The 115343-nt window shown below is 42.7% G+C and carries 80 protein-coding genes and 1 pseudogene (2 of these 81 running past the window's edge); 43 read left to right on the top strand and 38 right to left on the bottom strand.

All coding sequences use genetic code 11. From position 1 onward, the window contains the following. The 13 genes from HMPREF9447_RS07140 to HMPREF9447_RS07080 all read right to left on the bottom strand — a co-directional run. Positions 1 to 940: the beginning of a hybrid sensor histidine kinase/response regulator transcription factor gene (locus HMPREF9447_RS07140; protein WP_009129031.1), read on the bottom strand. It extends 3161 nt beyond the left edge of the window; 940 of the gene's 4101 nt are visible here — the first part of the coding sequence; its start codon is at positions 938 to 940; its stop codon lies beyond the left edge, outside the window. 508 nt (positions 941 to 1448) lie between these two features. Then, positions 1449 to 3482, bottom strand: a complete 2034-nt coding sequence (locus HMPREF9447_RS07135) for an alpha-glucuronidase family glycosyl hydrolase (protein ID WP_044137542.1) — start codon at positions 3480 to 3482, stop codon at positions 1449 to 1451. 28 nt (positions 3483 to 3510) lie between these two features. Then, on the bottom strand, positions 3511 to 4491 hold the full coding sequence (locus tag HMPREF9447_RS07130) for a Gfo/Idh/MocA family protein (RefSeq protein WP_009129029.1): 981 nt from the start codon (positions 4489 to 4491) through the stop codon (positions 3511 to 3513). A gap of 15 nt (positions 4492 to 4506) precedes the next feature. Next, the gene (locus tag HMPREF9447_RS07125) at positions 4507 to 5484 is read right to left on the bottom strand and encodes a glycoside hydrolase family 43 protein (protein WP_009129028.1); all 978 of its coding nucleotides are present in this window, start codon (positions 5482 to 5484) and stop codon (positions 4507 to 4509) included. 32 nt (positions 5485 to 5516) lie between these two features. After that, positions 5517 to 8222: an endo-1,4-beta-xylanase gene (locus HMPREF9447_RS07120; RefSeq protein WP_009129027.1), complete on the bottom strand. Its 2706-nt coding sequence runs from the start codon at positions 8220 to 8222 to the stop codon at positions 5517 to 5519. Positions 8223 to 8292: 70 nt separating this feature from the next. Beyond that, positions 8293 to 9789, bottom strand: coding sequence for an MFS transporter (locus tag HMPREF9447_RS07115; RefSeq protein WP_009129026.1), 1497 nt, complete (start codon positions 9787 to 9789; stop codon positions 8293 to 8295). A gap of 24 nt (positions 9790 to 9813) precedes the next feature. Beyond that, entirely contained in the window at positions 9814 to 10017 is a 204-nt protein-coding gene (locus HMPREF9447_RS29040; RefSeq protein ID WP_167549105.1) for a hypothetical protein, read from the bottom strand. Further along, a complete protein-coding gene (locus HMPREF9447_RS29035) occupies positions 9998 to 10333 on the bottom strand; it encodes a hypothetical protein (protein WP_009129025.1) in 336 nt (111 codons plus the stop codon). Before HMPREF9447_RS29035 ends, HMPREF9447_RS29040 begins: the two co-directional genes overlap by 20 nt. 17 nt (positions 10334 to 10350) lie before the next feature. Further along, the gene (locus tag HMPREF9447_RS07100; protein WP_009129024.1) at positions 10351 to 12078 is read right to left on the bottom strand and encodes a GH35 family beta-galactosidase; all 1728 of its coding nucleotides are present in this window, start codon (positions 12076 to 12078) and stop codon (positions 10351 to 10353) included. Positions 12079 to 12320: 242 nt separating this feature from the next. Next, a complete protein-coding gene (locus HMPREF9447_RS07095) occupies positions 12321 to 14645 on the bottom strand; it encodes an endo-1,4-beta-xylanase (protein WP_009129023.1) in 2325 nt (774 codons plus the stop codon). 30 nt (positions 14646 to 14675) lie between these two features. Further along, a complete protein-coding gene (locus HMPREF9447_RS07090) occupies positions 14676 to 16061 on the bottom strand; it encodes a glycan-binding surface protein (RefSeq protein ID WP_009129022.1) in 1386 nt (461 codons plus the stop codon). Positions 16062 to 16079: 18 nt separating this feature from the next. Then, entirely contained in the window at positions 16080 to 17780 is a 1701-nt protein-coding gene (locus HMPREF9447_RS07085) for a RagB/SusD family nutrient uptake outer membrane protein (RefSeq protein ID WP_009129021.1), read from the bottom strand. Positions 17781 to 17798: 18 nt separating this feature from the next. Next, positions 17799 to 20942 carry a SusC/RagA family TonB-linked outer membrane protein gene (locus HMPREF9447_RS07080; protein WP_009129020.1) on the bottom strand — a complete coding sequence of 1048 codons (3144 nt, stop codon included), beginning with the start codon at positions 20940 to 20942 and terminating at the stop codon, positions 17799 to 17801. Positions 20943 to 21501: 559 nt separating this feature from the next. Here HMPREF9447_RS07080 and HMPREF9447_RS07075 point away from each other — a divergent pair. Next, positions 21502 to 25599, top strand: a complete 4098-nt coding sequence (locus tag HMPREF9447_RS07075) for a hybrid sensor histidine kinase/response regulator transcription factor (RefSeq protein ID WP_009129019.1) — start codon at positions 21502 to 21504, stop codon at positions 25597 to 25599. 3 nt (positions 25600 to 25602) lie between these two features. Here the strand turns inward: HMPREF9447_RS07075 and HMPREF9447_RS07070 are convergent, their stop codons facing one another. The 14 genes from HMPREF9447_RS07070 to HMPREF9447_RS07010 form a co-directional block, all read right to left on the bottom strand. Further along, entirely contained in the window at positions 25603 to 27534 is a 1932-nt protein-coding gene (locus HMPREF9447_RS07070; protein ID WP_044137536.1) for a biosynthetic peptidoglycan transglycosylase, read from the bottom strand. Between the two features lie 14 nt (positions 27535 to 27548). After that, positions 27549 to 28754 (bottom strand): hypothetical protein, encoded by a 1206-nt coding sequence (locus HMPREF9447_RS07065; protein WP_009129017.1) that lies wholly within the window; start codon positions 28752 to 28754, stop codon positions 27549 to 27551. A 35-nt stretch (positions 28755 to 28789) separates the two neighbouring features. Then, positions 28790 to 29434: an ATP-binding cassette domain-containing protein gene (locus tag HMPREF9447_RS07060; RefSeq protein WP_009129016.1), complete on the bottom strand. Its 645-nt coding sequence runs from the start codon at positions 29432 to 29434 to the stop codon at positions 28790 to 28792. 12 nt (positions 29435 to 29446) lie between these two features. Beyond that, a complete protein-coding gene (locus tag HMPREF9447_RS07055) occupies positions 29447 to 31000 on the bottom strand; it encodes a DUF4836 family protein (RefSeq protein WP_009129015.1) in 1554 nt (517 codons plus the stop codon). A gap of 25 nt (positions 31001 to 31025) precedes the next feature. Next, positions 31026 to 31724 (bottom strand): 16S rRNA (uracil(1498)-N(3))-methyltransferase, encoded by a 699-nt coding sequence (locus HMPREF9447_RS07050; protein ID WP_009129014.1) that lies wholly within the window; start codon positions 31722 to 31724, stop codon positions 31026 to 31028. Between the two features lie 3 nt (positions 31725 to 31727). Continuing rightward, complete coding sequence (locus HMPREF9447_RS07045) at positions 31728 to 32330, bottom strand: bifunctional nuclease family protein (protein ID WP_009129013.1); 603 nt, start codon at positions 32328 to 32330, stop codon at positions 31728 to 31730. 122 nt (positions 32331 to 32452) lie between these two features. Then, entirely contained in the window at positions 32453 to 33700 is a 1248-nt protein-coding gene (locus HMPREF9447_RS07040; protein WP_009129012.1) for a nucleoside permease, read from the bottom strand. A gap of 360 nt (positions 33701 to 34060) precedes the next feature. Then, positions 34061 to 35242 (bottom strand): class I SAM-dependent rRNA methyltransferase, encoded by a 1182-nt coding sequence (locus HMPREF9447_RS07035; protein ID WP_009129011.1) that lies wholly within the window; start codon positions 35240 to 35242, stop codon positions 34061 to 34063. 18 nt (positions 35243 to 35260) lie between these two features. Continuing rightward, positions 35261 to 35908, bottom strand: a complete 648-nt coding sequence (locus HMPREF9447_RS07030) for a 3'-5' exonuclease (RefSeq protein ID WP_009129010.1) — start codon at positions 35906 to 35908, stop codon at positions 35261 to 35263. Between the two features lie 11 nt (positions 35909 to 35919). After that, positions 35920 to 36516, bottom strand: a complete 597-nt coding sequence (locus tag HMPREF9447_RS07025) for a DUF5063 domain-containing protein (RefSeq protein ID WP_009129009.1) — start codon at positions 36514 to 36516, stop codon at positions 35920 to 35922. A gap of 63 nt (positions 36517 to 36579) precedes the next feature. Then, complete coding sequence (locus HMPREF9447_RS27705) at positions 36580 to 36741, bottom strand: DUF3874 domain-containing protein (protein WP_244267583.1); 162 nt, start codon at positions 36739 to 36741, stop codon at positions 36580 to 36582. Positions 36742 to 37016: 275 nt separating this feature from the next. After that, the gene (locus HMPREF9447_RS07020) at positions 37017 to 38177 is read right to left on the bottom strand and encodes an outer membrane beta-barrel protein (RefSeq protein WP_009129007.1); all 1161 of its coding nucleotides are present in this window, start codon (positions 38175 to 38177) and stop codon (positions 37017 to 37019) included. Between the two features lie 61 nt (positions 38178 to 38238). Next, positions 38239 to 39840, bottom strand: a complete 1602-nt coding sequence (locus HMPREF9447_RS07015; RefSeq protein ID WP_009129006.1) for a hypothetical protein — start codon at positions 39838 to 39840, stop codon at positions 38239 to 38241. Positions 39841 to 40069: 229 nt separating this feature from the next. Next, on the bottom strand, positions 40070 to 43126 hold the full coding sequence (locus tag HMPREF9447_RS07010; protein WP_009129005.1) for a hypothetical protein: 3057 nt from the start codon (positions 43124 to 43126) through the stop codon (positions 40070 to 40072). Positions 43127 to 43574: 448 nt separating this feature from the next. Here HMPREF9447_RS07010 and HMPREF9447_RS07005 point away from each other — a divergent pair, with 448 nt between their 5' ends. The 4 genes from HMPREF9447_RS07005 (at position 43575) to trxB (ending at position 49627) form a co-directional block, all read left to right on the top strand. Beyond that, the gene (locus tag HMPREF9447_RS07005) at positions 43575 to 45323 is read left to right on the top strand and encodes a DUF4091 domain-containing protein (protein WP_009129004.1); all 1749 of its coding nucleotides are present in this window, start codon (positions 43575 to 43577) and stop codon (positions 45321 to 45323) included. Positions 45324 to 45455: 132 nt separating this feature from the next. Beyond that, positions 45456 to 47954, top strand: a complete 2499-nt coding sequence (locus HMPREF9447_RS07000; RefSeq protein ID WP_009129003.1) for an FtsK/SpoIIIE family DNA translocase — start codon at positions 45456 to 45458, stop codon at positions 47952 to 47954. A 14-nt stretch (positions 47955 to 47968) separates the two neighbouring features. After that, positions 47969 to 48613 carry a LolA-like putative outer membrane lipoprotein chaperone gene (locus HMPREF9447_RS06995; RefSeq protein WP_009129002.1) on the top strand — a complete coding sequence of 215 codons (645 nt, stop codon included), beginning with the start codon at positions 47969 to 47971 and terminating at the stop codon, positions 48611 to 48613. Positions 48614 to 48679: 66 nt separating this feature from the next. Continuing rightward, entirely contained in the window at positions 48680 to 49627 is a 948-nt protein-coding gene (gene trxB, locus HMPREF9447_RS06990; RefSeq protein WP_009129001.1) for a thioredoxin-disulfide reductase, read from the top strand. A gap of 60 nt (positions 49628 to 49687) precedes the next feature. Here the strand turns inward: trxB and HMPREF9447_RS06985 are convergent, their stop codons facing one another. The 3 genes from HMPREF9447_RS06985 to HMPREF9447_RS06975 all read right to left on the bottom strand — a co-directional run bounded on the left by HMPREF9447_RS06985 (position 49688) and on the right by HMPREF9447_RS06975 (position 55388). Beyond that, on the bottom strand, positions 49688 to 52132 hold the full coding sequence (locus HMPREF9447_RS06985) for a glycoside hydrolase family 20 protein (RefSeq protein WP_009129000.1): 2445 nt from the start codon (positions 52130 to 52132) through the stop codon (positions 49688 to 49690). Between the two features lie 87 nt (positions 52133 to 52219). Next, positions 52220 to 52921, bottom strand: a complete 702-nt coding sequence (locus tag HMPREF9447_RS06980) for a Crp/Fnr family transcriptional regulator (protein ID WP_044137529.1) — start codon at positions 52919 to 52921, stop codon at positions 52220 to 52222. A 277-nt stretch (positions 52922 to 53198) separates the two neighbouring features. Further along, complete coding sequence (locus HMPREF9447_RS06975) at positions 53199 to 55388, bottom strand: glutamine synthetase III family protein (protein WP_009128998.1); 2190 nt, start codon at positions 55386 to 55388, stop codon at positions 53199 to 53201. 568 nt (positions 55389 to 55956) lie between these two features. Here HMPREF9447_RS06975 and HMPREF9447_RS06970 point away from each other — a divergent pair. The 14 genes from HMPREF9447_RS06970 (at position 55957) to bglX (ending at position 78460) form a co-directional block, all read left to right on the top strand. Next, positions 55957 to 58059, top strand: a complete 2103-nt coding sequence (locus HMPREF9447_RS06970) for a DUF5686 family protein (protein ID WP_009128997.1) — start codon at positions 55957 to 55959, stop codon at positions 58057 to 58059. Between the two features lie 199 nt (positions 58060 to 58258). Beyond that, positions 58259 to 58810, top strand: a complete 552-nt coding sequence (locus HMPREF9447_RS06965; RefSeq protein ID WP_009128996.1) for a hypothetical protein — start codon at positions 58259 to 58261, stop codon at positions 58808 to 58810. Positions 58811 to 58838: 28 nt separating this feature from the next. Then, complete coding sequence (locus HMPREF9447_RS06960) at positions 58839 to 61913, top strand: tubulin-like doman-containing protein (protein ID WP_009128995.1); 3075 nt, start codon at positions 58839 to 58841, stop codon at positions 61911 to 61913. A 16-nt stretch (positions 61914 to 61929) separates the two neighbouring features. After that, on the top strand, positions 61930 to 62775 hold the full coding sequence (locus HMPREF9447_RS06955; RefSeq protein ID WP_009128994.1) for an Ig-like domain-containing protein: 846 nt from the start codon (positions 61930 to 61932) through the stop codon (positions 62773 to 62775). 15 nt (positions 62776 to 62790) lie between these two features. Then, positions 62791 to 63918 carry a hypothetical protein gene (locus tag HMPREF9447_RS06950; protein WP_009128993.1) on the top strand — a complete coding sequence of 376 codons (1128 nt, stop codon included), beginning with the start codon at positions 62791 to 62793 and terminating at the stop codon, positions 63916 to 63918. Positions 63919 to 63922: 4 nt separating this feature from the next. After that, entirely contained in the window at positions 63923 to 64726 is an 804-nt protein-coding gene (locus HMPREF9447_RS06945; RefSeq protein WP_148374784.1) for a hypothetical protein, read from the top strand. 63 nt (positions 64727 to 64789) lie between these two features. Next, positions 64790 to 65773 carry a hypothetical protein gene (locus HMPREF9447_RS06940; protein WP_009128991.1) on the top strand — a complete coding sequence of 328 codons (984 nt, stop codon included), beginning with the start codon at positions 64790 to 64792 and terminating at the stop codon, positions 65771 to 65773. Between the two features lie 18 nt (positions 65774 to 65791). Next, positions 65792 to 66910 (top strand): formylglycine-generating enzyme family protein, encoded by a 1119-nt coding sequence (locus tag HMPREF9447_RS06935; RefSeq protein ID WP_009128990.1) that lies wholly within the window; start codon positions 65792 to 65794, stop codon positions 66908 to 66910. Positions 66911 to 66912: 2 nt separating this feature from the next. Then, entirely contained in the window at positions 66913 to 67914 is a 1002-nt protein-coding gene (locus HMPREF9447_RS06930) for a metallophosphoesterase family protein (protein WP_044137523.1), read from the top strand. 390 nt (positions 67915 to 68304) lie between these two features. Further along, complete coding sequence (locus tag HMPREF9447_RS06925; RefSeq protein WP_009128988.1) at positions 68305 to 71520, top strand: SusC/RagA family TonB-linked outer membrane protein; 3216 nt, start codon at positions 68305 to 68307, stop codon at positions 71518 to 71520. Positions 71521 to 71542: 22 nt separating this feature from the next. Next, the gene (locus tag HMPREF9447_RS06920) at positions 71543 to 73135 is read left to right on the top strand and encodes a RagB/SusD family nutrient uptake outer membrane protein (RefSeq protein WP_009128987.1); all 1593 of its coding nucleotides are present in this window, start codon (positions 71543 to 71545) and stop codon (positions 73133 to 73135) included. 31 nt (positions 73136 to 73166) lie between these two features. After that, a complete protein-coding gene (locus HMPREF9447_RS06915) occupies positions 73167 to 74594 on the top strand; it encodes a hypothetical protein (RefSeq protein ID WP_009128986.1) in 1428 nt (475 codons plus the stop codon). Between the two features lie 185 nt (positions 74595 to 74779). Further along, entirely contained in the window at positions 74780 to 76135 is a 1356-nt protein-coding gene (locus tag HMPREF9447_RS06910) for a family 16 glycosylhydrolase (protein ID WP_009128985.1), read from the top strand. Between the two features lie 72 nt (positions 76136 to 76207). Further along, entirely contained in the window at positions 76208 to 78460 is a 2253-nt protein-coding gene (gene bglX, locus HMPREF9447_RS06905) for a beta-glucosidase BglX (RefSeq protein WP_009128984.1), read from the top strand. A 99-nt stretch (positions 78461 to 78559) separates the two neighbouring features. Here the strand turns inward: bglX and eno are convergent, their stop codons facing one another. Together eno and crcB are read right to left on the bottom strand one after the other, a co-directional pair. Beyond that, positions 78560 to 79840 carry a phosphopyruvate hydratase gene (eno, locus tag HMPREF9447_RS06900; RefSeq protein WP_009128983.1) on the bottom strand — a complete coding sequence of 427 codons (1281 nt, stop codon included), beginning with the start codon at positions 79838 to 79840 and terminating at the stop codon, positions 78560 to 78562. 165 nt (positions 79841 to 80005) lie between these two features. After that, positions 80006 to 80374 carry a fluoride efflux transporter CrcB gene (crcB, locus tag HMPREF9447_RS06895; protein WP_044137812.1) on the bottom strand — a complete coding sequence of 123 codons (369 nt, stop codon included), beginning with the start codon at positions 80372 to 80374 and terminating at the stop codon, positions 80006 to 80008. A 222-nt stretch (positions 80375 to 80596) separates the two neighbouring features. Here crcB and HMPREF9447_RS06890 point away from each other — a divergent pair, with 222 nt between their 5' ends. From HMPREF9447_RS06890 to HMPREF9447_RS06810, 18 genes and pseudogenes are all read left to right on the top strand, one after another. After that, positions 80597 to 82753 (top strand): glycoside hydrolase family 97 protein, encoded by a 2157-nt coding sequence (locus HMPREF9447_RS06890; RefSeq protein ID WP_009128981.1) that lies wholly within the window; start codon positions 80597 to 80599, stop codon positions 82751 to 82753. Between the two features lie 589 nt (positions 82754 to 83342). Then, entirely contained in the window at positions 83343 to 83891 is a 549-nt protein-coding gene (locus HMPREF9447_RS06885) for a UpxY family transcription antiterminator (RefSeq protein ID WP_044137521.1), read from the top strand. A gap of 32 nt (positions 83892 to 83923) precedes the next feature. Continuing rightward, the gene (locus HMPREF9447_RS06880; RefSeq protein WP_009128979.1) at positions 83924 to 84397 is read left to right on the top strand and encodes a UpxZ family transcription anti-terminator antagonist; all 474 of its coding nucleotides are present in this window, start codon (positions 83924 to 83926) and stop codon (positions 84395 to 84397) included. Positions 84398 to 84461: 64 nt separating this feature from the next. Beyond that, positions 84462 to 85514 carry an NAD-dependent epimerase gene (locus tag HMPREF9447_RS06875; RefSeq protein ID WP_009128978.1) on the top strand — a complete coding sequence of 351 codons (1053 nt, stop codon included), beginning with the start codon at positions 84462 to 84464 and terminating at the stop codon, positions 85512 to 85514. 20 nt (positions 85515 to 85534) lie between these two features. Further along, complete coding sequence (locus tag HMPREF9447_RS06870; protein ID WP_009128977.1) at positions 85535 to 86848, top strand: UDP-glucose dehydrogenase family protein; 1314 nt, start codon at positions 85535 to 85537, stop codon at positions 86846 to 86848. A gap of 12 nt (positions 86849 to 86860) precedes the next feature. After that, positions 86861 to 86959: pseudogene (locus HMPREF9447_RS29030) on the top strand (WxcM-like domain-containing protein); the annotation flags it as partial. Between the two features lie 157 nt (positions 86960 to 87116). After that, positions 87117 to 88565 carry a lipopolysaccharide biosynthesis protein gene (locus HMPREF9447_RS06865; RefSeq protein WP_009128974.1) on the top strand — a complete coding sequence of 483 codons (1449 nt, stop codon included), beginning with the start codon at positions 87117 to 87119 and terminating at the stop codon, positions 88563 to 88565. Between the two features lie 10 nt (positions 88566 to 88575). Next, complete coding sequence (locus HMPREF9447_RS06860) at positions 88576 to 89658, top strand: polysaccharide pyruvyl transferase family protein (protein ID WP_009128973.1); 1083 nt, start codon at positions 88576 to 88578, stop codon at positions 89656 to 89658. A 1-nt stretch (position 89659) separates the two neighbouring features. Next, positions 89660 to 90811, top strand: coding sequence for a non-hydrolyzing UDP-N-acetylglucosamine 2-epimerase (gene wecB / locus HMPREF9447_RS06855; protein ID WP_009128972.1), 1152 nt, complete (start codon positions 89660 to 89662; stop codon positions 90809 to 90811). 229 nt (positions 90812 to 91040) lie between these two features. Next, positions 91041 to 92189: an O-antigen ligase family protein gene (locus tag HMPREF9447_RS06850; RefSeq protein ID WP_009128971.1), complete on the top strand. Its 1149-nt coding sequence runs from the start codon at positions 91041 to 91043 to the stop codon at positions 92187 to 92189. Then, positions 92179 to 93150: a glycosyltransferase family 2 protein gene (locus tag HMPREF9447_RS06845; protein WP_009128970.1), complete on the top strand. Its 972-nt coding sequence runs from the start codon at positions 92179 to 92181 to the stop codon at positions 93148 to 93150. Before HMPREF9447_RS06850 ends, HMPREF9447_RS06845 begins: the two co-directional genes overlap by 11 nt. 10 nt (positions 93151 to 93160) lie before the next feature. Beyond that, positions 93161 to 94291, top strand: a complete 1131-nt coding sequence (locus HMPREF9447_RS06840) for a glycosyltransferase family 4 protein (protein WP_009128969.1) — start codon at positions 93161 to 93163, stop codon at positions 94289 to 94291. Further along, the gene (locus tag HMPREF9447_RS06835; RefSeq protein ID WP_009128968.1) at positions 94236 to 94967 is read left to right on the top strand and encodes a DUF1919 domain-containing protein; all 732 of its coding nucleotides are present in this window, start codon (positions 94236 to 94238) and stop codon (positions 94965 to 94967) included. Before HMPREF9447_RS06840 ends, HMPREF9447_RS06835 begins: the two co-directional genes overlap by 56 nt. A 25-nt stretch (positions 94968 to 94992) precedes the next feature. Then, complete coding sequence (locus tag HMPREF9447_RS06830; protein ID WP_009128967.1) at positions 94993 to 96063, top strand: glycosyltransferase; 1071 nt, start codon at positions 94993 to 94995, stop codon at positions 96061 to 96063. Between the two features lie 288 nt (positions 96064 to 96351). Then, entirely contained in the window at positions 96352 to 97296 is a 945-nt protein-coding gene (locus HMPREF9447_RS06825) for an ATP-grasp fold amidoligase family protein (RefSeq protein ID WP_009128966.1), read from the top strand. A 1-nt stretch (position 97297) separates the two neighbouring features. After that, positions 97298 to 98080, top strand: a complete 783-nt coding sequence (locus tag HMPREF9447_RS06820; RefSeq protein WP_009128965.1) for a glycosyltransferase family 2 protein — start codon at positions 97298 to 97300, stop codon at positions 98078 to 98080. A gap of 528 nt (positions 98081 to 98608) precedes the next feature. Next, on the top strand, positions 98609 to 99829 hold the full coding sequence (locus HMPREF9447_RS06815) for a DegT/DnrJ/EryC1/StrS family aminotransferase (RefSeq protein WP_009128964.1): 1221 nt from the start codon (positions 98609 to 98611) through the stop codon (positions 99827 to 99829). Continuing rightward, on the top strand, positions 99829 to 100416 hold the full coding sequence (locus tag HMPREF9447_RS06810; protein ID WP_044137807.1) for a sugar transferase: 588 nt from the start codon (positions 99829 to 99831) through the stop codon (positions 100414 to 100416). The genes HMPREF9447_RS06815 and HMPREF9447_RS06810 overlap by 1 nt, the downstream gene beginning before the upstream one ends. 118 nt (positions 100417 to 100534) lie before the next feature. Here the strand turns inward: HMPREF9447_RS06810 and HMPREF9447_RS06805 are convergent, their stop codons facing one another. Then, positions 100535 to 101932 carry an MFS transporter gene (locus HMPREF9447_RS06805; RefSeq protein ID WP_009128962.1) on the bottom strand — a complete coding sequence of 466 codons (1398 nt, stop codon included), beginning with the start codon at positions 101930 to 101932 and terminating at the stop codon, positions 100535 to 100537. Between the two features lie 170 nt (positions 101933 to 102102). Between HMPREF9447_RS06805 and HMPREF9447_RS06800 the strand changes: the two genes are divergently transcribed. From HMPREF9447_RS06800 to gcvT, 3 genes are all read left to right on the top strand, one after another. Further along, positions 102103 to 103515 carry an amidophosphoribosyltransferase gene (locus HMPREF9447_RS06800; RefSeq protein WP_009128961.1) on the top strand — a complete coding sequence of 471 codons (1413 nt, stop codon included), beginning with the start codon at positions 102103 to 102105 and terminating at the stop codon, positions 103513 to 103515. 138 nt (positions 103516 to 103653) lie between these two features. After that, on the top strand, positions 103654 to 104877 hold the full coding sequence (gene pepT, locus HMPREF9447_RS06795; RefSeq protein ID WP_009128960.1) for a peptidase T: 1224 nt from the start codon (positions 103654 to 103656) through the stop codon (positions 104875 to 104877). A gap of 19 nt (positions 104878 to 104896) precedes the next feature. Then, positions 104897 to 105982, top strand: a complete 1086-nt coding sequence (gene gcvT / locus HMPREF9447_RS06790) for a glycine cleavage system aminomethyltransferase GcvT (RefSeq protein WP_009128959.1) — start codon at positions 104897 to 104899, stop codon at positions 105980 to 105982. Positions 105983 to 106046: 64 nt separating this feature from the next. Here gcvT and HMPREF9447_RS06785 read toward each other — a convergent pair whose 3' ends face one another. Together HMPREF9447_RS06785 and HMPREF9447_RS06780 are read right to left on the bottom strand one after the other, a co-directional pair. Then, a complete protein-coding gene (locus tag HMPREF9447_RS06785; protein ID WP_009128958.1) occupies positions 106047 to 107567 on the bottom strand; it encodes a M48 family metallopeptidase in 1521 nt (506 codons plus the stop codon). Positions 107568 to 107762: 195 nt separating this feature from the next. After that, positions 107763 to 108017: a type B 50S ribosomal protein L31 gene (locus HMPREF9447_RS06780; RefSeq protein ID WP_007212861.1), complete on the bottom strand. Its 255-nt coding sequence runs from the start codon at positions 108015 to 108017 to the stop codon at positions 107763 to 107765. A gap of 257 nt (positions 108018 to 108274) precedes the next feature. On the opposite strand from HMPREF9447_RS06780, the gene HMPREF9447_RS06775 reads away from it, so the two are divergent. From HMPREF9447_RS06775 to HMPREF9447_RS06765, 3 genes are all read left to right on the top strand, one after another. Further along, positions 108275 to 109282: an endonuclease/exonuclease/phosphatase family protein gene (locus tag HMPREF9447_RS06775; protein WP_009128957.1), complete on the top strand. Its 1008-nt coding sequence runs from the start codon at positions 108275 to 108277 to the stop codon at positions 109280 to 109282. A gap of 282 nt (positions 109283 to 109564) precedes the next feature. Continuing rightward, positions 109565 to 110569: a class II fructose-bisphosphate aldolase gene (locus tag HMPREF9447_RS06770; RefSeq protein WP_009128956.1), complete on the top strand. Its 1005-nt coding sequence runs from the start codon at positions 109565 to 109567 to the stop codon at positions 110567 to 110569. Positions 110570 to 110954: 385 nt separating this feature from the next. Continuing rightward, positions 110955 to 111854, top strand: coding sequence for a hypothetical protein (locus HMPREF9447_RS06765; RefSeq protein ID WP_009128955.1), 900 nt, complete (start codon positions 110955 to 110957; stop codon positions 111852 to 111854). A gap of 167 nt (positions 111855 to 112021) precedes the next feature. Here HMPREF9447_RS06765 and HMPREF9447_RS06760 read toward each other — a convergent pair whose 3' ends face one another. The 3 genes in view from HMPREF9447_RS06760 to HMPREF9447_RS06750 are tightly spaced (at most 35 nt apart) and all read right to left on the bottom strand, a layout consistent with a single transcriptional unit that may run on beyond the window. Continuing rightward, positions 112022 to 113617 carry an MFS transporter gene (locus tag HMPREF9447_RS06760; protein ID WP_009128954.1) on the bottom strand — a complete coding sequence of 532 codons (1596 nt, stop codon included), beginning with the start codon at positions 113615 to 113617 and terminating at the stop codon, positions 112022 to 112024. Positions 113618 to 113629: 12 nt separating this feature from the next. Continuing rightward, positions 113630 to 114697 carry an HlyD family secretion protein gene (locus HMPREF9447_RS06755; protein ID WP_009128953.1) on the bottom strand — a complete coding sequence of 356 codons (1068 nt, stop codon included), beginning with the start codon at positions 114695 to 114697 and terminating at the stop codon, positions 113630 to 113632. Positions 114698 to 114732: 35 nt separating this feature from the next. Continuing rightward, positions 114733 to 115343, bottom strand: the 3' portion of a protein-coding gene (locus HMPREF9447_RS06750) for a TolC family protein (RefSeq protein ID WP_009128952.1). It continues 715 nt past the right edge of the window; only the last 611 of its 1326 coding nucleotides appear in the window; its start codon lies beyond the right edge, outside the window; its stop codon occupies positions 114733 to 114735.

The following is a 115343-nucleotide window of genomic DNA, read 5'->3' as shown; positions in this document are numbered from 1 at the left end:
CTAATCTGTCTTTTTGGATAGAGTGAACTTTAGCTTTATTCAGATTAAAGGTAGTGACATTGAGGTTGCTATCCTGCATTTTCTTTTTCTGAATATCGTAAATTTTAATACCATTTCCGTCTGTTCCAATATAGATTTCATCCTGATCTGTTGGATATAAGATTTTGATAGGAAGGTTAGAATCAGGACTATATACAATAGGAGTAAATGTCTCTGTCTGGTAGTTATATTGAAATAATCCCTTTTGCAGACTTCCCATATATAGATTCCCATATCTATCTTCGCAAATGCTTGAGATCGTATTCCATGCTATTCCCTTTTCGCTTAAATATTGCTTTTGCTGCTTGTTATTGTCTATTCGGAATATGCCATTGTCTCCTGTTGTTACCCATAAGAATCCTTGCTTGTCTTCATATAAACAAGTTATCAGTCTACTTGGGATGGTCTTATCTATTTGTTGTACTACCATGTTGTCACCTTGCGTTTCTAATGAAAACAGGTTGTGTCCCGATGTGCCGACGAGTATTTCTCCGTTTTTACGTTCGATTATGGAAGATATATTAGCCTCTGCTTTGCCTCCATTGATAAACTTCATAGGAATAGTAGTGAACATATCGGTTTCCCGATCATAGATCTGCAGTCCCTTCAGGCTACCGACGAAAAGACGTTTCCGGCTATCTTCATAAAGCACGCGAACATAATTGTTCAATAGAGAATTAGGATTCCTTTTATCGTGTTTATATACGGTAAATTTAGCTCCGTCATATCGATTCAGGCCGTCCTCCGTTGCAATCCAGATAATTCCATCCTGGTCTTGATAGACTTTATTTATCATACTGCTTGACAGCTCTTTGTCAACAGTAAACATTCTGCCCTCTTGAGCATAACACAAGTTGCTGAATAAGAATAAGCAGATTAGATATAATATTGTATTTTTCATATCTTATTAATTTTCTGCCCACAAATATAGTTAATATCAGCTATACTTTCTTTTAAAAAGAAAACTAATATTCTTTTAATATACTTATTCTAGGATTTTTCTGTTGAGCAAATACGAAAAGATGTAATTGCTATTAAAGAATAGTGCGACAATCTGTTTAATTTCATCCTCTCCGTTATGGGTGCAATATTATTTAGATGATTTGTTGAAATTTATTAATGGTTGCGTAGTCTTTTGTAACTGTTTGACTATCAATGTGCTTTGGTTGTGCTGTATTCAGTTGTATACTGAACCCTATTCACTATACGACTGAATTAGGTTCAGTATACGGCTATTTCTTGAGTAGATGTTATTTGTAAAAAGAATTGGTGAGTGCATCGAGTGTAAGCGGGCTTTGAGAGAACGATTCCGGCAGAATACCTGCGAATCGTTCATCTCTCAAATTCAACCCATTTTGTTTACGAGCAGGAAGATTTGAAGAAGCTTCGTGATACTTTCTGCCGTTTCATTATCTCCTTTCATTCAGCATCTCCCTTGTAGGACATTCGTGGTTGTCAATCGGAAGTTTCACCTGTTTCAAGTCATCCAATTCATGTATCGGGCGTTCGATGTCGTAAGGAATCCGCATACCTGAATATTCCATGAAGTAGAGCAGGCAGGCATCTTTCCACCATGTGGCATCACGCGCCTGTATTTTCAGGCGTGACTGCACGTCTTTGAAACGTTCCATGTCGATATAATTCTCTGTTAGGTCCCATTTTCTTTGAAAACTTCTGACTTGCTGCACACCTCTGTCGTAGCGGAAGCAGAGTTCATCCCAGAGTGTACGTCCGCTTTGCATGGTGTGATTCCATGGAGCATGGTGGAACCAAAGCAGGTATTCATCCGGACAAGTATTGATGTCATCGTAGAGATGGCAAAGCGAGTCGGGATACTGGGCGGTGGCATTACTTCCGGTATGGCTGCGGTCGAAGCCGATTCCAGCTTTATCAGCTTTGTGATAATAAGAGGGCATCCAGTCGGGGCGTGCACCGGGAATATCACACCAGGGCTCGGGACCGTAATGATGTCCCCAGGCAAAAAGATGGTGGAGGCCGAGGGGCATCATGTAGTCTACTACAGCTTCACGGCTTTGCATCATCATTTGCCATACTTCATGGGCAATGGGGGCGTGCTGAGGGTTGTGCGCATCAAAGAATGTCTGTTTCAACCATTCTTCCGCTATTGCTCCGGAAGATAGCTCAGGATTCCAGGCGAGGCGGCCGAAAGCATACCAGTTGGACTGTGCAAAGGGATGTCCGCACCAGTTGGCATCTGTTCCGATATTGGCAACGCCTGCCATTGCTTTCAATGAAGAAGGTTGTACGAAATCGAAAAATTCCTTCCACATCGGAGCAAGATAGGCAAGATGATTGGAGAAGCCCAGATATTCTTGTGTAATCTGGAATTCGACCATCTGTGCGGTCTTGGGCATGGCACCGAACAGGGGACTGTATGGTTCGCGCGGTTGGAAATCCACCGGACCGTTCTTTATCTGTACGATGACGTTATTGCGGAATTGCCCGTCCAGCGGCTGGAATTCCAGATAAGCCTGTTTGGCGCGATCGGCATCGCTGGGGCTATAAACGAAGGCACGCCACATGATAATGCCTTTGTAAGGTTTCACGGCATCCGCCAGCATGTTGGCACCTTCGGCATGGGTGCGGTTAAAGTCGCACGGGCCGGGTTGCCCTTCGGAATTGGCTTTCACGAGGAAGCCGCCGAAGTCGGGGATGAGGCGGTAGATTTCTTTTGTTTTGTTCTTCCACCAGGCGATGACTTCTTTATCCAGCGGGTCGGCGGTGGAAAGACCTCCTAATTGCATAGGGGAAGCGAAGTTAATGGAGAGATACACGCGAATGCCGTACGGGCGGAATACATCTGCCAGTGCTTTTACTTTCTCCAGATATTCGGTGGAAAGGATTTGTGAGGAGGCATTTACGTTGTTGATGACTGTGCCGTTGATGCCGATGGAAGCGTTGGCGCGGGCATAGTCCGCATAGCGGTCGGAGAGGGTGGAAGGCAGGGCTTCCCAGTCCCATAAAGACCGTCCGGCATAACCCCGTTCAATGCTGCGGTCCAGATTATCCCAGTGGTTGAGGATGCGCAGGTCGTAAGTGGGACTTTCTTTGATATTCAGTTTAGAGAAGTTTTCTGCACCGGTATCTTGCAGCCTCAGCAGGTGGAAGGCTCCGTAAAGCAGACCGCGCTCTCCGGCGGAGGTGATGGTTATCTTTTGGCCGTTATCTGAAGTGAGGAGGCAATATCCTTCTTCACCTAAAGCACGTGTTTCTTTGTTGCGCTGGAGGATTAATGTAACGGGCATGCCTTTCCAGGCTTTGCGCAACTCGGTGGTGGCGATGTCCAGCATGGGCGATTGCTTGTTGCAGGATATGGTTGCATTCCCGTCTGTGGAGTATCGGAGCCACAGGCGACTGCCGTTCTCGGCTGAAACGGGAAGCAGAAAGCATATCATAAAGAGTAGGGAAAGTACTTTCTTCATAAATAAGAATTGTTGATTGGTTATTCATTCATTCGTCAGAGGGGTAGCGTACACCCCATTCTTTACGCAGGTTATCCATCAGGCGCATGATGCGCAAGGTTTCGGCATGAGGCATGAAAGGCGATTCGAGCCACCTGTTCTTCAGGGCATCTATAGAAGCATATACCTGATATTCATATCCGGTGATTTGTGGAGGGCAGTTGTAGACGGCTATGGTTTGGTAATCTTCCGTCACTACCGTAACCCGTTGCGGATTATTGATGTTCTCTACAATTATGTGTCCTTTTTCTCCGGAGATAATACCCTGGCGGTCGGTCATGCTCAGCATGGTGCTATGCAGTACGGCGATTTTTCCATCTTTGAAGATGAGGGTTATGCTGTTTTGGGCATCCACTCCTGTGTCAGTCTTAATGCAGGTTGAAGCGATATTCTCAATCTCGGTGCCGAATATCATGGAGGCGAAGTTCAGCGTATATACTCCCAGGTCGAGTAAAGCTCCGCCTGAAAGAGCGGGTTGCCGGAGCCGTTCGCGGTTGCCGATAGGATAACCCAGATTGGCAGATAATGTCATGGGGCGCCCAATGATGTCGCTTGCTATGATTTCGTTGATGGTTTGAGACAAAGGCATGTAGCGTGTCCAGATGGCTTCGGTGATGAAGAGATTCTTTTCTTTGGCAAGATTCAGTAATTCTTCTGCCTGGCGGGCATTGGAGGTAAATGCTTTCTCGCACAATACCGCTTTGTCATGTAGCAAACTCATGCGTGCATGTTCATAGTGATGTGAATGAGGAGTGGCAATGTATACCAACTCCACCTTTTCATCAGCAAGCATCTCTTCATAGGAACCGTAGGCACGGGTGAATCCCCACTTTTCGGCAAAGTCGCGGGCGGTTTGTAACTGGCGGGAAGCAACTGCGTAAGCTTCCACACCTTTCATTCCCATGAGGGTGATTGCCATCTTCTCAGCAATCCATCCGGTACCTATGATTCCTATTTTTACTGTATCCATATGGTTGATTGTCGGTTAATCAAGTCCTTCGATGGTAATGATACGTCCGTCGGCATCGTATTCCAGTTCACAAACTTTCAGGCTGCGTAACCAGGTGCGTCCGCCGGAAGGCACACTGTCGTGGTGGAACAGATACCATTTGCCTTTGTATTCCACAATGGCATGATGGGTGGTCCAGCCTACTACCGGGGTGAGGATGACGCCCTGATAGGTGAATGGACCGTATGGGTTGTCGCCGATGGCATAGCACAAGCGATGGGTATCTCCGGTGGAGTAGGAGAAGTAATACTTGCCGTTGTACTTGTGCATCCAGGAGGCTTCAAAGAAACGTCGGTCGTTATCTCCGGCAGTCAGCGGTTTGCCGTTTTCGTCCAGAATAACTACAGCTTTAGGCTCTTCGGCGAATTGCAGCATGTCTGCACTGAGTTTGGCAACGCGTGCAGGGATGGACGGTTCATTGTCTGCAGGGAAAGTAGCACCGCTTTCCAGGGCTTTGTTGTCACGGTAACGTTGCAGTTGTCCGCCCCAGAGACCGCCGAAGTACATATAATAGTTGCCGTCGCCGTCATTCAGTATGGCAGGGTCCATGCTGTAGCTTCCGCGCATCGGGTCAGGCTGGGGAGTGAACGGACCTTCGGGACAGTCGCTGATGGCAACGCCGATACGGAAGATGTCGTTTTGGTCTTTCAGAGGGAAGTACATATAGTATTTGCTATCTTTCTCTGCTACGTCACAGTCCCAGAGTTGGCGTCCGGCCCAAGGAATATCTTCGGTGGTGAGTACAAGACCATGGTCTGTGATTTCTCCGTGCATCGGATCGTCGGTAGAGAAGACGTGATAGTCTTTCATATTGAAGTGGTCGCCGTTGTCATTCTCGGGGATACCACTTTCCCAGTCGTGCGACGGATAGATGTAAAGGCGGTCGTTGAATACGTGAACGGCAGGGTCTGCCATATAATCTCCGGGTACTAAGTATCTTTTTTCTTTCTTCATGATTGTATAATTTTAAGGGTTCTTCTTGTTTGTTAATTATGATAGTTTCCTGTTGCGTAAATGCCCACCATCGTACCGGTGAAACCGCCGGCAGTCTGTGTGCTTATCAGGTCGGCGGAAACAGGTTCGCCTACTTGTGTCCAATTGCCTTTGGGGCTGGTGGCATAACTGAAAGTATAATTCACGGCATCGTTTCCTTCTACTTTCAGATATATCTTTCCATTGGGCTGGGGCAGGGTAGCGCTTGCCTGATTGCAGAGCTTTCCACGGCTGTATGCTTCCAGTGATAGCATAGGCTTACCTTCCTTATCCAATGTTTTTCCAAAGCGAATATAGCAATAATCATCGTGAAAACAGGTGATACCTGCAAAATCTCCTTGTTGCCCGGGTGTGAAGTTGAGGGCAGTTTGGGCAGTGAATGTCCAGTTATTTATCCAACGGCCAATGGCGGCGGGTTGTCGTTTGTCGTTGAGGTCACTGCTGCTGGCGGTCAGTGTGAGTTGGCCTTTACCACTTATTGCATAGCAAGACACCAGCGGGGTACGGATGAAGAAGGCTTCCGGAGCCAATCCGTCGGTCGTCCAGAGTGGGGTAGGACCGTAAGGGCGGTCTGTCGTATAGGTGATGGTTTCACCTTCAGGCAGAATAACAGGTTGATTATCTTTCCAGGTAACAGGCAACAAGAATGTTTCGCGCCCCATTACATCGTGCTCGCCGTTGTAGGGACGAACGCCGAGGAAGACAGCATACCAATCGCCTTCGGGTGCCTGCACGAGGTCGGCATGGCCGACGCAGGTGATGGGATTAGGACGGTTGTCCGGCAGCCCGCGTTGCGTCAGTATCGGGTTGATGGAACAGGGTTTGAAAGGACCGAATGGCGATTCGGAGGTAAAGACTACTTCCGAATGGTTAGGTCCTGTTCCACCTTCGGCGGCCATCAGATAATAAGTACCGTTGATGTGGTAAAGGTGCGGACCTTCTATCCAGACGGGATGTTGCGATTTATCTACACCTCCGTCGATAATCATCTTCTGTTTTCCCACGATGCAGCCGTTTTTCCAGTCGAATTCACGTATCCAGATGGCACGATGACCGCTGTATTCCGGCTTTCCGGCTGGGGCGTCGTTGTTTACGATGTATGCTTTTCCATCTTCGTCAAAGAGGAAACCGGGGTCGATGCCACCCACTTCGGGTAAGAATGTGGGATCGCTCCAATTGCATTTCTTCGGATCATTGGTAGTGACGAAGAAATTGCCTCCGCCATCTACGGCAGTGGTTATCATGTAGAATAACCCATTGTGCGGATTATACTTGATGTCCGGGGCATAGATACCGCCGCTGATGCGCAGACCGTCATACATGGGCAGTTGCGACGGACGGTTGAGGACATAGCCCAGTTGTTTCCAGTTTATCAGGTCCGTACTGTGCCAGATAGGCACGCCGGGGAAAAAGGCGAAAGAGGAATTGACCATATAATAATCATTTCCTACGCGACAGATACTGGGGTCGGGGTAGCAGCCCGGTAAGATAGGATTCAGCATACCGGGGATGTTTGGCTTTTCGGCTACTTTATCCGCACCTTTAGAAGTCACAGTATAGATAAACTCATCGAATACAGCTTTCTTAGGCTGCAATATCTCCTTCAGAAAAGGTTTGGGCTGGTATGAGCGGTCGAAAAGCAACGGATACTCGCGTCTTCCGACCATAGGCCAATTATTCTTCCAGGAATCAGAGTCTGATACTCCCCATGCTGTTACGCGCGTAATAACATCTGAGTGCTTTATGAAAAGTTCCATGAACGACTTCATGCGGGCATTCCATAGGTGCGATACACTGTCCGGAAGAGCTTCCGGATAAGGATTCAGAGCTTTCTCAAAAGCTACTTTGTCAGCGATGTTCGCTCCGCGGTTCAGTGTAGGGAGGGCGCTCATATCCCATTCTGTTATCATTATCTTGGCACCTGTTGCAGCGAAAGCCAGGATGCTGGTCTCATAATCGCCAATGCTTGGATAGTCCAGTCCCATGTGTCCCTGCATGCCGATGGCATCTACACGTAGCCCCTTCTCTTTCAGTGCACGGATCATACGTACAACGCCGTCACGTCGCCCAGGTTCATGCATGCCGTAGTCATTGTAATATAGTTCCGCATCCGGATCGGCTTCATGAGCAAATTGGAAAGCCAGCGGAATGTATTCTTCGCCCAATATTTCATAGAACTTACTTTTACGGTAACTTCCATCTCCTTCGATTGCTTCGTTCACTACATCCCAGCCTTTGACGCGACCTTTATAGCGTCCTACGATGGTGTAGATGTGGTCTTTTATCCGTTGTTTCAGTACTTCGGGTGATACATTCTTCCCATCAGCGTCCACACAGAGCCACGGCGATAATTGCGAGTGCCATATCAAGCAGTGTCCGATGATAAACATCCCATTCTCTTCACCGAACTTGACGAACTCGTCCGCCAGGGTAAAGTCATAACGATCTTCTTCGGGATGAATAACTTCGCTTTTCATGCAGTTTTCTGCCACGATGGAATTAAAGTGGCGCTGCACGATACGGACTGCACTGGTGTCGCGCCCAGCTGCTTGTTCGGAGTTGAGGGCGACACCAACGAGGAATTTATCGCCGAGGATGCCTTTCAGTGTCGGATCGACAGCTACGGGCTGATTGCCTCCGCTACAGGCAGACAAGGCGATGAGGGCGAATAGTACAGGTATTATGTTTCTAAAATTCATTATTGTTATACTTTGATTAATTTGATATTTGCCATATAGCTCGCTTTTAGCTTACCATTGCGCAATGGCGCTAATAGTCTGCCTTTTCCCTGCGCTCTGTCAGTTCCGCCTGTATCTGTTCATTATACTTCTTTGTGATGGGGTAGAACCATAGTGCGATAACACCAATCAGGAACGTCACTGCTGGGATGATGCTGGATGAAAGTACAATACCATGAATAGCCAAATCGCTTTGTGCCACACCTGCACCCGATACGTATCCAAAGCCGGAAAGCAGGAAACCCAGAATAGCACCACCTATGCCCAAACCGGCCTTCAATGCAAATACTACGCCGGCAAACACGAATCCTGTCGCCCGACGATGGTTCACGTATTCCGAGTGGTCCGCCACGTCGGCAATCATTGCCCAAAGCAACGGAACGGTAGGTGCATACGCCAGACTCTTCAGGAAGTTTAGCACAAACATCGTTTCCACATCCGTTTCGTTGGGGAAGTAGAAAAATGCCGTGAACAATGCCGTCAATGCCAGACAAATAATAAACACCGATTTCTTTCCGAAGCGGTTGGCGAGAAAACCAGACAGGAAGATTACGCCGAAGAACTGTACGATAGCTCCCAGCATATTGAATACACCGAAGCCTACTTCATAGGCTTTTTCAGGACTACTGACAATGAGCCCGAACGCGTTCAATATCGTATATCCTACACTGTCACTAGCCTGCGTAGCTACCAGTCCGAGTTTATCGAGGAATGCATACAGTGCACCGGCATCTACATAATTCTCAAAATAGTAGTTCATGGCGCTCCCCCACATGGCAAGGGTGGTGAAAAGGAAGAGGGTCAGGATAAACATGGCTCTCCAGGGGATATTCTTGAATACATCCTTGATGTCTTTCTTGGTATCGGTTTTCTGATTTGCCGGTGGCGTGATGCGTTCGCGACTGGAGAAGAAAGTAATGACCAGAAATACGAAACCGATTACTGCAAACAAGGAAATGGTGCATAACCAGCCATGTCCTTTGTCACCGCTTTCGCCTGCAAACTTGCTTACTAACGGCAGCGTCAGACCTTGTACGACGAATTGTGCGATGGTAGCGGCCACAAAGCGGATGGAAGTAATGCTTGTGCGCTCCTTGATGTCGCTCGACATTACACCACCCAGCGATGCATACGGCGTATTATTAAAGGAATACAGTGTCATTAATAAGGTATAAGAGATAGTTGCATATACTGCTACCAGTCCCTTATCTTCGATGCCCGGATTGTAGAATGCCAGTACATAGAATACCATAAACGGTAGTGCTGTCCAAAGTACCCACGGACGGTATTTTCCCCATTTACTCCGTGTCCGGTCGGACAGTATACCTACGGTTGGGTCGACAAAAGCGTCTACAATGCGGGCAATCAGCATGACCGACCCGGCAATGGCACCTTCCAGACCGAAGACATCGGTATAGAACTTGGTTTGGTAAATCATCATCATCTGGAACACGAGGTTCGCAGAGCAATCTCCTAAACTATAACCGATTTTTTCGGCCATAGACACTTTCTGACTTAGTGCATTCATGATTATATTTTCAGTTATTAATTATCAGTTGTTAATGATCGTTTCGGTCACCCGTGCCTGCTCCCTGCGCATCTCAGCCCAAGCCTGACGACCACCTATATCATCTTTCGGCAGGAAGTCTGCCAGTTCAACGATATGGAAAGGTAGTCCCGGATTGTTGAATGTGCGGTGCCAGTCGGCAATCATGGCATTGTACAGGCATATCGGCTTATAGCAGAAGAACATCATTCCCAGAGCGGGAGGCGGCCCCCAACCTGTATTTCCATTCTCCCAGCAGGCTCGCTTCTTCGTTTCCGCAGATAATCTTATACGGTTTCTCTTGCACGAAGTGGGGATATCCGCTGTTGCTGATTAGGCGTGTGGTCACTGTGTTTTTTCCTGCATCTGCCATGCCCCATACTTTGATGGATTGCTCGCGTTGCAGTACCATTCTGTCAGAAATCAAGGCAGGCAGCTTTACCTTTGCATCCACCATGGAAATGGTACAAAGACAAAGCAGCACTGCCAGACTCAACCTAACTTTATTGTAACTAACCTTATTCATATCTTAAAATCTATCTACTACTTATACTCATATAATTTCACGTGCAGGATGCGAAAGTCTCCCACGGAGATGCGTACATGGCGTCCTTGATGGTCTTGGTCACCGTTCAGGCGGCGGATATAAGAGAAAGTGCTGTCTTTGTTCACTTTCACCTCGTCTACCGAGCCGATGCCGCAACGTGCTCCCTTCCATACCTGCTTATCACTTACCACTCCATCACTAATCACCTTTTCCCCCTTTCTTCCTGCTTGAGCGAAACCGTCTTCCCCCAAAGCCTGTACCTTGGTTTGATTTTCAGTAGCCTTTTCAAACTCAATGACGATGCCACTGCCTGCCACGATATATTCATTCGGAGCAAGTTTCAGCAAGATACCGCCGCCTTCGGGCCATGTGCTGCCATCTCTGGCGCGCGGATCCCAGGGAAGGGTAAAGAAGTGGCGGCAGATTATTTTTAAATCATCCTGATAGAGGACACTTTCTTTGTTTTCCTGATCGAAGAGCAGTCCTTTCGTTGCCCCTTTACCTTGAAATTTGCTCAGGAGTGGCATTAACTCTTTCAATGTTTTATAGCTTTTCACCAACGGAGTGTTAGGGGAGTCGGAACCATCTTCAATGGAAAACGGACTAATGCCGATGGCGTCGTGTTCACCGAAGATGTAGAAGGCTCTTACACCGTTATTATCTGTTAGTTTTATTTCGGGGATGAACAACGGGTTGTTGTGCAGTTTATATTTGGCCACCCACTCTGTGAAACCATTATCGTACAGGTCGGGTGCTAGTAAATCAATGCTAGGGGCTCCGCAATGCCATATATCGACAAGGTGTGCCAACGGACCGGCAGAGGGGTATTCACCAGGTTTACGGTTGCGGCTGTTCATGGCAGCATTCACATAAAGCGGAACATTATAAATAGACCGGGCTTCCTGTGCCATTCTCTCCACGTAGCGGGCATAGTGCCAAGCCATAAAAAGTTCGTCGGTATAGATATCAGCTCCGAAGACTTCCTGCCAAGTGCCTTGTTTCTTGCATCCTTGGTTTTCCCATTTTTGAAGCATCTCAGGATGGAGCGTTTTTTTGTTCTTTTGCAGGAAATTCATTAGTTCCGCGGGTACCGGAGCATTGAACTGCGCGTTGGCTTCCTTGGAGTAATCCCTTGCATCTTCCAACATACCTATCTCATTCTCTATCTGTATCATGATGACGGTGCCTTCCTCTTTATCAATGGATGCAATGTGTCTCATCCATTGAGAAAAAGCGCGGCTGTCTGCCTGATAAACATTTTCGGAGAATGCGCTGGCTATTTCAAGTGGCTTTCCGCTTTGCGTATAGGCGCGCGGATATTTCTTATAGTTTTCTTTGAACCAAAGGGGAGCGTAGCAACTCATGGAGTTCTTCCAAGCTCCGAACCAGAGGAAGATTACTTTCAGACCGTTTAGCCGTGCTTGGTCGATGATTTTGTCCGTGAGAGTGAAGTCAAATTGACCTTCTTGAGGCTCGGTCAAATCCCAGTATGCCGGAACGAGTACCGTGTTCAGTCCCATACGTTGTAGTTTCGGGAAGATTCGTTCGATATCTTCTGTGCAGGCAGCAGATGAATTTCCTAATTCACCGCCTAAAATAAGAAAAGGTTTACCGTCTACCACCAATTGCGTAGCAGTACCTTGCTTTTGCAATATACTTTTCTGAGCATTTGCATGTCCGAATGTAATGAGACTGATTGCCAAAAATAGAATCCAATTCTTCATTGTTTGCTGATATTGGTTTTATATGTTTTCCATAGCAACAAAGATAGTAAGCTATAATTTAGAAAGCTTTCCGTGGTGTTGCAGAAAAATTCATTTCGGTTACATTATCCCTGCCGTATGTTACATAATTTTTCGTTTATCGTACATCTTCTTGTTTCAGAGGGTAAAAAGGGGCTTTGTTACATAGTTTAAAGGAGAATCTGGTAAGGCCGGAGCCTTACCAGATTTTCTGTCTTCACTCATTATTTAGCCGGAGTTTCCTCCTCTGTTTCATACGCATTCTTCCAGTCGTCACCGCTGAAGTCTTCACTTATATCTTTTCCGGCAATGCCGTCGCATACACCTTTATAGGCATGTTTGCGTCCGTAGTTTGCATCGAATAAGTTAGGTGCATCTTCCGATAACCAGTATTCATGTTCTTTCTTGCTGTCAGTCAGCGTCCAGATGGTGATACCTGATTGTTGTGCTTGCGGTACATTTTCTCTGTAAGAGTCGAAAATCATCTGATAAACTTCTGCCTGTGTTGCCAGTTGTTCGGCAGATGGGGTAGTAGTGCCTACTTGTACATCCAGTTCAGTTACGCGAACCAACTTACCGGTTGCTGCCATTGTCTTGAACATAGCGTCTACCTGGGCTTTCGTGATGCTGGATGATACGTGCATCTGAGTTCCGATACCATCTACTTTCTGGCCGTTCTCTTCAATGTAGTTTACGAAGTCAATCAAGGCGGTCAGTTTGTTTGGGCTTGATTCGAGATTGTAATCATTTACATAGAGCTTGGCATCAGTTGCTGCATATTTGCGGGCATATTCGAAAGCCTTCACTGCATATTCTTTGCCGATGTAGTAACCCCAGTAGAAATGGTCGGCTGCCCAGTTCAGGTTCAGACCGCTTTCTTCGTCTTCTACAGGTGCTGTATCAGGAGCTTCATCACCATTACTCATAAAGTTTCCGCCGATACCACGCCATTGTCCATTATCTGTAATAGGTTCGTTGATTACGTCCCATTCCTTGATGCGGTTGCCGGTATGCTCCAGCATTCCCTTAATCCAGGATTCCATGGCACCAAGCAAGGCAGCTTTCTTTTCTTCCGGAGTCTTGAACTTGTATGTAATACCACCGGCACGAGTAACTGCACGATTAGCAGGAGTTGCTGAATTGAATGGATCGGTAGATACTATTACGTCGTCAATCAAATATGTACCAGCTTTTAAACCTAAATCAAAATTGATGCCTGTAATGTCGGCTGAGGCTTCAAGCTCCCATTCTACACGCTGCCATTCAGATGCGACTACTTGATTTCCCTGATAATTAGTATCACCGGTTCCAGTGGCAGTTGATGTTGAGATACGTGCAGAGCCTGTACCTGAAGCCATCTTAATATAATATGATATATATAGTTTGGTACCTTTGGCAATAGTTTGAAGCAGGTTGCTATGAATCTGGACTTTCCACTCGCCATTTTCATTATCGGCTGCATTGACTACTTGCAAGCAACCTTTTGCTTTGTTGCCTTCCGAATCGTTCCAGGTATTACATCCATCATCACCATTCCATTTACTCCAGTCCTGTATGTCTTCTGTGAAGTTCCCGTTAGTTAGTAAATTGGTTCTATTAGCATCAGGGTCTTCTATTTTCTTTCCGAATTTAAAGTCGTCTACCCATACATTGCTTCCCGGAGTTCCACCGAACTGGATACCTATGCGTTCAATATCTTTAGTATCACTTTCTGTATAGGTAAATTCACCTGTACATCGAATCCAGTCGCTTGGTGCGGTAAATGTATCTTTATAGATACCCTCGTAAGATGCATTCTGACCAATAAACTGAACCTTAATTCCGACATCTGATTTTACCCAAAATGAGTAAGCGTAAGTAACCCCGGTTTTAAGCATTCCGGTAGGCCAGAATAGCTGACAATCATAGTTTGCACTTGTCTCGTTGGTCATGGTGAAGTGGATGGCGTAGTCGCTGTCATGTCCCGGTTGCTCTACAGCATAAGTATATTTACCCCATAGACCGGTCCATCCATTTGCGTTGCCTCCTTCAAAGTCGTAATTGTTAACGATATTCTCGCATACATCGTCATCGCCTGATTCAACAATTATCTCCGGAGCGATCAGTGATTTCAGATACGTTTGTTTTTGTTGCGTATGCCAGAGAAAATTATGTCCATATATCTGGATGTCTGCCGGAACAAGACTCAGGAACGCATCAATGGTTGTGAAGTCTAACTCACCGTTTGTTTTCACCACAGACGCATGTTTCATAGCATTTCCGGTGGTGAACAACTGGAAATTCTCGTCAGCTACCTGTTTGTATTGTGTGTCGTTGATATAAAGGTCGGCTCCCAAACCGAGACCGATGGTCATGTGTGGAGCATACTGTTTTGCATACGCTTTGATATAATCATAGTTCGCTAATTTCTCTTTTAGCGCAAGGGGAATATCGGAGATATTGACGTCACCATGTCCGTCAGGTTTGCCCCATTCCATCTTTTCGTCGTAGCAACTGCCAAATGTTAATGCGCAAGCCACTACCGGGAGAATGATTTTATTTAGTTTCATAATCTATACTCTTTTATTTGATTGATAAACTTATTCAGCACTCTCTTCGTCGTTGAAGTCTGAAATCGTAACACTTGCACAAGGCACCACGCGCCAGTTATCCAGATAAACTTTGGTCTTGAAGATGGTAGAAATAATATCTACTCCGCCAAAAGTAAAGTCTGTATTAACAAAGCCGACGCCGAAGTTCTGATACTTGGCAGCCAAGCGGTCCTCAACTACAGTCTTGAAAGTAGGTGTGGTGGTTCCCTCTTCCAGTTCCTTTTTGTAATAACCGAATTCGCTGAAAGGGATTGTCACTGTTTGCCAGCCTTCCGTGGTGAAAGGAACAACTGCTCCATTCTGGATATAAGGCACATAGAATGCAGTGCGTTGGCCGTCGTCATCAGAACCTATTCCTGCGAAGTTGAAATTATTGAAGAGACAAATCTGAAGGTGTCCGGTTCCAATCCATGTTTCGGGAACATAAATGTCGAACTGGAAGGCAACATCTGTCAGAGGCGTAGTTTCCGGGATATAAGAATACATACGTGTCCAGTCCACGCTTTCATCTTCACCGGTGCCCACGGTCCAGCATTCTGTAACACGAGGTTTCCCCGCAGCTACACCACTGCCGCTCAATAAACGATCCGGCACAATCTGTAAACACTTGCCACGTCCTGATTCTTTAGGGTCGTTCACAAGGTCTTCATCATTAATCATAGAACCTGTCTCACTCCAACTCCAGAAACCTTGTTTACCTTTACCGTCGAAATCAAGTATCATGCAGTTGCTGTCATTGAAGTAGGCGGGAGTAGCGGCAGTACCGTTAGCTCCTTCTGAATAGATGGAACCGCTTGCTGTAACTCCTGGAGGCATTTTGAATGAATACCATTCACCGTCTTCATCACTCTCTATATTGGTGACTTCTATTCCGCCGGGCAAGGTCACTTTACTTGTTTCGTGCAGTCCGGTTCCATATACAGTTACCTTTTCCTCTGCTTGCGGCAGTGTATTGCTGATATATGAGACACTTGGGGCGGCAGAGCGGATTTCAAAGTCATGCCATAAGTCGGCACCGGATTTTACCAGATGTATTTTGTTACGTACATCTTCTGTTGCATCAACAACAGGTGTCTTACTATCAATAGTAATCAGCATGGAGTTATCGGCTACATAAGCCACGTTGAAAAATGTATTGTATCCATTGATATATACTTTTTTCATTCCTAAAAAGCCACTGCCTTCAATACGGATTAATTGCCCCAGACGGGCAAATTCAATCGGGCGGTCGGGCACTGCGGACTTATAATCTTCCAGATAAATCTGTGTAATTTTGATAGGTTTGCTATCCTGAGCGTCATCGTCATCGCAAGATACGAAGCAGACAGTAGTCAGCGCAAGACACAAAAGCCATATATATTTCAAGTTTTTCATATCCGTTTTGTTTTTTAATTATTTGTATAAATCTGCTGTAGACACTTCTCTTTCGCCGAAAGAGTAAGGCACGGTTTCGATGTTTCCACGGAGGTAGTGGTTCTTGTTCTGGTCAACATCTGATACCGGAAGCGTCAGACTATTGGCGGTTGCTGTAGCCACCCCTGTTCCGGGGGCAACGTAATCTTCGCTGATTTCATATACTCCGGTGGTTTCATTATAGTCATAGCTGGCGTTGCGGTTCTGATTATTCATGTAGTTCACTACTTCCTGCTGTTTGTAGTAGGAGCGGCGTATCAGGTCGTACCAATACTGTCCTTCAAAGGCCAGTTCGATGCGACGTTCATAACGCAGGTCTTCGAAGGTAATGGAGGTCTTGGAGGGCATGCCGGCACGTGTACGCACTTTGTTGAAAAAGAACAAGGCTGTTTCGTCATTAGTTGATGCATTGTTGCCTAAGATAGCTTCAGCCAGATTCAGATAAATCTCAGCCAGTCTGAGCATGTGAGTGTTCAAACCACTGCTTTGTTGGTAACTTACACCATTGTCGGCGTTCGTGCCAATCACATACTTTTTGATGTTTGCACCTTGGCTTCCTCGGTTTTCTGTTATGCCATACGTGTATCCTCCACCGCGTACATTCATGTCCGGATAGAATTCGCCATACGAAGCCACAGTATAGTGGCGACGAATCACGTCCTTAGGATCATATTCGTCCCACAAGTCCCAGGAACAGTAAGTGGCTCCACCCCAGTTGGTGGCATCTGTCACCATAGTAGACCAACCGAAGAAGGTGGTGATGGACTGCATGCTTCCCCAGGGGAGAACATCTTTAGAACCGGCAAGCCATTGCAACTGGAACAGAGCTTCTTTGCAATTGTTGTTTGCATAAGTGAAGAGGTCACCATAGTTATCCATCAGACCATAAGAAGAAGTACCCGTAACTTTCAGAGCGGCTTTCTGGGCTAAATCCAGATAATATGTGTTGCGCGTGCCCCGGTTCGGGTCGGTGGCTACGTTGCTCCCATTGTATTCGCCATTCTCAGTCAGACCCGCCATGGAGAGATATACGCGGGACAACATACCGAAAGCGCTATACTTCGTGACACGCCCGCTTTGTGCAGGTGTATCCGAAAGATACTTGGCAGCATATTCCAGATCGCGGATTGCAAATTCCATAACGTCGACACGGTTGTTGGCAGGAACCACATAGTTGTTTACCAGGTCTGCCGTATTCTCGTAGATGATGGCGAGTCCCCAGAGGGAAGCCAGATACCAGTAGGCTGTTCCACGCATGAAGCGTGCTTCGGCTATACCTTGCGTCTTGGCAGTTTCGCTTACATTGGCGGAGGCATGATTCTTAATATTATTAATCGTATTATTAGCTTGCGCCACTACCGAATAGAACGCGCCCCAGGCATCATCAAGACCTGCTGCGAGTGATGTTTCGTTCAGGTTAGTGTATGGGTAGATGTAATCGGAATATTGTGCAGTGATGTTGTTGGCACGACCGTCGCCCATAGAGTAGTAGGCTTTCTCGTTGAAGCTGGACCATACGTAATTGTAAAGAGGAGCAGTTGCAGCCGTGATAGCCGCATCGCTGTCGAAGAAAGTTTCCTGATTGAGGTTGGTAGTATTTTCTTGTTCCAGGAAGTCTTCGCAACTTACCAGTGACATTCCACCGGCCAAAGCTATTATGAGAATTAATTTGCTTTTCATTGTTTTCTCGTTTTTAGGTTAGAAAGAAACGTTTAAACCGAATGTATAAATACGCGGTGAGGGATAACGGCCATAGTCCAGACCATTCATCAGAGCATCGCCATACATGCAACCCACCTCGGGGTCGTAACCGGAATAGTTGGTCCAGGTGTATACGTTCTGCAAGTTGGCATATATCTTCACGTTCTGTAAGTTCAACTTGCTGACCCATTGTTTAGGTAGAGTATAACCCAGTGAGATGTTTTGGATGCGCAGGTAAGAGCCATCTTCTATGTAGAGGTCGCTGACGCGGTTATTGGCATTCGTGGTAGAAGCTGATATACGTGGCAGGAATGTGCTTCCGTTTACAACATGCAGGTTGCGGAAATCATCCGGGCCATTCGGGTCTATTCTCTCTACTCGGGCATAGTTGGCTGCGCTCTTCAGCAGGTTACTGTTCACTCGCGGATTCTCTATGTAGCGGCTGTTGTAGTTCAGCACGTCATTGCCATAGGAGCCGGAGAGGAAGATGGTGAGGTCGAAACCTTTCCAAGAGAAGGTATTGCCGATACCGTAGGTGAACTTAGGTTCAGGATTACCGATGAAGGTACAGTCGTTATTGTCGATTACACCGTCATTGTTGAGGTCGGCAAAGATATAGTCGCCAATCCAGGTCTTCCCTTCTTCGATGGAAGAGCCCGCGGGTAGGGCAACCGGTTTCACGGCACCGTTTTTATCCTTATAATAGAAGTCTTCGGCTTTGTCGAAACGGCCAATCACCTTGTAACCCCAGAATTGTCCGATCGGTTGTCCTACAACGGTACGTGTCACTACGCTGGTTTCACTGCCCACGCTGTAGGTCTTTTCGATGGAAGCACTTTCCGTATCCAGCTTGAGCACTTTGTTGCGATTCAGTGAGAACACGAAGTTGGAGCGCCATTGGAAACCTTTCTTGTCAATGTTCACGGTGTTCAGGGTCAACTCTATACCTTTATTCTCCAGTGAACCTACGTTTGCCCACGGGTTACTGGCCGAACCGGCTCCTGCCGAACCCAGATAAGACGGTAAAGGGAGTTGAAGCAGTAAGTCTTTGGTTTTCTTGTAGTAAACATCGGCTATGAACTCGATGCGGTTTTGGAAAAGACTGAGATCCAGACCAATGTTGGTAGAGTAGGTAGTTTCCCATTTCAGTTCGGGGTTGGCAGTATTTCCTGTCAGCACACCTACACCCCACGGGGTAGTCTTTGATGAAAGCATGGCCATGTAAGCCCAGTTTTCCACATTCTGGTTACCTGTTGCACCCCAACCGAAGCGGAGTTTCAGGTTGTTGATTATGTCGTTGTCTTTCAGGAAAGATTCATTGGAAAGTTTCCAGCCCAAGGCGGCAGAAGGGAACCAGCCCCAACGGTTGCCTTTGGCAAATTTGGAAGAACCGTCACGACGTATGGTAGCGGTGAGTAAGTAGCGGTCGTCATACGAATAGAAGCCACGACCGAAGAAAGAGGCGATGGAATTGTCGCTTTGCGAACCGGTACCGCTCGATTTGGAGATGTCGCCTGCACTCGGGTCTTTTGTTGAGTTGCTCAGATAGCCTGTTGCATTGCTCACCTGTGTTTCCCAGTGCGACTGTGACATTTCCTGTCCCACCATGACGTTGATATTGTGTACATTGGCGAAAGTCTTGCTATAAGTAAGGATGTTCCTCCATGACCAGTACTTGGTGTCGGTTTTGGTCCAACGACCGCTACGGGTTTCGTTGGTGATGACGCCAAACTTATAGTCCGGTTCATAATAATAGAACTTATTCAGGTTATAGTCGGCGGATAGTTCTGTTTTGAAAGACAACCCGTCCATCAGTGTAGCTTCCAGATAAGTGCTCATGCGAAAGTTCATCTTCTTGTTGTAGTTGTCGCGGATAGTGGCATAAGCTACCGGGTTGACCGGCATCCATACATCGTCCGGTCCGTCGAAACCTCCGTCGGCATTGGTTACTGCTACGGAGGGTTGTTGCTGCAACGCATTCATGATGATATTGTTGTCGCTGCCTACCTTTTGTTTAGAATCGGACAGTGAGAAGTTGATTCCTGCTTTCAGCCACTTCTTCACTTGTGCATCTACGTTTCCACGCAAGGAGAGGCGTTTGAAGCCTGAACCCAGCGCTATGCCGTCCTGATCCAGATAACCGGCACTGATGGCATAAGTCACTTTATCGCTGCCACCTGTCATCGAGAGGTTGTGGCTGGTCATCATTGCATTCTGGAAAAGTTCGTCCTGCCAGTCGGTTCCTTCACCCAGCATGTCAGGGCGTACGAAAGCGCTGCTTTGAGTTACGATGCCTGCTGCTGCACGGGCGTTGTGGTGCTCGGCATATTCGCGCAGGTTCATCATATCCAAGTGTTTGGGCATGCTCTGCCAACCGATGTAGCCATCATAAGTGATGGTAGACTCGCCTGCTTGCCCGCGTTTGGTAGTAATCATGATGACACCGTTGGAGGCACGCGCACCGTAGATGGCAGTAGCGGAGGCATCTTTCAGTACGTCCATTGAAACGATGTCCGAAGGGTTGATGCTCGACAACGGGTTGTTGGTTTCATCGTCTGTGGCAGCATCCACTACTACACCGTCAATCACAAAGATGGGTTGGTTCGTTGCATTCAGTGAGTTGATACCACGGATGCGGATGGCGGAACTTGCGCCCGGAGTACCGGAGTTGGCTTGAATCTGCACACCGGCAGCGCGGCCTTGCAGCACCTGATCGATAGAAGTCGGCACTGATTTCTTGATAGCCGCATCGTTCACCGATACCACGGAACCTGTCAGGTCCGAACGCTTCATCTGTCCGTAACCCACTACCACTACTTCGTCCAGCATCTCAGTATCTTCTTTCAGCGTAATATTGAATTGTGTCTTCCCGGCTACGGCGATTTCCTGCGTCTTGTAGCCCACAAATGAAATTACGATGGTACTGTTGGATGGAACATTCAGTGTGAAGTTACCGTCGATATCTGTAATGATACCGTTGCTGGTGCCTTTCTGCACTACACTTGCACCGATAACCGGTTCTCCTGTGGCGTCGTTCACCACACCTTTCACAGTGATGTTCTGTGAAAATGCCCATATAGGTATCAGGCATAATAAGAATAGAAGCCCCAAAGGCTTAAAATAATAATTTGTGCATTTCATAATGAAATTAATTTAGTTGGATAACAATAATATTCTCTTTCCTTAATAAAGATGTAAAGACATGCTTTTCATTCTCAGGTTTCCATATATACACTCATTCAATTAAAGGGTTAAACTTTGCTTTTCGTTTGAGACAAAGGTATTTGATTAATTGGAGATGCGGGCGATAAATTGTAGCCTGTGTTACATTTAAATGTAACATGACTTTTCTCTGTGTTACAAAATCATTTGCTGGTGTTACGTCGAATGGGTGCATGATACATATTCATTGCGTCACCCATAGAAACCGAGCACTTTTCAGTCCTATACTGAAAGGTAAAAACATCCCCATCTTATCAACGAAAACACCCGGATGTTTTACCACAAAACATCCGGATGTTATAGTGTAAAACATCCCCATGTTTTGGGTGAAAACATCCGGGTGTTTTGAGTACTCAGTCCGGGAGTGTTATGTGCTCACTCACGTAGTGTGATTGGCAGTACTATCTTAATTCATCCGATAGTCGGGTACATCTCGAAAGTTTTTCTTATCTTTGCTTACCTTTAAGTTTAAAATGCGATGAGAACATCCCATAACAGAATCCTTTTTATATTATTATTGCTGTGTTTGGTTGGCTTGCCTCTGGCAGCACAGACCGGTAAATTCTACTCTACCAATAACGAATTATCCAGCAGTCTTATCAATCAGATATTTCAGGATAAGAGGGGATTTATCTGGATTGCTACAGAATATGGACTGAACAGGTTCGATGGGCTTCGCTTCTCGAACTATAAACACCTTTCCGGTGATTCCACTTCCATTAAAAACAACTATGTGCGCACACTTTTCGAAGACAACCGGCAGAATTTGCTGGTGGGCTGTATCGACGGACTGATGAAGTATGACCCGGAGACGGATACTTTTCGGGAAATACCAATGATGCGTGCTGGTAAGCAGGTCTTTCCGCATGTCACGCAGATGCAGAAGTTGCATAATGGGGAAATCTGGATAGTGACCACCGGACAGGGAATCTTCCGTCTTGATGAACAACGGCAGCAAGCTCTCTCCATTGATGAAATCATGAGGCAAGTGAACTATAACTTTCAGTCCAACCTCTATGAAGACTCTCATTATAATATATGGATAGGCACCGAGGGGCATGGACTGATTTGCTATCTGCCTGCAACGAAAGAAGTGCGCATCTACAGATATCCGGTGATTAATGATAATTATGTATCTGCCATTACTGAGGATAAGTACGGAAACCTGTTTGTGGGAACTCAAAAACAAGGAATGTCACGCTATGACCGTGAGCGGAATTGTTTTGTGCCTGTGCCCTGTAAAGGTGGGGGAGCATTATCCATCTATTGCCTTACGGTGGTGGACGACCGTTTGCTGATAGGTACCGACGGGCAGGGGCTGAAAACGTATAACCGGATGACCGGGACGATAGAAGATTACAGCATTAATTCCGCTCCGCTGGACTTTTCAGAAGGGAAGATACATGCTATACTGGAAGACCGGGACAAGAATCTGTGGTTGGGCTTGTTTCAACGCGGGATTGCTTTGATACCGAGACAGGAAAACCCGTTTGAATATTACGGTAATAAGTCTATCTACTATAATCCCATCGGACAGGGGTGTGTGATGTCCATCTATCAGGACAGCAACCACCATCTGTGGGTGGGAGCAGATAATGAGGGAGTGTATGAACTGGATGCGGAAGGAAACAGGTTGCGGCATTACCAGCCGGGCAATAGTTTGCGGTCGGTTGCCAACACCATCATGTGCATGTATGAAGATACGAATGGTGACTTCTGGTTAGGCTCTTATACACGGGGACTGGCGAAGCTGAACAGGCGGACGGGAGAATGTGAGTATCCGTTATCAATTGACAATGAGAAGATATTCTCCATTACGGAAGACCGGCACAAGAATCTGTATATCGCTACTTTCGGTTCTGGTTTCTATCAATATAATCTGGTGACAAAGGCTTTGAAACATTACGAATCGTCCAAAGACGAAACGGGTGACCTGACGCGGAATGAATTGGCCAACGACTGGGTGAATTATATCTTTTGTGACAGTGAGGGATTGATTTGGCTGGGACATTACAAAGGCATCAGTTGTTTCAATCCAGAGAATGAGAGTTTCATCAACTATCGTGAGGTGAACTCTTTGATTGAAGACCGGGTGGGATATGTATTGCAGGAAGACCATGCCGGGAACATCTGGGCAGGTACGACCGACGGATTGTATCGTTTCGACAAGAATACCGAGGAGCTGAAATGTTTTACGATAGCGGACGGCTTACCGAACAATGTGATTTGCGGACTTTGTGAGGACGAGAAGCATAATATATGGATTAGTACCTATATGGGCATCTGCAAATATGATGTGGCGAACAACCGTTTTATCAATTACTATGCGGGCGACGGTTTGCAGGGCAATGAGTTTACGCATGGGGCATTCTATAAGGACCGCACTGGGAAAATATATTTCGGTGGCATTAATGGTATCACCTGTTTTCTGCCTTCTTCCATAGGCAGTGTACTGAAGAATACCCGGGTATGGATTACGGACTTCTCTATCTTCAACCAACCTGTTCGTAAGAATACGCGTTCGGGAAGGCATACCGTTATTTATACTTCCGTGCTGGATGCAAATATGTTCCACCTGGCTCATCATGACAATACGTTCAGCATCGTCTTCTCTACGTTGCAGTATAACAATCCGGAACAGATATCTTATCAGTATAAGATTGAAGAATTGAGTAACCAATGGCTCACTACCGAGCCGGGTGTGAACAGGGTGACTTACAATAATCTTCCACCGGGCAAGTATACTTTCCAGGTGAGGGCGTTGAGCCACGGTAACCTTTCGGAAGTACGCACAGTCAAGATTCTGATTACCCCGCCCTGGTATGAAATGTGGTGGGCGTACTGCATTTATACCTTCTTGGCCGGCTTGCTGGTGGTGGGCATTGTCAACTATATATTATCGCGTATGCGCCATCGCCGCGAAATCATGAAGCGTGAGCATGCCGAGCAATTGAATGAGGCAAAGTTGCAGTTCTTTATCAATATATCACATGAGATACGCACCCCGATGACGCTTATCATCAATCCGCTGGAGAAACTGCTGGCGGAAAAGAAAGGCGGAGAGGTGCAGAAGACGTACCTGATGATTTACCGGAATGCACAGCGCATTCTTCGTCTGATAAACCAATTGATGGATATTCGTAAGCTGGATAAAGGGCAGATGTTCATGAAGTTCAGGGAGACGGATATAGTGGGCTTCATTGACGATGTGATGCTCACCTTCGGTTATCTGGCACAAAAGAAGAAGATACATTTCATCTTTGAACATTCCATGCCGCAACTGAAAGTGTGGGTGGATATGAATAACTTCGATAAGATATTGATGAATATCTTTTCCAATGCTTTCAAGTATACGCCGGAGCAGGGAGAAATTACAGTGACGCTCTCTACCGGACGCGATTCCACTCGCAAAGACCCGTTAAGGGAATATTTTCAGATAACGGTGACTGATAGCGGCATCGGGCTCGACCGGGAAAAGATAGAGCGCATCTTTGAGCGTTTCTATCAAATAGATAATGATGTGACGAAGTCTAACTTTGGTACGGGCATTGGTTTGCATCTGTCCCGTTCGTTAGTGGAATTGCATCATGGGCTTATTCTGGCAGAGAACCGGGAGGATGCTCCGGGAAGCCGTTTCATCATTCGTATTCCGATGGGATCCGCTCATCTCCGGACGGATGAACTGGAAGATGTGGAACTGGCGACCACACCTCATGCAGTGTTGGTGAAGCCGGAGAAACCGGATTTTGAGGAAACCTTTGAAGAAGAGGAAGAAGATGCAGAAGGCAGAAAGACGGGTAAAGCGAAGAATCGCATGCGTATATTGATAGTGGAAGATGAGGAGGAAATTCTCTCTTATCTGAAGGAGGAACTGGAGGAAGACTACAGGATTATGACGTGCAAGAATGGTAAAGAAGCATATGATACCATTCTTGCGGATACTCCTGATTTGGTAATCAGTGATATTATGATGCCGGAAATGGATGGATTATCCCTTTGTCGGAAAATGAAGCAGAACACGAATGTCAATCACGTACCTGTTATTCTGTTGACAGCTAAATCTAAACCGGAAGATACAATGGAAGGTATGGCAACCGGCGCGGATGCTTATATGGTGAAGCCTTTCAATACGGAGTTGCTGAAAGGTACGATTGCCAATCTGATAGCTAACCGTAAGCTGCTGAAGAGTAAATTCAGTGGGGCACAACAACAAGAGGACAAGGTGCAGAAGCTATCCATGAAGTCCGCGGACGAGATATTGATGGGCAAGATAATGAAGGTTATCAATGAGAATCTTTCCAATACGGAATTGAATGTGGAGATGCTGGCGGCCAATGTTGGTCTGAGCCGTGTGCATGTGCACCGGAAGTTGAAAGAGCTGACGAATCTCTCGGCACGCGACTTTATTAAGAATATTCGCCTTCAGCAAGCTGCCGCCTTGTTGAAAGAGAAGAAGCTGACGGTGTCAGAAGTAGCGTATGCAACAGGATATACGAATTTGTCGCATTTCTCCAGTTCTTTTAAAGAAGTTCATGGAATGTCACCTAAGGAGTATATGCAGGCGCATCAGGGGTAATATCTAAAAGTCTTCACTTACAAAACTTGCTTTAGCTACCCCTTTCAGTACGAGGTTGTTAATGTTTACTTGTGCCGCCTGTTCTTCGGTGATGACCCCTTTCTTCACCAACCTTTCAGCAATCAGGCGGAAGTAACCTTCCTGGCTCTCCTGCAACCTTCCGTCTGCTGTGAATGAGTTCTTGAAGTGTTTTGGTTTAGGGACGATGGAGGCGAGGAAGATGGATTCTTCTATACTTAATTGTGAAGGGCGTTTCTTGAAGTAGAAATCTGCGGCCTCACGGATACCATAAACCATAGGTCCCCATTCGGCTATGTTCAGATAGACTTCGTACATACGGGCTTTCGGAGTAAGATGTTCGGTTTCAATAAGCCAGACGATAAGTGCTTCTTCCAGTTTACGGGCAATATTCTTACTGCGGTTCAGGAAGACATTCTTCACTAATTGCATGGAGATGGTGCTGCCGCCACGAGCAAATTTACGGACTTCCAGATCATGAATCAGTGCTTCACGCATAGCATCCGGCAGGAAGCCCTGATGATAGAAGAAAGCTCCGTCCTCACTTTGCATCACCGACATTTGCAATAGTGGGGAGATGCTGTCGAGTGGCGTGAAATACTCCCATGACGAGCCTACAGGGAAAGTATATACCGGTTGTCCGTTCTCGTAGGCCGTATAGGTGAATTCACCGGACATCTTGCTCAAATCCGTCTTTCCATAATGGAGGATGCGGAAGTCTTTCTCTTTCAGTTCCGATTCAAACTTCAGACTATCCAATCGGGAGAAATCCACGTCCAACAGAAAATGATAGGCTAATTGTCCTGTAGTGCTGAGTCCTTCCAGATTCTCAAAGAGTCCTTTAGGCAATGAGCCGAATAGTTCTTCCGAAGGAAACCAGGGTTTGCGGACAGAAGCTGTAAAATGCCACTCCTTTCTGCTTGCAGTATTTCCAGCCCGCTCTGCCTTTAAGTAAGGATGAAAAGTCAATGCATTGAAACGTACCAGACTGGCACTATCCAGTTCTACAGCTTGCGGGCTGACGTTTATATGGAAATCGAGTTGTCCCTGGTCCAGATTGATAATTTCGGGGGATAGGCGTTTGTGATATATATTCAACCCTCGTACTTCCGACTGACCGACGAGGCAAGTAACTCTACCCTCTAGCTTCTTTTGTGAGAAGCTGCATGTCAGACTGTCGAATTGTACTTCTGCTCCAAAGCGGCGGTTGATATAGGGTACTGTCAATTGTGGGGCGTAGAGGATGGCCCGCAGATGCCTTTCAGAAGGATTGAATTCCCCTTCGGTATTCCAATTTTGGTTGAGACTGTCTTCCTGTACGGCTATTTGAGAATGGAAACAGTAATGGTCAATAAGGAAACGGGGGATGCGGAAACTTACAAAATTACTGTCCTTTCGCTCGGTGATGGTAAGGTGGGTAAGCTCTCCATTGCCGGGTAGTAAGCCGAAGAGAAGATTGAGTGTTGTATTTATGCGACGGGTATAGTCGGCGTTACTTTTTGAGGTAGGAGTGGACTTTTCGCTCTCACTGTGAGGCAGAAAGAGGAAGTCATAGTTGGCAACAGGACCTTGTTTGATGAAATTCAGCGAAAGTCCGTCCATCCGGACATCTTTGATGTTGATGTCTCCCCATAGTAGTTTCCACAGGTTGATGCGGACATTGAGTGATTGCAGGGCAAGCAGTGTATCTCTTTCCTCCGGCACTACATTCAGTCCGCTGACGGAAATCGTGTTCAGACCTTTCATCCGGAGCTGGTTGTAGCTGATGTCCAGTCCATAACGTTGTTCCAGTCGGGCAATACGTTTGTCTGCTACATGACGCAATAAACTTCCCCGAGAGATGAAAGCTGTTGCTAATAAAAGAAATAGCAGCATGAGGCATGCTACTATTATTCTTTTTATTCTTTGTTTTATCATAACCTTTGCAGCAATTATTTATTGCCTTTCCAGATAGAGAGAACTTTCTTGCGTATCAGGAGTATATTCAGGGTGGATACCACTATGAATAAGATACTTCCGGCAAGTATACAGGGTAGGAGAGAACCCGTTTCCAGTTGTGGAAGCAGAGTTTGCAGAACTCCTATATAGTAACTTCTCAGCCACGCCACGCCACCGATAGCGAGGAATAATACGAAAAGATTTAGTCCTACGGTCAGCACATGATAAGGTAGTGCCACTTTGGAAGGACTGTAACCTATTAATAACAGGTTCTCCAACTTTGCCGTATTCTTTTGAAGCAGCAGGAATACACTCAGCATCAGGATATAGAAAGACAGGATGCTGATAAACAGTCCTATACCCGAGACAATACCTGTGGTGAGACGCAGGAAGTAGGTAGTCTTTCCGGCATCCAGGTTGTCTCCTTCGGTTTCATAATTCTTCTGTTGAAAATAGTCGGTGATGGCTGTATCCGTAGGATTCTTCACTTCTACAATGAGGCGGGACGACTGTGCATCTCGTTCGGGGGCAAACGTTTTATTTGCCCATTCCATAAACGATTGCGGAACGAGAATCGTATTCAGGCGGTTGGAGAAACCGACGATATTTCCTTTATATTGTTCCATACGTCCATTGCCGCGCATGACGATGTCCATTTGTATCAGCCCCATCACACCTTCCGACAACTTCGGCAGGTTGCGGCTTTGTGCAAAACCGAAGTTATAAAGATTCAGGTAATTGCGGGGAATGATGATAGGTATGGTTTGTGTATCCTCGTCGAAGTGCCACTTGTCCAGACTGACATCGACAAAGGCATCGGGAACAGACTCGAAAAACATATCAGTAGAGATACGGATACCGGCTTGTTGCATCCCTAGTCCTGCTGATACTTTGAAAAGTGTAGGGGTAAAGGCACCTACGCTACGTGTGAAAGGTTGTGCTTCCAGTTCCTTAATTTCTTCTTTGGAGAAAGTGTTGCTTTGTCCGGTGAGGCTGCCGAGAGCACTGATTTTCTTGGTAGCGATGATATAATCCTTTTTCATGAAACTGTCTCCCTGCGTGAAAACGGGAAGGACATCCTTATAAAATTGCACGCTCAGTAGTACAATCAGCATTCCGAAGATATTGGCGAGAAAAAAGCCGCTCAGTTGCCCGATGCTGATGTGTTGACGGAGAAGTTTCCAAACAAGTCTGTTCATGTATGATTTGACAATTTACGATTTGACGATTGAAATTACAGTCTGTAGATGTGGGTGTAAGGGAGTTCGATATGCTTTCCGATGGAAGTAACGATTACTCCTGCACCTTGCTTTTCGGCTTCCTCGGTCAGCATTTGTCCCATCAGTGCACCGTTATCATCGTCCAGATGACTAATAGGCTCATCCAGGAAGATGAAATCGAATGGCTGGCAGAGTGCGCGAATGAACGCTACGCGTTGCTGTTGTCCGAAAGATAGCTTTCCGGCTTTCTCATTTACTTTATCGGTAATACCGAGTGTCTCAAAAAAGGCAAGTATTTCTTTTTTCTTTTTATAATTGGTGAGCCGATTCTTCAACTGGACATTTTCTAATGCTGTCAGTTCCGGAAAGATGCGTAGTTCCTGAAACAACATACTCAGCGAATGTTTCCGTAATTCTATCCATTCATGAATGGAGAGCGAACGGATATTTCGTTCATCGAAATTGATAATACCCTGATAGTCGCGACGATATCCGTAGAGATAGCTACATAGGGAAGATTTACCTGTGCCGGACGCGGCTTCAATCAAATACCGCTCTCCTTTCCGTAGCACAAGATCTTGATGCCACACGTCGGATGTGATGGCATCCCGGTCGGCAAACACTTGGGGAAGTGTTTGCCGCAGATGAATGATTTCCATTATTTATCGGGATTAGATGCCTGCAAACTCTTTGATGAAGTTTACAATCTGTTTCAATGCATTTACATTCTTGTCTTTCAACTGAATGACCATTTCTGCATTATTGTTCGGGTCGCCTACAGCTTCCATGTAAGCTACTTTGTCAACCAGGGCAATAGCGGTTGCGTATTGCGTTCCGCCGTATTCGCCCAACATCTTCACTACCGGTAGTCCCAGAATAGCTTCCGCATTGATGACGAAAGCACTATGCTTGCCTTTGATATTTGATGCGAACTCGGTATCTTTGATTGACGGATTAACGGCTTTGTCTATGCTTTTATACAGCATTTCGTCGTTCGTTGCATACAAATTATTGTCGCGTACACCGAAGAATACATTCAGCATGCTGGACTTGTATACATATTCGTTTTCACCCAGTTTCAAGATGTCTTCGCCACGTTTCAGACCCAGTTCACCCTTTTTCTCGTATAGCATCTGCACGGGTGCAGCACTCTTCACATTAGCATAAAGTAGGAAGGTAGGGGCGTTGTTCATGGTGACATTAATCAGACCTACTGCAACATCTTTCTGGAATGTTCCGAATAATTCTTTCACTTCATTTGCCTTGGAAATGGAGAAGTTTTTCTGGAATTCCTGATTTTCGAGCAGCAGATTGTAGAATTCCTCTCCATTGATACCCATGCTGAGGTACATCAGTGTAGATTTTGGGAAGTATTTCAGGAAACTATTCTCTATAGCGCAGGTCGCTTTCTTCTGTTTGTCGAACATGGCTTGCAGTTCAGGGTTCTCAGTGAAGTTTTCATACTTCATGCTGATTTTCCCTTTGTCGAAAGAGAGGCTTCCCAGTATCTGCATGTCTTTCAGATTGATGTTCTGAGGCAGACCGAAATTGAGTTGGCTGGTGTATGCTCCCAAAAAGCTTGCCGGAGAGAAAAGTACGTCAATATCTCCACCCATCTTCTGCATCTTCTTGAAAGCAGATGTCGAAACAACACTGTTCTCGCTGGTCTGCTTCAGCAGTGTGGGGATAGCTTGTTTGATTTTATCGAGTTGCGTAGTACCGCTGTAATTGGTCAGCATAAGCACAGAAGGGGTATAAGCCAGGAGTACCTGGTTGTTCATCTGTGTAAACTGGAAACCGTCGCCACTTGCCAGAGGTTGGCAAATTTTCTCTTTTTCCAGTGTTTCCAGTAGTGCATGTAAGTCGTCCTCATTGCTTACTTTCGCAACTACGGTGGTGTAAGGGAATGCTTCCGCACTGAAAACGTACATTGGAGCTGATACATCGATACCCGATTTTTTTGGGTCTTTCATAATCATTTCCACTTGCTGGAATGTTGCGGCGTTCATACCACTCTTCAAAGCATCTATCAGCTTTTGTTGTGCTTCTTTGTTCTCCTTGTCGTTGAGGCCTGCTTTGTCAACCAGAGACTTCACGTTGATGCTGACTACCGTGCTAACATTGGCAGGAATCACATTCGTGTACTCCTGTTTCTCGGAACATGCGCTGACAAAAGCCATCAATACAGCCATCAACGCCAAGCGGGGAAACAAACTTTTCTTCATATCATTCTTGGTTTTAGTGTGATTATCATTGATTTTGTAAATTCAAAATGTGGCAGGCTACCAAGGCAGCTGTCTCTGTGCGTAGTCTCGACCTACCCAAGCTGATAGGCATAAAGCCATACTCTATAGCCTTTTGCACTTCTTCTTCACTGAAATCCCCTTCCGGGCCTATCAATACCAGAGCATCTTCTCCTTTTCGAAGCACTTCTTTCAGCAAAGGTTTCTCACCTTCATAACAATGTGCAATGAATTTCTGCCCTTCGAAAGGCTGCACGATGAACTTATCAAAGTCGATCATTTCATTCAGTTGCGGCAGACGCGCCTTGAGAGATTGTTTGATGGCAGAAACGAGTATCTTGCTGATACGTTCCGTCTTGATAACCTTTCGCTCGGAGAAACGGCAGTTCAGGAAGGTCAGCTCGTCGAAACCTATCTCGGTGGCTTTCTCTGCAAACCATTCCGTGCGGTCCATATTCTTGGTAGGTGCCATGGCGATATGCAGATGACCATTCCATAAAGGTTCCTGATAGGTAGTTTCCAGAATGTTTACCATACAACGTTTATTGGTGGCAACACTGATTTCTGCGCGGTAGAAGTTACCTTTACCGTCAGTTAGTGTTATTTGGTCGCCGATGTTGAGGCGCAGTACACGGACACAGTGTTGTGCTTCCTCTTCTGGAAGTTCGGCATGGGTTTGTATGTCAGGTGTATAAAATACATGCATAAGTTATTGCTGATTTTTTCGTTTGGCTATTTCGTCCCTGATGTGGGCGGCGCGTTCGTAATTCTCATTGGTGATGGCCTCTTGCAAAGCCTTTTGTAGCATTTCCATTGTATCTCCATGGAAAAACTCGTCATCATGTGGAGTGGGATTTTCTCCCATAGGGGATATGCTCGTGGTTTCGTTCTCTGTTCCGGTTTTAAGTTGCTCTGATTCCAGTATCTCTTCATAGATGAAAATCGGGGCTTTCATCCGCAAGGCCATAGCCACTGCGTCCGAGGTGCGTGCATCCATGCGGATGATGGCATCATCCGCTTTCAGATAGATATAAGAATAGAACACACCGTTGTCCACTCTATATATAAGAGCGCGCATCATGTTTACCCCTAATACTTCCAGGCATGAAGCGAAAAGGTTGTGCGTCAACGGGCGTGGCGGGACAATCCCTTTCAGACCGATTAACATCGCCTGTGCTTCCGCCGCACCGATAATCACCGGTAATTGGCGTGTGCCATCTACTTCTCCCAGTACCAGGGCATAAGCTCCTGCCTGTTCCTGACTATTGGAGATGTTTAGTACTTCTAGCTCTACTTTTTTCTTTTTATCCATAAGGACTCTTTTTTCAGTAGTTAGTAGTAAGTAGTTAGTAGTAAGTAGGAGATACCCGGATTATAACAGCTTTTATAAATAAGACTATCCCCTACTTACTACTTAGTACTATCTACTTACTACTAATTCGTTTCTTCCGGCCGATGCTTGTACTTGAACACCAAAGCAAACAAAATGCCGATAACTAGTGCGTAGGCAGCAAAGATAAACCAGATTTCGGGCCATTCACGACTTATCAGTTTGCCATCGGTATATACTGAGAAAGCATCTACTACGGCACCGCTGGCGTATCCTCCAATAATGGCACCCAAACCATTAGTCATCATAAAGAATAATCCCTGGGCACTGGCACGAATATTGGAACTAGTTTCTTGTTCAACAAACAACGAACCCGAAATGTTGAAGAAATCGAATGCCATGCCATAAACGATCATGGATAGGATTAACATCCACAGACCGGAACCCGGATCTCCGAAGCCGAACAATGCAAACCGAAATACCCATGCAAACATACTGATTAGCATAACCTGCTTGATTCCGAAATGCCTCAGGAAGAAAGGTATGGCGAGAATAAATAATGTTTCGGACATCTGCGAAATTGATAGCAGGATAACCGAATGTTTCACGCCGAAAGAATCTGCATACTCAGGAATACTGGCAAAACTACCCAGGAAAAGGTCACCATACGTATTGGTAATCTGCAACGCTGCTCCCAGAAGCATGGAGAACAAGAAAAAAATGGCCATTTTCTTTCTTTTGAATAATACAAATGCATCCAGCCCTAAAGAAGAAAGCAACGATTTGTTTCCGGTTTTGGCGGGTCTACATGCCGGTAGGGTGAAAGAGTATAGTCCCAGCATTAATGCGGATACACCACCTACATAAAGTTGAGCGCTTGAGTTCTTGAATCCGGTAAGATCCACTGCCCACATTGCACAGATAAAACCAATTGTTCCCCATACGCGAATGGGAGGGAAATCTTTGATTAAATCACACTTATATTGTTCTAGCGAATTGTATGAAACTGTATTGGCTAGTGATAAAGTCGGCATATATACCAATAGATTGAGTAACATTGCCCAATACATTTGGTCATATCCCGTAGCGGTAGAGGCATAGAAAAGACAGGCAGCTCCTATAATATGGCAAAGTCCGTATAAACGTTCTGCATTGAACCATTTATCGGCAATGATACCAATGATGCCGGGCATAATTAGAGAGGCAATGCCCATGGTTGCGAATATTGCGCCGATTTGGCCTCCTTCGAAGTGGAGTTCTCTACCCATGTAACCTCCTAATGAAATTAACCATGACCCCCATACAAAGAATTGCAGGAAGTTCATGATAATCAAACGAACTTTTATACTCATGACTTTTCTAAATTTGTGTTTCTCTTTTCACATTAATAATAGATGCAAATATAATATTTTCGTTGATTGGGTGAGCAAGTTAATTAATAAAAAGCGCATAAAAGTGAAGAAAGGTGAAGAATCGATAGTAAAAAACGTAACTGTTAGGGGTATATAAAAAAAGAAGGCTATCTATCCCAGACAGCCAATCTTTATTAACCTTAAATCTAATACCATGAAAAACACAGTGCAAATGTAGATGTTTTATGTTATATAACATGGTCTTTTGCGAATTTTCTGCTTTTATTTAACATGTTTTAGACTTTGGAAGGCTTTAATCCCATTTTGGGGAGATTGAAGTATGAGTTTATTACGATTTAGTTATTCAACATACAGCACTAATCCTTTCAAGTATTCCCCTTCAGGATGATAAATGTTCACTGGATGGTCTGCGGGTTGCGTCAATTGATGCAGTATGCGCACGCTACGTCCGGACATGGCGGCAGCTGTAAAAACAGCCGTACGGAAATTTTCTTTGCTGACGGCTTGTGAACAGGAGAAAGTGAATAAGATGCCCCCCGGTTTGATTTTCTCGAAAGCCTTCACATTCAGCTTACGATAACCTTGCAGGGCATTGCGCAAAGCATCCCGGTGTTTGGCGAAGGCGGGTGGGTCGAGGACAATCAGGTCGTATTGGTCGCCCATGCGATCCAGATATTTGAAGGCATCCTCGGCAAAAGCAGCGTGACGGCTATCGCTAGGGAAGTTTAACTCTATATTCTTATTGGTAAGGTCGATTGCTTTGGCGGAACTGTCTACCGAATGTACCAGTTTGGCATTGCCACGCATGGCATAAACAGAGAAGCCTCCTGTGTAGCAGAACATGTTCAATACAGAACGGCCATTGGCGTAGCGTTCCAGCAGAGAGCGGTTTTCGCGCTGGTCTATGAAGAAGCCTGTCTTCTGGCCTTTCAGCCAGTCGATATGGAAATTCAATCCATACTCCATAGCTACATTGTCCGTGCTACCTCCTTTCAGAAAACCATTTTCCGGGTAGAGATCGGCTTTGAAAGGCAAGGTCGTTTCAGATTTATAGTAGATATTCTCTATTTTATCTCCCATCACTTCGCTGAGAGCTCCTGCTATTTCCATGCGGTCGAGGTGCATGCCGGCGGAATGTGCCTGCATCACAGCGGTGCGGGCATAGATGTCTATTATCAGTCCGGGCAGGTTGTCCCCTTCGCCATGTACCAGTCTGTAGGTATTGTTAGTTGGGTTTTCGGCAATGCCGATGCTGCGGCGCATCTCGTAGGCAATACTGAGCTTGCGTTTCCAGAAATCAGAGTCGATGTTTTCGTCCTGATGGAAAGATAGTACGCGCACAGCTATGCTGCCAATCTGGAAATGTCCTTTGGCGATGAATTCTTTCTTGGAAGTGTAGATTTCAACTACCTCGCCTTCTTCGGGTTCACCGTCGAAGTGGGCAATAGCACCGGAAAATACCCAAGGATGAAAACGCTTTAATGACTCTTCTTTACCTGATTTTAGATATACTTTGTACATGCGATTAGTGATTAGCAATTATGGGTTAGTGATTAATGACTCGTGGTTGGCGAGCGGTTCGTCCGGTGCCAGTTCATAATCACCGGTTGTTTTTAATTCCTGTAATCTGTTATAGATGTTGAGACATGCCCATGCATCTGTGGCTGCGTATTGTTTCTGAGGCTCGGTCAGGTGCTCAGCTTCCCAGTTGGAAAGGCGTTGTGACTTGGAAATCTTTTCTCCGAACAGGATACCGTAAATTTTCTGCAAACTTTTGTCCTGTATGCCGAACATACGGACATACTCTTGCAGTTCGATGCAGGCGCGTTGTTCGAAAGGGGCGCGTTTGTGCAGCATCATAAAATCGTCCCGCAATGAGAGGCCAATTTTGGTAACTGACGGACTTTCCAGCAATGAAATGATAGGCAGTGTCAGCCCTGTCTGGTTCAGTCGGAACAGAAAGCAATCTTCTTCTGAGGATACTTGCAGCAGGGCTACTTTATGCGATTGCCCTTTGGTGAATGACGGGCGCGTTTCGCTGTCAATTCCCAGTAAGGGGTATTGCTTGAGGTAGGTGACAGCCTTTTCGGCTTCCCAGGGGGTCTGGACAACGTGTATCCGCCCCGGGAAGAGTACTTTTGGCATGTCTTTGATAATTTCTTTATTGATAGTTTTCTTGATGACCATAATTAAATTCTTTATTCGTGATGATGGTGTCCGTGACAGTGGCAATCATCATCGTCGCAATCGCATTCATCTTCCATTTCGTCTTCTTCGTCAGATTGGTAGTACTTCACGTCGTGCAAGGCGCGAAGGGTGTTCACCAATCTTTGTCCCCAATATTCCTTGAACTGTTCCTGGCAAATGGCCAGAGAGTCGTTCATCGTTTCGTTCAGTCCCAATTGGAAAACGAAAATAAAATCTTTGATGGCCTGGTAAATATCCGCCAGGTCTTCGGAAATATTCTTTTTGATAGGCTGGTCGCTGTAGACCATATCTTGTATGAATACATCCAGATAGTCATCTTTCTCGGCAAGAATGTCGCTAAGGTTGATGCGGAGCACTTCATACGTTTCTTCTGTCACAAAACTTTCAGGTGCTTCATCACCAATCATTTCAGTTTCGGGCAACATGGCTGCTTTGAGGTAGAGCAGCGGAAGTATTTTTAATGAGGTATCGACAAATGTATCACGTCTCATCGTCTCCGCCTGTTCCAAAAACTTGCAGAACTCAGCAGCTACGGTGACGAATTCCACTACATTACGGTCGAATATCACTTGGCTTTCTTTTTTCATATCTACTTGATTTGAAGCGCAAAGATAGTGTAAACCGAAAGCAGAAGCAAATTTATTTGCATTTTACTGAGGTGCCGTTTCATTTATTATCACATGATATTCATTTCCCCTGTTTCTTCTCCGGCTGCTGATCCCGAGCTTGTGGAGTGCGCGCCCGAAGTGAGCTGCTTTGTTGATAAACAGTTGGTATTTCGCCTTTTTCTGAAGGAAAGAGATAATTTCCATAGGTGTCATCCATTACTCTTTCCTCTTCTTCTTTACCCATTGCAGGTAGTTTTTGTCTAATATGTCGATAGATTTGCTCATATTTTGCTCCTTTATTTTCATGCCTCTTACAAAAGTAAGGTTTCTCTTTTTGTCAACAAATTACTTCTCTTAATTTATTTTTAGGTTATTCCATTAGTTGGAAGCAGCCGCCTTGTCAAAAGATAGAGGACAAGGCGGCTGTTCAGGTAGCTATTATAGACTATTATATAATTGACCTAATCTTCAAACTTTTGTTAGAACATGAAAGTAAATGTGGCCTGTATCTTTTTGTTTTGGTAGATTTTGTAAGAATCATCATCCGACTGATTCAATAGCCCTTTAGATACAGAAACACTCAGCATGAAACGGTCAACCTGAACACCTGCACCATAAGTCAGACTGTAATTGAATCTTTTCATATTACCCCACTCATCGTCATCATATATATTAGTGAATGTCTCACTCTGTTGATTTTCACTCACCTTGACCCGCGAATACAAACCTATGTCAGCCGAAAGACCGCAAGTGATATAACATCCGATATGTTTTGAAAAGTCCAGTCTGTATATTCCTTGTAAGGGGATTGAGAGAGCCACTTCGTTAAAAGACAGTTTTCGGTCTGTTTCCGAATCCGGTTTACTTTTTTGTGCGTAATATTCTACAAACATTCCGGTAGTAATACCCAGTCCGAAGAAGTCTGGGGCGAAATATTTGTCATAACGGAATCCAAGCTGGCCACCGGAAATCGGTCCTTCACCAAAATAACTACGCTTTTCTGTTATTCCCGTACTCAGATATTCCCACTCCCATTCTTGTTGCAAGTAAGCAAAGGATACGCCACAATTGGTATGACCCATCTTTATCCGGAAAGGGTTCGTAGGACTCTTTGTATCAGGGCAGCCCACATCTTTCTTCTGCTTTTTGACTTCCTTTCTAACGGACTGCGGATCCTTTGAAAATATAGCTGCTGCTTCGCGTGCCGCAAGGTTGAGGTATGGCATACATTTGATTTGTCCCTGCCCTTGTTTCTCTATTCTGGCAGTGGTTGCATTGATCTGCTTGCAATAAATGCGATAAAAACCGTCCGCATGATGCACCACTTCGGTGAGAATCAGTTTCTGGACGCCCAATAGCTCTCCGGCCTCCAGACAAGCCTCTTTTTTAAAGCCTGGACCGTGGGTAGCGATTATAGTGGAAATAATCACATCAATTTGTTCCCAGGCTAAAAGAGTATATTCTTCATTGTCACCTAAAATAAAACTGATTTCTTCTCTGACACGCACCTGATCCTGAGGAGAAAGTTTAAAGTTAGCTCCAAGAGGTGTTGTAGGGCTAATTACGGCCACCAGATCTTCTGCCTGTAAAGACATAGCAGACACAAACAACAGAACGAATAATAAATTTAATTTTTTCATGGCATTCTTTTTTTGGATTGTTAATTCATATATAGTTTCTCAGTTACTTTCTTGCTGACCGTTATTCTGTACAGACGGGCACGACCTCCTCTTTATAGTATTTATCGGCAAGCTCCATCATAGCATTCATCCGGTGCATTTCAAGGTTCATCCGCATTTGCGCACCTTCCTTCTGAGCAATGGCATCTTCTCTTTTCTTATCTGCTATTTTCCTTTCAAGCCGGTCTACCAGTGCGTTGGCTTCCTGTGCACATTGCGTTGTCCGTATCTTCGAGTAGGCAAGGAACTCCAGGGCTTCCTGATAGTTTTGCCCGGCATCTAAGATTCGAGCCTGTCGGATGGCTTCCGTGCAATTGGAAGACAAATACAGTTGATAATATGCTTCCGATTGTTTGATGGCCTCTTCATAGCAAGATGCCTGTTCCGGTATGGACATCAGGAGGGCGATTGCTGGTTCGTATTGACTTTTTTGTGCCATAAGCGCTGCTCTTTGGAAGATATGCTGTGAGTTGTTTTCATAATAGTTCTGAATGATATGTTGCCCATTCTTCAGAAAGTCATTGTAATCTTTATCAGAAGTGGAGATGGCAACCAATGCATTATTGATGGCTGCCCGTCTGTTTCTGCCTGTACCCCGGTATCGTTTGGAAATAGAAGTGAAGATATGACCGCTTTCCACATTCCTTAGATTCAGAGACAGCTTTGCGTTGACCATATATAGATTGTTCGCTCCGCTTTGCAACACGCTTTCTTCTTCAATGATGAACGAGGGAACCATGACGAGCCCAAACACTTTGTATGCCGACATATGACCGGAATGGGTCATGATGTCCGTTACAATACTTTCCAGATTCTGCCTTTGCGGTCCATCCAGTTCGGTCTGTGCAGGGATGGTTATGGCGATGATATTGTTGCCCGCCTGCCCGAAGCTATGCTGACAGAAGAAAACCATTGCGATTAGAAAGAAGATTCTTTTAAAATCGTATATGGGCTCTATGATTAGGGTCAACTGCCCGTTGTCATCAGTATATCCCCTGAAGTCATCCTCAAAGGCGTACTCTTCTCCCAGTTGCAGTTTAGAATTATACTGACTTGGAAACTGATAATCCAGCGTTATGCTTATCTTGTTTTTCCGGTCGGTGAATTCAATATAGGGCCAGGTGTCCGAACCGATCTTGGGGTTGATCCGGTAGGTGAAACTTTCCATACCATAGAAGTCAATACAATTGCCCGTATGGTCATCGTTGAAGGTGATGGCGGTATGCGGACCCACATGCTTTCTTTCGCTATCGGAAGGAATGATAGCCCATCGTCCCCTGATTTTGGAACGTGCAATTTGTATTGCTTTGCGGTGGTAATGAAGCAGAAGAGTGGCAATCAAGATGTTTAATGTTAATATGATATAAAGTAATATCATAACGCATAGATAGAAGATGCCGCCCCTGCCGGTTTGGATATTCAACTGCGCCACCACTTGAAAGGATGCGAGGGCAGTGGAATAAAGTGCATACCAGACCGGATTATCGAGCGCACTGAATACAATCAATAAGAAATAGCTTATTGATAACAGATAGACGTAGAATTCCGGTTCGGTTTCATTTAGATAGATGTTTGCTATAAATCCCAGAAATATAGCAGGAAAGGTGAAAGTGTTTCTTTGCATAACTGTTCGATTTTAGGGTTTGACTTTTCATTTTTGCTCTCTCGGTATAGTGCAAAGATGAAAGGTTTTTTCCCTAAAAAAGAAAGGTAATCAAGGTATAGTCAAATTACTTTTTTTACCTGCCTGTATGCTGTTTAAAGCAAAGAATAGGGGAGGTTCGAAGATACTAGGGTATATCAGAAAAATGTGTTTTACCTGATATTTTTGTAAATAAAAGAGTGAAAACTGACTATTTAAACGCACTGAACAACTCTTTCCACAGCGCTAAGATTTCCTTTTTAACCGGATGCCTGTTTTCTCCCGAAAGAATTCTCGGGAGTCTTTTATTCTTGCCTTTATCTTTATAGTCGGATACATTGGCATTGTTGACGAGCTTTCTTTCTTTAGACTCTTCTTCGGGATAGTAGGACAACGTCAATATCTGCTGAGGGGTTAACTTCAGGTTGACTCCCGACATGCAGACAAAGGCTACTTTCTCATATATCTTGTTATTGGGACATTCGGTCTGCACCACTTCATTGAAGAATACTTTATCGTGGATGTCCAAAATGATTTGCCGCAGGGCGCTCACTTCTTCAAGATGATCAGGTTTTAATGCATTAGCTATTTTTTCCGCTAATCTATCATAAACGTTTTTTCTTACTGCTTCGAAAAGGGTATGTACTTCATTCTTTTCATTTTCATACCCAGCGGCATCTGTTTTCAACCGTTCTTCATCTATATCAGATGAAAAATAACGTTCTGTTTTCTCCCGTAATTTTTGCAGATTGCTTGTGTCACAGTTCAGTTGGTGTGCTTCGATAATCTGGCACCAGCCTTCGGCGGCTTTTCTCATCCACATCCTTTGTGTGTTGAGTGCTGCAATTCCGGCTTGAATGTTTTCGTCTATTTCCTGCTCACATTCGTTTAAGAAAGCATATTTGGTTTCTTCGTTTTCGGGAATTTCTTTGAATTTATCGAATTTCAGATAATGATAAACAGTAAGACGGGACTCCAGCGATTTTATATAACTGGCCTTTTCCTGCTTTCTGGCTACTTCTATTTCGTGTTTTTTCCGCTTCTCGGCCTCTTCTTCTTTCTTTTTCTCTTCAATAATTCTTTGACTTTCTTCCGCTTTCTTTTTCTGCTCGTTCAGTTCCTTCTCTTTTTCTTCTCTTTTTTTGTTCAGGTCATCAATCTGTTTTTTTAACCTCACAGTAATCTCGTCCTTCTGCTTATGTGTCTTTTCAATCTGGCTTTTATATCTTATTGCTAAAACAATGAAGATGATGAAAAGAACAAATGCACCGGCGACAGAGAGCCATTCTGTGGCGCTTAATACCGTTCCTTCATCATAATTCGTGATCCACACAGGAGGGACTCCATTCTCTATCAGGCAAACGCCTATGTCGGAAGAACAGACATAGAAATCGTTGTTCATTTTGAAAGAAGAATGAGGGTGGAAGGGGATGTCTGAAAAATAGGACAGGTGCGGTTGATATGAATTGGTTTTAAGCGTATACCATGCTATTCCTTTCGGGGGTAGTAGATACAGATTGCAGCCCCGGTCATTTTCCAGAACAGCCAGGCTTTTAGCATAAGCGGGAATTGAATATTTCCGCTCAACAGTATTAGAACGATAATTATAAATATAAACATGGTCGCCGGAGGAAATAGCCCAAGTGTTATTACAGGCAGAGACAGACAATATATTTGTAGGACTCTCTACATCGGGTCGGTTTGAGATTTCGCTTTTAACTGAATTTCTTCCTTCAAACAGGCCAAAATTCAATACGCCTACCTTGTAGCCCTGTGCACTTGCATCGATGGTTGATATATATCCGGCCTCATTGATGTCGTCCAGCAGCTGCCCGTTCCATCTTAATTTTATCTCTTCCGGCTCTTGTGTGCGGGATATGTACCACAAATGATTTCGTGTTCCCAACAGTAAAGAGTCTTTCTTAAAGACTTTCATTGAGGTGACTTCATCGTCGTCTAATATGGCTTTATGCTTCCAGTCGGTCAGTTGGATGGTGGAGTTGATGAGGAAGATTGTCTTTTTAGGGGGAGAACAAACCTGTAAGCCGCTTTCGGTCAGGAAATACAATTGTTCATGGGCATAAGCCATCATGCGCACCCTCTGATGACGGGAAAGTTGTCCCAGCCGATGGGCAATCCTGTCGTTCATACCCAGCATGTAAAGGTTGTACTGATTGTCGAGAATGAAAATTTCGTTGTCATTTTTGCGGCAGGCCGCCATAATTGTTTTTCGGGTTGAAGAGATATTCTGGTGCGGATAGACTTTAATCAGCTTGTCGTAGCTGACGAAGTAGTATCCGGTCCGGGTTTTCAGGAAAGAATTTTTGTTTTGCAAGCTGGCTGGTATAATGCAGCGTTCGCCGTCTACTATTGCTTTTGATTTTTCAAAGATGCGATATTCATAACAGGGGTCTTCACTCCAGAAGAGAAGTTTTGCCATGCCTTCATTATCTGATAATTGCATTGCGCTGTGATTATCGGTTTTTCCTTTCAGCATGGAGTTTTTGCCCAGTACATACAGTGTGTCATGGTTGTCGATGGTGGAATAGAAATAGTTTCCTTTGTACAGGCGCGTATGGCTGTTTTGGTTGATATCCAAATGATAAAAACCGTCGCGTGCGGTATAATAAAGTGAACCGTCGCAATCGGGATTTAATGTGATAGAGCGTATCGGGTATTCCGGCATACCCTGTATGGCATTCCTGTCGGACGATAATTCCATTGCCACATCTCCTGAGTTTTTGTCAGAGAGCATTTTCTCTGTTATTTTCCAAAGTCCGTTGCTGGTAGCGATATAGCGGGCTTTATCCTTTGGAGAATAAATCCAGTCGTAAGCAGAATAACGGTTGAGTTTTTTAGGTGAAATATTTGTGGTGTCGCACAAGAAGGTTTTTATAACCTGGGCTTCCAATAGGTCTGTTCTTATCTCTACAAGTCTGATACCTTTATTGCGCACACTGACCAACAACTGTATTTTTTGTCTGTCGGTATGGCCGAGTGATTCGATTTTGTATATTTTGTCACCGCCTTCGGCCACTTTTACCGCACGAATCAGGGAGTCGGGAATAAAAAAATAGATGCTTCCGTTGTCTGCACTGCCCAGCAATAGCGTATCGCCTGTAGCAGTGGCGTTTATGGATGACAGTGTGGTGCTGAATGTCCAACTGTCATGCTTCAATTCAGGAAATGATACCGTTGGCTCAGTGCAGCTACATAGCAGCAAAATGAGTAGAAATAGATAAAATTTCGCCTTAAGAGGTGTTTTCATGGCACTTTCACAAATGTATATTTACTGACTTGACTGATAAACAGTGGCAAGTTATGGAAAAAATGTTAGAAAACAAAGAGGGGAAGCGAAAACATTCCTTTCGTCTATAAGTGCATACATTTTCTGTTCAGTACTATCTTCATTCCTATTGAAAAGGTAATGCTGATTATTAGTGCTTTACAAGGAGTTAAGAGTTTGTCGACAGGGAGTTAACTCTTTGTTGACAAACTCTTAACTCCTTGGCGACAGGGTATTTACTTCCTTGATATAGGGAAGTGCACCATCAGGAAAAGATGGATGGTGCTACAGGGAAAAGTATCTGAATATAGCGCTTACTTGAATTAATTATGTACATTTGCCAGTGAAAAGAGCAAGTGTAGGTAAACAGTGAATATAAATCCTAAATATAGCAATTGAACCTTTGTTTTCAAACTAATTATTATAATCTATGACAAAACTCTTATTCCTGGGAACTCTTTTGTTCTCCACAGTGTGTCTGAATGCCCAAACATCCGGGTATTATCAGGAAGCCCCCAATCCTATAGCCGCTAATCCGGCTTTGTGGTCTGAAGTGAAAATCCCTCAAGTCAGTTGGGGAAGTACGGATATGCGGTACAAGAAAGAAGAACCCGCTGCCATTCGTAGAATACAGAAGACAATCAATCTTACGGCCTGGAAAGGAGAAAAAGTATCTGCTCAACTGGTAGTATGGACTCCCGAAACACTGAACAATCTGACTTTAATGGCCAGTGACCTGACTTCCGAGTGTGAGAGCATCAGTAAAGACAATATTCAGGCCAGTTTTGTGCGCTACGTCCTGACCGATGAACTGAATAAAGATGGTTTAGGTGCATGCGGTTACCGCAACAGTGCGGACTTCGACTCCACCCTGGTAGCGGATGTGCTCGACCATCTCGCCCCCTCCCTGATGGTTCCTGCCAACTCTACCCAAGGAGGTTGGATTAGCATCCGTGTGCCGCAACAAGCCAAAGTCGGAAAATATATAGGAACGGTCACAGTGAAGAACGGAGACGTTGCCTTGTCTGAACTGAAACTGATGGTTACAGTGAAGAACCGCACCCTTCCTGCCCCTACCGAATGGGCTTTCCATCTGGATTTGTGGCAGAATCCTTATGCCGTGGCACGCTACTATAAAGTAGAGCCGTTCAGCGAAGAACATTTCGACCTGATGCGCCCGTTGATGAAACTATATGCTGATGCGGGTGGAAAAGTGATTACCGCTTCCATCATGCACAAGCCTTGGAACGGGCAGACTTATGACGCATTCGAAAGTATGGTGACCTGGTTGAAAAAAGCCGATGGTAGCTGGTATTTTGATTACACCGTGTTTGATAAGTGGGTGGAATTTATGATGAGCGTAGGCGTCAGGAAGCAAATCAGTTGTTTCTCCATGGTGCCTTGGCGTCTTTCCTTTCAATACTTCGACCAGGCGAGCAATTCCTTTAAGTTCCTCAACGCCAAACCGGGAGAAGCTGCTTACGAGGAATTTTGGATCACCATGCTGAAATCGTTTGCCCAGCATCTGCGGACAAAAGGATGGTTTGAAATTACTCATATTGCTATGGATGAGCGTCCCATGAAAGACATGCAGGAAACCTTGAAAGTGATTCGCAAAGCTGATAAGGATTTCAAGGTTTCATTAGCAGGAACTTATCATGCTGAACTGGTGGACGAGTTGGATGACTATTGCATCACGATTGCCGAAAGATTTCCGGTTGCAACAATCCACTCACGCCGTGAAGCCGGAAAAGTAACCACCTATTACACCTGCTGCACGGAACCCCGTCCCAATACCTTTACTTTCAGCCCACCAGCCGAAGCCGAATGGTTGGCATGGCATAGTGCGCGTGAGAACTTGGATGGTTACCTTCGTTGGGCGTTGAATAGCTGGGTGAAGAACCCGTTGCAGGATAGTCGTTTTACGGCGTGGGCGGCAGGTGACACTTATCTGATTTATCCCGATGCTCGTTCGTCCATCCGCATGGAGCGTTTGACCGAGGGTGTGCAGGCTTTTGAAAAAGTACGTATTCTGAAGAAGGAATTCAGGAAGAAGGGCGATAAGGGTGCCATTAAGAATCTTGATAAAGTATTGCAAATGTTTGATGAACGGAACTTGGGGGAAGTGCCGGCTGCTATTGCTGTCAACAAGGCTAAAGAGGTAATCAACAGATACTGAGAAGTATTCGGCGGAAAGGGTTGTTGATGCCTCCTCTTTATTTGAAGAATATTTAGAAGACAAGGTTGGGGGGAGAGCAATATTTTTATTACTTTTGCACCAATCTATCATTCTACGTAAGAGACTTTATTTATGGCAAAGAAAAATTCAACAAAAGATACGGAACAATCCCTTTCCCTGTTTGGTAAAATAAGGGCGATTTTAAAAAACGAAACCATCCACTTTGTTGTCGGGCTGATACTGGTGATTTTCTCAGTCTACCTGCTGCTCGCCTTTTCATCTTTCTTCTTCACGGGAGCGGCGGATCAGAGTATTATCGATTCCGGCAATACTCAGGAATTGGCTTCCGTCAATAACGGTGTGAAGAACTATGCCGGTTCGCGCGGTGCGCAGTTAGCAAGTTATCTGATAAATGACTGTTTCGGCATTTCATCTTTTTTTATTCTGGTCTTCCTCGCTGTGGCGGGATTGAAGTTGATGCGCGTTCGTATTGTTCGCCTTTGGAAGTGGTTCATCGGTTGCTCGCTGCTGCTGATTTGGTTCTCCGTTTTTTTCGGTTTCGCATTTGTGGAACAGTATCAGAATTCCTTCCTGTATCTGGGTGGTATGCATGGATACAACATCAGCAACTGGTTGACATCGCAAGTTGGTGTGCCGGGTGTTTGGATGATTCTGTTGGTGACTGCCATCTGTTTTCTCATCTATCTCAGTGCGCGTACTGTTGTCTGGTTGCGCCGGTTGTTCAGCCTCAGTTTCCTGAAGCGGAAGCAGAAAGCGGAGGAAGAGGAAGAGGGTAAAGCCCCGGAAGAATTTACGGATTCATGGACGGCAAAGGGAAAGAAAAAGCCTGTTTCCGCTCCTGATGTGGTAGAACCTGATACGGAGGAGGAGGCTTTCGTTGCAACTCCTGAACCTGCGGAAGAACCGGAGAATGAAATAACGTTGGACTTGGGCGGTATTACTGAAAAAGAGCCTGCCAAACCATCGCATGAGGAAGTATCTATGATTATAGAGACTCCTGCCCCGGAACCTGCGTCTTCCCTTTCGGATAAGCCTGCGGTTGCCGAACCTACTTTTGAAGTGGAAACTGTGGAAGAAGATGAATATAAAGGTCCTGAAAAGGAACCATATAATCCCCGCCTTGATTTGGAGAACTATCGTTTCCCATCTATTGACCTTATGAAGCATTATGAGAATGCCGAACCGACTATCGACATGGCGGAGCAGAATGCCAATAAAGATAAGATTATAAATACGTTGCGCAGTTTCGGTATTGAAATCAGTACGATAAAAGCAACCGTAGGTCCTACGGTTACGTTGTATGAGATTACTCCGGAACAAGGGGTGCGTATCTCCAAAATCCGTGGTCTGGAAGATGATATTGCCCTTAGCCTTTCAGCGTTGGGTATCCGTATCATTGCGCCTATCCCCGGAAAAGGAACCATCGGTATCGAAGTGCCGAACTCTAATCCGAAGATTGTTTCGGGACAGAGTATCATCGGTAGTAAAAAGTTCCAAGAGTCTACTTACGATTTGCCGGTTGCCCTGGGTAAGACGATTACCAATGAGGTGTTCATGGTAGACCTGTGCAAGATGCCGCACATGCTGGTTGCCGGTGCTACTGGCCAGGGTAAATCTGTCGGACTGAATGCCATCATCACCTCCTTGCTTTATAAGAAGCATCCGGCGGAATTGAAGTTTGTGCTGGTAGACCCGAAGAAAGTAGAGTTCAGTATTTATTCGGTAATCGAACATCATTTCCTCGCTAAATTGCCCGATGGAGAAGATGCCATCATTACGGATGTAACCAAGGTGGTGCAGACATTGAACTCCATCTGTGTGGAAATGGATACCCGTTACGATTTGCTGAAAGCTGCACATGTGCGCAACATCAAGGAATATAATGAGAAGTTCATCAATCGCACGCTGAACCCCGAAAAGGGACATAAATTCATGCCGTATATCGTGGTGGTGATTGATGAGTTCGGTGATTTGATTATGACAGCAGGTAAGGAAGTTGAGTTGCCTATTGCCCGTATTGCCCAGTTGGCGCGTGCAGTAGGTATCCACATGATTATTGCCACTCAACGCCCGACTACGAATATCATTACAGGTACGATTAAGGCGAACTTCCCTGCCCGTGTTGCCTTCCGTGTGTCTGCCATGATAGACTCACGTACTATCCTCGACCGTCCGGGAGCTAACCAGTTGATTGGTCGCGGTGATATGTTGTTCTTGCAGGGGGCTGACCCGGTGCGTGTGCAATGTGCCTTTATCGATACGCCGGAAGTGGCGGATATTACTAAATTCATTGCTAAGCAGCAAGGATATCCTACTGCATTCTATCTGCCTGAATATGTAGGTGAAGATGGTGGAAGTGATTTGGGGGATGTGGATATGGGACGTCTTGATCCTTTGTTTGAAGATGCGGCCCGTTTGATTGTCATTCATCAGCAAGGGTCAACCTCGCTTATCCAGCGTAAATTTGCCATCGGCTATAACCGCGCAGGACGTATCATGGACCAATTGGAGAAAGCCGGCATTGTGGGACCAACACAAGGTAGCAAGGCGCGTGAAGTGCTCTGTGTGGATGAAAATGACCTGCAAATGCGCCTGAACAATTTACTATAATTGCTGTTAAATAAATGATGAAGAATGTTCTCTTAGTTTATATCTGTTTGTTCGGTCTGTTGCTGCCGGCTTCTGCACAGCGATTGGATGCAAGGGAGATATTGGACCGTACAACCGATGCTTTCCGCCAGTCGGGAGGTATACAGGCGGATTTTACTGTTCAAACTTATTCAAAAGGTACGTTGGAAAGTACTTCTACCGGACTTATCCGTTTGCAAGGAGAAAAGTTCCTGCTGGATGCTGACGGGGTGAAAACCTGGTTTGATGGTCGTACACAGTGGAGCTATCTTGCCGGTAGTGACGAGGTGAATGTTTCTGAACCTACTCCGGAAGAGTTACAAAGTATCAATCCTTATGCTTTATTGTCCATATATAAACAAGGATATCACATGAAGTTGGGTAAAACCAGTACTTACAGTGGAAAACCTGCCTATGAGGTGGTGTTGACGGCTTCCAGCAAAAAGCAGGATTTGCAATGTGTCATTCTCTATGTTTCAAAAGATAGCTTCCAGCCTTTGTGTATCAGTATGAGCCAAAAGGGGGGAGGTAGTGTGGCTATCCGCATAACGTCCTATAAAACGGGACAGTCTTACAATGACAGCTTCTTTACTTTTGATAAGAAGGCGTATCCGACGGCGGAAGTGATTGATTTAAGATAAGAAGCCTTGTCAACTGAAATTCAAATTTATGATATAAGTGTTGAAATACTAAATAATAGAATGATTATGGAAACAGAAAAAGTAAAATGTCTGATTATAGGTTCTGGTCCTGCCGGCTATACAGCTGCGATTTATGCGGGGCGTGCCAACCTTTGCCCGGTGCTTTATGAAGGATTGCAGCCCGGTGGTCAGTTGACAACTACTACAGATGTGGAGAACTTCCCCGGTTATCCGGAAGGTATCGGCGGTCAGCAATTGATGGATGATTTGCGTAAGCAAGCGGAACGTTTCGGTGCTGATATGCGTTTTGGAATTGCAACAGCTTCCGATTTGAGTGTAGCACCCTATAAAGTGACGATTGACGAAGAGAAGGTGATTGAAACTGATACGTTGATAATAGCGACAGGTGCTACAGCCAAATATTTGGGATTGGAAGATGAAAAGAAATATGCTGGTATGGGTGTCAGCGCTTGTGCCACTTGTGATGGGTTCTTCTATCGTAAGAAAGTGGTGGCAGTTGTCGGTGGTGGTGATACGGCTTGTGAAGAGGCTGTTTACCTTGCCGGATTGGCTAGTAAGGTTTATCTGATTGTACGTAAACCCTTCTTGCGTGCTTCTAAAATTATGCAGGAGCGTGTGATGAAGCATGAGAAAATAGAGGTGCTGTTTGAGCATAATGCTGTAGGCCTGTTCGGAGAGAACGGCGTAGAAGGTGTTCATTTGGTGAAACGTATGGGTGAACCGGATGAAGAACGCTACGATCTGGCTATTGATGGTTTCTTTCTGGCTATTGGTCACCAGCCGAACTCAGAAATCTTTAAGGAATATCTGGATACGGACGAAACAGGCTATATTATTACAGAAGGTGATAGTCCCCGTACAAAGGTGCCGGGCGTATTTGCTGCAGGTGATATTGCAGACCCGCATTACCGTCAGGCTATTACGGCGGCAGGCAGTGGATGTAAAGCTGCACTTGAGGCGGAGAGGTATCTTTCGTCCAAATGCCTTATTTAATAATACCTTATATTTAATAAAGAAGTCCCGGATTGACATTGCAATCCGGGACTTTTTCTATTAATATACTTCTATTTCATCCACATACAAATCCGAAGGGATAACATCTCCCGGTGTATCCTTGCGGCAGTCTATGCCATTGCGCAATGTTCCGCCACTTTTTAAGATTACTTTGATATAACGGGCCTCGGTTGGTATACATTCCAGTGTATCAGTGAACGTTTTCTTGCCACGTTCGGGATATTCACGGGTGTAGGAAGCCTGTCCTATCTCTTTAAACTCTTTTCCATCAGTTGATACTTCTACGCGAGCTGCACTTGCGGGTAGTACACGGAAAGCCGGATTATAAAGCGTTCCGAAAGTCACTTTGCTGACGGTGACCGGTTTTTCCATATCAACGGAGAATACAAGCTCATTATTATTTTTCTCGTTCAAGCCAAATGTCACCCATGGTATGTAGGAAGCGGTATTTCCGCGTTTTCCATTCGTCAATCCTAAAGCGGTGGTGTCTGCACCCAGCACATCATTCTCTCCGAATATATCACCGTTCATCCAGCCACAGTGCGGAGTCGTAGTATATTGTTTTCCGGCTATCAGGTTTGCATACAACTTCTTGCTGTTTACTTTTCCCAGCATCTTGCCATTCTTGAAAGCTGCTGCTTGCAAGTCAATGCTCCCTTCCCATATAAATGGTTCGGCGTAAAGTTCAGACTTAGCAGTCGGTGCACTTCCATCCGTTGTATATCTGATTTCAGTGCCCGGATAGAATGTTTCCAATACGGCTTTCAGCGTACCATCGTAAACATGAGTATTGATGTTCACATCAAAGAAGTTGCGGCAAGCTTTCACATTCATAGCATCCATACGTTCAAAGTCTTCCACCATGCGGCTCCGGAAGCAGTCCCAGTTTTTTCTGCTGTTCTGCGTCCAGCCTGTTTCTGCCAAAGCTATGGCGCGGGGGAATGCTTGATAGTCACGACGTTCGTCATTCTGCATATATTCATTCCATATATTACCTTGTACGCCGATGATATGTTTCTTAACCAACTCTTCCGAGTTGTCGGGAACAGGGTTGTAACTATATGTTTTCTTCAATGTATGATACCCTCCGATAGTGGTTGGCGCTATTTCCGGTTCTTCCTGATATTGGTCCAGATAGGCATAACCATGCGGTGTCATGATGGCATCGTGTCCGGCTTTGGCTGCATTTATACCACCTTGTACGCCATGCCAGGACATGACGGTTGCATTCGGGGCAAGTCCACCTTCCAGTATTTCGTCCCAACCAATGATATTTCGCCCTTTGCTGTTCAGGTATTTCTCCATACGGGTTATGAAGTAGCTTTGCAGTTTTTCCTCTTTCGTATGCTTCTTGCCATCCACGGCATTTGGAGTCGTGTCGGCTTTTAAACCTAATTTTTTGATTAATGCCTGACAGTGTGCGCAATTTATCCATGCATCTTTGGGACATTCATCACCACCGATGTGAATATACGAACTGGGGAATAGTTCTATAACTTCATCCAATACATTCTCCAGGAATTGAAAAGTTTCTTCTTTAGGGCAGAATACTTCCTCGAATACTCCCCATGTGCCGGTCACTTCATAGGTTTTATCCGGGTTGCAGGATAATTCGGGATAAGAAGCTAAAGCGGCTAAAGCATGTCCCGGCATTTCTATTTCGGGGATGACAGTGATATATTTACTTGCCGCATAAGCTACTATGTCTTTGATTTCCTCTTGTGTGTAATATCCTCCATGTTCTTTACCATCAAAAATCTGAGGCCAGTTGACGTAGTAATAGTCTATCAAAGTCTCTTTCCGCTTTGAGCCTATTTCTTGCAATTTCGGATATTTTTTGATTTCTATCCGCCATCCCTGGTCGTCTGTCAGATGCCAGTGGAAGGTGTTCATCTTGTGCATGGCGAGCATGTCGATGAATTTATAAATATAATCAGTTGTAGAGAAGTGACGGCAAACGTCGAGCATCAGTCCGCGATAGGGGAAACGGGGTGCATCCTCTATTTCTACGGCAGGTAGAGACCAGTTGGCGTTTTTCACAGTTTCTTTTCCATAAATGGCAGGCGGTAATAGTTGGTACATGGTCTGCACACCATAGAAGAAACCGTTGGGGTGTGATGCTGAGAGGGTGATTCCATTCGGAGCGATGGATAATTTGTATCCTTCCTTGGGCATTCCTTCTGTTGTAACAAAATGGATATTGGACGCTTCCGGATTTTCCTGTGTGCTGGTTTGCAGGGAAATACCGGAAATCAACTGAATGCGGGCTGTCAGGCTGTCTGCAATGGCTTGCACTTCCGGAGTGCAATCAGTAGTAACGACAAAAACTTTGTTACTCAGTTGGAAACGCCCTTCCTGAGGGATCATTTGATTGGGCATCGGAACGATATTATATTCGTTCACTACCTCTTTTGGGGATTGCTGACAACCGGAGGAAGTCAGCAGCAGACTTGCTAAAAGCAAGGAGCTTAGTCCTTTTTTCATGGCATTAATGTGTGTTAAGTTTATAAATCGGGTAAAAAGAGGAAAGAAGCCGGTGATTGTCATCAGGGGGGGAGACAAGACCCTTCTTTAACCTATTTTACTTATTTTCTTCAGCTTTTCTTCATCAATGATCTTTATTTTCCGTCCGTCGATGGTGATTAACCGTTCTGTGGAAAATTGTGATAAAGTGCGAATGGCATTGGAGGTTGTCATGTTCGACAAATTGGCCAAGTCTTCGCGTGATAGATAAATACTGAGGGTAGAGCCATCTTCTTCCAGTCCATAGCTTTCTTTAAGGAAAAGGAGTGATTCGGCCAATCTTCCGCGAATATGCTTCTGCGTCAGGTTGACGGTGCGTTCGTCGGCAATACCCAAGTCGATGGATAATTGCTTGATAAAGAAAAGGGCAAGGTCATTGTTTTGTGCTACCAATGTAGTGATGGCACTCATTGGTATGAGACAAATGAGAGAAGGCTCGAAAGCAGCAGCAGCGGTGACGTAGTCTTCTTTAGCGAAATAGGCACGGTAACCGAAGTATTCAACAGGTTTAATCATACGGATAATCTGGCTTCTTCCACCAACACCGTCCTTGTAGATTTTCACCTTCCCGTTCAGAAGGCACATGAGATATTTCGGAGTTTCACCCTCGCAATGAATGACTTCATTTTTCTTATAATTCTGGAGCGTGAAATGGTTAGCGAGAAATTCTCGCTGTTCTTCATTCAGAGGCTCCCACATATCGGCTATCAGCTCCGGAACATTCACGTCTGACAAATTCATTTTTACCATAACTGCTGCAAAACTGTGTTATACAGCACAAATGTAAAAAGAAAAAATTAAATATTGCACAAAAGTGAGGAAAAGATGCAGTATGGGGAAGGAAAATGATAATTTATCGCGCAAAGCGCAATAAGTAGTTAGTAGTAAAGTAGTAAGTAGTAAGTAGGAGATACTCCGAATTATAACAGCCTTTATTAATAGGACTATTCTACTTACTACTAACTACTAACTACTTACTACTAACTACTTGCTACTAACTACTGCAAAGCTTCGCTTTGCTAAATTATCATTTAGTAAACAGCAGTTCCCTGTATTTGGGTAACGGCCATATTTCATCATCGACTTCCATTTCGAGGTGATCGATGTGATCGCGTATACTATCCAGATATGGGCGTACATTTTCTTCATAAGCAAAAGCCCTGTCTTTGTAGTTGTCCATGTGGTTAGCCACTTTGCGGGCTTCCGTCATTTCTCGTACCAGAACCTTGATAGCAGTTACTCGCTTGGATATTTCGCGTATCAGTTCTTTGCGGTCGGCGCTCAATATCTCGTATTCTTCGGGAGAGAAGATTTCCTTGAGCCCGCGCAGATTTTCTAACAGACGGTTTTGGTAGCTGACTGCAATGGGTACGATGTGGTTGATAGCCAAATCGCCTAATACACGACTCTCAATTTGCACTTTCATGGTGTATTTTTCCAATTCCACCTCTAGACGGCAAGCAAGTTCTGTTTCGTTGAAGATGCGTTCGCCTATCAGTACAGAACGAGATTGGTCGTCCATATAGTGCATCAGAGCTTCGGGTACATGGCAGATATTGGTCAGTCCACGGCGGGCAGCTTCCTCTTTCCATTGGTCTGAATAACCGTCACCCTCGAAGCGGATATCTTCGGAAGCGATGATGGTCTCTTTCAGGATGCGGAAGATGGCTTCGTCTTTACCGATTCCTTCTTCCATTAGCTTGTCGACGGATGCCTTGAATTCATTTAACTGGTTTGCCATTGCAGCGTTGATAGCAATCATGGCGGCAGCACAGTTGGAAGAAGAACCGGCAGCACGGAATTCAAAGCGGTTACCTGTGAAAGCGAACGGAGAAGTGCGGTTGCGGTCGGTTGTATCGAGAAGGATTTCGGGGATACGTCCGATTCCTAATTTAAGAGTCGTTTTTTCTTCTGCCGTCATCTTGTCATCGCCTACCTGGCGTACTATATCATCCAGAGTGGCAGATAATTGCCTGCCCAGAAATATAGATAAGATGGCAGGTGGTGCTTCATTGGCACCCAGACGGTGACTATTGCCGGCACTCATAATGGAGGCCCGCAGCAAGTTCTGGTTCTTGTAAACCATCATCAGTGCGTTTACCAGGAAAGTGAGGAAAAGCATATTCCCTTTCGGGTTCTTACCGGGTGCGAAAAGATTGATACCTGTATCGGTGCAGAGCGACCAATTGTTGTGTTTTCCCGAACCGTTGACACCGCTGTAAGGCTTTTCGTGCAGCAATACTGCGAAGTTATGCTTGCGGGCGATACGTTTCATCAGGTCCATAACCAATTGGTTGTGGTCGTTGGCAAGATTGGCATTTTCAAAGATGGGAGCTAACTCGAATTGATTGGGAGCTACCTCATTGTGGCGTGTTTTTGCCGGAATTCCCAATTTGTGGCATTCTATTTCCAGTTCCTTCATGAAGGCTGTCACCCGTGGGGGAATGGAGCCGAAATAGTGGTCTTCCAGTTGTTGGTCTTTTGCAGATGAATGCCCCATGAGCGTACGTCCGGTTAAGCAAAGGTCGGGACGGGCGTTGTACAAGGCGGAGTCTACCAGAAAGTATTCCTGTTCCCAACCCAGGTTAGTATATACGCGGGTTATATTTTTATCGAATAGCTGACATATTTCCGTGGCGGCTTTGTCTACGGCTGCAAGTGCTTTCAGCAGTGGTGTTTTGTAGTCTAGTGCCTCACCGGTATAAGAAATGAAGATTGTAGGGATACATAAGGTGCTATCTACTACGAAAGCAGGAGATGAAACATCCCATGCTGTATATCCGCGTGCTTCAAAAGTATTACGGATACCGCCGTTGGGAAAAGAAGATGCATCGGGCTCTTGCTGAATGAGCAGCTTGCCGGAGAAACGTTCGATTACGTTTGAGTTTTCTCCAAATTCAATAAATCCATCATGCTTTTCGGCTGTACCGTCCGTCAGTGGTTGAAACCAGTGGGTGTAATGAGTAACATTCAAGGATTTGGCCCAACTTTTCATACCGTTTGCAATCAGGTCTGCTATTTCTCGGCTGATGGGGGTACCTTTTTCAATGGCGTCTGTCACAGCTTTGTAGGCTTCTCTGGGCAGATATTCCTGCATTTTTTTACGGTCGAACACATGACTTCCGTAGTAATCGGATAATTTGTTCGAAGGGGGAGTCACTTCAAGAGGGCGCCGGTTGGCAAGCTCTTGCAAGGCATAGAATCTCATTTTTGACATATCAGTCTTCCTTTTGTTGATTGTTGGCGCAAAATTATATGTTTTTTCTGAAAGTACCCCTATTTTTTAGGGGGTAATCTTTGGAAAATAGTTGTTTTTCTGTGAGTAGCCCCTGAAAATGTGTATCTATATCGAGAAAAAGATGTTTTTGGGATTTGTTAGCCTGCTGCTTCAACCACCTATCCACTTTATATCAACTTCTATATAGAACTTTACCTACTCCGGACCTTCTCCTTATACATAGGAAGAAGTATATAAGGAGTAGGTAAGGAGTAGGTAGGGAGTAAGTAAGGAGTAAGTAAGGAGAAAGTACGGTGCATGCACAGGAAAGGAATCTGAATATATAAAAGGTCATATTGAGAAAAGTATCTTTAAAAAAACTACTATACCTCCGTTTTACAACCTTTTTTTTTATATTTGTCCCAACTTATTAGAGGAATTACGATTGAAGCATTTAATATATATATGTATTGGGCTCGGGTTGTTATTTTCCGTCCTTCAAGAGGCCGGTGCAGAGAATGTGCACAACTCACGGGATAAACAGCTACAGCATTCGGCGGACTCCATTATGGAACGCGTTTTTTTCTTTGCTCCTTTTTATGAAAGTATCATAGAAAGCTACAATGCGGAACTTTACATCAAAGGGAAGGTAAACGTCAAGAAGAAGAATTTCATTATTCATTATTTGCCTACCATGTTCCGCACCAGGAAAGGTATGCATGAATATATGATGGAGACTTACAGTGAACTTCACTTTAATGCGCCCAATCGTTACGAGCAGGAGGTCAAGGCAAGTATGGGCACCACTAAGGGTTTTTGGGAGGCTGACGGACGTCTGATGGAGCATTTTCATATTAATCTTTACTCTTCTACATTGCTATATGATAAGTTGCTTTCTCCTTTAGCTTCAGATGCCAGAAAGTACTATACCTATTTTGTGGATTCCATCATAGGAGATTCTCATAACCGCCAGTATAAGATTCGGTTTATGCCTAAGAACAGGAGCTATCAGTTGGTTGGTGGATATATGATTGTCAGTGCCGATGTGTGGAGTATACGTGAGATTCGTTTCTCGGGTCGTTCGGAAACGTTCCGGTTTACTAATCTGTTGAAAATGGGGGAAGTGGGTGAACCAGATGAATTTTTACCCGTAGAATATGATGTGACAGGCAATTTCCGTTTTCTGGGAAATGTGATTGACGGAAGCTACGTGGCAACGCTCGACTATCGGGACATCCGCCAGCGAAAACCGGCACATATGATACGACGGACAGGATCTAAATATGATTTGTCGGGAATTTATAAGATGAGTGCAGTTCCCGATGCGTATCGATATGACACGGCTTACTTTAATCGTTTGCGCCCCATTCCTTTGACTCCTCACGAGCAGGAACTTTACCATAATTATTCCCAACTTCGTGATTCTGTACCTACTAAGAAACGTAAGGTGATTTGGGGACAGTTTGGGGATGCACTGATAGACTACTACACAGTGGACTTAAATAATTACGGAAGGCTGCGTTGTTCTCCGCTTATCAATCCTTTCATGTTTGGTTATAGTGCATTGAATGGACTCTCTTATCGTCAACAGTTGAGGTATAACCGGCTGTTTTCGGGCGACCGCCGTTTGCAGATTGCTCCGGGGGCAGGTTATAATTTTAAACAGAAAGAATTCTATTGGCAGGTGAGGTCGAGCTTCGACTACTACCCTCGTAAAGGCGCTTCTTTATCTCTGGAGTTTGGTAATGGTAATCGTGTTTATAATAGCGCCATACTGGATGAACTAAAAGATATTCCGGATAGTATTTTTGATGTAAGCAAGCTTCGGCTGAACTATTACAAGGACCTTTTTCTGACCATGCGCCATCGCTGGGAAATCGTAAATGGTTTGACGTTGGACCTCAACCTTTCCATGCATCGCCGCACGGATACAGCGAAGGGAAAGTTCACGGTGATTGATTCCGGTACGTCTCCCACCTCTGAACCCGGAGAGCCTTCCACATCACCTGAAGTCGATACGGATGTGTTGGATAAGTTGCCCCATGTTTATAATAGTTTTGCTCCGGGAATACGTCTGTCATGGACTCCGGGACAGTATTACTATATGAGTGGTAATCGGAAGGTGAATCTTCCTTCCAAGTATCCTACAATATCTTTGGACTGGGAGCGGGGTATTACGGGAGTGTTGCCCAACTCCAATAAATATGAGCGTTTTGAAGTAGACTTTCAGCATACTATCTCTTTGGGATTGATGCGTGATTTCTATTATCGACTGGGGTGGGGTGCTTTTACCGAACAGGATGGAATTTATTTCATTGACTTTGCAAATTTCCGGCGTACTAACCTTCCGACAGGCTGGAACGACGATTTTGGTGGTGTCTTTCAGTTGCTCGACAGATATTGGTATAACTCTTCACGCAAATATTTTAGAGGGCATATCACTTATGAAGCCCCTTTTCTGCTTATTCCTCATTTAAATAAAATCAGCCAGTATGTGCTGAATGAGCGTCTGTATTTCGGTGCGTTGTTTGTTCCCAGGCTTAAACCTTATATTGAATTGGGCTATGGCATCGGTACTCACATCTTTGATTTTGGTTTCTTTGCAGGCTTTGAGAATTGGAAATATAAAGAGGTGGGTGTGAAGTTTACGTTCGAATTATTCAATCGGTAATCGGAGTAAACAAACAGGATGGAATAGGAGGGCAATAGGGATTATGTAAGAAAAAGATAGGAATCTTATCAACAATAAAAAAGTTTTTTATTGTTTCTGCTGATTATTTAATATAATGTTTATATTTGCACATCTTTTATTTTTAGGAATAAAAGACTTATGAGCGGAAAAATACTTTTTATATTTATCTGAGCGTGTGATGAGTTTTATTTTTAATCTTATATCTGCACTGCTGTGGGGAGGGATTCTTTCCGTAGTATTTGTTGTGCTTTTGTACTTGCTGATGCGTGCCCTCTATTCTTCCTATCGATTTACTCTATGGAATGTACTGCTGCTGCTTGTATTGTGGATACTTTTGTTTGCTCAGAGTACTATGATGGTCGGGGCGATGTATGCTAAAGGGTATGTGGACGATGTTCAGGAATTGGTGAGCAGTATTGCCAATCAGGCTAATGGAACATTTGGTCAACTTTCATCTGCCGAGCAGGTGGAACAGGTGAAGCAGGCTATCCATGATGAACTTCCTGCTGTGTCATCTTACATAGACAAGATTGATGTAAAATCTATTGCAGATGGTAGTACCGGTTTTGCTGTCGGAATAGCCCAAGTCATGAAAGAAACAATAAACTATTATATTTTGAGGCGTATACTTTGGATAACCGGAGTTATAATAGGAGGTGGAATACTGTTGGTATGGATGAGGCCACGGATGAGGTTCTCTATTCCGACAGATATGGAAACATACTACTAATAATAAACAATATATAACTTAGAAATTTATGGAAAATCACATTCTCATTGGCTTAGGAGGAACAGGTGGAAAAGTACTGAAAGCTTTCCGCAAAAGACTGTTTGAAGAGTTCACTCCGGAAGAAAGAGCGAATCTCCCCATTTCATTTTTATATGTAGATTCAAGCACTGAAATGATGCAGGCGGGTGATATCACCTGGAAAGTGTTGGGCGAAGATGCACAGTTCAATCAGAATGAATTTCTTTTCGTTAAAGGAATTGATTTGAATACGGTGTTCAGCAATCCAAGCGGATTCCCGGGATTAAAAGGCTTCATTGGCGATCCGGAAGTGATGAAGAGAACATTAGGTGAAGTCGGTGCTGCTGCTGCACAGAAACGTCGTGCCGGTAGAATCTTGTTTGGTTCTAATATAGATTCTTACAAACAAGCTTTGAGAGCTCAATATAGAATAGCAAATTCACGTAGTGGAGCAGCTCGTACCAACATTCATATCTTTACTGGTTTGGCCGGCGGTACGGGTTCCGGAGCTATTATAGATGTGATTGCACAAACACGTATGATGCCGGAATTTCAAGCTGGTTTAAGTCCTGACGGAAAAACCGGTACGGGCATTACTGCGTTTGCCATGTTGCCCGAAATAACTCCTCCGGGAACATGTGATGCCGGACGTTACCACGCTAACGGTTTTGCCGCACTGACGGAGTTGAATGCTCTGCAGATAAAGAACTATCAACCTTTGGATGTGTCGGGACAATATGAACGCCTGAATTTGGATGCTGTAGATAAGGTGGCTGATTCCTGTTTTGTTTATTCTAACATCAATGAGCATGGAAAGATCGTTGATTCATTGAAGCATTTGCCCAAAATGGTTTCCGACTTTGCATTCAATCGCATATTCTTGGAGCAGAACGATAATACAGAAGAGTATAACCGTACCTATAGTTTGGAAAATATCAATGATTGGGATAAAGAACGTTATGAAAAATCAAAAACCGAACCTGCTGACATTGTTCGTTCTAAACGTTTCAGTTCTTTCGGTATCAAACGTATAGTTATTCCTGAACAAGAGATAAAAGAATATTTTGCTTACCAGTTTGGTATGCAGGCATTGCTCCAACTTCGTTTCAACAACTGGAACGATGATTTGGGATTCCGTGACACTCCTGCCAATATTGATTTCCATTCTTTCGTAAAAGAAGCACAGCAATGGGAAGCATGGCGCATGACCGATAAACATCTTGTTTTGGATAAACCGATTTTAGAGTCAGATAAAGGAAAATTCCCTCCTTTCTCCGAATATTGGGGAGCTGTGATTCCTGTGTGGACTGAGCAGGCTCGTAGTGCCAGATTGCCTTTGGCTGAGTTGTCAAAATTGTGTGCGCAAGGGTATGACCAGTTTTTCCGCAAAGTGGGAGTCAACAGTTTCTTTGAAGGAAAAAATGCTGCCCGCGAACAACATGCTCTGGAAATCTGCAGTTTGATAGAAAAGTATATGTTCGACAAATGGAGTACGGGAGACTATTCTTTGTATAATCTTTGCGAACTGTGTGACTGTTTGCTGATGATGATGGATGCTCGTCGCAAAGAGATGGAAGAACGGATTACAAAAATTAATCAAGTTATTGATGCTCAAGAGAAAGAGAAGGCACGGGTGGAAGCCGAATGGCAAAATCTGGGCTTGTTGGGCGGACTGATTCGTAAGAACAACCTGATACAGGGCTACGCTTCTATCATGAATATGCTTTGCATGAAGCGTACAGAATTGCAAGGTACTCAATTTGCTGTTTCCATGATGGGAGTGCTTATTGTTAAGATGAATGCTTTGCGCGGACGTGTGGAGAGGTTTGTAGATATCATAAATGATGCTTTGAATTATGCAGAACAGCAGATAGGTACGCGTTGTGGTGATAATGGAACCGTTAGTTTGCAAGAGGATATTGTACGTTTCTACAATCAGCAAGGAGTACTTAATTTTACCGAAACTGTTATCAAGGATAAAACTCGTCAGAAAGGTATCTGTGATGAGTTCCGCGGAGAATTGCTGAAAATAATAGGAACAGAACGTACATTTGCACGTGCAAATGCCAGTATTTCCAGTGAAGAAATATCTAAACTGCTTGATACGGTAGTGATGCGTAAAGCGATTATCATTCATGATGAAGTGTTACTGGAAAATAGTGAGAAACTGATTAACCGGAATATTCTGGAACAGTTGAGTGAAAAGTATAATACACCGGAGGCTTTGAAACAATTTGCTTCGGATGTGATAGAAAACAGTGGTGTATATACCACTTTTGATGCTACTCAAATCAGTTTGGCTGTAAACAACAATCCTATTCCGCAGAAAGGACAGAATATTTATCGTCGCATTGTGCTGGTGAACTTGCCGGAAGTGGAAGGAAGTGAACAAGTGCAGAAGTTTGCCAACAAATTGAAAGCTGCTATGATTGCGGCTGTAAATTCTGACATCCAGGTGTATGTAGACATGAATGGAGCCCGTAAGAACGAGATGACCGTGAGCAGCATCACTTATTGCTTCCCGCTTCGTATTGTCAATGATTTGAAATTCTTCAAGGAACGCTACAACCAATTGGCTAATAGTCCTACAAACAGTAAGGAAAACCGTACGGTGCTTCACACTGAAGGTACGGGTGAACAATTCCCGACTTTGTTTATGACTGCAGAAAAACTGCCGTCAGAAGTGCGTAAAATATATACTCCCTATCTGATATTAGGTTATGCGTTAGGGTTCGTGAAGAAAGCACCGAAGAATGATGGCACCGGACTGGACGCTTATGGTACGATAGAAAAAGACGCGCTGGATATGGAAGTGTTGAAGCCAATGGCAGATAGCTTTACCGGCGTAAGTTATTCTACTGAATTTACCGAAGATTTTGGTGAAGAACTGAAGACTAAATTTGATAAGGCTATGCGTGGTGACTATCTGCACGTCAATAAACGTCAGGAGCTGAAGACGGAAGTACAGACCTTGATAAAGGAGGTTATTTTACCTGAATGTGGAGGAAATACTGGTAGTGAGAAGTTTTTGGAATTCCGTACTGCTGCATTGACTGCGCTGGAATTAATTGCTAATTTTAAATAAGTAAAAGCTAAAAGTTATGGCTAAAAAAAATCCGAATGTAAAATATGGGCGGTGTAATAACATTGGAAACTGCTCAAAAGCAAATGCGAAAGAAATAATTGAAATCCCTCTGGGAGAAGATTTTGTATGTCCCGAATGTGGAGGAGCGCTGTCGGAAGTAGTGGGAGATCCGGGGACAAAAAGCAAAATGGTTATTATCGGAGTAGCAGCAGTTGTGGTGCTAGGCGGTATTGGTCTGTATTTGGGCTTGTCAGGAGGAGGCACTACTGCTAAACCTGTAGAAACGGAGCAAACAGATCCCGTAACACCTCCTGGTGGTTCTCCAACAGGAAATGGGGTAGTAGAACCGGTGGTTGCAGTTGAAGCTATTGTGATTAAAGAAACTGAAAAAGACCTGCAACTGGCAGCAGGAGATGAAGCGCAATTGACGGTGGAACTTTCACCGATAGGTGCAAGCGATAAGCTCTCTTGGACATCTTCTGATGATGCTGTTGCTACAGTTTCTGAATCTGGGCTAGTTACAGCTGTAAAAGCTGGCAGAGCAACGGTTAAGGTTTCTACATCGGAAAGTGCAAAGTCTGCCAGTGTTGATGTTACTGTGAAAAAAGATGCTCCTGCACGTATAAATCTGCCTTATGGCTATTTTGAAGGACCAACGAATGACGGTGGAAAACCCAATGGCTTTGGTATTGCTTATGTTACGAAAAGCTATTCATTGGATCTGAAGAACAGAGATAAAGAAACTTTGGATTTGAAGCCGGGTGATAAAATTATGAATGCTAAGTTTAAAGATGGAAACCTGCAACAAGGTGAACTCCAACGTAAGGACGGAACGCGTAAGACAATTCAGATTGGTGGTTGATAAACATTAATTGTTATGAAGACCATATTCTGCTTATTATTCATGGTATTTACCCTTTCGGGGGTAAATACCTTATCGTTGATGGCTCAGAACAGCTATCAAACCGATTTATTGGCTGATATGGCAGAATCATTGAAACTGGCAAATCAGTTAAACACTTTGGAAGATGGTCGTCATTGTACAGAATTTTTTTACAAAAAGCGTCCGTTGAATGTAACAGTAGAAAATGGGCGTGTGAGCCATATCGGTTACCTTTTCTTTTCTAAAGAACAGCGCCGATTGATGCAAGTTCCTGCTGTATATAATTTTTTGGAACGCTATGTTTTGGCTCTTGATTTGCCGTTGAAGCGTGAGAAGCCTGTAGAGAAACAATTGGCAGAAGATAATATTAATTTTACAGTCGGAGAAATGTCCGATTTGCGTAAGCAGGTCGGTGACACAACTTTGAATCTGAAAATTGAGAATCTGTCCGACAGACGCTATAAAATCAGTTGGTACCGGGAGGATAAACTTACTTGTTCGGTTGATTTCCCTATTAGCTATGATTTGCTTCATGGCACCGAGATGGTAGAAAATGAGCGGCGTATAGTGGAGGCAATAAAACGTGCTGCATCGTTGCCGGCAGATACTACAAAGATCAATCCTAAGTCCTTGGTCATGACTTGGCAACCAAATTACTTTGTTCTTCCCGGTGATACTTGTTACACGGCTGAACTGAGTACAACCCGCTATTATGAGAAATCAGGAGACGGAAAATATCAGTTACTCTTCAATCGACAACATCCTTTAGAGAGTTTGGCAAATCTGCTGACAACAGTTAATCTGAAAAGTGATTTCAGGATAAATGTTCGTCTGAGAAAATACGATGCTCCCGATGAGAACTTTGAAGTGCCTTTGTTACAGTTCATCAGTTATTTTTTGAGGCAAGGGTGTACCCCTTATTTTGGAGTAATTAGTTTTGAGGGAACACTTGCTGTTTGTGAATTATTAATGCGCAATGCCAATGAGGGCTATTGCCATGTAATGAAAGTAACTTGCGATGTAGAGCAGTTATTAGATAAAAAAGGAAATATAACGGCCCGTTTGACAAGTTATGTTCCCACTTTTAAAATTAAAAATTTGTTTAAAGAAGATGAATATTGAAAGTATGAAACAACGAATTCTGGTGCTGCTATTAGGCTGCTTTTCGGTTATGGGGGCTTTAGCGCAAAATTCGGGTATTACGAAGCAAATAAACGACATTAAGCGCGACGGAAGATATTTCTATGCCGAATCTACTATGGAAACTGAAGAAGAGGCCCGTGAAGCTGCCACTTTGATGTTGACCAACTATATTAATGACTATATTAATGACAAAAAGCTGCCTCCTGAAAGTAAAGTTACGGAACAGGGATTGACGAAGGCACAATATATTAAAGGAAAGCGTGGCACTAATATGCGTGTTTTTGTTTACGTAAATAAAGCGGATTATGTTCCGTTTGAACCTGTAGGGGAAGCTGCGCCATTGGAGTCGAAGGTGGAGCCGATTGCAGCACCTGAACCAGTCGAAACTTCTGAACCTGTTGCAACTCCTGCAGTATCTGAACCCGTTGTGACAGAATCAACTGTGGCATCGGAATCTTCTTCTGACGCTTCGATACCCCTTTTGGTAGAATGGCAGCAGGAAGCTGTGAATGAGATGTTGACGAAGCCTAATTTGCAGGGAGTGATAAGTGTGCTTAACCGCATGAAGGTAGATTATAAAGTGAAACGTTTTGGTACATATAATGAGTGCAAGAATATAGCAGAGTGTTTCTGGGTTATACTTGAAAATGATGCAGATAAAAGCTTAGTGACTATTCTGGGACCGGGTACCAGTGATCGGGTTAATTTCAGAACCCGCCAGTACGATTCATTGGATAATTATTTTGGTAAAGGCAAAGGTGCAGTATGGTTTGAATTTTCTAAATAAGGTAATATTGGGTTTAGGAAATAATGCTGCTTGAATATATATAAATAGTAATGTTATAGTAATATGAGAAAAATAGTATTCGCTTTTTGGATGTTGAGTTGTTGCATGTTTTTGCACGCACAGGATGAGGTACTTTTTGAATTTTCTGATGGTATTTCGACTGGTGCTTTAAAAACGAAGATGGAACAACAAGTGGTGAGTTTGTTGACTGCTATTAATGCTGCTGAGTCTGGTAATTCCGACATCAATTATAGTGGAATTGATATAGACAATCTGGCTTCGCAGAGTATCGGGATGACTTGGAACAATGTTCATTTCCGTACGATGGATAGTGATATTGTAGAGCATTGTGTTCGTTTGGAGCGGAGCAATGGAAGTTTGCGTGGTTTTCAGGTAAGAAATATTGGTGTGGAGATGAAACCGCTGGATGCTGCTTTTGATACTCAAAAGTCTAAGTATCAGGAAATTTGTATTGACTTTAATACCTCTGGACGGATTATTGACTTTAATTTTGCTATGGAAACTCGGCAGTACCAGCAATTGTTGAAAGAAGGCGTTCGGTTGAATGATGTGGATCGTCGCCTGCAAATTATTCACTGGTGCGAACAGTTCAGAAAGGCCTATAATGATAAAAATCTTAAATTCATGGAAGATATCTTCAGTGATGACGCATTGATTATTACTGGTAAGGTGGTTATGCAAAGGCAAAAAAGTGAAGTAGGGTTGGCAGATGCAACAAAAGTGGAATATGTCCAGAAGAACAAACAACAGTATTTGGCAAGTCTGCGCCGTGTTTTTGATCGTGAAAAATATAAAGGCTATATCAATGTGGAGTTCGATGATTATGAGATTAAACGTAATGGTGCAAAACCTCAGTATTATGCAGTGACATTGCGGCAGAACTGGTATTCATCGACTTATCATGATGAGGGTATGGTTGTTTTGATTTGGGATTTCACAAATGAAGAACAGCCTAAAATACAGGTAAGAACCTGGCAACCTATGGGAGAAAATGTGTTCGGATTTTCAGACGTTAAACTACCATAATAATAGAAACCAATTTATATGAAAAAGATTTTTTTTGCAGCAATTTTGCTGTGCTTTTCGTTTTGCTCGCTCTATGCACAAGAGTTGACTATGAGCGATTTTCATGTTGATTCATCAGATTTAGCTGCTCAGGTACATCAGGTTCCTGACTTGAATGGAGACCCTTGTGCTTTGATTAAAGTGGGACTGGCTGTGCAGGATGCCAAATTTGAGGGTGATGTTGTAAAGTTTGAGTATAAGGAAGGAGAATATTGGGTATATCTGCCCGCAGGCTCTAACTGGCTTACTATTAAGACAACGGAATTCACCCCTTTACGTTGCGATTTTGAGAGTGTGAAGTCAAAGTCTACGTATATCATGACAGTGACAAAGCCGGGTGAGAACTATTTGAAGCCAAGAATTACCGTAGAACTTAAACCACAGGCGAATATTATTGGAGTGCAAACTAAAAAGCCCGTGAATTTTGACTTGCTGCTCGTGAAGGCGGGTATGTTTAAAATGGGAGCTACTCCCGAACAACAGAATGCGGACAAAGATGAGCAACCTGTTCATTGGGTAAAGATTACGAAAGACTTTTATATGGGCGAAACGGAAGTAACACAGGCACTGTGGGAGTATGTTATGGATAGCAATCCTTCTACCTTCCAAGATCCTAATAAGCCCGTAGAAATGGTAAGTTGGGATGAATGTCAGGTTTTCATTAAGAAACTGAATGAATTGACAGGAGTACGTTTCCGTTTGCCGACAGAGGCGGAATGGGAATATGTAGCCCGTGGTGGAAACAAAACTCAGCTTACACAATATAGTGGAAGTGCTAATGCGGACGAAGTGGGCTGGTATTATGCTAATAGCCAAAATACTACACATGCTGTAAAAACGAAGAAACCCAATGAGCTTGGATTTTATGATATGAGTGGTAATGTGTGGGAATTCTGTATGGATTATAAAAATGACTATCCTAAGGGAGATGTTTCTGATCCTATCGGCTCTAAACAGGATAAGAACCGCGTGCGTCGTGGTGGTGCCTGGGATAGTGAATCGGTTGATAACCTCCGCGTAGCTTTCCGTCGTAGAGTGGAGCAGGATACACGTGAGAGGAGCTTAGGGTTACGATTGGTGCTGGATCTTAGTATGTAACAATGAAACATATTACTATTTGTATCCTATTTCTGTGCATGGCTTTTGTTGGTCATGCACAAAAACCTACTCTTCATTTTTCTTCCGATGGAGAGTTTAAAATTGTGCAGTTTACAGATCTCCACTATAAGTGGGGAAAAAAGGCCTCAAATAAGGCTATAGAATGCATGGAGGAAGTGCTGGATGCTGAAAAACCGGACTTTGTAATGATAACAGGAGATTTGGTTTATTCAGCTTCAGTAGCAAAAATCTTACCGATATTATTTGCTTGCATTTCGGAACGTCAGATTCCGTTTGCTGTCGTATTTGGTAATCACGATGAACAGTTTGATTGTACATTGAGTGAAATCTACGATATCATCAGTGCTATGCCTTATAATATACAGCCCGATCGCAATGGTGTCTTTAGTCCAGATTATGCTTTACCGGTAATGTCCAGTGATGGATATCGAACAGCAGCAGTCTTTTACTGTATGGACTCTCATGCTCGTCCTAAATTAGAGGGAATCGGTGGATATGATTGGTTCCGTTTTGATCAAATCAATTGGTATCGTGAGCAGAGTAAGAGCTTTACTAAGAATAATGGTGGAACTCCTCTTCCATCTCTTGCTTTCTTTCATATTCCTTTGCCTGAATATGCATTGGCTGAGGCTGACGGGAAGAGTCCGTTGCTGGGTTCGAAAGGAGAGGAAGTGAGCTGTCCAAGGCTTAATTCCGGTATGTTTACTGCCATAAAGGAGCAAGGAGATGTGATAGCTGCTTTCTGTGGACACGATCACGATAATGACTTTGCAGTGATGTACAAAGACATATTATTGGCTTATGGACGCTTCTCCGGAGGCAATACCATCTATAACCATCTGCGCCCAAATGGTGCACGCGTGATTGTACTGAAAGAGAATCAAAAGACTTTTGATACTTGGGTACGGTTACGTGGCGGAGAGATTATCAACCAGATAACATTCCCGGATAGTTTCCAAAAAGGAAAAAAGAAAGCTAAATAGATACTTATATTAATAATGATAAGAAGTTCTCTCTATCTACTGATGATATGAGAGAACTTTTTTTATTGATATACCTTCTGAAATTATTGTAAACACACTTTTCTGGTATTAACTTCCTTTGTATTTTCGTTTATTTATATGTTACTGTAGTATTGAAAAATAGTGTTTTATGCTTTATAACATGTGATGACGTATTGGATGAAAGTATTCTAATTCTTTTGATTTACAGCGGTTTATTCGTTGCTGACGTATTGATAACGTATTCTGATTTTTGAATTGACGTATTTAAGAATGGATACTTCAGGTTACTTTTCTATTCATTTATCATATGTTTGCAGTGTTCGAATGAGAACGAAACCGAGAATTGTTAATCTTAATTTAGTGAAACTTATGAAAAAGTTATTATCAGTTTTATTTTTACTAAGCTTTACCTTATTAGCTTCTGTATATGCTCAGAATATACAGGTAAAAGGTACGGTGGTAAGCGGTACGGATAACGAACCCTTACCTGGAGTAAATGTGGTGGTGAAGGGTAATGCCGCTACAGGAACAATCACCGGTATAGACGGTGAATTTACCTTGTCGGTTCCTTCCGACGCAATCCTCTCTATTTCTTATATAGGATTTAAATCACAGGAGATTTCGGTAAATGGTAAACATGAGTTGAAAATCGTGTTGCAGGAAGATGCGGAAGCGTTGGATGAGGTAGTAGTAGTAGGTTACGGGGTACAAAAGAAGAGTGTGGTTACGGCTTCTATTGCCAAGGTAAGTAGCGAAGACTTGGCCGGAAAGTCTCCCGTCCGCATGGATAATGCATTGAAGGGGTTGGCTGCTGGTGTGGATGTCACTTCTTCTTCTGGTCAGCCCGGCGAAAGTCCTCGTGTACGTGTTCGTGGTATCGGCACTATTAATAATAGTGACCCGCTTTACATTGTGGATGGTATGCCTATTGGAGGTGGCCTTGACTTTGTGAATCCGAACGATATAGAATCTATAGAAGTGCTGAAGGATGCCGCTTCCGGTGCTATCTATGGCGCACGTGCTGCCAATGGTGTCATCCTTGTGACTACCAAAAAAGGTAAAATGGGCAAAGCTCAAATCAATTACAACTTCTCTTATGGTTGGCAGAGTGCATGGAAAAAACGCGATGTGACAAGTGCTACAGACTATGCCATCTTGCAGAACGAGAAGTATGTGAATGGTGGCCAGGCTCCTCTTTATGCTGACCCTTACAATCTGAAAGATGCTATGGGAAATGAGATAAAAGGTTTTGGTACGAACTGGCAGGATCTTGTTTTTAATGATAATGCCCCAGTTGTAAACCATGATGTGACCATTAGTGGTGCATCTGAAAAAGTGAACTATTATTTGTCATTGGGATATTTTTCACAAGATGGTATTGTTGGAGGTAACTACGGTCAGTCTAATTATGATCGTCTGACAATTCGTTCGAATACTCAGTACAATTTGATCGATGCTTCTAAAGAGCGTAGTTTCCTTAATAAATTGGATTTGGGTGTGAACATTGCTTATATGCGTACGCACTCCACTGGAATCAATGCCAACTCTGAATTTGGTTCGGTTTTGGGATCTGCTCTTTATCTGTCTCCCATTCTGACTCCTACTTTGACGGGTGATGCTGCTAAAAAGCAAATAGCTGCTTACCCCACTTATGAATTGCCTTGTGATGAAAATGGTAATGTGTACACTGTTCCTGGTGGCTCTTATGCTGAAATGAACAATCCATTGGCTATGATGACGTTGAATCCCAAGAAGAATTGGTCACATAAGTTTGTTCCTAAATTTTCTCTTGATCTGCAGTTGTGGGATAATTTGAAGTATCACTTCAGTTACAGTGCCGACATGGGTTTCTGGGGTAATGACGAGGCAACAAAGACTCTTTACTATCTTTCCGGTAACAATAATGCATCGCATACCAGTGCTGCTTCATTTAAGGCACAGAATGTTACCTGGCAGATTGAAAATACGTTGACTTATGACAAAACAATAGGCAAACACAGTTTCGGCATTGTACTCGGGCAGTCCGCTTTTAAGTATAAGGGCGAACAACTTGGTGGAAGCCGTTGGAATCTGGTAAATTCTGATAAACCTTCTATAGATTATGCTACGGGAAGCATTGTTATTGTTACAGATCCTGAATCGGGTAAGTTTGTCAGTTCTACTGTTCAGCATGGTGTTTACGGTGGTCCTTACACGGAGCATAGAATGTCTTCACTTTTTGCCCGTCTCAGTTACAACTATGCAGAACGCTATATGTTCCAAGCGACTGTACGTCGTGACGGTTCCAGTCGCTTTGGTGCAAACAATCTATATGGTATATTTCCGTCCCTATCTTTAGGCTGGAACGTGATGAACGAGGCGTTTATGGAAGGCACACGTGATTGGTTGTCTAATTTTAAGATTCGTGCCAGTTGGGGTAAGAACGGTAATGACAATATTGAAGACTTCGGCTACACCTCATTGACAGCTATGGGCAACAATGTGCTTTTCGGACAAACAGCCACCAAGTTTAATGGTTCTAAGGCTCAGCGTCTGGCAAACCCCGACTTGAAGTGGGAAGAGAGTGAACAGACTGACTTGGGTATCGACTTGGCTTTCTTTAACAGTGCCTTGACATTCAGTGCCGACTATTATATAAAGAAAACCAATGGTATGATTATCACAATGCCTATTCCGAGTTATGTGGGTGAAACCAAGCCTCTGGGTAACGTGGGCGACATGCAGAACAGCGGTTTTGAATTTGAACTTGGTTATAAATGGAATGTGTCTGACGCTAAGTTTGCGATTAAAGGTAATGCCACCTATCTTAAGAATGAGCTGAAGAATTTGGGTAATGATACCGGTTACATTGATCTGGATGGTATTCAGGGATTCTCCGGTGGTGGAACACGTGGCTCTAATGGTGAGGCTTTTCCTTACTTCTTTGGTTATAAAACTGATGGTGTTTTCCAGAATATAGACGAGGTTCGCGCTTATGTGAATAAGGATGGCAAGATGATTATGCCGAATGCTGTTCCCGGTGACGTTCGTTTTGTTGACGTAAATAAGGATGGTCAGATTTCTTCTGATGACCGCACTAATATAGGCAATGGTACTCCCGACTGGACCTATGGTTTGAACTTCAATGCTGACTGGAGGGGTTTTGACTTCAACATCTTCTTCCAAGGCGTGGCAGGTGCCGATGTATTCGATGGTACTTATCGTTCTGACATTTCCGCCGGAAACTATCCTACATGGATGTTGGATCGTTGGACCGGTGAGGGAACTTCCAATAAGTATCCTCGCCTGGCTCTCGGTGATTCTCAGAACTGGCTGGTATCCGACCTTTATGTATGCGACGGCTCTTATCTTCGCCTTAAGAACATCACTTTGGGGTATACATTACCTAGGACTCTTACTCGTAAGCTTACTATCGAACGTCTGCGTGTGTATGTGCAGGCTGAGAATCTCATGACTTGGACCAAGTATTGGGGCTTCGATCCTGAAATCGCTTCAGGTCCTGAAGGTATAAAATCTCTTGGCATCGATCGCGGTGTCTATCCACAAGCTCGTACATTTACTGTGGGTGTAAACGTTTCATTCTAATCTTAAAAAAATACTAGAGTATATGAAAACAAGAAAAATATTAGCAATAGGCTTTATGGCTGCCGCTACAGTGTTTACCGTAGGCTGTAGTGATGATTTCCTTAAGGTGGACAATCCTAAAGGTGAACCATTGGAAGAGTACTATACAACGGATGCTCACATTCAGGAAGCTCTGATTGCAGCTTATGATCCTATCCATTGGCCAGACTGGGGATTGAATCAATACAATGCTCTAAACATTGATGCCGAAATCATGGGCGACGATTTCTGGGTAGGTGGTGCCAATAAGGCAGATATGCAGAACTGGCACAAACTGTTTAATTATGAAGGTGATGAGAACAATACGCTCAGTTCACTGTGGACAATCGACTACTCGGGCGTGAAGCGTTGTAATGATGTGTTGAAATATCTTGATTGGGCTACAGACGTTACGGCGGAAAATCGCATGAGCTATGAGATGCAGGCCCGCTGTCTGCGCGTGTTCTATTATAATATGCTGTGGCATTATTTCGGCAATGTACCTTTTTATCTTGAGAATCTTTCGAAGCCTCCTTATACGGCCCCGCAGTTCACAGCTGATGAGGTTTACGGTCAGTTGATTGCCGAGCTGGAAGCAGTGATTGACTCTAAAGCATTGCCGATGAAGTATTACAAGAAGAAAGATGCAGCAGGCAATGACGTAGATGATCCGGGGCAGTTTGGGCGTGTCACACAAGCTATGGCCTATATGATGTATGCTGAAATGGTGATGTATCAGAATGACAATAGTCGTTTCTCGAAAGCTCTTGACTATATGAAAGAGATTATTGCTGACCCTCGTTTTCACTTGAATCCTGATTTTGCTAATATCTGGGAGACGAGTGGCGAATGGTGCAACGAATCTATTTGGGAAATCAATTACGAACATTCTATTTCAGAACGTGACTGGGGAGAAGCTGCATTGAATATTGGTGGTACGGTACTTCCGACTCTGATTTCTCCTAAAGATTGGCCCGGTGGTGATGGCTGGGGAAAAGGTCAGGATGGCTGGGGATTCATGCCTGTACGTCTTGAAACTTACGGGATGTTTGCGGCGACAGATAAGCGTCGTGATGCTACTTGCTGGGATGTTCGTGGAGTAGAATACACAGAACGTTATCAAGATACTCATATCTGGTTGGCAAAATACCGTCCGTTTGATAAAAACAATGAAAACGGTACTACCAGTAAGAATCTGAATTATAATAATAACTATCGCTATTATCGCTATGCAGAAGTTCTACTTAATGCAGCAGAGTTGTCTCTTCGCACGGGTGGTAGCGGAAGCGGTGAGGCAAAAGGATGGCTTAATGAAGTACGTATTCGCGCTGGCTTGACGGGACTTGACAATATTTCTGTCAACGATGTCCTCAATGAACGTCACCTTGAATTTGTGGGAGAAGGTAAACGCTATTGGGATCTTGTACGTGCCGAAGGTATCAGCGAAGCATTGGATAAGAATAAGGCTTCTAAGGCACTTGTTCCCGATCAATATGGTTATCGTACCAATTCTTGGACTCTGAAAAAGAAGTATATTCCTATCGCACAGGGTGAGTTGGATTCCGACCCGGCTTTGGTCCAGAACAATTATAAATAGTTTCCCTTAACTCTTTTAAAGAATAAACGATATGAAAAATATTTTTAAATATATAGCAGGGGTGTTGGTTGCAAGTTTTGCAATGACTGCATGTTCGCCCGAAGAATTTACGGGGGCCAATGGTAATATCCCTCAGGCATCGGATTATGCCGATAACTTTAAAGTGACTGTAGATCAGACCACCAATTATGCCAATTTTGAATTCACTTCCGCTCCCGGAGTTACTCCGGTTTGGATCATTGACGGTGTATCTTATTCGTCGGCATTTAACTTCTCAAAATATTATCGTAAAAAAGGCTCATATACGGTAGAATGTAAAGTGAAGAATGCGAATGGATTTAGCGATGGTGCTGTTGCGAAAACTTTTATTGTGGAAAAGACCAAGATGAATGGTTTCAGTGGCTTCGTAGAAGATAGTAACTATAATTTGTTCAAAGGACTGGAACTTCCGAATAACCCCGGTAATAATGATAATCCGGCACATAATCCTGCATTCTGGTATGCTCCGGGATGGAATATGATAGCTGCTCCTCAATGTGTTTTATCTAAGGGAACTTATACTATTACTCTCCCAACCGCTACGACTGAACAGTGGCAGGCTCAGATGGCAATCAATACCGGTCTGGTTATTCCTGCCGACAAGCACTATGACTTCTCTGTTATCATGACATCTACCACAGCGCATAATAATGTGAAGGTGAAGATTTGTAAGGCTGATGATGACAATGTTATTCTTATGGATAAGAATTTTGCACTTGAAGCCGGGGAGCCGAAGGCCTTGTATGGATCTGATTTGGAAATTTATACCACAGATGCTAAGGAGCATCCGATAACTGACTTTAGCAATACTAAGATTGTATTTGACTTTGGAGGTAATGTGGCGAATACGGAAATCAGCATCGAAAGTTTTGTTCTCAAGGATCATGCCAATGATGATGGAACCGAAATCCCCAAAGAAGTAGCAACTCCGTTTGATTATAATGATGCCGGCAATATCTGGAAAGCGGTAGACGAGAGTCAGGCCTTCACTGACGAGACCTTTTGGGGTGATGATAGTTGGGCTCCAATAGACTGCAATCCGGAAATCACTCACGAAGGTAACAAGCACACGATTGTGGTTCCTGTAGAAACGTCTGCTGACGAGATATGGCGTGCTCAGTGGCATCTTCATACAGAGCTTTCGGCTACGGCTGATGATGTTGTGGATTTCTCCGTGAAGATTAAAACGAGTGTCAAGTTACCGGGTATGATTGTCAAACTGACACAAGATGGTAACGATGATAATTACTTCTTCGCTGTACAAGAAACAATTCCTGCCGGAGATTTTGTCTTCAAAGCAGAAAATAAGCAACTCTCCGGTGGGCTGGATGCTCCGAAATTGAAGTTGACTTTCGGTTTTGGTGGAGCTCCTGTAGATGCAGTTATCACGATTAGTGAAGTCACAATCATTAAGAAATAAGGTTGAACAACCTGTTTCAGAAGTTGAATAATATTAAAAAACAGATTTTCTTCTCTGTAAATGGAAGGGGGAGGGTGTTATCTTATGAATTTTGAGATTTCATTCTACCTCTTTCATTGCAGAAAGAAATTTTATAGTTCAGTCTATTCAACAATTGAGTATTATTGTAGTAAAAAATACCAGTAATGAAGTATAATTATATTTTGTCTTTACTATTTTTAGCATTAATTGCTTGTGGAAACAGCGATAATGATCCGCAACCTGATAATGTTACATTGACATGTTCGCCTGAAAAAGTGGAAGCAGGTGCAGCAGAAGGGGAGTATACGTTGAATGTTACTTGCAACAGTGGCGAATGGACAGCTTTTGCCAGTGATGATTGTAGCTTCTGGGTGACTGCTAAGGTGTTGGATTCTTCTTTGACTAAGGGACAGGTTATTGTTTCTGTGAAAGCAAATAAGGAAACGACTAATCGTAATGGTTCTGTTGTTGTAAAGTCAGGAACAAAACGTATCATGATACCCGTGACGCAGGAGGCTCCAATGTCTGTTTCACAACGTGAGATCTACTCTAATTCCAGTGGCGAGAACATTACATTATCTGTTGTGGCTACGGGAGACTGGAGCGTGAAATCTAATGATAGCTGGATAAAGGCTGAAAAGACGGATAGCAAAACTGTGACCGTTAAGACAGAACCGAATGACAACAAGACTTCCCGGAATGGAACATTGGATATTGTGTCGGGCATAGAGAAGATAACGATAAGCGTGACTCAAGAATCGGCTGAAGACCGTGATATCAATACTCCCGAAGGTTACCGTCTGGTTTGGCACGATGAGTTTAACGAAGGTACGACTCTTGGTAGTGACTGGACACACGAAGTGCAAAAGCCCGGTTGGGTGAACAATGAACTACAAGAATATGTGAATGGTTCGGCTGGCGGCAAGCGTGTGACGGAATTGGTAGATGGCAAATTGAGTATAAACTGCTTTAAGGGTTCCGACGATAAGATTTATTCAGGACGTGTTTATGCCAAAGTGAATGAAGGATGGCTTTACGGATATTTTGAAGCTCGCATCATGCTTCCAAAGGGTAAGGGCACATGGCCTGCTTTCTGGATGATGCCGGTGAATAACAATTACTCCACCAATCCTTGGCCGGGCTGTGGTGAGATTGACATTATGGAGGAAGTCGGTGCTGACCCGAATATCGTATCTTCTTCCATTCATTGTGCAGCTTACAACCATACAATCAATACTCAAAAAACAGCATCCCGTAATATTGGTACTGCAGAATCGGAATATCACGTTTATGCTTGTGAGTGGACACCCGATTATCTGAAATTCTTTGTCGACGGAACAGAATTGATGACGTTTAGAAATGAAGGAACGGGTAAAAATGTGTGGCCGTTCACCTACAATTTCTATCCTATTCTCAACCTTGCATGGGGTGGTGATTGGGGCGGATACAAAGGTGTGGATGAGAGCGCATTACCTATAACCATGAAGGTGGATTATGTGCGCGTATTCCAAAAAAAGTAAACTAAGTAATTAGTGATATGAATAAAAAATTTATAATGAAATAGGTAATAATACATATAATTAGGTTTATCCATGAAAACACTAAAGATTTTTTCAGCTTGCTTGCTTCTGTTGCCTTTTGTCTCTTGTACGCAGGTGACAACTAACAAAGGTGATGCAGCAATCGAGAAAAAAGTAGAATCTCTGTTATCTAAGATGACTCTTGAGGAAAAGATTGGTCAGATGAACCAAATATCCTCTTACGGTAACATTGAGGATATGAGCGGATTGATTAAAAAAGGTGAAGTCGGTTCTATTTTAAATGAGATAGAGCCGATGCGCATCAATGCGTTGCAACGCGTGGCGATAGAGGAATCCCGGTTGGGTATTCCTTTGTTGATAGCACGTGATGTCATTCACGGGTTCAAAACCATTTTCCCTATTCCGTTGGGACAGGCGGCTTCGTTCAATCCGCAGGTTGCAAAGGACGGTGCACGGGTGGCGGCTATCGAAGCTTCTTCTGTGGGGATCCGTTGGACATTTGCACCGATGATTGACATTGCCCGTGACCCTCGCTGGGGGCGTATTGCCGAAGGATGTGGTGAAGATACTTATCTGACCGCTGTGATGGGTGCCGCCATGGTAGAAGGATTTCAGGGTGACTCTTTGAATAATCCTACATCAATAGCTGCATGTCCCAAACATTTTGTGGGATACGGTGCGGCCGAAGGCGGACGTGACTATAATTCCACATTTATCCCGGAACGTCGTCTGCGCAATGTCTATCTGCCACCGTTCGAAGCTGCTACCAAGGCAGGTGCAGCTACGTTTATGACTTCATTCAATGATAACGATGGAGTACCTTCTACAGGAAATGCATTTATCCTGAAAGATGTGCTCCGTGGTGAGTGGGGATTTGATGGTTTGGTAGTGACGGACTGGGCTTCCGCCAGCGAAATGATAAGTCATGGTTTTGCGGCTGACTCTAAAGAAGCAGCTATGAAGTCGGTTAATGCAGGAGTTGATATGGAGATGGTGAGCTATACTTTTGTGAAAGAACTGCCTACATTGGTGAAAGAAGGAAAGGTGAAAGAAAGCACTATCAATGAGGCTGTACGCAATATCCTGCGCATTAAGTATCGTTTGGGATTGTTTGACAATCCTTATGTGGATGAGAAACAGCCATCCGTCATGTATGCTCCTTCTCACTTGGAGGCAGCTAAGCAGGCGGCTATAGAATCTGCTATCCTGTTGAAGAATGATAAGGAGGTATTACCGATACAGTCATCAGTGAAAACTGTTGCTGTGGTAGGTCCTATGGCTGATGCACCTTATGAGCAGATGGGTACATGGGTGTTTGATGGTGAAAAGGCTCATACGCAAACTCCGCTGAATGCTATTAAGAAAATGGTGGGCGATAAGGTGCAGGTGATTTATGAACCGGGATTGGCATATAGCCGCGAGAAGAATCCGGCAGGCGTGGCAAAGGCAGCCGCGGCCGCTTCACGTGCAGATGTCATCTTGGCCTTTGTAGGTGAAGAATCCATCCTTTCAGGTGAAGCTCATTGCCTTGCCGACCTTGATTTGCAAGGAGACCAGAAAGCCTTGATTGCAGCTTTGGCTAAGACTGGCAAACCTGTAGTGACTGTCGTGATGGCAGGCCGTCCGTTGACTATCGGTAAAGAAGTGGAAGAATCTGCTGCTGTTCTCTACTCATTCCATCCGGGTACAATGGGTGGACCTGCGCTGGCTGATTTGCTTTGGGGCAAAGCTGTTCCGAGTGGAAAAACACCGGTGACCTTCCCTAAAATGGTAGGACAAATTCCTGTATATTATGCTCATAACAATACTGGTCGTCCGGCTACACGCAATGAAGTTTTGCTGAATGACATTGCTGTTGAGGCAGGACAAACATCATTGGGATGCACTTCCTTCTATATGGATGCTGGTTTTGATCCTTTATTCCCGTTTGGTTACGGTTTGTCGTACACCACATTCAAGTATAGCAATGTCAAACTCTCCTCTGCTGCATTGAAGAAGAATGATGTGTTGACAGTGACATTTGATTTGGAGAATACAGGTAAATATGAAGGAACGGAAGTAGCTCAATTGTACGTACAAGATAAAGTTGGTTCCGTGACCCGTCCGGTGAAAGAACTGAAACGTTTTACTCGTGTAACATTGAAACCGGGTGAAAAGAAAAATGTTTCGTTCGAACTTCCCATTAGTGAACTTGCATTTTGGAACATTGATATGGCTAAGGTTGCAGAACCTGGAGACTTCGGTCTTTGGGTAGCTCCCGATAGCCAATCCGGAGAGGAAGTTTTCTTTAAGGTAATAGATTGATTGGTGATTCTAAGGTTAAAGAAGAAGAGGGGCGGACCGTGATGGTTCGCCCCTCTTGCTGTTGATACAATAATTATTCTACTAACAATTTTGGGTGGTTCATTTGATACGTTTGTAACCGTAAACTGCATTTGCACCCAGTTCTTCTTCAATACGGAGCAACTGGTTGTATTTTGCCATGCGGTCGGAACGGCTCAATGAACCGGTCTTGATTTGTCCGCTGTTAGTAGCAACGGCAATGTCGGCAATGGTTGTATCTTCCGTTTCACCCGAACGGTGGGAAGTTACGGTAGTGTATCCATGACGGTGAGCCATTTCTATGGCATTCAAAGTTTCGGTTAGGGAGCCGATTTGGTTTACTTTAATCAGGATGGAGTTGGCACAACCTTTCTCGATGCCCATAGCCAGGAAATCGACATTGGTAACGAAGAGATCATCACCTACCAATTGGCAGCGGTTACCGATGCGGTCGGTCAGTTTTTTCCAGCCTTCCCAGTCATTCTCGCTCATACCATCTTCAATGGAGTCGATGGGGAACTGGTTGATGAGTTGTTCCAGATAGTCAATCTGTTCATCTGCTGTACGTTTTTTACCTTTCTCGCCTTCAAACTTGGTATAGTCGTAGATACCGTCTTTATAGAATTCGGAAGAGGCACAGTCCATGGCAATCATGACGTCCTTGCCCGGTTCGTATCCGGCAACTTTGATGGCGGCGATAATGCTGTTCAAAGCATCTTCTGTACCTTCCAGATTAGGAGCGAAACCACCTTCGTCACCTACGGCAGTGCTCAGACCACGATCTTTCAATACTTTCTTCAAAGCATGGAACACTTCGGCACCCATACGCAAACCTTCGCGGAAGGAGGTTGCACCTACAGGGCGTATCATAAATTCTTGGAAAGCAATGGGAGCGTCACTGTGAGAACCGCCATTGATGATGTTCATCATCGGTACGGGCATCACATATGTATTAGTACCACCAATGTAGCGGTACAGAGGTATATCGAGATAGGCTGCTGCTGCCTTGGCTACGGCAAGGGATACGCCGAGAATGGCATTAGCACCTAAATTAGATTTAGTTTTAGTTCCGTCCAGTGCCAACATGGTATGGTCTATACCCATCTGGTCGAGGGCAGACATTCCAATGAGTTTCGGAGCGATGACGTCGTTGATGTTTTCTACAGCTTTCAATACGCCTTTACCACCATAACGCTGTTTGTCGCCATCACGGAGTTCCAAAGCTTCGTGTTCACCGGTAGAGGCACCGGAGGGGACAGAGGCACGTCCCATAAAGCCTGATTCCAGCATTACATCTACTTCCACTGTGGGATTTCCTCTTGAATCGAGGATTTCACGTCCGATAATCTTTTCTATTTTCATAATTGTGATATTGTTTGTAATTATTTTAAATAGGGAACAAGAAACAATCGGCTTTTGTTCAGAAGTAATTTATATTATTTGTAAGCTGAGGGCTACAAAACTGCAAGCTACAAGTTGTAGCGTTATCATACCGAAAGGTACTTGTTACTAGTAGATTGTCACTCATCACTTAGCAATCATTCCTCCTATCAGTGCCGCCAGCACTCCCAGTGTAATGCTTATTAAAGTATATAATAGGAATGTACCGTAAAATCCGCTCTTTAATAAAGTCAGTCCATCATTGGAAAAGGTAGAGAAAGTGGTGAATCCGCCACAGAAACCGGCAGTCAATAGCAAACGCAGTTCAGCAGAGATGTTGAAGCGTGCGGAGAGGGCGTAAAACAATCCTATCAGGAAACTCCCAAGGATATTGACTGTGAACGTCGCCCATGGAAAAGAGTAGGGGATGATTCGTTCGTGCAGAAGCTCCTGCACATAGTAGCGGAGTACGCTGCCCGTTCCGCCACCGAGAAAAACGTATATCAATTCTTTCATTTTATCTATCAATTCTGCTTCTAATGTCCGCAAAGGTACAATTTTTCATTTATATGGGGTTTATATTCCTATTTTTCTCCTTTGTGCTTAAAAATCAGAAAGTAAACCTGTTATGCAAACGTTTGCCGGTAAAACATCTATATTTTCATTTTATTCCTTCTTTTGCATACCTTTTCCTCCTTATATTTGCATCACGATTATCATTCTAAAATAATTCAAATCATGAAAAACATGAAAGTAATTAAAATGTTTTGTCTCTTGCTCTTTTTGCTTGTGAGCAATTGGGCAATGGCTGAGAGCATTACCTCTCCAAACGGACAACTGCAACTGAACTTTTCAGTGAATGCACAAGGTGAACCGATCTATGAACTTTCCTACAAAGGCAAAGCTGTTATCAAACCCTCTAAACTCGGTTTGGAGCTGAAAGATGATCCAGGACTGATGAATGGATTTACACTGGCAGATACCAAGACTTCCACTTTCGATGAAACCTGGGAACCGGTATGGGGTGAAGTGAAACAAATCCGCAATCATTATAACGAAATGGCTGTGACGCTGAATCAAAAGGCGCAAGACCGCAATATGATTATCCGTTTTCGTCTTTATGATGACGGTTTGGGCTTCCGTTACGAATTTCCGCTATCCAAGAATATGAACTATCTCGTTGTCAAGGAAGAACATACCCAGTTTGCCATGACTGGCGACCATACCGCTTTCTGGATACCGGGCGATTATGATACGCAGGAATATGACTATACAGAGTCTAAACTCTCTGAAATCCGTGGTCTGATGGATGGAGCCATAACTCCTAACTCTTCACAAACCACTTTCTCTCCGACAGGCGTACAGACTTCCTTGCAAATGAAGACCGCCGATGGTCTTTATATCAATCTGCATGAAGCAGCTTTAATTGATTACTCATGTATGCATCTTAATCTGGATGATAAGAATTTTATCTTCGAATCTTGGCTGACTCCCGATGCGCAGGGATACAAAGGCTACCTGCAAGCTCCCTGCAAATCCCCGTGGCGTACGGTTATGGTAAGTGATGACGCTCGTGATATTTTGGCTTCCAAGTTGACACTGAACCTGAACGAACCTTGTGCTTACGAAGATGTTTCCTGGATTAAACCGGTGAAATATGTAGGCGTATGGTGGGAAATGATTGCCGGTAAGAGCACTTGGGCTTATACGGATGATCTTCCTTCCGTAAAACTGGGTGAAACGGATTACAACAAGACCAAACCCAATGGTAAGCATGGTGCTACTAATGAAAATGTGAAACGTTACATTGACTTTGCTGCCGAGAATGGTCTTGACCAAGTATTGGTGGAAGGCTGGAACGAAGGTTGGGAAGACTGGTTCGGCCACTCCAAAGATTATGTATTCGACTTTGTGACTCCGTATCCTGACTTTGATGTGAAGATGCTGAATGACTATGCCAAGAGCAAAGGCGTGAAACTGATGATGCACCATGAAACTTCCGCTTCCGTGCGCAACTACGAACGCCACATGGATAAAGCTTACCAGTTTATGGTAGACAACGGCTACAATGCTGTGAAGAGTGGTTATGTAGGCAATATGATTCCCCGTGGCGAACATCATTACGGTCAGTGGATGAATAACCACTACCTTTATGCTGTGACCAAAGCTGCCGATTATAAGATTTGCGTCAATGCTCATGAAGCAGTACGCCCTACGGGACTTTGTCGCACTTATCCTAACCTGATTGGTAACGAGTCTGCTCGTGGAACGGAATATGAAGCATTCGGCGGTAGCAAACCTTTCCACACAACTTTGCTTCCGTTCAACCGTCTGATTGGTGGTCCGATGGATTATACTCCGGGTATTTTCGATACAAAACTGGAATTCATGGGAGATAAACCTCACGGACAAGTACAGACTACTCTTTGTAAGCAGTTGGCTCTTTATGTAACGTTGTATAGCCCGTTGCAAATGGCTGCCGATTTGGTTGAGAACTACGAGAAGCATATGGATGCTTTCCAATTCATCAAGGATGTAGCTGTGGATTGGGACGACAGTAAGTATCTGGAAGCAGAACCGGGTGATTATATTACGGCGGCTCGTAAGGCAAAGGGTACAAATAACTGGTTTGTAGGCGGCATTACCGATGAGAATGCTCGTACTTCCAACTTTACTCTGGACTTTCTGGAACCGGGCAAACAATATGTAGCTACTCTTTATGCTGATGGTAATGATGCTGATTACAAAGAGAATCCTACTTCTTATCAGATAAAGAAAGGTATTGTGACAAGCAAGACTAAGATGTCAGTGAAGCTAGCTCGTAGTGGCGGTTTTGCTCTCAGTCTGATTGAAGCTACACAGGCAGACAAGAAGGCTGTGAAGAAATGGAGATAAGAAATATAGTCTCAGATTGAGAAAATCCCTAAAATTAGGGTAGAAAGAGTTTTTTTATTAGGTATTAGATATGCTCCGCAGGGTTCTTGCGGGGCATTTTTTTTACTCTCAATACCTTGTCAACAGGGAGTTAAGAGTTTGTTGACAAGGAATTAAGAGTTTGTCGACAAGCTGTTAAGAGTTTGTAGATGGCTGATTTGTCACATTTATAACTTGAATTCAGGCCATTAACATCGCTCTCTACGGTGTAAACATCTGCTTTATGGGGATGTATTTAGGAATTCTTTATGAAAACATTTTGTTCTTTCGAAAATCCCTCTTATCTTTGCGCACGTTAAATGAACGATTGGTATGCAATTTGATACTTAAGTTGTTCTTTTACAGCATATAAGAAGTCGAAAACTGTGTCTTTCCTGTTAAATCAGCTTTTTCAGTCTTCAAGAGCGTCTGTTTGCACTTCCTGCGATAGGGAGATCAAATCTTGGCCATTGAACGTATTAAATTCGCCATCACGAATTGACGTTTTAACCGGAAGGGGTATCTTTCCCCCGGTGTCCCCAAGGAATATCCTTTTCTGAACACCTTTAAAGTGAACAAATCAAATAACGAAGAAATATATTGGTACGCTTTGCGTATTACCTATAGCCGGGAGCTTGCTTTGAAAGAGTTTCTGGACCGGAATAATATCGAAAACTTCATTCCGATGCGTTATGAGTATGTGATGCGAAGGGAGCAGAGGATTCGTAAGCTTGTTCCTGCGATACATAATTTGATATTCATCCGTGCCACGCGAAAGAAGATCGATGAAATAAAAGAAGAGAATGCTATTCTTCTTCCTCTTCGTTACATCATGGATCGTGAAACCAGGCAACCTATCGTTATTCCCGAAGTTCAGATGCGCCATTTTATAGCCATTGCCGGTTCTTACGACCAGCAAGTCATTTATTTGCCGCCAACAGAATACTCTATGCAGAAGGGGGATCGTGTTCGCATCACCGGTGGTGTTTTTGAAGGCGTTGAAGGCGTATTTGTCAGAGTAAAAGGCGATCGTCGTGTCGTCGTATCTATCCAGGGAGTTATGGCAGTAGCCACTACCTTTATTCATCCCTCCCTTATTGTTCCTATATCCGAAGAATAATTCATAGTTTTTAATTTATAATTCATAACTATATGAAGTCTCAAATCGATGCTTTGCGTCAACTCACGCATGAGCTTCTTTATCTTGGTATGGATGGTGAACCCATTTATGCCGATCGTTTATATCTATTAAATTCAGAAGTATATAGTCAGGCGGAAGCTTTGCACGGTGAAAAAACCGGGAATGATGATGAAGAAGCCGCCCTTTGTGTCACTCTTCTGAAAGCTTATAGTGCTACGATCTATAATCATGGAGATAAAGAAGAGAAAGTTCAGGAGATATTGGACCGTAGCGGGAAAGTTCTTGGAAAAATTTCGGATTCTTTATTGAAATGTCAACTATTAGTGGCTTGCTATGGGGAGACATTTGATGAGGAATTGGCGCAAGAAGCTCATCAGATTATGAACGGCTGGGGTGATTCGTTAACTACTGAACAACAAAATATTTCCGATGAATTGCAGAATGTTGAAAATGATTCATATCTGCATGCAAACACAGAGTTGTAGACTGATAAGTCTATAGCTGATCTCTTTGTTGTGTTTGTTCTTTCATACTTATCCTTAATTTAATATGAAATTTCTTGTTACGGGGGCTGCTGGTTTCATTGGCTCTTATGTTTGTAGACGCCTGCTCTCTCGCGGAGATGAGGTGGTGGGGCTTGATAATATCAATAACTACTATGACGTCAATCTGAAGTACGGGCGTTTGGGGACTTTAGGCATTGATAAAAGTGCTGTTGACTGGTATAGGTTTGTTCAAAGTAATACATATGAGCAATTCCGGTTTATCCGCATGAGTTTGGAGGACAAACAGGCGATGCAGATGCTTTTTGCCAATGAACATTTTGGCATGGTTGTGAATTTGGCGGCCCAGGCAGGAGTGCGTTATTCTATAGAAAATCCCTATGCTTATGTGGAAAGTAATATAGATGGCTTTTTGAATATACTGGAAGGATGCCGCCATTATGGAATTAAGCATTTGATTTACGCTAGTTCCAGTAGTGTTTATGGTCTGAACGGAAAAGTTCCTTTTTCGGAAAAAGACAGTATAGCGCATCCTGTGAGTCTTTATGCAGCGACAAAGAAATCAAATGAATTAATGGCTCATACTTACAGCCATTTATATGGTATTCCTTCTACCGGTTTGCGTTTCTTTACGGTTTATGGTCCTTGGGGGCGTCCGGATATGTCACCTTTCCTTTTTGCCGATGCCATGTTGCACGGGAGGTCGATAAAGGTTTTCAATAATGGTGATATGTTGCGTGATTTTACTTATATTGATGATATTGTTGAAGGGGTTCTTCGTGTAATAGACCATATTCCTGCTCCTGATATTGATTGGAGTGCTCAGGCTCCTGATCCCAGTTCTTCTACCGCTCCTTACAAAATATATAATATCGGTAATTCGCATCCGGTGAAACTTATGGATTTTATCCAGGCTATAGAAGAAGCGATCGGTCATCCGGCAGAAAAAATATATCTTCCGATGCAACCGGGAGACGTTTATCAAACGAATGCGGATACTTCGGCTTTGCAAAATGAGTTAGGATTTAAGCCTGACAAGCCGATTAAAGAGGGAGTTCAGGAAACGATAGACTGGTATCGTTCTTTTTATCAATTGTAATCAATAGTAACTAAGATAATATGAAAATAGCAATAGTTGGTACTGGCTATGTTGGCTTGGTGACAGGTACCTGTTTCTCAGAGATGGGCATTGACGTGACTTGTGTGGATGTGCAGGAAAGTAAGATAGAAAATCTGAAGAAAGGCATTATTCCCATTTATGAGCCGGGCTTGGAGGATATGGTGCATCGCAATTATACTGCTGGTCGTCTGAAATTTACGACAGACTTGAAGGAATGTCTGGATGAAGTGGAAGTTGTATTCAGTGCGGTCGGTACTCCTCCTGATGAGGATGGCAGTGCTGATTTGAAATATGTGTTGGAGGTTGCGCGTACCATTGGGCGTAATATGAATAAGTATGTGCTGGTTGTGACTAAGAGTACGGTTCCGGTGGGTACTGCACAAAAGGTAAAGTCGGCCATTCAGGAAGAACTTGATAAGCGTAATGTAAAGATCGAATTTGATGTGGCTTCCAATCCTGAGTTCCTGAAAGAAGGTGATGCAGTGGATGATTTCATGAAGCCTGACCGTGTGGTGGTAGGTGTGGAATCGGAAAAGGCCAAGGCTATTATGGAACGTCTTTACAAGCCTTTTATGATGAATAATTATCGGCTGATATTTACTGATATTCCGAGTGCGGAAATGATAAAGTATGCTGCTAATTCTATGCTGGCTACACGGATTAGCTTTATGAATGATATTGCTAACCTCTGTGAATTGGTTGGTGCTGATGTGAATATGGTTCGTAAAGGTATTGGTGCGGATAGTCGTATTGGCAGTAAGTTTCTGTATCCCGGTTGTGGATATGGTGGCTCTTGTTTTCCGAAGGATGTGAAGGCATTGATAAAGACTGCTGAAAAGAATGGTTATCCGATGCGTGTGTTGAAAGCTGTGGAAGAGGTGAATGAGAGGCAAAAGAGCATTCTTTTTGAGAAGTTATTGAAGCATTATAATGGGGATTTGAAAGGTAAACAGATTGCTTTATGGGGTTTGGCTTTCAAGCCTGAAACGGATGATATGAGAGAGGCTCCGGCGTTGGTGTTGATTGATAAGTTGATAGGGGCTGGCGCAAACGTGAAGGTTTATGATCCGATTGCGATGGATGAATGTAGACGTAGGATAGGGGATAAGGTTGTTTATGCTACGGATATGTATGATGCGGTGTTGGATGCGGATGCGTTGTTGCTGGTGACGGAGTGGAAGGAGTTTAGGATGCCGAGTTGGGGGGTAGTGAAGAAGACGATGAAAAAGGCTGTGGTAGTTGATGGAAGAAATATATATGAGAAGAAAGAACTGATAGAGGCGGGGATAGAATATAGTTGTATAGGAAAATGAAAAATAGAACCTATGAAAGTTTCAGATGCTAAAGTTATTGATTTGCCTAAATTCTTAGATAAGCGAGGTAACCTGTCTTTTGCAGAAGAATTTAGGCAGATATCTTTTGAAAGGTAGCAACGGAGATTTTAGGAAATTACTAATTGATAATTTTCATGAAGCGGTATGTGGAAATCGATGATTGGGAAGAGGGGATACTTGTAGATATTTGTGTTGAGAGGTGTACGTTGTGCTTGGAACATTTAGCTAATATGGAATAATTTAAGCGATGTCTATTAATAGAAGATCGGTATTTTCATCTTTTATTTGGAAGTTTTTAGAACGATCTAGCGTGCAGGTAGTATCTTTCGTAGTTACTATTGTTTTAGCAAGATTGTTGACTCCAGAAGATTACGGCAGCATTGCTTTGGTTTTAGTATTTACAAATTTGGCTGCTGTGTTTGTTGAAGGAGGGTTAAACAGTGCTTTGATTCAGAAGAAAGATTGTGATGCAGTAGATTATTCAACAATATTGTATTTCAGCCTATTTGTTTCATTTATTGCGTATTTAATTTTGTTCTTTTCTGCAACAGCTTTAGCTAATTATTATGATAGACCAGAATTGTGCCCAGTGATGAGGGTAATTGGTGTAAGCCTTTTTTTTAATGCCGTCAATTCTGTGCAAAATGCTTATTTGTCGAAAAATCTTCTTTTTAAACTGCTTTTTAAAAGCAGTTTTCTAGGTGTGTGTATGTCCGCTTTTGTTGGTATATCAATGGCATACTTAGGTTGTGGGGTATGGGCGCTTGTTGCACAGCATGTCGTTTCGTCTTTTTCAATTATGATGGTTATGTGGTTTACAGTAAAGTGGAGGCCTGTATTATCTTTTTCTGGTGAAAGATTTAAGGTACTCTTTAATTTTGGATGGAAAATCTTTATTTCTAATTTTACTATAGCATTATTTGACAATATACGGAGTTTGATAATAGGAAAAATGTATACCCCCAGTTTATTGGCATTCTTTGACAAAGGAAGGCAATTTCCTTCATTAATTATGAATAATATTAATTCATCCATTCAATCTGTAATGTTTCCTGTCCTGTCTATTGAACAAGATAATCAAGAAGCGGTCAAGTCAATGATGCGTCGCTCTACGAAAGTAAGTTCATATGTTATTTTTCCTTTATTAGTTGGAATGATAGTTATTGCAAAACCTATGATTATTCTGTTAATGACAGAAAAGTGGATAGATGCTGTTCCATTCATTCAAATCTTTTGTGTTGCTTTTATGTTAATGCCTATTCAAAATGTGAATTTGGTAGCTATAAAAGCTTTAGGGTATAGTGATATAAGTTTAAAATTGGAATTGTATAAAAAAGGGGTAGGCACTATAATATTAATTATAAGTATTTTCTTGGGAATTTATGCTATTGCTTGGGGGATAGTTGTGTATAATTTCATATGTATAATTATTAATTTGTATCCATGCAGAAAGCTATTAAATTATAGTTATAGAGAACAGATTTTAGATGTATTGCCTTCATTGGCTATATCATTGGTTATGGGAGTTGCTATATATGGTTTTAGTTGTTTTACTCTAAATTCCATTACATATTTGAGCTTGGAAATTATTTGCGGAGCAATAGTGTATCTCTTTCTTTCAAAAATATTCAAGCTGGAACCATTTCTATATTTATTAGAATTATCTATTAGCGAAAAAGAAAGAAGGGGTAAGTAACAATTACAATATGAAAACTAAGAATATTTATATATATGGTGTGAGTGATTCAGACAATATTGGCGATAATGTAATATGTGATACATTTACCTCAATTGTTAAAGAACTTAATCCCAATTCGAGAGTACAACTAAGAAGTATCACTTTTGAACCTTTTATCTATTGTTATCTGCGGAAGCTTTTTAAAATAACAGGTATGGCTGACTGGTTATTGATGTTATTAAATAAATGGAGAGGACTTTATAATTGTCTATGGGGTAAAGATAAATCTTTAGTAATTTTTGCAGGCGGTCAATTATTCTATGAATGTTTTATTAGTAACATCTCAAGCATAGTGAAAGTTGCTGAAGAAAAAGGGTGTGATGTGAGTTTTTATGGTTGCGGCTCTGGAGTAATGTCATTAGATAAACAAAAACAATTATCTATGATTCTAGGCAATAAAGCGATTAGTCATATATTTCTAAGGGATGATTATATTGGATTACGAGAAGAATTTTCTAAGATAAAAATTGTTCCAGATGTTGCGATTTGTTGTGATAAATTAGTGAAAGGAGTCGGCGGAGAAAAGTATAATTTAGTTGGTGTTGGGACAATTTCTATACATAATTACAATAAACAAAACACTATCCAAATCACGCAAGAGCAATATTGCAGATATATTTCAGACCTCATTAATATTGTGAGAAAATTAGGATATAAAGTTGAAATATTTACTAATGGTAATAAAAGAGATTACGAAGTAGCAAATATTATTTATAGTAGTTATCTCTCAGATAATGAAGTGCAAATAGCAAAATGCCCAAGTACATCCCAAGATTTAATATCCTTAATTTCTCGATATGATTATACCATTGCATCAAGGCTTCACGCTTTGATTATTTCTTATGCTTTTAATGTTCCGTTCTATGGGCTAAGTTGGGATTTGAAAATTCCTTCTTTTTGTAATATGATAGGTGTTCCCAATAATTTTTCAGATATAGGTGAATTTGATGTATCAAAGATGATAAATGTCTTTACAACAAAATATGATGAAAAAGAGAGAATGAGACTCAGAGAAGAGGTAGTAAAAAATATTCAAATAATTACATTGTAAGATGAAAACTGTAATGCTCGTTTTCGGTACTCGTCCCGAAGCGATTAAGATGTGTCCTTTGGTGAAAGAATTTCAAAAGTACACAGAAGATTTTAAGACCATAGTTTGTGTAACCGGACAACACAGAGAGATGCTTGATCAGGTTCTCAGAATTTTTGAAGTGAAACCTAATTACGACTTAAATATCATGAAGCAGGGGCAGGACCTTTATGATGTGACAGCTCGTGTACTTACTGGAATGCGTGATATATTGAAAGAGGTAAAACCTGATGTAGTTCTTGTTCATGGTGATACCACCACTTCTACAGCCGCTGCACTTGCGGCATTCTATCAGCAGATTCCTGTGGGACATGTAGAAGCAGGTCTTCGCACTCATAATATTTATAGTCCGTGGCCAGAGGAAATGAATCGTCAGATTACAGGTCGTATCGCTACATATAACTTCTCTCCGACACCGCTTTCTGAAAACAATCTCAAAGATGAGAAAGTTATGGGCAAGATCTATGTGACTGGTAACACAGTAATTGATGCTCTCTATAAGGTAATAGAGAAGTTTAAGACTGACACAGACTTGAATGATGAACAGAAGGGAATTTTGCGGGAAGCTGGTTACGATGTGGAACGTTTGACAAATGGTAGGAAGCTTGTTCTTATCACGGGGCATCGTAGAGAGAATTTTGGTGATGGCTTTATTAATATGTGCTCTGCCATTAAAGACCTTACTCGGAAATATCCGGATGTAGATTTTGTGTATCCAATGCACTTGAATCCCAATGTTCGTAAACCAATTCATGAGGTGTTTGGTCAAAATTTGGAGAATTTTAGCAACATGTTCTTTGTAGAGCCGTTGGAGTACTTGAGCTTCGTGTATTTGATGGAGAAATCTGCTATTGTTCTTACTGATTCGGGTGGTATTCAAGAAGAAGCTCCAGGGTTAGGAAAACCTGTATTGGTAATGCGAAACACTACAGAACGTCCCGAAGCACTCTCATCAGGAACCGTTCATTTAGTAGGTACAGACTACAAAAAAATTATGAATGAAGTTAGTACTCTCATTGACGATCCCATTGTATATGATAGCATGAGTAAGGCTGTTAACCCCTACGGGGATGGATTAGCTTGTAGTAGGATAGTTGAAACATTTAAATCGTAAATTTCATCCTATAATAAAGCATTTTTCCTATAACTTGAATATTTGGTGTTATATATAACATGTCTGGGGGATACTTTTTAATTTTCGCTATCACTTGTTTAAAAAATATTTATGTGAATGTTGCTAGCCTGCCCTCTATTAAGGTTATATATTTACCTAATAAGTGCTAATGATAATTATATCTAATAGCAAAGACAGATGATTTATCTATCATAGTAAGAAAAATATTATGACATATTTAAAGAAGAAAAATTCTATCCCTTTAATTTTGTTATGTATATTGTCGTCAATAACAGTATTTGCTCCAGTCCCGGATTCTGCTTCTTTTAGAGATGTTATAATAGTATTCATTCCTATAATTTTGTATTGTATATTACAAAAAAAATGTTTGGTTAAAAGTTTATATATATATATATTATTAAGTTTTGAAGCAATTTTAGCATCTGCATTTTCGATATATGCGGAATTTGAAAGAACTGTATTAACCTATTTTCTATTTGCTTTATTAACTGTACTTTTCGCAAGTATAAAATTTTCCAGGTTTCAACTGCATTCATTTATAAAGTATTATAAGTTCCTATCTATATTGTGTTCTTCTCTGATAATACTAAGTTGGTTTTATGGAGTGGAGCATGGGTGGAATCGCTATTCAATTGGTATTATTGGAATAGAAAGAAATCCCAACTACATAAATGCAGTATTGTTATTAGCAATAGCTTTTATTTTACATGAATTTATATGCTCTCCAAAAAATAAAGTGATATTGGTTGGGGAAATATTCTATCTCATGTTTGCCTGTGCATTAACAGGAACAAGGGCTGCAGTTCTTACTGCTTGTATTGCAGTTGTATTTGCTTTTTTATATCGAATTGTGAAGGATCTGAAATTTTATTATTTAATAGTTGGAGGTATGCTTGTTTTGCTAATAGGTATAATAGTAATAAATTATGTTCCTGAAGAGATTTCAGCAAGATTCATGGGAGAAGATTCTTTTGAGGATAAAACACGGATGATTATGTGGACTTCTAATTTTATTCCGTTTATGGATCACTGGTTTTGGGGTATGGGGATTGGAGCTACAACTATATACACGTCTCATTTAGGCTTGAAGGTTGACAATATGCATAATGTTATGTTACAATTTTTATATGAGCAAGGTGTCGTGGGCTTAGTCTTGTTTTTCTTAATAATAAAATCTATTTTAAAGAGAATTGATAAAATGGATGTTTTGCTGTTTCTCCTGATGTTTATAACACTTTATATTCCGATATGTTTTCAAAATGGTCTGGTCGGTTTAACCTTCTGGTGGCCGCTTATTATTCTTGAGATATTTTCACGTACTAGCACTAAGGAATCATTATCAATATATGAAACCTGATATTTCTATAGTAATGAGTATTTATAATGAGTCAAAGTTTGAAATAGAATTAGCTATAAATTCTATACTTTCTCAAAGTTTCTCGAATTATGAATTTATTATTGTAAATGATAATTGTAGAAGGTCTTTAAATAAAGAAATTCTTGATAGTTATGCTTCTTTGGATAGACGAATTGAAGTTATTCATAATATACATAATGCTGGTCTTGCAGAATCATTAAACACAGCTATCAGAAGATCAAAGGGTAAATATATCGCTCGAATGGATGCCGATGATATCAGTATGCCAGAGAGACTTCAGAAACAATATGATGTGATTTGCCAAAAACAATATGATGTAGTTTGTACAAGATTTTCTCGTATAGGTGAAGATGATAGAGAAAAGACCTCTGAAAGTAAGGACTCTTCATTCTTTTCAAGTTACCAGTTAGAGCATGATTTACCTATCACTTCTCATATTCATCATCCTACTGTTATGATGACAAGGGAGATTGTAGAAAGAGTTGGATTGTACAGGGGGTTTAGAAGATCTCAGGATTTTGATTTGTGGTTGAGAATCTTATATGCCAAAGGGAAATTTTATATGATAGATGAAGTATTATTGCTTTATCGAATTAGAAGTTCGAGTATTTCTTCAGTTCAGAAAGTCAAACAAAAGTATACATTAGAATATATAAGGAAATTATATATTGAAAGGTTGCTAAATGGGACGGATTCTTTTTCAAATGAACGATATAACAACTTTCTACTTTCAATGATTTATGATGAATCCAAAATGGACATACTTATTAGGAAAGGAGATGCAATATTAGATTCTGCAAATGAGTATATTCAAAAAAAAAAGCTGAAGGGATACTTTAAAAAGATATATGTATTCATTAGTAATCCAGTGTATCGACATATTTATTTTAGCCTAATTGTTGATTCGTTTAAAATTTGGATTCTAAACAAAATAAAATGATGTCAAATTTATGAGTAAAAAATTATATATTCTTTGTCAAAGATATTATGATGAAGATAAGAGAAATATATCAATAGGTGGCATTCAAACTTACATATTAAATTTGCTTGATGTCGCAAAATATGTTGGAGTTTCTGTTTCTATTATACAATATGCAAAGAGTAATTTCATTTTAGATTATGCAGATGGCATTAGAATAATAGGTGTGGATGTATCTAAAACAAAAAGTGTTAGTATAAAGAATAGAAGATTGTATAAGGTATTTCTTGAATATGCTACAATTGAGGATGTGTTATTATATGCTACAGAAGCTATAGCTCTACAAAAGAGTAAATGTTATTCTATTGCTATACAACATGGAATAAGTTGGGATATAGAATCACAAGAACAATGCTCAAGATTCTCTAATATATGTAATATTTTTAGGAAATCACTTGAGGCTATCTTGCTAACATATTATATAAAAAATGTAGATAAAGTTATTGCGGTTGATTATAACTATTTGAACTGGTATAGAACGCAAATCAAACACAAGGAAGCAGAGATAAAAGTTATTCCTAATTTTACGAAAATTCCTGCTAAAAATAAAAAAATAAAGATTGATGAAAGTGTTACAATTTTGTTTGCAAGGCGCCTGCAGCCATATAGGGGTACTAGACTTTTTGCGGAAGCAATTCGAAATATTTTGATTAAATATGATAATTTGAATGTTGTTATTGCTGGAGAGGGGCCTGATGAGGAATATTTGAAAGCTATGTTTGCGGATAATGCTCATGTTACTTTTATTAAATATCATGTATCAGAATCATTAGAGATACATAAAGACGTTGATATCGCTGTCATCCCAACAGTAGGTTCAGAAGGTACTTCTTTTTCTTTGTTGGAAGCTATGGCTTCGTATTGTGCTGTCATATGTACAAATGTTGGAGGGATGACTAATATTATTATTAATGGATATAATGGTATAATGATCAATCCATCAGTGAAAGAGTTGACCAATGCATTAGATTTGCTAGTTAGTGATGAAGCAACTAGGTTGTACTTAGCCAATAATGCTTATGATGTTGCTAAAAAGTCATTTTCTTATGATAGATGGAAGGATTCTTGGATTTCTATACTTCAAAATGCCTTTAATATTTAGTATTATAAATAAAATTGCAAAAAATATAACTACTCGTTTTATTATGATGTTATGTGATATTTTTGATAAGACAAAGAGCAAGATTAATCAGTGGTTACGTGAATATATTTTATACAATAGAGTCCTAAAAAGCAATATACGGGAAGGTAAAAGTGTGATATGTAATAATTGTACAGGAGCTATGATGCTCCATGACTTAGGATTTCGCTTTGACACTCCTACAGTTAATCTTTGGATGAATACTACGGATTATATGCTGTTTGTAAAATCGTTGCCTAATATTCTATTTGATAAGATTGAAGAGATTACGACACCTAATGATAAATACCCCGTGGGGCTATTAGCAGGAAAAGTTAAACTGAATTTTATGCACTATAGCACTTTTGATGAGGCTGTGAGATGTTGGCGTAGAAGATCCCAAAGAGTTAATCTGGATAATGTGTATCTAATTTGTGTTGATACTGGAGACGATGGAAAAAGGTTGGATTTGTCAGAGTTTGAAATGCTGCAATATGAAAAGAAAGTGGCTTTTACACGCAAAACTTATGATGAATACTTGTCATCATATAGAATAAAGGGATTTGATGAGAGTCAAATAATGAGGATTACTGATTTTTCTGGATGGACAGGGCATAGGTATTATGATCAATTTGATTTTCGTAACTTCTTCTTGTAGTTATAATTTTTAAATAGGAATTACAATGAAAATAAATTTCATATTAAGTTCACTTAATGATAGTCATTTTTTAAAGCGAGTTCAAGAGTTTATAGACCATGGATATGATGTAAAGGTTTTTGGCTTTCGTAGAAAAGGTTTACCTTCTCCAAATGTATTGTTTCCTATGCAAGAGTTAGGTGAGATAGCTTGTGGAAATTATTTAGGAAGACTTGTACTTTTCAGAAGAACCATCAAACAAATAGCAGAAAAGAGGTTAGAAGGTCTCTTTTTTTATAGTAGTCTTGATATTGCTTTATTTGCAACAAGGTATATTAAATCTCCTTATATTTATGAGGTTTGTGATTTGACGGAACTGAGAATCCCAAACTTACTAGTAAGAAATTGGCTTTTAATTCAAAATAAACGAGTTATAAAACACTCATTGCAAACTATTATTACTTCTGAAGGGTATATTGATTTTTTTAAGTCTATAAAAGGAGATAAATTTTCATTGATTCCGAACAAGGTTTCTGCTTACTGTCCTCAATCACTTCCGCGAGAAAGACGATTTGACAAACATAAGATTAACATCGGTTTTGTTGGTGTTATTCGCTTTCAGACGATTTACAATTTTATAAAAATAGCAGCAGGTAAAACTAATATCATTATGCATCTTTTTGGATTTTATGCAGAAGGTGATCTTGCTTCAGAAGATATGAAAAAGATTGTAGAAATTAATGACAATGTGATATTTCATGGCCCATTCAAAAACCCAGAAACTTTGCCTGCGATTTACAAGCAATTAGATATAGTTCTTTGTGCCTATCCTCCAACTCCAGGGATAATTTATGCAGAACCCAATAAACTATATGAAGCTATTTATTTCAGATGTCCGATTATTGTCAGTAAGGGTACATTTTTGGGAAGAAAGGTGGCACAACTGAATGTTGGTTATGTAATTGATGCTATGGATGAAAAAGACATAGAACAATACATTTCTTCTATCAATGAAGAAGATTATAATCAGAAAGTTGAATCTTGTGAGAAAATACCTCAAAGTGAATGCTTAAATATGAATGATGGGTTCTTTGAAAAGTTAAGAACGTTATATTAATCTTTGTAGGTATAGAACTATTGTAATTTTGATATAAATGGATGTATTTTGTTATCTATGTGGAGATTAGGAAACAACATTTTTTGCATTATTTCAGAAAATAGAGGCTATTTTGAATGGCGACTTGACTATTTGAATGGACTTTTATGGAACGACGAAAATCACAAAAAGCGATTGTAAATAGAAAGCAAATCACGATTGAGAAATATGATGAGCTATCCATCTACTAATATAAAATTGTTAGCAGTTTTTTCCAGACGTTAATTATTGACATAATAATAGTTTGCTATGTTTCATCCTACATTAAGTAAATCTGGTCGATTTTTCTTTTGGCCTTTGATTAAGTTTACAGAGTTCATGGGAAACCATTTTCCTGAGACCCTTCTGAGAATTCGTTATAGGTATGTTTTTAAAAAAAAACTTAATTTGAATACTCCACAGGATTTGAACGAGAAGATACTATGGGCAAAGTTGTATGCTGACTCTACTTGTTGGACGCTACTTGCTGATAAATATAGAGTTAGAGAATATATTATGGACTTAGGGCTCACGGATATTTTAGTACCTCTTTATGCTGTATGGTACAAGGTTTCAGATGTCAATTTTGATGTACTCCCCGAAACTTTCATTATTAAAGCCAACAATGGAGATGGAAAAGGGACAAATAAGATTATTAAGAAATCTGAACTGACTGAGGATAGGAAGAACGGAGTACTGAAAATGATAGATAGATGGCTGCATAGAAAAAATATCGGTGCTTTGCATGCTGAACCTCATTATAAAAATATGGTACCTTGTGTGATTGCTGAAGAACTTCTTCCTTTAGATTTAGACTCTTCTTCTCTTACTGACTATAAAATATGGTGTTTCAATGGAAAGGCATATTATATTTGGGTGTGTAATGATAGATGTGACGGTGGTAATAGTGCCCACGTAATGACCTACGATTTGGATTGGAAGGCTCATCCTGAGTTTTCTATCTTCAATTCGGATTATTTAGAGGGGGAGATTGTTCCTAAACCGCAGAATTTTGATAGAATGATTGAAGTTGCAGAAAAACTTTCAACAGGATTTCCTGAACTTAGAGTAGATCTTTATAATGTAAATGGTAAAATTTACTTTGGAGAACTTACCTTTACTTCCCAAGGTGGTTTCATGGATTTTTATACGCCGGAATTTAACAAGAAGTTAGGTTCTAAATTTAGTATCGAAGATTTTCCTCGTAAGAAATAATATGCAAGACTACGGATTAGTATCGATTATTACCCCCACGTGGGCTTGTGCCGGTTTAATTTGTGAAACTATAAAAAGTGTTCAAGCACAGACTTATACGGATTGGGAATTATTGATTCAAGATGATTGCTCAATAGATGGAACGGACAAAGTAGTCGCTCCATTGGCGGAGTTAGATTCTCGTATCAAGTACGCCTGTAATCAAGGAAATAGTGGTGCTGCCATAACTCGTAATAATGCACTTCGTAGAGCGAAAGGAAGGTGGATTGCATTTTTGGATAGCGATGACTTATGGCTACCGGAAAAATTAGAGAAGCAGTTAAAGTTTATGGTGGAGAACGGGCATGCATTCACTTATCATGAATATACGGAAATGTATGAGGACGGAAAAGATATTGGAGTGTATGTAAGTGGTATCAGAAAGGTAAATGTATTCGATATGTTTGTTTGCTGTTGGCCAGGGTGTCTGACTGTAATGTATGATGTGGAGAAGGTAGGACTGATACAGATTAAGAATGTGCAGAAAAATAATGATACGGCAATGTGGCTGAAAGTTGTAAGAAAAGCTCCGTGTTATTTACTGCAGGAAAACTTAGCTCGCTATCGTAGACGCAAGGGAAGTATCACTTCCCCAAGCTTAAGTAAACGAATTTTGGCACACTATCCACTGTTCCGTGTGGCTTCAGAGATGAATCCTGCTACTGCAACTTTTTGGACGTTGATGAATGTTTTGGGTAGCGGTTTTAAGAAGGTTTTTTATGTAAAGAAATACAACGTTAAATAATAAGTAAGTGCTTCAACGTAGAATCTTATGTGCAACCTTCAATCATTATACTTTTACCTAATAATTTATTGATTATGTGCAGTAATAGTAATTAAAAAATTTAGTTCTTCTACAGGACAAGGGATCATCTTAAGGCTTTCGTGTTATACTTTTATGCGAATTATAGTGTGTTCTAATATATTCAGTTTAATGCTTAAGCTTGTAAAGTTTAGAAGATAATTATTTTGGCTCAGCTCAGGTTGCAATTTATCTCAGTCGGATGACTTTGTTGATGGTGAAGCTTAAATAAATAGTAGTGTTTTTTCTTATTATAGATGATTTTACAAAAGTAAAAGAAATTGTTATAAAAGAATGAAGAAAATTATTAATAACCGCTTCGTGATAAATAATGCTCTTCATTATATCTAGTTCACTTACGTCTTCTTGTTTTTGATGTTTATAATTGCGTTTATACTATTTCTTTGTTATTGAAAAGACTTTTATATAAAAATGTGTGTTTTTTACTTAATATATTACTTTACTTAGATCATGAAAATTCCATTTTCGCCCCCTTATATTGACGAGGCGGTTATCAACGAAGTAGTTGATTCGTTACGTTCCGGCTGGATTACTTCCGGTCCTAAAGTAAAAGCATTGGAAGAAGAAATCAAAGTCTTTTCTAATGCAAAAGAAGTGCTTTGTGTAAACTCATGGACTTCGGGAGCTATTATGATGCTCCGTTGGCTGGGAGTGACGGCAGAAGATGAAGTAATCGTGCCGGCATATACATATAGCGCTACAGCCTTGGCAGTGCTTCATGCAGGTGCAAAACCTGTCATGGTAGATTCTGGGGAAGATTTTAATATTTCTGTAGAAGCTATCCGTAAAGCAATTACGCCCAAGACTAAAGCAATTATTCCGGTAGATATTGCGGGTTTTCCTTGTGATTATGACCGTATCATGAAACTTGTTAATGAGCCGGAAATACGGAATCTATTTCATGCAACTTCGCCAACGCAGGAGAAATTAGGACGCATTCTTGTAATGAATGATGCTGCCCACTCTTTGGGCGCTTATTATAGTAAGAACCAGCGTACAGGATGTGAAACAGATATTGCCATCTTTTCTCTTCATGCTGTAAAGAATGTGACGACTGCGGAAGGAGGAGCTATCTGCTTGAATCTGCCTGAACCATTTGATAATGCGGAACTTTATAAAGAACTCCGTATGATGAGCCTGAATTGCCAGACTAAGGATGCTTTTTCTAAATCAAAAGCCGGTGGGTGGCGTTATGACATCGTTGGTCTGGGAATGAAAATAAATATGGCTGATGTAAATGCGGCTATCGGTCTGGCTCAGATACGGGAATATCCGGAACTGCTGAAAGAGCGTAAAAGAGTGTTCAACACTTATTCGAAAGGATTTGCGGATTGTGATTGGGCTGTTCTGCCACCCTCTGTAGACGGGGAAAAGGAGAGTTCATACCACATCTATGCGTTGCGTATCAAGGGATTTACAGAAGAACAGCGTGATCGTATGATTGATGAGATAGCCAAAAGTGAAGTTGCTGTGAATGTTCATTTTATTCCGATGCCGATGCTCTCTTTCTTTAACTCATTAGGGTATGATATAAAGAACTATCCGCAAGCTTATGAGAATTTTAAGGGAGAGATTTCCTTGCCTATTTATCCGCAACTGGATGTGGAACAACTAGCCTTCATTATTAAGACCGTAAAGGCTGCATATGATAAAGTGATCGGTGATAAATGATGATTCGCTTTTTTGATATACTTTTCTCCTTTTTAGGAATCCTGTTCCTGTCTCCTGTTTTCTTGTTTTTGTATATTGCTATTCGTCTTGAAAGTAAAGGCGGTGGCTTTTATAAGCAATTGCGTGTCGGACTTAATGGTAAGGATTTTTATGTCTATAAATTTCGTTCGATGCGTATTGGGGCAGATAAGCAAGGTTTGATAACGGTAGGTGGGCGCGATTCTCGAATTACCCGTATTGGCTACTTTATCCGCAAATATAAGTTGGATGAATTGCCTCAGTTATTTAATGTCCTGAAAGGGGATATGAGTTTGGTGGGTCCTCGTCCGGAAGTTCGAAAGTATGTAGATTTATATACGGAAGCACAGAGGAAGGTGCTGTCCGTACGCCCTGGTATTACCGATTATGCATCTATAGAATATGTAGATGAGAATACTATATTAGGACAGGCTGAGGATGCAGATAAAGCATATGTAGAGCTGATACTTCCGGATAAGATACGCTACAATATGAAATATATTGAGCATCGGTCAGTCACGGAATATTTTAAGATTATATTTCTGACTATATGGAGTATTGTTCGTTGATAAGACGTGCCATTAAGATAATGAGATGGCTATTTGTTCCACATTATGTCTGGAAGAAATAACTATAATGATATTGCAGTGAAAAGGTCGAAGCTATGAGTTTCGACCTTTTCTCTTTTTATTCTTTAAGCACCGACGGCTGTGATAACCTCAAACTACTCACAATCGCCGCTATCAGTGCGAACACACTTCCTGTAATCAAACATACCTCCGTACTCTTACTTCCCACCACCCAACTAAATAGAAGAGCCACAAGAGTCGTCCCCAAAGTCTGTCCCATTAACCGTGCCATACCTAACATTCCACTGGCTCCACCCGAACGCTTCGTAGGTGCAGACGCGATAATAGTGCTGTTATTGGGTGTCTGGAAAAGCCCGAAACCAATGCCGCAGACGGCCAATCGCAGACAAATACTAAGGATGGACGATTCTGCATCCAACGTAGAGAGCGAATAAAGTCCGATGCAAAATATTCCCATACCGATGCTCCCCAGTATGCCCGGATGGATACGCTCCACCAGATAACCGGCAGCCGGTGCTGCAAATAGCGTAGCAAGAGGCCAGGGAGTCAGTAACAATCCGGTCATTACTTCACTATGTCCCAAAGTATTTTGCAAAAAGAAGGGTAATGAAATCATCGCCAGCATCTGTGCTGTGAACGAACAGATGGAGGTTAATATCGAAAGTCTGAATATGGGGATTCTCAGTAAATCCAATGGAAGTAGTGGGGATGCCTGACCTAATTGACGGCGTACATAATATGTACCGACAACAATTAATATCACTAATTGAATAATCAGATAATCATACCGCTCGTGATGGGCAAAACCATCCAGTGTATAAATCAGTAATCCGAAAGTAATAGCATTGGCAATGGCGCTGATGATGTCGAATTTCCGTTTGGAGAGTTCTTCCCGTCGGGGCAGATATTTGATACCTAATACCAATGCAATGATACCTAACGGCAGATTGATAGCAAACAGCCAATGCCAGGAAGCTATCGACAAAATACCGCTGGCAACGGATGGTCCTGCCGCAGCCGAAATAGCAACTACCATCGCATTGATTCCCATGCCCCGTCCAATCTGTTTTTTAGGATAAATAAGGCGTAACTGAGCCGTATTCACGCTCGTTATGGCCGACGCACTGAATCCCTGGAAAACGCGGGCAACTGTCAGTGTCCAGAAAGAGTCGGAAAGTGCGCACATTAGAGACGTTACGCAAAAACAGGCGATACCGGAGAGAAATATTTTGCGATATCCGAATATCTCACCCAAAGCGGAAAATGAAAGTAGAGACACGACGATTGCTAATTGATAACCATTGACAATCCACGTGATTACAGAAGGGGAAGTGCCGAAGTCGTGTGAAAGGGTAGGGAGGATTACGGTGCTGATGTTAATGTCGAGTACTGACATGCAGAGAGCAAAGCCAACAGCAACTACAGCCCATATACGCCGTGGAAATGGTAATCCGTCTGTTTCCTCTATTTTCTGAGATTTTCCATCTTGAATCATATAAATTATTTTATCTGCGAACTAAACAAAATGTCTAATCCGGTGTTCGGAAATGTGCATAAAAATAAGTTTTTTTAGAAATTGTCTCGTCGGAAAGTAACGTGGAGAAGAAACTTCTTTGTACCTTTGTGCCCGTCAATACTAAAATCAATAATAAATATAAGGAATTTATGGGAGGATTTTTCGGGACAGTCTCCAAAGCGAGCTGTGTGACGGACTTATTTTACGGTACAGATTATAATTCACATTTAGGAACTAAGAGGGGCGGGCTTGCCACGTATGATGCAGAAGAAGACATGTTTGCCCGATCCATTCACAATCTGGAAAGCACGTATTTCCGAACCAAGTTTGAAGACGAACTGGACAAATTCAAAGGAAACGCAGGCATAGGAATCATCAGTGACACGGACCCTCAACCTATCATTATCAACTCCCACCTCGGACGCTTCGCCATCGCTACGGTAGCCAAAATAGTAAATCTGGAAGAAATAGAAGCGGAACTACTCTCTCAAAACATGCACTTCGCCGAACTCAGTTCCGGCAATACCAATCAAACTGAACTTATCTCATTACTTATTATACAAGGCAGAAACTTTGTAGAAGGTATAGAAAATGTTTTCCACCGTGTCAAAGGGTCTTGTTCTATGCTGTTGTTGTTGGAAGATGGTAGCATTATTGCAGCCCGTGATAAATGGGGGCGTACTCCAATCGTCATCGGACGGAAAAACGGTGCATATGCTGCAACCAGCGAATCAAGCAGTTTTCCGAATCTGGATTATGAAATAGACCGTTATCTCGGTCCGGGTGAAATTGTTCGCTTGACTGCTGATGGGGTGGAACAACTGAGGAAACCAGAGGAGAAAATGCAGATTTGCTCGTTCCTGTGGGTGTATTACGGTTTCCCTACTTCTTGCTATGAAGGTCGCAATGTGGAAGATGTGCGTTTTACCAGTGGTTTGAAGATGGGGCAACGGGATGATTCCGAGGTAGATTGTGCCTGTGGCATTCCCGATTCCGGTGTAGGTATGGCACTGGGATATGCCGAAGGAAAAGGGGTGCCTTATCATCGTGCTATTTCTAAATATACGCCGACATGGCCGCGTAGCTTTACTCCCAGCAAGCAGGAAATGCGCTCGTTGGTGGCAAAGATGAAACTGATACCGAACCGCGCTATGCTGGAAGGCAAGCGGGTGTTGTTCTGCGATGACTCGATTGTGCGTGGTACGCAGCTTCGTGATAATGTGAAAGTGCTATATGAATATGGTGCAAAAGAAGTACATATTCGTATTGCTTGTCCTCCGTTGATTTATGCATGTCCGTTTGTTGGCTTTACGGCTTCCAAGAGTCCGCTGGAACTGATTACCCGGCGTATTATTGAAGAATTGGAAGGAGATGCGGATAAGAATCTGGAAAAGTATGCCACCACCGGTTCTCCGGAATATGAGAAGATGGTCAGCATCATTGCCGAACGTTTCGGGCTTACTACTCTGAAGTTTAATACACTAGAAACTTTGGTTGAAGCCATTGGGTTGCCTAAATGTAAGGTTTGTACGCATTGTTTTGATGGTAGCAGTTGCTTCTAAGTAACTCCAAATACTAACATTTTGTAAAAAGGGGCGTGAATTGCTTGGCTATTCACGCCCCTTTTTCTACCTTTACGGCAGAACATGATGTGCTGATGTGAACATATTGGCACATTATCACATTAAAACATTATTAATATGGCTTTAGTAGAACGTTTTTTGAAGTATGTAAGCTTTGACACCCAGTCCAGTGAAGAGACTGAGGTGACTCCAAGTACTCCGGGGCAAATGGTATTTGCCAGGTATCTGAAAGAAGAATTAGAATCTTTAGGTCTGGAAGACATAACGTTGGATGAACATGGCTATTTGTTTGCCACACTTCCGGCCAATATTGATAAACCGGTACCTTCCATTGGCTTTATCGCACACATGGATACCAGTCCCGATATGAGTGGCAAGGATGTGTCACCCCGCATCGTTCAAAACTATGACGGTTCGGACATCGTGCTTTGCGAAGAAGAGAAGGTCGTTCTTTCTCCCGAGCAGTTTCCCGAATTATTGGATCATAAAGGTGAAGATCTTATTGTGACAAATGGCAAAACATTGCTGGGGGCAGATGATAAAGCCGGTATCGCAGAGATTGTTTCTGCAATCGTATATCTGAAAGAGCATCCCGAAATCAAGCATGGCAAAATTCGTATCGGCTTTAATCCGGATGAGGAAATCGGATTGGGAGCGCATAAATTTATTGTAGAGAAGTTCGGTTGCGACTGGGCTTATACAATGGATGGCGGTGAAGCCGGTGAATTAGAGTTTGAGAACTTCAATGCAGCGTCTGCCAAGATAACTTTTAAAGGCCGCAACGTGCATCCGGGTTATGCTAAGAATAAGATGATTAATTCTATTCGTGTGGCTAACCGTTTCTGTGCTATGCTACCCGGTCATGAAACGCCGGAGCATACCGAGGGGTATGAAGGTTTCTATCATCTCATCAGCTTTAACGGTGATGTGGAGCAGACTACGGTTGCCTATATCATTCGTGACCATGACCGTGCTCGTTTTGAAACTCGTAAGAAAGAGATGGAACAGTTTGTTCAGAAAATCAATGCTGAATATGGTGAAGGTACTGCCAAGCTTGAGCTTCGCGACCAATACTATAATATGCGTGAGAAGATTGAGCCCGTGATGCATATCATCGATACTGCTTTTGCCGCAATGGAAGCTGTAGGCGTGAAGCCGAACGTAAAACCAATTCGTGGTGGTACGGATGGTGCGCAACTATCTTTTAAGGGTTTGCCCTGTCCCAATATTTTTGCGGGTGGTCTGAACTTCCACGGACGGTATGAGTTCATTCCTATCCAGAACATGGAGAAAGCGATGAACGTTATCGTGAAGATTGCCGAACTTGTTGCTGCTAAATAATAATTCAATACCTTAAAACATGAAAACCACTCCGTTTACTGAAAACCATATCTCGCTGGGTGCTAAGATGCATGAGTTTGCGGGATACAATATGCCGATAGAATATTCCGGTATCATTGATGAACATCTGACAGTTTGTAATGCTGTCGGTGTATTTGATGTGTCCCACATGGGAGAGTTCTGGGTGAAAGGTCCGAATGCGCTGGCTTTTCTTCAGAAAGTGACTTCTAACAATGTAGCTGCCCTGACTCCGGGTAAGGTGCAATACACCTGTTTCCCAAATGAGGATGGCGGCATTGTGGATGACTTGCTGGTCTATCATTATGAGCCGGAGAAATACCTGTTGGTAGTGAACGCCTCGAACATAGAGAAAGACTGGAACTGGTGCGTTTCGCATAATACTGAAGGTGCCGAGCTGGAGAATGCTTCCGAACATATGGCTCAGCTTGCTGTGCAGGGACCGAAAGCCATTCTTGCATTGCAGAAACTGACAAGTATTGATTTATCGTCACTTCCCTATTACACCTTCACTCATGGTGAGTTTGCCGGTGAGAAAGACGTGATTATTTCCAATACAGGCTATACCGGTGCAGGCGGTTTTGAACTTTACTTCTACCCTGAAGCTGCCAGGAAGATTTGGGATGCCGTGTTTGAGGCAGGTGAAGAATTTGGTATAAAGCCAATCGGTCTGGGTGCACGCGATACGCTTCGTTTGGAAATGGGTTTCTGCCTGTACGGTAATGATCTGGATGATACGACATCGCCCATTGAAGCTGGATTAGGTTGGATTACCAAGTTTGTGGAAAATAAGAACTTTACCAATCGCCCGGTATTGGAGAAGCAAAAGACAGAAGGCACTGTCCGTAAGCTGGTAGGTTTTGAAATGGTGGACCGTGGTATTCCGCGTCATGGATACGAATTATTCAGTGCAGATGGTGAAGCTATAGGTGTGGTTACTTCGGGCACCATGTCGCCAACCCGTAAGATTGGCATCGGCATGGGATACGTAAAACCGGAATATAGCAAAGTAGGTACGGAGATTTGTATTGATATGCGCGGGCGTAAGCTGAAAGCTGTGGTGGTTCGTCCGCCATTCCGCAAGTAAATAATAGAATCGTATTAAAGTATAAGGGCATCTGGATTGGTAATCCGGGTGCCCTTGTTATATTCTATAGTCTACTGATTTTGTTTAATAATTGATTTGCCCAATTAATTTCTTTGTTTGCCCACTCTTCGTCTTCTGCTTGCACACCCTGTTTTTGATAGCGGGAAAGCAGACCTAAATATTCTTTCAGTGTACTGGCGGCTTTTGCTTGTTTATTCATGCGCATAAGCAATAGGATTTCCTGTTTATATATGTCGAGATTGGGATTATCTCCTGCCAGTTCTCTGGCTTGCCAAAGCAGGGTAGCACATTCTTCATTCACTTCTTCCGTATTATAAAGCGCCATTTGAGATTTTACCAGGATAATATAATCATGATCTGAAACGAGGTTGTTGTTAATGTTCTTCTGGACTAGCCGTATTGCGTCATCATAGCGCTGGTCTGCCATATTCATGGCAGCATTGAAAGTCACGACATCCGACATGGTCCTGAGGTAAGGACGGCTGCTCTGACTCTCTGCTTCACCAGACTTTTCTATTCGTTTTCTCAGGTTGTCGACACTGCCATACCGGAGCAGGTTATCGCTACGGTTCTGCATACTATAGAATCCGATAATTTTGGCAAGCGCGGAAGATAAACCGTCTGGATTCATTCCTTTGAATGCCAGCAATTCACGGGCAACCCTGTCGGCTGCATATTCCTGATTATTCTTGTATTTCATTCCCAAACGGTTAATCACATTGACATTCAATAGAGCGGCAATACTTCCGATGCTGGCTACGGCACTTACACCTAAAGCAGTGTCGTCATCGTCCCAATATGCAACATCCAGAGCTACTTCGGCCGTAACGGCAAGTACTGTGCCCCAGAATGCTGCTCGTTTGGCACGGCGCTCGGCACGATAAATATTATTAATCTGATGGTCCAATACAAAGTGAGCCATTTCACTGGCAATGACTGCGGCGAGTTCATCTTCCGAATCAAGAGTACAGAGCAAGCCGGTGCTGATGAGCATGGTCCCGTTGGGCAGCATATAAGCATCCGGCTCGGGAGATTGGATGACACGTACATTCAATCGTTCGTTGCGATTAGGATCAATGCCCGTGGCGGTTAGTTTCGCGAAGATATTCTGCACGTATGAGGTGGTGAAGTCGTCTTCATAGCCGATGTCTTCTAACTTGTACAGATAATCCCGACATTCCTCGTCCACTTCCTGGCGTAGTTTAGTGTGGTATCCATATTGATGAAAGTATTCATACAGATGCTGCTTCAGATACATTTGTTGCCAAAACTCCTGATTGGTTTCGGGAGGCAGGAAGGTAACGGTTTTCATGCTTTCCGCTGGAATTGCTATCTGTATACCATTGATTTCGGCTGCATAAAAGATGTCGGAACCGACTTTATCGGTTGCTTTCATTTTTACCACTCTACGAATAACTACTGGAGTACCTGCCGGATAGTTTTCATATGTTTGTTTTAATTCGCCTTTTATGGCAATCTGGCCACTCAAATCGTTTTGTTTGGCAGCAAATCCTGCCGTAGAGAGGACTACAGCAAGGATGGCAAAAGTGATAAAACGTTTCATATTGATTTTTTATGGTTCGCACTATTGATCGGTAATCAAAATTACTGATACAAAAATAGGAAAGAGTTTTCTCTCTTTCCTATTCTTTTCCCTAAGAAGTGATAGGGATTTTCCTATTCCATTCCTTAGTCTGATGGTAACAAAAAAGGGAATCTTTTCTGAAGATTCCCTTTTTTAGCTTCTTTTGAAAGCCTATTATTTCTTTTTGCGGTCACCGTAGCGGCTCATGAACTTATCAACGCGACCTGCTGTATCTACCAATGTAGACTTACCAGTGTAGAACGGGTGAGAAGTGTTAGAGATTTCCATCTTTACCAACGGATAAGTTTCACCTTCAAACTCGATGGTTTCTTTTGTATTTACAGTTGAACGAGACAAAAACATGTCACCATTAGACATATCTTTGAATACTACCGGGCGGTAATTTTCAGGATGAATACCTTTTTTCATTTCAATATTTGTTTTTTAATTATTATATTCGGTTACTATTTTGGTAATAAATAGTGTAATGGTCTTATTTTTCAGAGCGCAAAGATAGTGTAAGTCGCAGATAATACAAAATAAATTCAGATTTATTTTTGTTTAAATCGCAGTCTATCCTGTTTAGAGGCAATGCTTTTCTGTGAATCAGAAAAAAGTTTCCTGAAAAAATAGGTTTATCGCTTTTTATTTCAGATTTTTGCATGGTATTTAAATTTATATCCAGCATGAAGAAGCTACTTTTCTTATTTTCCTTATGGCTCTGTGTTACGACGGCAGGAGCTCAGCAGAACGAACGGAATTTGTATAGCGTCGCGTTCTATAATCTTGAGAACTTGTTTGATACGATTCATGATGCAGGCAAGAATGATCTTGAATTTCTACCTACCGGTAGTTACACCTGGACGGCTGAAAAGTATGAAGCCAAGTTGAAGAACCTTGCCAAAGTGTTGAGTGAGGTTTCACGTGACAGGGTTTCCGAAGGTCCTGCCGTGATTGGGGTGGCGGAAGCTGAAAATAACCGGGTATTGACGGATTTGGTAAGTCAGCCGGCTATTTCCAATTATAAATTTGTGCATTATGAGGGACCGGACAAACGGGGGATTGATTGTGCTCTGCTATACGACCCGGCACAGTTCACTGTAACCAACTCCAAACTGGTGCTTTCCACTCCCTTTGAAGGCGATACGGTACATTTGACGCGTGGTTTCCTCATTGTGGACGGACAGATGGCAGGTGAGCGTATCTGTTTTATTGTGAATCACTGGCCTTCCCGTGGTGCCAAGTCTCCGGTGCGTGTGCATGCTGCTAAGCAGGTAAAGGCGTTGACGGACTCTTTGATGCGTGAAGATAAGAAGTTGAAACTGGTAGTTATGGGTGATATGAATGATGATCCTATGGACGAAAGTATGGAAGCATTGGGTGCGCGCAAATATCCCAAACAGGTGAAGAAAGGCGAATTTTATAATCCCTGGTGGGAAACTCTTGAAGATAAAGGGGTGGGAACCCTGCTCTATCGTGGTAAATGGAACTTGTTTGACCAGATCGTAATTTCCAAACCTTTGCTGAAAGCTAAGAAAGGCTTGAAGTACGATCATAATGAAGTGTTCATCCGCGAATATCTTATTCAGCAGGATGGCAAATATAAAGGTTCTCCGTTGCGTACGCATGGTGGACGTGAATGGCTGAATGGCTACAGTGACCATCTGCCTACCATCATTTATTTGAAAAAGTAGTATATATAATAATGTGTAAATGATGACCGGAAAGCCAAACTTGCTTTCCGGTTTTTTTGTTATATAAAATAGAGATGCAAAAGGGGCGGATGAGAGCGACAGATGAAAAGAGTTTGTAATATAGAGATTACAATATTCTGTTAAAATCATCCAATAGCTTTAAAAGAGAATTGTTTTGACGGGTAGGAAGCGATAATTTATTCCCGACCTGTTCTTTCTTTTGGAAGATAATGACTACTTTTGCGTAGAATTTTCATTCACTAACAATAAACTTTAAACAAAATGGTTAATTACAAAGATTTGGGTCTCGTAAATACAAGAGAAATGTTTGCGAAGGCTATCAAGGGTGGATATGCAATCCCTGCATTCAACTTCAACAACATGGAACAGATGCAGGCTATCATCAAAGCTGCAGTTGAGACAAAGTCTCCGGTAATCCTTCAGGTATCTAAGGGTGCTCGTCAGTATGCTAACGCTACACTGTTGCGTTACATGGCTCAGGGTGCTGTGGAATATGCTAAAGAATTAGGCTGCAAACATCCTGAAATCGTTCTTCACCTTGACCATGGAGATACTTTCGAGACTTGCAAAAGCTGTATCGACTCAGGTTTCTCTTCAGTTATGATCGATGGTTCTCACCTGCCTTACGAAGAAAACGTTGCTTTGACAAAGAAGGTAGTTGAATATGCTCATCAGTTTGATGTAACTGTAGAAGGCGAGCTTGGCGTTTTGGCTGGTGTAGAAGATGAAGTTTCTGCTGAACACCATACTTATACTGACCCTGAAGAAGTAATCGACTTTGCTACTCGCACAGGTTGTGACTCTTTGGCTATCTCAATCGGTACTTCTCATGGTGCTTACAAGTTCAAACCCGAACAGTGTCACGTTGATCCGGCTACAGGTCGTTTAGTTCCTCCTCCTTTGGCATTCGAAGTATTGGATGCTGTAATGGAGAAACTTCCGGGATTCCCCATCGTGCTGCACGGTTCTTCTTCAGTTCCTCAGGAAGAAGTTGAAACTATCAACAAATATGGTGGCAAACTGGAAGCAGCTATCGGTATTCCTGAAGATGAACTGCGTAAAGCAGCTAAATCTGCAGTTTGCAAGATCAACATCGACTCAGACTCTCGCTTGGCTATGACTGCTGCAGTTCGTAAGGTATTTGCTGAAAAACCGGGAGAATTCGACCCTCGTAAGTATCTTGGTCCGGCTCGTGACAACATGGAGAAACTGTACATGCATAAAATCCTTAACGTGCTGGGTTCAGACAATAAATTGGCTGAATAATCTACAGGTCTGTTAGAATATAAATGGAAGGCTGCCCTTGAAAAAGGGCAGCCTTTTTTGATACTCGTTTAGTAATCAAGTCTGTTTTTTGCCGGAATATGCTAAATTCATTATAACTTTTGATTAATAGTATTTTTCAATTCTGCCAAATCCTGCTATCAATTTATTTTATTTTTTTGTTTCTGTAAAAGTAAAGGTGAGGTAATTGAACAGGTGAAGTAACTACTAGGTTGAAAAACTACCTATAGGTAGTGGCTTTACTACTTAGTGATAGTGAATGAACTATCCAGTAGTAATTGCTTGATTACTACCGGGTAATATTTTGTCTGAAAAGAGTTGGTTTATCAAAAAATGACTATATTTGTGGTAAATGTAATTAAGTTGTATGAAAGAGTGTAAGCAATATAATGCATTACCTTCCAGAATTATTCAGGTTAAACGTCAAAGAGGAAATCTGAGATTTGTAGATAATCGTTCCTGTAACAACGTGAGTTTACAATTCGCAAGGGTTGATGTGCGAGGTGTAGGCAAATTTGAGACAACACAATTTGATGAAAAAAGGAAGTCTTATTGTTGTGGTCTTCGTAGCTACATTAAGGGTGTTGATATGAACTTAACATTCACGCCAACTGCAGTAGTAGGAGGAATCCCTGAAAAGATTGGCTTTATTCAGATTGTCCACAGAATGGATCCTGGAGAGGTTAAGCCTGTTCACCGTTTAAGAATGGATTCAAACGGAAATTTCTTAGACAGAGCACGCCCCTATACTAACCCCTTATATGGGACTAAAAACTTGATAGCAGGGCAAACACTGGATAATAGTACACCTGTAAGTGGAGCTGTATCAGTTGGAGCAGCACCTATAACATTAACAACTTTGGGAGATACGACTACATTGACACCCGCGACCATGATTGATACTCCACGATCCTGTAGAGGAATGATGTTTCAAACATCTGCTGTTGGTTTAGTAAGCAAGCACTATTACGGTACAGTGAAATGGGGATTTAATAGAAGTCACAGTTACGATATACTACCTGGCGATACTGCAGCGGTAGTAACAAGTGTCAATAAATGGAATAGTGTGGGGCGTGCTGAAGGAGGATTTGTACTAAACAGTAGCTATAGGAAAGGATTTCATTCATATCCGGCAGGGTCAGTTATAACAGATGTAACATTTGGTAGCACATATATAAGAGGAAAAATTGGCGGTACTGCTCTTTCTCATATTCCCTTTACCAAAGTTAATGATGATAGTTCAGGAACATCGGTTACTCCTTTTTAATAATTCATTTATATAGAAGTACAAAAAACTTTCAAGTTTAGTTTGCTGTTAGCATTTCTTCTTGAAGGCAGAAAGTATTGTGCCGTTTATTTCTTTTCAACTTTTAACTTTTTCAACAAGCTTCTGATATTTTGTAGATAAGACTTTTTATCTGCCGCTTATAAGTTTTATACCATATCATCTCCCGTCTTCACCACAGCCACCTTCAGTGTCTTATGGAACGGGATGAAAGCGGAAACTATTGCGATGACCAGAGCTGTGATTAACAAATACCCGATAATGGTTTTTATTCCCAACAATAAGCTTTGTTGTTGCAGGATGGTGTAGAGGCTATTGGTGGCTATCTGGCTGGCTTCGTTATATCCATGTCCCTGTGTCAATGCGTTGTTTAGTGCCTGAGTGTAGCGTGTTGAAGTCACTGGATTAGTCAGTACCATGTTCTCCGAGAGGGTATTTATTCCCTTCATTTGCAAATGATAAAGTGCATTGCTGAAGAATGAGGCGGATATGGCAGGAGCCAGTACCGAGCGGAAAGAAATCAGGAAGAAAGCATTCGATAGCATCAGTTTAGGGTCTAAATCCTCTACTACATATACACCAAAAGCGATGAAGAGGCTCATCATTGCCAGCCCGCGCAGGAATACCGGGAGGTAAAGCATCTCATAAGTAGAGTAGGGGGTGACGCCAAAATAGAGTATCGCCAAATAAATGACGTAGCAGAACATTCCTCCTGAAATGAGGAAGCGGAACCGCCATCGTTGCCAACGGAACCACCAGAAACAAATGATGGCTCCCATTATGAAACCGGGTATGAGCAACAGGCTCAGTGAGTTGGCGTGTACGCTATCTACTTTGATAATACTGTTCAGATAGTTGGTAATCAGTGAACTGCTGGCACTGAAAAACATTACCAATACCATGAAAGTATATCCGATGATGGACTTATGATGGTGGAGAGGCTTTAGACTGACGTAAGGCTTTTCTTGTGTGCGCTGCCGCTGTACAAAGAGATAAATCAGTAGCGGAATGGCGAAAACGTACACTTTAATTTTTGTAGAATCAAACCAGTCCAGTGTCTTTCCGTAAGTAAATACATAAATGCTGAATAGCAGTGCCGCTGCTATGATGAACATGCTTCGTCCGTCTATGTCTTTATATGGAATACGCATAGGGCGCTTGGCGTACCGGAAAAATAATAAGATGAAAATAATGGCAATGAGCATCAGCAGAATGGTGAAGTAGTACATGTATTGCCATTGATAATAGTAGGCCAGTTGTGCCGTCAGCGCCATTGAAATCTGTCCGCCGGAGAAAACGATGGGGTAGAAGTAGGCGTAGAATTCGCTACGTACATTCTTTGGGCTGAAGAACGGGCGAATCTGAATGATGAATTCCAGCATGATGAAAGCTTTTAGAAAGCCGATGAAGAAGCTGCAAATAATCGTAATATCCATGTTGCCGACCTGGGCGCAGACGAAACTGAGAATGATTTGCAGTAACAAATCGGTCAGTAGCAAGGTCTTTGGGGTGGCTATAGCACGTATTTTAGGAATAATGGGATAGGCTACTGCCATGCCTGCCGCAGCGGCGTAGTACCCCATTGTGAGGTCTTCGCTGAGTATTCCGAGGGTGTTGCTGACCTCCAGCATGCTGCCCGTGTACGTTCCATTGAGCATAATAATGGGAAGCATCACCACAAACATAGTGACAACGCCCAACCATTGTGGTACCCAAGGCCGCAGGGGAAGATTCAGTTTTACCATCAGTGTGTTGCTTTATTTTCTTAATGCTTCTGTTTCTACCATCATGCCCGCCCGGAGGTGTGCCATTTCTTCGGGAGTGGTGTCGTTCAGCTCAATACGTACAGGGATTCGCTGTTGCACTTTGACAAAGTTGCCTGCGGAATTGTCGGTGGGGACTAAAGCGTATTTCGAACCGGTAGCTTCGGAAATAGCCGTCACGGTACCATGAAAGATATGTCCCTGGAGGGCATCTACCTTGATGCGCACTTTCTGCCCGATATAGATGTGGGCAATTTGTGTTTCTTTATAATTGGCGGTGATCCATTTGTCATTGCCTCGCACAAGGTAGGACATCGTTTGTCCTGCCTGCACGAATTGTCCTGGTTCGAGGGTGCGGCGTCCCATGTAGCCATCGTAAGGCGCGGTGATTATCGTATACGAAAGGTTGAGCTGGGCCATTTCCAGGTCTGCTTCTTTACGGAGGATATTGGCTTCGGCGCCTGTAGACTTTTTATTCGTTTCGGAGTATTGTGATTTGGCAGCTTCCTTTTGTTGCAACAGTGCCTGGTAACGTGCCTTGGTAGCTTCGTAGTTCGTTCTCACCTGTTCGTACTGCTGCTGACTGACGGATTCTTCGGCAAGCAGATTGGCGTAACGACGGTAATCTTGTTCCTGTTGCCAAAGTTTTGCTTTGGTTTCTGCAATGTTGGCTTCTTGGATGGCTACATTGGTCTGCGAAGTCTGGATGCCGGAACTTAATACCTCTTTTGCTCCTTTTGCATCCATCAGGGCGGCTTGCGCATCTTTGACTTTGATGCGGTATTCCCGGTCGTCGAGGATGAGGAGTGTATCTCCTGCATGCACCGGCTGGTGCTCAGTGAAGCGCACTTCCTTGATATATCCCGACACACGGATATTCAGTGGGGCGATATATTGGTCTACCATTGCATCATTGGTGATTTCGTAATTGAGGTATTTCCAGAAATAATTGACGGTCCACGAAATGCCGGCTAATGCCAGTAGAATGCAAACGGTGTTAAGGGTGATATTCCTTATTTTTAATCTTCTCAGTTGCTTATGTTTTTTTTGTAAATCGGACATAGAATAATTCTAAATTCTAAATTAATAATTAAAAATTAAAGGTTGCCGCAGGCGCGTTGCAGTTCATAGTAGGTGTAGATGGTTTGGGTGCGGGCTACAGTGAGTTGCAGTTCGGCATCAAGACGCACGCTGCTTGCATCGAGCAGGTCGGTCAGGATGGAAAGTTGGTTTAAGTAACGGTTCTGCACAATCCGGTAGTTCTCTTCCGCTTGCCGGACGGAGAGTTTTAGGGCTTCCACCCGCTCCATGGCTTCTTTGTGGCGGGTATAGGCGGTTCGGATGCTGATTCGGATGTCCTGCATCAACAACTCTTCGGCATACTTTTGCAGTTGCACGCTTTGCCGGGCTTCGTGCATCTTATACTTGTTCTGATAGAGGGAAGACAGGTTGTAGGTGAGGCTGAGGCCGATATTCCAGTTATTGTTGTATAAATCGGCCATTGTGCTGCTGAGCGGGCGGGCGAGGGTATTGCCTGCGTGTAATGAGAGACTGGGGAGATAGTCTGCTTTGACAAGCTTTATGTCATTTTCCACAAGAAGGATTTGTTGCCGGGCTATCTGCATGCCGGGGTAGTTGTTGTACGCCAGTTGTACATAGGTATCATAGTCAAGTAAGTTGATGGCGGTATATAATAGTGTGGTATCTG

The organism is Bacteroides oleiciplenus YIT 12058 (genome assembly GCF_000315485.1).
Taxonomy (GTDB): Bacteria; Bacteroidota; Bacteroidia; order Bacteroidales; family Bacteroidaceae; genus Bacteroides; species Bacteroides oleiciplenus.
Note: the sequence above shows the minus strand (reverse complement) of the source record. Positions and strands in the feature narration are given on the sequence as shown.

Bases quoted from the DNA above. Each gene is read 5' to 3' on its own strand.
- HMPREF9447_RS07135 (WP_044137542.1), bottom strand. From the start codon at position 3,482: ATGAAGAAAGTACTTTCCCTACTCTTTATGATATGCTTTCTGCTTCCC.
- HMPREF9447_RS07130 (WP_009129029.1), bottom strand. From the start codon at position 4,491: ATGGATACAGTAAAAATAGGAATCATAGGTACCGGATGGATTGCTGAG.
- HMPREF9447_RS07125 (WP_009129028.1), bottom strand. From the start codon at position 5,484: ATGAAGAAAGAAAAAAGATACTTAGTACCCGGAGATTATATGGCAGAC.
- HMPREF9447_RS07120 (WP_009129027.1), bottom strand. From the start codon at position 8,222: ATGAATTTTAGAAACATAATACCTGTACTATTCGCCCTCATCGCCTTG.
- HMPREF9447_RS07115 (WP_009129026.1), bottom strand. From the start codon at position 9,789: ATGAATGCACTAAGTCAGAAAGTGTCTATGGCCGAAAAAATCGGTTAT.
- HMPREF9447_RS29040 (WP_167549105.1), bottom strand. From the start codon at position 10,017: ATGATGTTCTTCTGCTATAAGCCGATATGCCTGTACAATGCCATGATT.
- HMPREF9447_RS29035 (WP_009129025.1), bottom strand. From the start codon at position 10,333: ATGAATAAGGTTAGTTACAATAAAGTTAGGTTGAGTCTGGCAGTGCTG.
- HMPREF9447_RS07100 (WP_009129024.1), bottom strand. From the start codon at position 12,078: ATGAAGAATTGGATTCTATTTTTGGCAATCAGTCTCATTACATTCGGA.
- HMPREF9447_RS07095 (WP_009129023.1), bottom strand. From the start codon at position 14,645: ATGAAACTAAATAAAATCATTCTCCCGGTAGTGGCTTGCGCATTAACA.
- HMPREF9447_RS07090 (WP_009129022.1), bottom strand. From the start codon at position 16,061: ATGAAAAACTTGAAATATATATGGCTTTTGTGTCTTGCGCTGACTACT.
- HMPREF9447_RS07085 (WP_009129021.1), bottom strand. From the start codon at position 17,780: ATGAAAAGCAAATTAATTCTCATAATAGCTTTGGCCGGTGGAATGTCA.
- HMPREF9447_RS07080 (WP_009129020.1), bottom strand. From the start codon at position 20,942: ATGAAATGCACAAATTATTATTTTAAGCCTTTGGGGCTTCTATTCTTA.
- HMPREF9447_RS07075 (WP_009129019.1), top strand. From the start codon at position 21,502: ATGAGAACATCCCATAACAGAATCCTTTTTATATTATTATTGCTGTGT.
- HMPREF9447_RS07070 (WP_044137536.1), bottom strand. From the start codon at position 27,534: ATGATAAAACAAAGAATAAAAAGAATAATAGTAGCATGCCTCATGCTG.
- HMPREF9447_RS07065 (WP_009129017.1), bottom strand. From the start codon at position 28,754: ATGAACAGACTTGTTTGGAAACTTCTCCGTCAACACATCAGCATCGGG.
- HMPREF9447_RS07060 (WP_009129016.1), bottom strand. From the start codon at position 29,434: ATGGAAATCATTCATCTGCGGCAAACACTTCCCCAAGTGTTTGCCGAC.
- HMPREF9447_RS07055 (WP_009129015.1), bottom strand. From the start codon at position 31,000: ATGAAGAAAAGTTTGTTTCCCCGCTTGGCGTTGATGGCTGTATTGATG.
- HMPREF9447_RS07050 (WP_009129014.1), bottom strand. From the start codon at position 31,724: ATGCATGTATTTTATACACCTGACATACAAACCCATGCCGAACTTCCA.
- HMPREF9447_RS07045 (WP_009129013.1), bottom strand. From the start codon at position 32,330: ATGGATAAAAAGAAAAAAGTAGAGCTAGAAGTACTAAACATCTCCAAT.
- HMPREF9447_RS07040 (WP_009129012.1), bottom strand. From the start codon at position 33,700: ATGAGTATAAAAGTTCGTTTGATTATCATGAACTTCCTGCAATTCTTT.
- HMPREF9447_RS07035 (WP_009129011.1), bottom strand. From the start codon at position 35,242: ATGTACAAAGTATATCTAAAATCAGGTAAAGAAGAGTCATTAAAGCGT.
- HMPREF9447_RS07030 (WP_009129010.1), bottom strand. From the start codon at position 35,908: ATGGTCATCAAGAAAACTATCAATAAAGAAATTATCAAAGACATGCCA.
- HMPREF9447_RS07025 (WP_009129009.1), bottom strand. From the start codon at position 36,516: ATGAAAAAAGAAAGCCAAGTGATATTCGACCGTAATGTAGTGGAATTC.
- HMPREF9447_RS27705 (WP_244267583.1), bottom strand. From the start codon at position 36,741: ATGGAAATTATCTCTTTCCTTCAGAAAAAGGCGAAATACCAACTGTTT.
- HMPREF9447_RS07020 (WP_009129007.1), bottom strand. From the start codon at position 38,177: ATGAAAAAATTAAATTTATTATTCGTTCTGTTGTTTGTGTCTGCTATG.
- HMPREF9447_RS07015 (WP_009129006.1), bottom strand. From the start codon at position 39,840: ATGCAAAGAAACACTTTCACCTTTCCTGCTATATTTCTGGGATTTATA.
- HMPREF9447_RS07010 (WP_009129005.1), bottom strand. From the start codon at position 43,126: ATGAAAACACCTCTTAAGGCGAAATTTTATCTATTTCTACTCATTTTG.
- HMPREF9447_RS07005 (WP_009129004.1), top strand. From the start codon at position 43,575: ATGACAAAACTCTTATTCCTGGGAACTCTTTTGTTCTCCACAGTGTGT.
- HMPREF9447_RS07000 (WP_009129003.1), top strand. From the start codon at position 45,456: ATGGCAAAGAAAAATTCAACAAAAGATACGGAACAATCCCTTTCCCTG.
- HMPREF9447_RS06995 (WP_009129002.1), top strand. From the start codon at position 47,969: ATGATGAAGAATGTTCTCTTAGTTTATATCTGTTTGTTCGGTCTGTTG.
- trxB (WP_009129001.1), top strand. From the start codon at position 48,680: ATGGAAACAGAAAAAGTAAAATGTCTGATTATAGGTTCTGGTCCTGCC.
- HMPREF9447_RS06985 (WP_009129000.1), bottom strand. From the start codon at position 52,132: ATGAAAAAAGGACTAAGCTCCTTGCTTTTAGCAAGTCTGCTGCTGACT.
- HMPREF9447_RS06980 (WP_044137529.1), bottom strand. From the start codon at position 52,921: ATGGTAAAAATGAATTTGTCAGACGTGAATGTTCCGGAGCTGATAGCC.
- HMPREF9447_RS06975 (WP_009128998.1), bottom strand. From the start codon at position 55,388: ATGTCAAAAATGAGATTCTATGCCTTGCAAGAGCTTGCCAACCGGCGC.
- HMPREF9447_RS06970 (WP_009128997.1), top strand. From the start codon at position 55,957: ATGGAACGCGTTTTTTTCTTTGCTCCTTTTTATGAAAGTATCATAGAA.
- HMPREF9447_RS06965 (WP_009128996.1), top strand. From the start codon at position 58,259: ATGAGTTTTATTTTTAATCTTATATCTGCACTGCTGTGGGGAGGGATT.
- HMPREF9447_RS06960 (WP_009128995.1), top strand. From the start codon at position 58,839: ATGGAAAATCACATTCTCATTGGCTTAGGAGGAACAGGTGGAAAAGTA.
- HMPREF9447_RS06955 (WP_009128994.1), top strand. From the start codon at position 61,930: ATGGCTAAAAAAAATCCGAATGTAAAATATGGGCGGTGTAATAACATT.
- HMPREF9447_RS06950 (WP_009128993.1), top strand. From the start codon at position 62,791: ATGAAGACCATATTCTGCTTATTATTCATGGTATTTACCCTTTCGGGG.
- HMPREF9447_RS06945 (WP_148374784.1), top strand. From the start codon at position 63,923: ATGAAACAACGAATTCTGGTGCTGCTATTAGGCTGCTTTTCGGTTATG.
- HMPREF9447_RS06940 (WP_009128991.1), top strand. From the start codon at position 64,790: ATGAGAAAAATAGTATTCGCTTTTTGGATGTTGAGTTGTTGCATGTTT.
- HMPREF9447_RS06935 (WP_009128990.1), top strand. From the start codon at position 65,792: ATGAAAAAGATTTTTTTTGCAGCAATTTTGCTGTGCTTTTCGTTTTGC.
- HMPREF9447_RS06930 (WP_044137523.1), top strand. From the start codon at position 66,913: ATGAAACATATTACTATTTGTATCCTATTTCTGTGCATGGCTTTTGTT.
- HMPREF9447_RS06925 (WP_009128988.1), top strand. From the start codon at position 68,305: ATGAAAAAGTTATTATCAGTTTTATTTTTACTAAGCTTTACCTTATTA.
- HMPREF9447_RS06920 (WP_009128987.1), top strand. From the start codon at position 71,543: ATGAAAACAAGAAAAATATTAGCAATAGGCTTTATGGCTGCCGCTACA.
- HMPREF9447_RS06915 (WP_009128986.1), top strand. From the start codon at position 73,167: ATGAAAAATATTTTTAAATATATAGCAGGGGTGTTGGTTGCAAGTTTT.
- HMPREF9447_RS06910 (WP_009128985.1), top strand. From the start codon at position 74,780: ATGAAGTATAATTATATTTTGTCTTTACTATTTTTAGCATTAATTGCT.
- bglX (WP_009128984.1), top strand. From the start codon at position 76,208: ATGAAAACACTAAAGATTTTTTCAGCTTGCTTGCTTCTGTTGCCTTTT.
- eno (WP_009128983.1), bottom strand. From the start codon at position 79,840: ATGAAAATAGAAAAGATTATCGGACGTGAAATCCTCGATTCAAGAGGA.
- crcB (WP_044137812.1), bottom strand. From the start codon at position 80,374: ATGAAAGAATTGATATACGTTTTTCTCGGTGGCGGAACGGGCAGCGTA.
- HMPREF9447_RS06890 (WP_009128981.1), top strand. From the start codon at position 80,597: ATGAAAAACATGAAAGTAATTAAAATGTTTTGTCTCTTGCTCTTTTTG.
- HMPREF9447_RS06880 (WP_009128979.1), top strand. From the start codon at position 83,924: ATGAAGTCTCAAATCGATGCTTTGCGTCAACTCACGCATGAGCTTCTT.
- HMPREF9447_RS06875 (WP_009128978.1), top strand. From the start codon at position 84,462: ATGAAATTTCTTGTTACGGGGGCTGCTGGTTTCATTGGCTCTTATGTT.
- HMPREF9447_RS06870 (WP_009128977.1), top strand. From the start codon at position 85,535: ATGAAAATAGCAATAGTTGGTACTGGCTATGTTGGCTTGGTGACAGGT.
- HMPREF9447_RS06865 (WP_009128974.1), top strand. From the start codon at position 87,117: ATGTCTATTAATAGAAGATCGGTATTTTCATCTTTTATTTGGAAGTTT.
- HMPREF9447_RS06860 (WP_009128973.1), top strand. From the start codon at position 88,576: ATGAAAACTAAGAATATTTATATATATGGTGTGAGTGATTCAGACAAT.
- wecB (WP_009128972.1), top strand. From the start codon at position 89,660: ATGAAAACTGTAATGCTCGTTTTCGGTACTCGTCCCGAAGCGATTAAG.
- HMPREF9447_RS06850 (WP_009128971.1), top strand. From the start codon at position 91,041: ATGACATATTTAAAGAAGAAAAATTCTATCCCTTTAATTTTGTTATGT.
- HMPREF9447_RS06845 (WP_009128970.1), top strand. From the start codon at position 92,179: ATGAAACCTGATATTTCTATAGTAATGAGTATTTATAATGAGTCAAAG.
- HMPREF9447_RS06840 (WP_009128969.1), top strand. From the start codon at position 93,161: ATGAGTAAAAAATTATATATTCTTTGTCAAAGATATTATGATGAAGAT.
- HMPREF9447_RS06835 (WP_009128968.1), top strand. From the start codon at position 94,236: ATGATAGATGGAAGGATTCTTGGATTTCTATACTTCAAAATGCCTTTA.
- HMPREF9447_RS06830 (WP_009128967.1), top strand. From the start codon at position 94,993: ATGAAAATAAATTTCATATTAAGTTCACTTAATGATAGTCATTTTTTA.
- HMPREF9447_RS06825 (WP_009128966.1), top strand. From the start codon at position 96,352: ATGTTTCATCCTACATTAAGTAAATCTGGTCGATTTTTCTTTTGGCCT.
- HMPREF9447_RS06820 (WP_009128965.1), top strand. From the start codon at position 97,298: ATGCAAGACTACGGATTAGTATCGATTATTACCCCCACGTGGGCTTGT.
- HMPREF9447_RS06815 (WP_009128964.1), top strand. From the start codon at position 98,609: ATGAAAATTCCATTTTCGCCCCCTTATATTGACGAGGCGGTTATCAAC.
- HMPREF9447_RS06810 (WP_044137807.1), top strand. From the start codon at position 99,829: ATGATTCGCTTTTTTGATATACTTTTCTCCTTTTTAGGAATCCTGTTC.
- HMPREF9447_RS06805 (WP_009128962.1), bottom strand. From the start codon at position 101,932: ATGATTCAAGATGGAAAATCTCAGAAAATAGAGGAAACAGACGGATTA.
- HMPREF9447_RS06800 (WP_009128961.1), top strand. From the start codon at position 102,103: ATGGGAGGATTTTTCGGGACAGTCTCCAAAGCGAGCTGTGTGACGGAC.
- pepT (WP_009128960.1), top strand. From the start codon at position 103,654: ATGGCTTTAGTAGAACGTTTTTTGAAGTATGTAAGCTTTGACACCCAG.
- gcvT (WP_009128959.1), top strand. From the start codon at position 104,897: ATGAAAACCACTCCGTTTACTGAAAACCATATCTCGCTGGGTGCTAAG.
- HMPREF9447_RS06785 (WP_009128958.1), bottom strand. From the start codon at position 107,567: ATGAAACGTTTTATCACTTTTGCCATCCTTGCTGTAGTCCTCTCTACG.
- HMPREF9447_RS06780 (WP_007212861.1), bottom strand. From the start codon at position 108,017: ATGAAAAAAGGTATTCATCCTGAAAATTACCGCCCGGTAGTATTCAAA.
- HMPREF9447_RS06775 (WP_009128957.1), top strand. From the start codon at position 108,275: ATGAAGAAGCTACTTTTCTTATTTTCCTTATGGCTCTGTGTTACGACG.
- HMPREF9447_RS06770 (WP_009128956.1), top strand. From the start codon at position 109,565: ATGGTTAATTACAAAGATTTGGGTCTCGTAAATACAAGAGAAATGTTT.
- HMPREF9447_RS06765 (WP_009128955.1), top strand. From the start codon at position 110,955: ATGAAAGAGTGTAAGCAATATAATGCATTACCTTCCAGAATTATTCAG.
- HMPREF9447_RS06760 (WP_009128954.1), bottom strand. From the start codon at position 113,617: ATGGTAAAACTGAATCTTCCCCTGCGGCCTTGGGTACCACAATGGTTG.
- HMPREF9447_RS06755 (WP_009128953.1), bottom strand. From the start codon at position 114,697: ATGTCCGATTTACAAAAAAAACATAAGCAACTGAGAAGATTAAAAATA.